The organism is Spirosoma luteum DSM 19990, from assembly GCF_000374065.1.
GTDB lineage: Bacteria > Bacteroidota > Bacteroidia > Cytophagales > Spirosomataceae > Spirosoma > Spirosoma luteum.
On the sequence record NZ_KB893252.1, the window covers coordinates 57,672 to 150,007 of the forward strand.

77 protein-coding genes and 1 pseudogene (1 of these 78 only partly in view) are annotated in these 92,336 nt (G+C 52.0%); 28 read left to right on the forward strand and 50 right to left on the reverse strand.

From position 1 onward, the window contains the following. From B156_RS0110485 to B156_RS0110495, 3 genes and pseudogenes are all read right to left on the reverse strand, one after another. Nucleotides 1–248 carry the start of a RagB/SusD family nutrient uptake outer membrane protein gene (locus tag B156_RS0110485; protein ID WP_018619653.1) on the reverse strand. Its footprint begins 1,216 nt before the window's first position, so the window shows 248 of its 1,464 coding nt (coding positions 1–248); the start codon lies at nt 246–248; its stop codon lies off the left edge, out of view. An 11-nt stretch (nt 249–259) separates the two neighbouring features. Then, nucleotides 260–3,445: pseudogene (locus tag B156_RS30270) on the reverse strand (SusC/RagA family TonB-linked outer membrane protein). Between the two features lie 440 nt (nt 3,446–3,885). Beyond that, a complete protein-coding gene (locus B156_RS0110495) occupies nt 3,886–4,245 on the reverse strand; it encodes a Rossmann-fold NAD(P)-binding domain-containing protein (RefSeq protein ID WP_211211224.1) in 360 nt (119 codons plus the stop codon). Here B156_RS0110495 and B156_RS32140 point away from each other — a divergent pair. Further along, on the forward strand, nt 4,244–4,402 hold the full coding sequence (locus B156_RS32140; protein WP_018619657.1) for a class I SAM-dependent methyltransferase: 159 nt from the start codon (nt 4,244–4,246) through the stop codon (nt 4,400–4,402). The genes B156_RS0110495 and B156_RS32140 overlap by 2 nt on opposite strands. 139 nt (nt 4,403–4,541) lie before the next feature. Here the strand turns inward: B156_RS32140 and B156_RS0110505 are convergent, their stop codons facing one another. The 4 genes from B156_RS0110505 to B156_RS0110515 all read right to left on the reverse strand — a co-directional run bounded on the left by B156_RS0110505 (nt 4,542) and on the right by B156_RS0110515 (nt 7,296). Continuing rightward, nucleotides 4,542–4,910, reverse strand: coding sequence for a type II toxin-antitoxin system PemK/MazF family toxin (locus B156_RS0110505; protein WP_018619658.1), 369 nt, complete (start codon nt 4,908–4,910; stop codon nt 4,542–4,544). Next, nucleotides 4,885–5,112 (reverse strand): hypothetical protein, encoded by a 228-nt coding sequence (locus B156_RS31330; RefSeq protein WP_157626993.1) that lies wholly within the window; start codon nt 5,110–5,112, stop codon nt 4,885–4,887. The genes B156_RS0110505 and B156_RS31330 overlap by 26 nt, the downstream gene beginning before the upstream one ends. A gap of 252 nt (nt 5,113–5,364) precedes the next feature. Further along, nucleotides 5,365–5,586 carry a hypothetical protein gene (locus B156_RS0110510; protein ID WP_018619659.1) on the reverse strand — a complete coding sequence of 74 codons (222 nt, stop codon included), beginning with the start codon at nt 5,584–5,586 and terminating at the stop codon, nt 5,365–5,367. Nucleotides 5,587–5,631: 45 nt separating this feature from the next. Then, nucleotides 5,632–7,296, reverse strand: a complete 1,665-nt coding sequence (locus tag B156_RS0110515; protein WP_018619660.1) for an amino acid permease — start codon at nt 7,294–7,296, stop codon at nt 5,632–5,634. Nucleotides 7,297–7,439: 143 nt separating this feature from the next. Between B156_RS0110515 and gldA the strand changes: the two genes are divergently transcribed. Continuing rightward, nucleotides 7,440–8,357, forward strand: coding sequence for a gliding motility-associated ABC transporter ATP-binding subunit GldA (gene gldA, locus B156_RS0110520; RefSeq protein WP_018619661.1), 918 nt, complete (start codon nt 7,440–7,442; stop codon nt 8,355–8,357). A gap of 86 nt (nt 8,358–8,443) precedes the next feature. Here gldA and B156_RS0110525 read toward each other — a convergent pair whose 3' ends face one another. Together B156_RS0110525 and B156_RS0110530 are read right to left on the reverse strand one after the other, a co-directional pair. After that, nucleotides 8,444–9,952: a DUF1501 domain-containing protein gene (locus B156_RS0110525; RefSeq protein WP_018619662.1), complete on the reverse strand. Its 1,509-nt coding sequence runs from the start codon at nt 9,950–9,952 to the stop codon at nt 8,444–8,446. A 97-nt stretch (nt 9,953–10,049) separates the two neighbouring features. Then, complete coding sequence (locus tag B156_RS0110530; protein ID WP_018619663.1) at nt 10,050–11,693, reverse strand: DUF1800 domain-containing protein; 1,644 nt, start codon at nt 11,691–11,693, stop codon at nt 10,050–10,052. A 126-nt stretch (nt 11,694–11,819) separates the two neighbouring features. Between B156_RS0110530 and B156_RS0110535 the strand changes: the two genes are divergently transcribed. Both B156_RS0110535 and B156_RS0110540 read left to right on the forward strand, forming a co-directional pair. After that, complete coding sequence (locus B156_RS0110535; RefSeq protein WP_018619664.1) at nt 11,820–12,938, forward strand: trans-sulfuration enzyme family protein; 1,119 nt, start codon at nt 11,820–11,822, stop codon at nt 12,936–12,938. Nucleotides 12,939–13,017: 79 nt separating this feature from the next. Continuing rightward, entirely contained in the window at nt 13,018–13,617 is a 600-nt protein-coding gene (locus B156_RS0110540; RefSeq protein WP_018619665.1) for an NAD(P)H-dependent oxidoreductase, read from the forward strand. Nucleotides 13,618–13,628: 11 nt separating this feature from the next. Here B156_RS0110540 and mtgA read toward each other — a convergent pair whose 3' ends face one another. The 4 genes from mtgA to B156_RS31755 all read right to left on the reverse strand — a co-directional run bounded on the left by mtgA (nt 13,629) and on the right by B156_RS31755 (nt 16,434). Next, nucleotides 13,629–14,489 carry a monofunctional biosynthetic peptidoglycan transglycosylase gene (mtgA, locus tag B156_RS0110545; protein WP_018619666.1) on the reverse strand — a complete coding sequence of 287 codons (861 nt, stop codon included), beginning with the start codon at nt 14,487–14,489 and terminating at the stop codon, nt 13,629–13,631. Nucleotides 14,490–14,605: 116 nt separating this feature from the next. Beyond that, a complete protein-coding gene (gene hemW / locus B156_RS0110550) occupies nt 14,606–15,751 on the reverse strand; it encodes a radical SAM family heme chaperone HemW (RefSeq protein ID WP_018619667.1) in 1,146 nt (381 codons plus the stop codon). Nucleotides 15,752–15,788: 37 nt separating this feature from the next. Further along, a complete protein-coding gene (locus B156_RS0110555; RefSeq protein ID WP_018619668.1) occupies nt 15,789–16,241 on the reverse strand; it encodes a GNAT family N-acetyltransferase in 453 nt (150 codons plus the stop codon). Between the two features lie 37 nt (nt 16,242–16,278). Then, nucleotides 16,279–16,434 (reverse strand): hypothetical protein, encoded by a 156-nt coding sequence (locus B156_RS31755; protein ID WP_169518253.1) that lies wholly within the window; start codon nt 16,432–16,434, stop codon nt 16,279–16,281. Nucleotides 16,435–16,494: 60 nt separating this feature from the next. On the opposite strand from B156_RS31755, the gene B156_RS0110560 reads away from it, so the two are divergent. After that, nucleotides 16,495–17,292, forward strand: a complete 798-nt coding sequence (locus B156_RS0110560) for a DUF4198 domain-containing protein (protein WP_018619669.1) — start codon at nt 16,495–16,497, stop codon at nt 17,290–17,292. Between the two features lie 28 nt (nt 17,293–17,320). Here B156_RS0110560 and B156_RS0110565 read toward each other — a convergent pair whose 3' ends face one another. The 4 genes from B156_RS0110565 to B156_RS0110580 form a co-directional block, all read right to left on the reverse strand. Then, nucleotides 17,321–18,172: a PhzF family phenazine biosynthesis protein gene (locus tag B156_RS0110565; RefSeq protein ID WP_018619670.1), complete on the reverse strand. Its 852-nt coding sequence runs from the start codon at nt 18,170–18,172 to the stop codon at nt 17,321–17,323. Nucleotides 18,173–18,206: 34 nt separating this feature from the next. Further along, on the reverse strand, nt 18,207–18,890 hold the full coding sequence (gene hxpB, locus B156_RS0110570) for a hexitol phosphatase HxpB (protein ID WP_026260744.1): 684 nt from the start codon (nt 18,888–18,890) through the stop codon (nt 18,207–18,209). Nucleotides 18,891–18,990: 100 nt separating this feature from the next. Next, entirely contained in the window at nt 18,991–19,278 is a 288-nt protein-coding gene (locus tag B156_RS0110575) for a YciI family protein (RefSeq protein ID WP_018619672.1), read from the reverse strand. A 57-nt stretch (nt 19,279–19,335) separates the two neighbouring features. After that, a complete protein-coding gene (locus B156_RS0110580; RefSeq protein ID WP_018619673.1) occupies nt 19,336–19,725 on the reverse strand; it encodes a HEPN domain-containing protein in 390 nt (129 codons plus the stop codon). 334 nt (nt 19,726–20,059) lie between these two features. On the opposite strand from B156_RS0110580, the gene B156_RS0110585 reads away from it, so the two are divergent. Both B156_RS0110585 and B156_RS0110590 read left to right on the forward strand, forming a co-directional pair. Next, a complete protein-coding gene (locus tag B156_RS0110585) occupies nt 20,060–22,570 on the forward strand; it encodes a prolyl oligopeptidase family serine peptidase (RefSeq protein WP_018619674.1) in 2,511 nt (836 codons plus the stop codon). A 383-nt stretch (nt 22,571–22,953) separates the two neighbouring features. After that, nucleotides 22,954–23,235, forward strand: a complete 282-nt coding sequence (locus B156_RS0110590; protein WP_018619675.1) for an acyl carrier protein — start codon at nt 22,954–22,956, stop codon at nt 23,233–23,235. A gap of 25 nt (nt 23,236–23,260) precedes the next feature. On the opposite strand, the gene B156_RS0110595 is transcribed toward B156_RS0110590, so the two are convergent. Next, on the reverse strand, nt 23,261–24,373 hold the full coding sequence (locus tag B156_RS0110595; protein ID WP_040585464.1) for a YihY/virulence factor BrkB family protein: 1,113 nt from the start codon (nt 24,371–24,373) through the stop codon (nt 23,261–23,263). 349 nt (nt 24,374–24,722) lie between these two features. On the opposite strand from B156_RS0110595, the gene B156_RS0110600 reads away from it, so the two are divergent. Together B156_RS0110600 and B156_RS0110605 are read left to right on the forward strand one after the other, a co-directional pair. Next, a complete protein-coding gene (locus B156_RS0110600; protein WP_018619677.1) occupies nt 24,723–28,151 on the forward strand; it encodes a HEAT repeat domain-containing protein in 3,429 nt (1,142 codons plus the stop codon). 305 nt (nt 28,152–28,456) lie between these two features. Beyond that, nucleotides 28,457–28,912 carry a response regulator gene (locus tag B156_RS0110605; RefSeq protein ID WP_018619678.1) on the forward strand — a complete coding sequence of 152 codons (456 nt, stop codon included), beginning with the start codon at nt 28,457–28,459 and terminating at the stop codon, nt 28,910–28,912. Between the two features lie 20 nt (nt 28,913–28,932). Here B156_RS0110605 and B156_RS0110610 read toward each other — a convergent pair whose 3' ends face one another. Then, the gene (locus tag B156_RS0110610) at nt 28,933–33,627 is read right to left on the reverse strand and encodes a chemotaxis protein CheB (protein ID WP_018619679.1); all 4,695 of its coding nucleotides are present in this window, start codon (nt 33,625–33,627) and stop codon (nt 28,933–28,935) included. Nucleotides 33,628–33,845: 218 nt separating this feature from the next. Between B156_RS0110610 and B156_RS0110615 the strand changes: the two genes are divergently transcribed. Next, nucleotides 33,846–34,862: a chemotaxis protein CheB gene (locus B156_RS0110615; protein WP_018619680.1), complete on the forward strand. Its 1,017-nt coding sequence runs from the start codon at nt 33,846–33,848 to the stop codon at nt 34,860–34,862. A gap of 78 nt (nt 34,863–34,940) precedes the next feature. On the opposite strand, the gene B156_RS0110620 is transcribed toward B156_RS0110615, so the two are convergent. The 5 genes from B156_RS0110620 to B156_RS0110640 form a co-directional block, all read right to left on the reverse strand. Then, nucleotides 34,941–37,037, reverse strand: a complete 2,097-nt coding sequence (locus B156_RS0110620; protein ID WP_018619681.1) for a BatA domain-containing protein — start codon at nt 37,035–37,037, stop codon at nt 34,941–34,943. A gap of 63 nt (nt 37,038–37,100) precedes the next feature. Continuing rightward, nucleotides 37,101–37,805 (reverse strand): metallophosphoesterase, encoded by a 705-nt coding sequence (locus B156_RS0110625; RefSeq protein ID WP_018619682.1) that lies wholly within the window; start codon nt 37,803–37,805, stop codon nt 37,101–37,103. Between the two features lie 80 nt (nt 37,806–37,885). Further along, nucleotides 37,886–41,248, reverse strand: a complete 3,363-nt coding sequence (infB, locus tag B156_RS0110630; RefSeq protein WP_026260747.1) for a translation initiation factor IF-2 — start codon at nt 41,246–41,248, stop codon at nt 37,886–37,888. Between the two features lie 166 nt (nt 41,249–41,414). Beyond that, a complete protein-coding gene (gene nusA / locus B156_RS0110635; RefSeq protein WP_018619684.1) occupies nt 41,415–42,659 on the reverse strand; it encodes a transcription termination factor NusA in 1,245 nt (414 codons plus the stop codon). Between the two features lie 86 nt (nt 42,660–42,745). Then, a complete protein-coding gene (locus B156_RS0110640; RefSeq protein WP_018619685.1) occupies nt 42,746–43,258 on the reverse strand; it encodes a ribosome maturation factor RimP in 513 nt (170 codons plus the stop codon). 196 nt (nt 43,259–43,454) lie between these two features. On the opposite strand from B156_RS0110640, the gene B156_RS0110645 reads away from it, so the two are divergent. Further along, entirely contained in the window at nt 43,455–44,567 is a 1,113-nt protein-coding gene (locus B156_RS0110645; RefSeq protein WP_018619686.1) for an endonuclease/exonuclease/phosphatase family protein, read from the forward strand. Nucleotides 44,568–44,624: 57 nt separating this feature from the next. Here B156_RS0110645 and B156_RS0110650 read toward each other — a convergent pair whose 3' ends face one another. From B156_RS0110650 to B156_RS0110690, 9 genes are all read right to left on the reverse strand, one after another. Further along, the gene (locus tag B156_RS0110650; RefSeq protein ID WP_018619687.1) at nt 44,625–45,035 is read right to left on the reverse strand and encodes a molybdenum cofactor biosynthesis protein MoaE; all 411 of its coding nucleotides are present in this window, start codon (nt 45,033–45,035) and stop codon (nt 44,625–44,627) included. Between the two features lie 60 nt (nt 45,036–45,095). After that, nucleotides 45,096–45,344 carry a MoaD/ThiS family protein gene (locus B156_RS0110655; RefSeq protein ID WP_018619688.1) on the reverse strand — a complete coding sequence of 83 codons (249 nt, stop codon included), beginning with the start codon at nt 45,342–45,344 and terminating at the stop codon, nt 45,096–45,098. Nucleotides 45,345–45,465: 121 nt separating this feature from the next. Next, nucleotides 45,466–45,747 (reverse strand): hypothetical protein, encoded by a 282-nt coding sequence (locus B156_RS0110660; RefSeq protein WP_018619689.1) that lies wholly within the window; start codon nt 45,745–45,747, stop codon nt 45,466–45,468. Nucleotides 45,748–45,810: 63 nt separating this feature from the next. Next, the gene (locus B156_RS0110665) at nt 45,811–46,809 is read right to left on the reverse strand and encodes a S1C family serine protease (RefSeq protein ID WP_026260748.1); all 999 of its coding nucleotides are present in this window, start codon (nt 46,807–46,809) and stop codon (nt 45,811–45,813) included. 50 nt (nt 46,810–46,859) lie between these two features. After that, nucleotides 46,860–47,450, reverse strand: a complete 591-nt coding sequence (locus tag B156_RS0110670; protein WP_018619691.1) for an RNA polymerase sigma factor — start codon at nt 47,448–47,450, stop codon at nt 46,860–46,862. 114 nt (nt 47,451–47,564) lie between these two features. After that, the gene (locus tag B156_RS0110675; protein WP_245563718.1) at nt 47,565–47,756 is read right to left on the reverse strand and encodes a hypothetical protein; all 192 of its coding nucleotides are present in this window, start codon (nt 47,754–47,756) and stop codon (nt 47,565–47,567) included. Nucleotides 47,757–47,967: 211 nt separating this feature from the next. Next, nucleotides 47,968–48,924 carry a D-2-hydroxyacid dehydrogenase gene (locus B156_RS0110680; RefSeq protein ID WP_018619693.1) on the reverse strand — a complete coding sequence of 319 codons (957 nt, stop codon included), beginning with the start codon at nt 48,922–48,924 and terminating at the stop codon, nt 47,968–47,970. A 59-nt stretch (nt 48,925–48,983) separates the two neighbouring features. Continuing rightward, a complete protein-coding gene (locus B156_RS0110685) occupies nt 48,984–50,753 on the reverse strand; it encodes an L-lactate permease (RefSeq protein WP_018619694.1) in 1,770 nt (589 codons plus the stop codon). Between the two features lie 36 nt (nt 50,754–50,789). Continuing rightward, complete coding sequence (locus B156_RS0110690; protein WP_018619695.1) at nt 50,790–52,970, reverse strand: alpha-amylase family protein; 2,181 nt, start codon at nt 52,968–52,970, stop codon at nt 50,790–50,792. A gap of 545 nt (nt 52,971–53,515) precedes the next feature. Here B156_RS0110690 and rho point away from each other — a divergent pair. From rho to B156_RS29050, 3 genes are all read left to right on the forward strand, one after another. Beyond that, a complete protein-coding gene (gene rho, locus B156_RS0110695) occupies nt 53,516–55,687 on the forward strand; it encodes a transcription termination factor Rho (protein ID WP_018619696.1) in 2,172 nt (723 codons plus the stop codon). A gap of 127 nt (nt 55,688–55,814) precedes the next feature. Continuing rightward, complete coding sequence (locus B156_RS0110700) at nt 55,815–56,696, forward strand: sterol desaturase family protein (protein WP_018619697.1); 882 nt, start codon at nt 55,815–55,817, stop codon at nt 56,694–56,696. Between the two features lie 161 nt (nt 56,697–56,857). Then, complete coding sequence (locus tag B156_RS29050; protein WP_018619698.1) at nt 56,858–57,577, forward strand: hypothetical protein; 720 nt, start codon at nt 56,858–56,860, stop codon at nt 57,575–57,577. Here the strand turns inward: B156_RS29050 and B156_RS0110710 are convergent. Next, nucleotides 57,564–57,869 (reverse strand): GNAT family N-acetyltransferase, encoded by a 306-nt coding sequence (locus B156_RS0110710; protein WP_018619699.1) that lies wholly within the window; start codon nt 57,867–57,869, stop codon nt 57,564–57,566. The two genes, B156_RS29050 and B156_RS0110710, sit on opposite strands and share 14 nt — an antisense overlap. Nucleotides 57,870–57,967: 98 nt before the next feature. Here B156_RS0110710 and B156_RS0110715 point away from each other — a divergent pair, with 98 nt between their 5' ends. Then, nucleotides 57,968–58,927 carry a helix-turn-helix transcriptional regulator gene (locus B156_RS0110715; RefSeq protein WP_040585467.1) on the forward strand — a complete coding sequence of 320 codons (960 nt, stop codon included), beginning with the start codon at nt 57,968–57,970 and terminating at the stop codon, nt 58,925–58,927. A 242-nt stretch (nt 58,928–59,169) separates the two neighbouring features. On the opposite strand, the gene B156_RS0110720 is transcribed toward B156_RS0110715, so the two are convergent. From B156_RS0110720 to B156_RS0110735, 4 genes are all read right to left on the reverse strand, one after another. Then, a complete protein-coding gene (locus B156_RS0110720; RefSeq protein WP_018619701.1) occupies nt 59,170–59,580 on the reverse strand; it encodes a hypothetical protein in 411 nt (136 codons plus the stop codon). 122 nt (nt 59,581–59,702) lie between these two features. Then, complete coding sequence (locus tag B156_RS0110725) at nt 59,703–60,911, reverse strand: acyl-CoA dehydrogenase family protein (protein ID WP_018619702.1); 1,209 nt, start codon at nt 60,909–60,911, stop codon at nt 59,703–59,705. A gap of 75 nt (nt 60,912–60,986) precedes the next feature. Beyond that, a complete protein-coding gene (locus B156_RS0110730; RefSeq protein WP_084757702.1) occupies nt 60,987–62,084 on the reverse strand; it encodes a spore photoproduct lyase family protein in 1,098 nt (365 codons plus the stop codon). Between the two features lie 187 nt (nt 62,085–62,271). Next, entirely contained in the window at nt 62,272–64,239 is a 1,968-nt protein-coding gene (locus B156_RS0110735; RefSeq protein ID WP_026260749.1) for a DUF4350 domain-containing protein, read from the reverse strand. Between the two features lie 212 nt (nt 64,240–64,451). Here B156_RS0110735 and B156_RS0110740 point away from each other — a divergent pair, with 212 nt between their 5' ends. Beyond that, a complete protein-coding gene (locus tag B156_RS0110740; protein WP_018619705.1) occupies nt 64,452–66,056 on the forward strand; it encodes an NAD(P)/FAD-dependent oxidoreductase in 1,605 nt (534 codons plus the stop codon). Nucleotides 66,057–66,171: 115 nt separating this feature from the next. Then, nucleotides 66,172–66,801, forward strand: a complete 630-nt coding sequence (locus B156_RS0110745; RefSeq protein WP_018619706.1) for an NUDIX hydrolase — start codon at nt 66,172–66,174, stop codon at nt 66,799–66,801. Nucleotides 66,802–67,087: 286 nt separating this feature from the next. On the opposite strand, the gene B156_RS0110750 is transcribed toward B156_RS0110745, so the two are convergent. Genes B156_RS0110750 through B156_RS0110760 form a run of 3 tightly spaced genes read right to left on the reverse strand, consistent with a single transcriptional unit; the run spans nt 67,088 to nt 70,964 of the window. After that, on the reverse strand, nt 67,088–68,557 hold the full coding sequence (locus tag B156_RS0110750) for a TolC family protein (RefSeq protein WP_018619707.1): 1,470 nt from the start codon (nt 68,555–68,557) through the stop codon (nt 67,088–67,090). Then, complete coding sequence (locus tag B156_RS0110755) at nt 68,554–69,912, reverse strand: HlyD family secretion protein (protein ID WP_018619708.1); 1,359 nt, start codon at nt 69,910–69,912, stop codon at nt 68,554–68,556. The genes B156_RS0110750 and B156_RS0110755 overlap by 4 nt, the downstream gene beginning before the upstream one ends. Before the next feature lie 50 nt (nt 69,913–69,962). Beyond that, complete coding sequence (locus tag B156_RS0110760) at nt 69,963–70,964, reverse strand: ABC transporter transmembrane domain-containing protein (protein ID WP_026260750.1); 1,002 nt, start codon at nt 70,962–70,964, stop codon at nt 69,963–69,965. Between the two features lie 116 nt (nt 70,965–71,080). On the opposite strand from B156_RS0110760, the gene B156_RS0110765 reads away from it, so the two are divergent. From B156_RS0110765 to B156_RS0110780, 4 genes are all read left to right on the forward strand, one after another. Continuing rightward, complete coding sequence (locus tag B156_RS0110765) at nt 71,081–71,773, forward strand: TetR/AcrR family transcriptional regulator (RefSeq protein ID WP_018619710.1); 693 nt, start codon at nt 71,081–71,083, stop codon at nt 71,771–71,773. Between the two features lie 256 nt (nt 71,774–72,029). Further along, nucleotides 72,030–73,151, forward strand: coding sequence for an efflux RND transporter periplasmic adaptor subunit (locus B156_RS0110770; protein WP_026260751.1), 1,122 nt, complete (start codon nt 72,030–72,032; stop codon nt 73,149–73,151). Between the two features lie 82 nt (nt 73,152–73,233). After that, a complete protein-coding gene (locus tag B156_RS0110775; RefSeq protein WP_018619712.1) occupies nt 73,234–76,344 on the forward strand; it encodes an efflux RND transporter permease subunit in 3,111 nt (1,036 codons plus the stop codon). A gap of 251 nt (nt 76,345–76,595) precedes the next feature. After that, a complete protein-coding gene (locus B156_RS0110780; RefSeq protein WP_018619713.1) occupies nt 76,596–77,327 on the forward strand; it encodes a hypothetical protein in 732 nt (243 codons plus the stop codon). Nucleotides 77,328–77,430: 103 nt separating this feature from the next. Here the strand turns inward: B156_RS0110780 and B156_RS0110785 are convergent, their stop codons facing one another. Then, nucleotides 77,431–78,132 (reverse strand): hypothetical protein, encoded by a 702-nt coding sequence (locus tag B156_RS0110785; protein ID WP_018619714.1) that lies wholly within the window; start codon nt 78,130–78,132, stop codon nt 77,431–77,433. Nucleotides 78,133–78,304: 172 nt separating this feature from the next. On the opposite strand from B156_RS0110785, the gene B156_RS0110790 reads away from it, so the two are divergent. Beyond that, nucleotides 78,305–78,913, forward strand: a complete 609-nt coding sequence (locus B156_RS0110790) for an RNA polymerase sigma factor (RefSeq protein WP_018619715.1) — start codon at nt 78,305–78,307, stop codon at nt 78,911–78,913. Next, the gene (locus B156_RS0110795) at nt 78,903–80,651 is read left to right on the forward strand and encodes a hypothetical protein (protein ID WP_018619716.1); all 1,749 of its coding nucleotides are present in this window, start codon (nt 78,903–78,905) and stop codon (nt 80,649–80,651) included. The genes B156_RS0110790 and B156_RS0110795 overlap by 11 nt, the downstream gene beginning before the upstream one ends. Before the next feature lie 58 nt (nt 80,652–80,709). Here the strand turns inward: B156_RS0110795 and B156_RS0110800 are convergent, their stop codons facing one another. The 3 genes from B156_RS0110800 to B156_RS0110810 are packed head-to-tail and all read right to left on the reverse strand — an operon-like array spanning nt 80,710 to nt 82,939. Beyond that, the gene (locus B156_RS0110800; RefSeq protein ID WP_018619717.1) at nt 80,710–82,041 is read right to left on the reverse strand and encodes a PQQ-dependent sugar dehydrogenase; all 1,332 of its coding nucleotides are present in this window, start codon (nt 82,039–82,041) and stop codon (nt 80,710–80,712) included. A gap of 47 nt (nt 82,042–82,088) precedes the next feature. Next, nucleotides 82,089–82,451: a DUF3471 domain-containing protein gene (locus tag B156_RS0110805; RefSeq protein ID WP_018619718.1), complete on the reverse strand. Its 363-nt coding sequence runs from the start codon at nt 82,449–82,451 to the stop codon at nt 82,089–82,091. 38 nt (nt 82,452–82,489) lie between these two features. Then, a complete protein-coding gene (locus tag B156_RS0110810) occupies nt 82,490–82,939 on the reverse strand; it encodes a GNAT family N-acetyltransferase (protein ID WP_018619719.1) in 450 nt (149 codons plus the stop codon). Nucleotides 82,940–82,950: 11 nt separating this feature from the next. Here B156_RS0110810 and B156_RS0110815 point away from each other — a divergent pair, with 11 nt between their 5' ends. Then, nucleotides 82,951–83,646, forward strand: coding sequence for a potassium channel family protein (locus B156_RS0110815; protein WP_018619720.1), 696 nt, complete (start codon nt 82,951–82,953; stop codon nt 83,644–83,646). Between the two features lie 95 nt (nt 83,647–83,741). Beyond that, nucleotides 83,742–84,206: a hypothetical protein gene (locus tag B156_RS0110820; RefSeq protein WP_026260753.1), complete on the forward strand. Its 465-nt coding sequence runs from the start codon at nt 83,742–83,744 to the stop codon at nt 84,204–84,206. Between the two features lie 501 nt (nt 84,207–84,707). On the opposite strand, the gene B156_RS0110825 is transcribed toward B156_RS0110820, so the two are convergent. Both B156_RS0110825 and B156_RS0110830 read right to left on the reverse strand, forming a co-directional pair. Then, nucleotides 84,708–84,947, reverse strand: a complete 240-nt coding sequence (locus tag B156_RS0110825) for a hypothetical protein (RefSeq protein WP_018619721.1) — start codon at nt 84,945–84,947, stop codon at nt 84,708–84,710. A 352-nt stretch (nt 84,948–85,299) separates the two neighbouring features. Continuing rightward, nucleotides 85,300–86,673: an erythromycin esterase family protein gene (locus B156_RS0110830; RefSeq protein ID WP_018619722.1), complete on the reverse strand. Its 1,374-nt coding sequence runs from the start codon at nt 86,671–86,673 to the stop codon at nt 85,300–85,302. A gap of 131 nt (nt 86,674–86,804) precedes the next feature. Here B156_RS0110830 and B156_RS0110835 point away from each other — a divergent pair, with 131 nt between their 5' ends. Both B156_RS0110835 and B156_RS0110840 read left to right on the forward strand, forming a co-directional pair. Further along, a complete protein-coding gene (locus tag B156_RS0110835; protein ID WP_018619723.1) occupies nt 86,805–87,218 on the forward strand; it encodes a response regulator in 414 nt (137 codons plus the stop codon). 217 nt (nt 87,219–87,435) lie between these two features. Next, nucleotides 87,436–87,909, forward strand: a complete 474-nt coding sequence (locus tag B156_RS0110840; protein WP_018619724.1) for a WGxxGxxG family protein — start codon at nt 87,436–87,438, stop codon at nt 87,907–87,909. 108 nt (nt 87,910–88,017) lie between these two features. On the opposite strand, the gene B156_RS0110845 is transcribed toward B156_RS0110840, so the two are convergent. Beyond that, nucleotides 88,018–89,031, reverse strand: a complete 1,014-nt coding sequence (locus B156_RS0110845) for a glycoside hydrolase family 43 protein (RefSeq protein ID WP_245563719.1) — start codon at nt 89,029–89,031, stop codon at nt 88,018–88,020. 460 nt (nt 89,032–89,491) lie between these two features. Continuing rightward, nucleotides 89,492–90,454: a threonine ammonia-lyase gene (locus B156_RS0110850; RefSeq protein WP_018619726.1), complete on the reverse strand. Its 963-nt coding sequence runs from the start codon at nt 90,452–90,454 to the stop codon at nt 89,492–89,494. Nucleotides 90,455–90,597: 143 nt separating this feature from the next. Here B156_RS0110850 and B156_RS0110855 point away from each other — a divergent pair, with 143 nt between their 5' ends. After that, on the forward strand, nt 90,598–91,524 hold the full coding sequence (locus B156_RS0110855) for a sugar phosphate isomerase/epimerase family protein (protein ID WP_026260754.1): 927 nt from the start codon (nt 90,598–90,600) through the stop codon (nt 91,522–91,524). An 83-nt stretch (nt 91,525–91,607) separates the two neighbouring features. On the opposite strand, the gene B156_RS0110860 is transcribed toward B156_RS0110855, so the two are convergent. Beyond that, nucleotides 91,608–92,309 carry an SDR family NAD(P)-dependent oxidoreductase gene (locus tag B156_RS0110860; RefSeq protein ID WP_026260755.1) on the reverse strand — a complete coding sequence of 234 codons (702 nt, stop codon included), beginning with the start codon at nt 92,307–92,309 and terminating at the stop codon, nt 91,608–91,610. Nucleotides 92,310–92,336: the final 27 nt, after the last annotated feature.

Below are 92,336 nucleotides of genomic sequence, written 5' to 3' on the forward strand. Positions count from 1 at the left end.
TCCAGCGCATTCACATCGCCATTGGTACTGGTGCAGTTATCAGACGGCATTTCGCCCACCACATTCAGATCCTGGCCGTAGGTGCCGGCCTGCTGCAAGGCATCGTAGGCAGCTGTAAGGGCCGATTCAGCGTCGTCGGCGTTTTGAAAGAAATTCTCGGGCGTAATGCTGGGCAATGGATTTTTTTCGAGTACATCACAACCGGCCAGCATCAGGAAGGGGATAAAAAACAGGGTTATTTTTTTCATGGTAGCCTGAATTAGAAGTTGAAGTTGATGCCAGCGGTGTAGGTACGGGCTTGCGGATATACGCCGTAATCGCGCCCGAAACCAACCGACGAGAAGGGGTCGGCACTCACTTCGGGGTCGTAGCCGGTATAGTTGGTAAAGGTGAGCAGGTTCTGGCCCGTCAGGTAGATCCGGACACTGGTGATTTTTGCCCGTTGCAGGGTCTTGGCGGGCAGGTTATACGCAATCGTCAGGTTTTTGAGCCGGGTATAGGTGCCACTTTCCACAAACCGGGTCGAGAATCGGTTATTCTGGTTTGGGTCGTACCGCACTGCCCGGGGTATATCCGTATTGGTATTGTCGGGTCGCCAGCGGTTAAGTACGCGCGTGGTCTGATTGAAGGGATCAGCCATGCCCTCAATATTGACTCGGTTCTGGTTGAAGATGTCATTCCCGTAACTACCCTGAAAGAACAGACTCAATTCAACGCCTTTGTACGTTAGCGTGTTTGTCAGCCCCGCGAAAAACTTCGGATTGGGGTTGCCAATAATGGTCCGGTCATTGGCGTTGATAACGCCGTCCTGATTTAGGTCAGCGAACCGAATATCGCCTGGTTTGGGGTTATTCGGCTGGCTGGCCGCCTGGGCAATTTCGCTTGCCGACTGAAAGATGCCCTGTACTACATAGCCATAGAAGGAACCGAGCGGAGCGCCTTTCTGCGTGATGGTGTACGTACCGATGATGGTTCGGTTCACCGCCTGGCCCTGTTCATTCCGAAGCGTTCCGAGGTCTACCACCTCGTTCCGATTCAGGCTAAAATTAAAATTTGTTGTCCAGTTGAAGCCGCCTTCCTGTCCCTGGATGTTCGTACTGTTGATGCCTACTTCAATGCCTTTATTCTGGACCGTCCCTACGTTTTGAATGATCTGGGGCGACTGGGCGCCCGCATTATAAGGCAGGGGTACATTGGTCAGCAGGTTCGTGGTGCGTTTCAGATACGCATCGAACGTTAAGGTAACCCGGTTGTTAATGAGTGAGGCATCTAAGCCCGCATTATACTGCCCGGTTGTTTCCCAGCGCAATTGGTTGTTACCGATCTGCGAGGGCGCAATACCGCCCTGAATGCCGCTGGTTCCGGCATAATTGTAGCCCGATCCATACGTACTGAACCGCTGATAAGCACCAATTTCCTGGTTTCCGTTGGCCCCGTAGCTGAGTCGAAGTTTTGTTTCGCCCAGCAGCCTGGTTTGCGGAAAGAAACCTTCCCTGGAAATTCGCCAGCCCAGCGATATCGCCGGGAAATACCCGAACCGATTGCCCGCTGCAAACCGGCTGGAGCCATCGGCCCGCAAGCTCAGCGTAGCTAGATAACGCTCCTGATAATTGTAAATAGCCCGGACGAAATAGCTCATCAGGCCCCACTGATCCTGATAGCTCGACGGCTGCGTAAACTGCGTACCGGCCGACAGATACGGCACTGCATTCGACGGAAAACCGGTTACAGACGCACTGGAGGTGAATCGATCCGATGCCTGAACGGATTGCCCGGCCAGCAGCGTAAGGCCGTGTTTGTCGCCTAAGTCCGGATTATATGTCAGCGTGTTTTCCCAGAGCCAGATGCTCTGCTGGTTGGTGCCGGTGCGGGCACTGCCACGGGTAGCCGGGCTGGCATTTTGCGTACCAGGGTAGTTGCGACTGATGAATTGATTTTCCAGCTGCGTACGAAAGTCCAGACTCAGGGCACTGCGCAGCGTTAGATTTTTCAGGATGTCGAACTCCCCGTACAGGTTCCCAATAACCTGGTAGATGGTAGCTGCATTGTGCGTTTCCAGTAAGTTACCAACGGGGTTATCCAGCTGCTGGAACGGGTTGATCCCATAGCTGCCGTTCGGGTTGCGGATGGGGATGGTTGGAATCTGCGCCAGAGCACCCAGAACGGTGCCTGAGTTCTGCAGGCCAAGTTCACTCCGCACACTTGTATTGTTGTACGTACGGCTCAGGGTCAGGCTGGTACCGGCCCGAAAACGGGTACTCATTTACTGATCCAGGTTGAGCTTGAAACTGTAGCGGTTAAACCCGGAATTGAGCATAATGCCCGTCTGATTAAAGTACCCACCCGAGATGTAATATTTCGTCCGTTCGTTGCCCCCGCTCAGGCTTATCTGGTAGTTTTGAATGGGCCCCAGCCGGTAAATGGCATCCTGCCAGTCGGTGTTATACGGAATGGAGTCGAGGTTGCTGAACGCGGGTGGGTTACCGGCCGCCACCTGGGCCTCGTTAAAGTACTCGGCAAACTGACGGGCATTCAGCACCGGAATTTTCCGGCGCAGCTGCTGAACGCCGTAATATACGCTTAGACCAACCTGCGCTTTACCGGCTCTGCCCCGCTTGGTGGTAATCACCACAACGCCATTAGAGGCCCGTAACCCGTAAATAGCCGCAGCAGCACCGTCTTTCAATACGTCGATGGATTCAATATCGTTGGGGTTGATGCTGTTGAGCGGGTTAGGCCGCTGGTTGCCTATGCCCAGCTCCTGATCGTACGTTGGCAAAATCTGTACCCCGTCAATGACGTATAAGGGTGAATTTGTCAGGCTAATGGAGTTATTACCCCGGATTCGTACGTTGATGCCTGCTCCTGGTTGCCCGGTGGGGGCTGTTATCTGAATGCCCGGAGCCTGCCCCTGCAGCGCCTGATCAAAACCCGCTACGGGTTGGCGCTCAATAGCCCGACTGCTAACGGAGGTCACCGCCGTAGTCAGCTCCTGCCGTCGCTGCGTACCATAGCCAACCACAACCACTTCGGATAGGGCATGGACATCGGTTCCCAGAGTAACGTTGAGGGTCGTACGCCCATTCAGGGGGATTTCCTGGGTAGTAAAGCCAATGTAGCTGAATACCAATACCGCATTGCCATTGGGCGCGTTGATGCTGTAATTTCCATTCACATCCGTACTGACACCTGTACCGGTTCCTCTGAGCACCACATTTACCCCCGGTAAGGCTTCTCCATTATCGCTGGTTACCTTTCCTGTCACCGTCTGCGCCAGGGCCCCTCCCAGAAGAGCCATCAGCAGCATGAGTTGACTTAAACTCACGCGTAGGAATGCCCGGACCAGTTCATTTCGTTTCCATTTGTTTTTCATAGTCGTTGATTCATAAGAGTTGGTACGCGTTAAAAACTTACTGTACGATGGCCTGAGGTTACCCAGCGGCATGTACCGTCGGGCAGCTGGACTTCGCCATTTTTGCTTTTCTATACGCACGAAAAATTGAAATGGCCCACCCAAATGGGGAGATAATAAGGTAATGGTCCCCTGTTTTTAGTTTAGTATGGAAACAGGAATTCGCCCGCTCTACATCGTCCGTACGCGGGTGCAGGAAGTAGTTCGTATGGCTCACTAACGCACGGGTAAGGTTATACGAAGGCACGATAACCCTGCGAGGCTGGCAGCAGCCCCTGCTCAACAAACCGGGAAATTTAGCGGGTACTATGGGGCTGAAGAAGGCTATTGAGCAAAGCTATCAACTGACCGTACTTCTATTCCCTACCCATAGGCAGGGAGACTATCCGTAGAGGATCAGGTCTTATCGGCAGGTGTCGGCTATTCTGTTGGGCAAAAACCCGGCTACGGAGTCGAGCCTGCTGCCAGGAGAGCTAAAAGCCGTAGCGGGGCAACTCGATTCCATTTAGTTGCGTTTCGTCCTGGACAGTAGACGGTCTAAAACGCGTAAGGACCTTTTTGACTACTTTACTGGCTGCAAGGTCAGCCAGTTTATTAATGATAGCTACTCCGGTGGCGGTGGTTGGGTAGAGTAGATGAGGCACACTGGGTGGCAGCTGTTGCACCGATTCAACATAAGGGCGTATGAGTTGTTCGTACCGGGCAAAAGCATCCGCAAACCGCTCATGGCGCGCTAATTCACCAGGGGGCAGATAAGCGCCTACCATCGCTAACGTAACCCCCATCCTCAGTACGGAATCGGACCCGAAGCTGGATACCAGCCGCATCGACATGGCCATTATGATTGATGCGTACCACGAGTTTTCGTATCCCCTAGAAATGATGCAGCACCTGGTGGAGGCCCTCAAACCGGGCGGACGGATCGTACTGGTCGAGTACCGGGCCGAAGACCCGAACGTACTCATCAAGGAACTGCATAAATTAGCGTAGCACAGGCAACTAAGAAAATGAAAGCAGTGGGCCTGAAACTCCTGAAAAACGACGACCGGCTACCGCAGCAGCACATCATGTTTTTCGGAAGGTAAGGCAAAACAAAAACACTACCTACTTCGATTGACACCTGCTATTGTTAACTCACAACCTTAACAGCCTCATTCATGAGTTGAACCGCCTGCTCAAGCTGATTTTGGTCTAATAAACCTATAATTTCTATAATCAGACTGCTTCGTAAAGTAAATGGTTTATTACATCGAAGTTCGCTTCTAACTGGCAAGTCTCCTTCCACTTCGTGGGGTTCAATAATAATCGAAAATGATTCTGAGCGAACCGCTTTGGTTATGGGCAGAACAATGTAGTCGTTATCCAGATCATTAGAATACCTGTTGCTTATAATCAATACAGGTCTTCGTTTAGCTTTGTCAATTTTATCTGTAAGCGGATAAAGCGCCCAGACAATGCTTCCCTGAATAAAATCAGTCCCTAGGATGTTGCTTGGCATATAATTCGTCCCAATAGTCCTCTTCAGGAGCTTCCCAAAGGTTACGCAAGACAGGATCAGTTAAAGATAACCATTCGGCATTTGTGTACCCTTCTATCTCTGACTCTTTGTCTAGTAGATTTCGAAATGCAAGCTGGGCATCTACTGGTAATTGGCGATAAGCCGCATAAAATGATTGAGCCGTGTATTGTGCTGCTTCCATAGCATCAGAATTAATAGTCTATCAAATTTACATAAAAACTTACTGCCCGGCCAGCTTATTCTTTCGGAAAACTGAAGAAGAAGCAGGTGACTAACCACCTATTTCATTACCAGAATTATATAGAACAGTTATACAATTCCATAACAGAAATTAACGAAAGGGCTATATCGGCAAAGCCTATAACTTCCAATGCGTCAATTGTTGGCTGATGCTGGTTGAAAGCATGGATGAATATATTAGTATCGCAAAGAATCATAGTCCGTCACGCCAGGCATCTTTACGGATTTCTTCCAGAGTTCTTGGATTGTCCTTCCATATTCCGAACAGTGCTGTTGGGTCAATGCTTTTGTCCCCTTTTGTAATAGCTGACTTCGTTGGATTCACCGTAATTTCGTCCAGAAACTTGTTCTCCCGAAGCCATTCTATAAGCGTTTCCAATTTGCGTTGATCCTCAACTTCAATGGTAACTTTCATTGGTTTGTCGTTTTTACTGTAACATGCGTACCCCTCAGCAACGTTCTACTGGCCGGCCAGTTTACTTTTTCGGAAACCGTACGAGAAGTAGATAGCCAGTCCAATGACCAGCCAGGCAACGAAAATAAGCCAGTTGCTGGCGCCCAGCTCCGTCATCAGGTACAGATTGGTCAGGACACCAATGACCGGCAACAGCGAGAAATTGTACCGGAAACCCTGCACGGCCAGTATTAGCCACACGCCCCAGAATACAAACAGAAGGGGCTTACTTTCCAATGTTTGCAATAGGTCCCCCGTCGTCAGGGCGTAGGCTGATACCGCCAGCAACACCACCCCAATGATGTACTTGCCGTTGATATAGGGCACTTTAAACTTCGACTGCGCCGTCAATCCTTTGGCATCCAGGAACAGAATGCCCCCGCAAACGAGGATAAACGCAAAAAATGTCCCGACGCTGGTCAGGTCCACGAAGAAATTCAAATCCATAAACAGGGAGGGAATAGCCACCAGAAAACCCGTTACAATCGTCGCGAAGGAAGGCGTCTTGTAGGTGGGGTGAATCCGGGAAAACCGTTTCCATAACAGCCCGTCGCGGCTCATGGTCATCCAGATACGCGGTTGCCCCAGCTGGTACACCAGCAACGCACTCGTTATCGCCACGACGGCGCTGACCGAAATGACGCCCGCCACAAAGTCGAGGTTTACTTTCGTAAACACATAGGCAAGGGGGTCACTCACATTCAATTCGCTGTAGTTGACCATACCGGTCAGCACCAGCGTAATCAGCACATACAGCACGGTGCAAATGGCCAGGCAGTACAACATGGCACGGGGCAAATCGCGCTGGGGATTTTTGCATTCTTCGGCAGTGGTGGAGATCGAGTCGAACCCAATGAAGGCGAAAAAGACCGAAGCAACCCCACTCAATACGCCGGATACCCCGTTCGGTGCAAACGGCGACCAGTTGGCCGGTTTCACATAAAAGGCCCCTACCCCGATGACCAGCCCGATAACGGCCAGTTTAAGCACCACCAGAATGTTACTCGCCGTGCGCGATTCCTTGATACCGATATACACCAGCGCTGTAATTAGTACGGTTATGGCACCGGCGGGTAGGTTGGCAATCAGTTTAAGGTCGCCCAACATCGGGGCATTGGCGTAAGCGTCGGCCAGAACCCGGGTACTTTCGGGCAGCGTGCTCAGGGCCGTACCCGCCTGTGTAGTTTGCTGGACCAGGTCGAAGGCGCGGGAGGCCGACCCGTAATCAGTGGCAAAGTATTTGGGAAAGGTAATCCCGAATCCGCTCAGCATGGACGTGAAATACTCCGACCACGAGATGGCGACCACCATGTTGCTAACGGCATACTCCAGGATGAGTGCCCAGCCGATGACCCAGGCAAAAATTTCGCCGAACGCCACGTACGCGTAGGTATAAGCACTGCCACTTACGGGAACCGTACTGGCAAACTGCGCGTAACTCAGGGCCGTAAACACGCAGGCAATCGCCGTAAACACGAACAGCAGCGATACCGCCGGACCACCGTTATAACTGGCAATACCGATGGTACTGAAGATACCGGCACCAATAATAGCTGCAATACCGAACGACGTTAAATCGCGGACACCCAGTGTTTTGACTAGCTTACCCGATTCACCGGCTTCAGCATCTCTCAGGATTTGAGTTACGGTCTTTTTACGAAATAGAGACATAGGGAAATGGCGAAAAACCAACGTTTACTGGGGTTAAACGGCTAAAAATAGCAATTCTTTCCGGCTTTTTGTCTGTTAGTTTTGTGGCCGAACTGTGCAAAAGGGCCAGATTTTACGTTATCGGTCAATACATACTTCCCAACATGTCGATCCGGGTTCAGAATCTTACGAAAGAATACAAACAGCAACGGGCTGTCGATCAGATATCCTTAACGGTACAGCCGGGTGAAATTGTGGGGTTCCTCGGACCCAACGGAGCGGGCAAATCCACGACGATGAAAATTGCGACGGGTTACCTGCAACCGACCGACGGCACCGTGGAAGTAAACGGATTCGATGTGCGTACGCATTCCATGGACGTACGCCGGAGTGTGGGTTATCTGCCGGAGCATAATCCGCTGTACCTGGATTTATACGTAAGGGAATACCTCCGGTTTGCGGGAGCCCTGCACGGGTTGGGCGGGGCGGAACTGAGTCGGCGGGTAGCGGATATGATTGAGCGGGTTGGGCTGGGACTGGAGCAGCACAAGCGCATCGGGCAACTGTCCAAAGGTTACCGGCAGCGGGTAGGGCTGGCACAGGCCCTTTTGCATAACCCGCCCGTACTAATTCTGGATGAACCAACCACGGGTCTCGACCCAAATCAACTGGCCGAAATCAGGCAGGTAATCCGGGAGGCCGGTCGCGACAAAACGGTGCTTTTCTCCACCCACATCATGCAGGAGGTGGAAGCCATCTGCGACCGGGTAGTCATTATTAACCGGGGGCACATTGTGGCGGATGGTCCGCTGAGTCAACTCCGCAGTGCCTCCACGGGTGCGGGCGTAATCGTGGTGGCCGAATTTGAAGGAGACCTGGCAAACCCGGCTGTGTTATCGTCCGTATCGGGTGTAGAACAGGTAGACCGGATAAGTACCGGACAGTACCGGATTACAGCTACCCCTAATACAGATTTGCGGGCCGCCATCTTCCGCCTTGCCGCCGACCAGAATCTAACACTCGTCGGGCTTCGGCAACAGGAAAATTCGCTGGAAACCATCTTCAAGGAACTGACTCAGTAAGAAGTTACCCGGTAAGGATTATCGGATGGTTGGTTACCCGGTGAGAAGTCACCTACTATTAACCAATCAACTAATCAACCAGCCCCCTACCCCGTCATCTGAATCGAATACGGGCCGGTGTACATTAACTTGCCTTCCAGCCGGATATTTTTGACCGAAACAGACCGGTCTATCGTGAGGGTATGCCCCGCGTTGACTTTGACGTATTCATTGGCAAAGGGCACCCGCCCCACGGTCCACACGTTACGGTCCTGCCAGTTGCCGGACGCTACGGTTTCTACCGTATCCGAAAACAGGGAGACCGTGGGAAATTCACGAAAGAGCAGGGCGTTGGTAGTAGTGTGCTGGGCACCAAACCAGTCATTCAAAATATCGGTATACACCCGCCGAAAATCAATCTGCATGGTAATTTCTTTGCTACCCGCCTGCCCCGTCAGGTTGGCCAAATCAGGATTCTGGCCGATTGTCCGGTGTTTTACATTACTGCCAAACACAAACATGGGAGCTGCCACCCCATGATCGGTCCCCTTCGAATTGTTGGAATTAGCCCGTCGGCCAAACTCCGAGAAGGTCATCCCTACCACTTTGTCTTCTATTCCCTGTAGGGTCAAATCCTGCTGGAAGGTTTCGATAGCCGTCGATAATTTACCCAGCAAATCGGCATGGCTACCCAGCCGCACATCGGTCTGGTCTACCTGGCCGGAGTGCGTATCGAAGCCATTGAGAGATACGAAATAAATTTTTGTTTTTAAGCCCCCATGAATGAGCCGGGCCACAATTTTCAACTGATCGGCCAGGTAGTTTTTTGCCGTTACCGCCGGGTAGGTAGCCATGTTCCGCCCCGCATCGGCGGCCCGCTTTATCTCCCCCGCATACCCCACTGACAATGCCTGCTGCTTGCGGATATAAGCAATCAGGTCACCCGCATCGCAGCAGGGCAGGTCGCCGGGCGGGGTAGTACCACCCGAACCAACCAGCTGGTAAAAACTATCGGGATCATTCAGGGCAATACCCATTGATTGCTGACCGCCCAACAGGGCCGTTGAGGTCAGGTAACCAATCTGAATGGCCAGCGGGTCTTCCATCTGGACGTTGGGGTAACCTGCAGGATAACCCGGAAACTGGTTTTCGAGGTAACGCCCGGCCCAACCCGAAACGGATGTCTGACTGGAATCGACAGCCGTCATCCAGATATCAGTAGCCCGGTAGTGCGACTGGTCGGGGTTGGGGTACGATACGGAATGGACAATGGAAAGTTTACCGTTATTATACAGGTTCCTCATCCCCGTCATGGCAGGGTGCAGGCCCGTGGCGGGATTACCATCCAGCCCCAGCACGGAACTTTGCGGAATGGCAATATTACTGCGGAGACCTGTATACAGGGAATACTGGTCAAGCGGAATGACGGTATTCAGCCCATCATTGCCCCCGTTGAGGTAAACGATGACCAGCACCCGGTCACTGGCCAGGGCCGTTGTGTTCAGCAGCGACTGTACCAGAACTGACTGGCGGGACATCGCTTTCAGCCCGAAGCCATCCAGCATGACAGGCAGCAAACTCGCCGAAGCCGCCGTTAAAAAGTCTCTCCGTTTCATAATTATTGACTTGTTGAGTGATAGGATGACTGAATGATTCAATAGAAAAAGTGCGTGCCAGCCTATTCAATCACTCAGTCATTCTATCACTCAATCATTAACATAGGTGGTACTCAGCCATCCGCAGCAGAAATTTCATGAGGTTCTGCAACCGGTACAACACCTCGTATCGGCTACCGGGATCGGTTGGGTTTCGGCGGTAGGCATTCCACTGAAATGTCCAGGACGTACGCGGAAGCCCTTCCATCATAATGGTGTCAATCAGAAAATCCCGCTGGGCCGGAAACAGGTCGTACACAAACAGATTTTTGGTAAATCCATCGAGCAGTTCCACGCAGGATATGGCCAGCGTACCCGACACGTCCGAAAAGTTAGCCTGTAATGAGGTAGCCCAGGCCAGCACGTCGATACCCATCAGGTAATTGGGCCGCACCTGAAGAAAGCGATACACGTACGCATCGGTATAGTCGTACCGAAAACCGATAGTGGTGGTATTAATCCAGGTTTTGGAATAGCCCGTCTGGTAGTATGCTTCGTACCCCTGCACCGACGATTGGTCCAGAATGGGCATCTGCATATCCTGCATCCGGTAAAACACGAAGTCGAAGTAGGTTTTGAAGGCTGCGTAGTCGGTGGGTAGCACGGGTACAGCCTGATTGAAGAACCGCATTGACCCCACGGCCAGTTCGACGGGCGATTTGACGATGGCCCCAATATTGGTCACATCGAAAAAGACCTGGCTGGTCAGGAGCTTGACGATAACCGGCTGAATGGCCCAGTTATTGGCCGGACTTGTCAGAAACTGGGCCAGCGGGATGATGACGTTATCTTCGATGGCCTGCGTCACGTTCGGATTCACGTACCAGCGGTATAGTTTCCGGCAAATGAACCGGGGCGAATGGGGGTGAGCCAGCAACATCGTAATCAGGTCGGCCAGCTCCAGTTCCCCCGCCGATGGGGTGCCGGACGGGGACGGTGCCCGCCCGGTAATGACTGTGTTAGTATAGTGTGCCGAGAAAACCTTATTGGTCGTGTCGTGTTTGGCATCAACAAAAAGGGTGGTAAAGCTGGTTGAGCCGTCCACCTCGTAGTTGGTATACTGCCAGCCCGTTAAGGCCCGGGCGGCCGCTTTTACGTCATCTTCGGTGTAGTTTTTATTCCCGGCGAAGTCGATAGTACCCACAATAAACAACTCCTGCAACTCACGAGCGTAGTTTTCGTTGGGTTTACCCACCTCGTTTTCATTCCCGTTCAGGTACCGCAGCATGGCCGGGTCTTTGGTCATCTGCGTCACCAGCGTTCGGAAATTACCCAGCGCATTATTCCGCAACAAGAGCAGATACTGATGCATAAACCGATAATCGCCCACGCCTTCGCGAGTCGCTACGAAGTGGTTCTGCCAGAACAGGGTCAGCTTGTCGAGCAGGCTGGGCGGAGCCGCTTGCGAGGTCATCAGCCCCAGCCACCAGCAGCGCATGTAGTGGCCCAGATCAAAATTGCGGGCGTGGTTGAACGGTTTATCCAGAAAAGTTTGTCCGGCGGTGGAGCTGTATTGATCCAGATCAATCGGGGGCGGGGGCGAATAATCAGCGTTACTGATGAGTTGCTGCACCGCCTGAGCCGCCGTCAGCCCCGTAAACCCGGTTATTTCAGCCTGCGTAGGGCCAAACGTAGCCCGGCGCAGCAAATGCGCGGCTGTTTTAGCAGTCAATATAGTTGTGTACGGGTCCAGGTTAGCCATTGTCTTGCTTCAAACGCGTGAAAAATGAACGTGTGACCAACTTTTTGCCAACCATTTCCGTATTACCAGTAGAAACCATGAATTTGGAATTACAAAAAACGAGCCACTGCACGCTTCCCGACTGTTATGAATTTTGACACCCTAGCCCTCCGCGCAACGCACCAACCCGACTCCGTAACCGGCTCGGTTGTGCCCCCCCTCTACCTGTCAACGACTTATGCCCGTAACGAAGCCAATGAATTACCGGCTGATTTTCTCTATTCCCGCCCCAACAACCCCACGCGCGAAGCCCTGGAAAGAGCGTTGACGATGCTGGAAGGCGGAGTCACCGGCATGGCATTCGGGTCCGGGCAGGCGGCTACCATGACCCTTTTTCAGGCCCTTTCGCCCGGCGACCATGTATTGCTGTCCACGGATGCTTACTACGGTACCCCCGCCCTTCTGGAACAGGTATTTCACCCCTGGGGCCTCACGTACACGCGGGTAGACATGAGCAACCCCGACGCGGTAAAGGCTTCCATTCACGAAAATACACGGGTCGTCTGGTGCGAAACACCGTCCAACCCCCTGCTTCAAATCACGGATCTACTCCTGGTTAGTCAGATGGCGCACGAGGTTGGTGCTATCTGCGTGTGCGACAACACCTGGGCCACCCCCGTTCTGCAACGCCCCCTCGACCTGAACTGCGACGTGGTGATGCATTCGACCACCAAATACCTGAGCGGACACAGCGATGTGCTGGGCGGTGCCCTGATTTTCAAACGCGACAATGAATTTACGCAGCGGGTGCGGCAATTGCAAGGGCTATCCGGCGCGGTGCCGTCCCCTTTCGATTGCTGGCTGGTAAGCCGGGGCATTAAAACGCTGGGCTTGCGGGTACGCGCCCAAAGCCTGGCGGCCCAGGTCATTGCCGATTTCCTGACCGACCATCCCGCCGTGGAGCGGGTGCATTATCCGGGCTTGCCCAGTCACAAAGGGTACAGCCTTGCCCAGCAGCAGATGAACGGGCCCGGTGCCATGCTGTCCGTTCAGGTGAAGGGCGGGGCTGAAGAAGCCATCCGGTTTATTGGTAAACTTACCCTGTTTACACGAGCCACCAGTTTGGGTGGTGTAGAAAGCCTGATCGAACACCGGGCCAGTTCGGAAGGCCCCAATTCAACCACCCCAAAAAACCTGCTGCGGATTTCGGTGGGGCTGGAACACGCCGAAGATTTACTCGACGATCTGGCCCAGGCGCTGAGTTAGAAGCCGACGGCCCTGTTTGCGCCCGGAAACTAAAGCCCAAACGGCGGGGTTTTGTCAGTGTATTGAATCAACCTACCAAATGAAAATTGCCCTGATTTCCACTTCATCGCGCAAAAATAGTAATTCGCTGCGTTTCGTTACTTACCTCCGGCATATCCTGACCGAAGGCGCCCAGCATGAGGCTTCTGTTGTAACATTTGAAAACTACGATATACCCCTGGTTGGTCAGGGTTCGGTGCAAAAAGAGTCACTCACCCCGTTTCAGGAAGAACTGATAACAACCTGGGAGTCGGCTGATCTGGTCATTTTTGCCATGCCCGAATACAACTGGACCGCGCCCCCGCAGGCTACCAATGCGATTCATCAGTTGGGCGGGCCCGCGTTCAAGCATCTGTTCGATAACAAGGTTTTTGCAATGGTCGGCATTTCCAGCGGGCGCGGTGGCCGGCAGCCCGCACTGGACATGACCACGGTGGTGAACAAAATTATCAGTTTCACCAATAGCTACTCCATCATATCGCCCAAATTGTACGAGTCCCACGAAACGGCCGATAACCTGGACGAACGGGGGCACTTTGTGGGCAACGACGTGTACGAACGGACCGCAAGGGCCTTTGTCGACTATACCCTGAACGTAGCCCAGCGGTGGATGATACCGAGTTTAGTGGAGGAGAAATAGTCCACTTCCGTCTACAGATTTCTAATGTACTTCTGACCGCCCAGATACCGCATTTGCCGGGATATCTGGGCGGTTCGGCGTTGGATGTAATTCGATGGGTGTTTGATCGAAAAAAGACGCGGGTTGGGGAGTACCGCGGCTAGCCGGGCGGCTTCTGACCGGGCCAGCGTTGACGCCGGGTGGCCGTAGTACCGTTGCGATGCTGCCTCGACCCCGAACGTCATTGGCCCCGTTTCGGCTACATTGAGGTATACTTCCAGAATGCGCTCCTTGCCCCAAATAAACTCGATTAACACCGTAAAATACACCTCCAGCCCTTTCCGGAGGTAACTGCGGCCATTCCACAGGAACACATTCTTGGCTACCTGCTGCGAAATGGTACTAGCACCACGCACCCGTTTGCGCGTTTTATTTTCCTTGATGGCATCCTGAATTTCATCGAAGTCGAACCCCCAGTGCCGGGGAAAAGCCTGGTCTTCGGAGGCTACCACCGCTAGGGCTGCTTCTTTGCTGATGGCCTCGTACGACCGCCATTTTTTGTACACGTGGCTGCTCTCATCGGTACCGAACGTATCTACCCAGCGCGAAACGACGAGGGGTGTTACGATAACCGGCACGTATTTCAACGCGATGACGTACCCCAGCGAACCAAAGAACAACCACAGGAAAGCCCGGATGCAAAACCGGTATACCTGTTCCAGTATGGGCCGGTTCCGGATAAAGCGACGCGTCTGCTGCCAGCGTGACGAACCGGTTCTGACCGGTGGCCGCTGTCCTTTGGCGCCCTGACCGGTAACAGACCGGGGTACCTTCGGGCGGGGTTGCTGAGGAGCACCGGAACGAAATTTATTAACGGGTCGCTGAGGGTTCATAGACGTAAGAGCATTTCGCGAAAATAATGGTAAGCACCGGTTAAAACCGATTATCAGCGCACATAACCCGAAAAAACTCCGAAAAATCGAAGCACTCCATTACGAAAACCACTAATTTACCCGACGAACAAGGTAGCGGCTACCCGGTCGGCGAAGAGTTTTCCGGCGTTCGTCAGCCGGAGCCGGTCACCGTCACATACGAGCCAGCCCGATGCGTACAGGGTGCCTAAATCGCTTGCCTGTTGCCGGACAAAGTCGGTACCCAACAGCAAATTCAGTTCGAAGAGGGAGCAACCCCACTGTGTTCTAAGGCCCGTCAGCAGGTAGTCATTTACCTGGTCGGCGGTTGTCATCACCTCAATTTCGGCGGGTATACTGCCCTGCCGGATGTCAGCGATATAACGTGCGTTGTTGGCAATATTGTATTGCCGGGAGTGGCCGTTGTAGGAGTGGGCGCTGGGGCCAATGCCCAGGTACGGCTTTCGCTGCCAGTAAGCAGTATTATGCCGGGCGTACTGACCAGAGCGCGCAAAGTTCGAGATTTCATAATGTTCATACCCAAGCGATACGTCGCCGGCACCACCCGTACCCGCCAGCAACCGGGTCAGTTCCTCAAACTGGTCGGCGGCCAGTTCTTCCTCAACAGGCGGGAGTTTCCCCTTCTGCTGCCATCGGCCAAATGCCGTATCGGGTTCAATCGTGAGGGCGTAGGCCGACAGGTGGGGTACATCGAGCGCTATAATTTTCTCCAGGTCGTATTGCCAGCGGGATGCGTCGCGGTTGGGGAGTCCGTAAATTAAGTCGACGCTCATGTTGGCAAAGCCCGCTTCCCGCGCCACCCCAACGCATGCCTCGGCTTCGGTGCCCGTGTGCGCCCGGTTCATCCAGCGCAGTGTGGCTTCATCGAACGTCTGAATCCCAATACTCAGCCGATTAACATACCGACGCAGTACCCGCAGTGTATCGGCCGTAAGGTCATCGGGGTTCGCTTCGAGGGTGATTTCAGCCGTGGGAGATACGGTAAACTGCTTGTGAATGGCCGTAAAAAGCTGCTCCAGTTCCCGTTCCGTCAGCAAAGAAGGGGTACCGCCACCCAGATAAATTGTCTGTAATTCAGGCGTTGGCAGGTAGTCCTTCTGGAGCTGGATTTCGGCGCAGAGGGCGTCCACCAGGGCCGATTTCTGGCCCAGACTGGTGCTAAAATGAAAGTCGCAGTAGTGACAGGCCTGTTTGCAGAAGGGGATGTGCAGGTAGAGGTGCATGTGCCATATTGACAACGTGGCGAGGCAATGGGTTCCTTCAGAAGGTTTTCTCCAGCAAAATGGTCAGACCGTGTTTCCCCTGCATGGTGCCAATAATGTCGAAACCGGCTTTGAGGTTGAGGATTAACATGGAACGCCATTGATTGTACGTCTGCGTCCGAACGGTATGGTAGTTATGCTGGTGGCACCACTCGTGTTGCCGACGCATCAGTTCGGGAGCAATACCGTTGCCCCGAAAGGCGGGGGCAACGCAGCCCAGCCAACTGTAAAAGTGGCCCGGTTTGCGTTCGTAGCCCAGTTTGCACCCTACCACAACACCGTCGGCCAACGCTAATCCGGTATAAATGCCCGTCTGGCGTTGCCGGTTTAGGAGTTCCGCCCGCAAATGGGATGGGGATTCATTGTCGAACACACCAGCCAGCAAATTGACCACGGCCGTTAGCTGAGGTTCCAGCGGAAGCGTGTGGTAAAACTGGTACTGGATATCCATCTGGTAAAGATGGCGGTTGAGTAGGAATTAAGGGCTATCAATCCGGGCATTTCCTGCACCGTTTCCCTTTTTTGTACTTCTTGCAGCACTTTTTCAGGATACACTCCTGACTGGCGTAGGGATTGGTCTGTATCAGGGATTTACTGTAGCTACCGAATGAAACAGGTATCAGATCATTGAAATCAGTCGTCATTAGTATCGTTGAGTTATGCAGGCAAAGGTATAACTATTTAGATTCATTACAGATAAAAATATGAAAAAGCTTTCATTATTTACTGGACTAAGTATCTTGTTCAGCGTAGCCTTCGGGCATGAGTTCTGGTTAGAACCAACGCAGTTTTTTGCCCGTGTCGGCCAGTTGATACGGGTACAGGTGCTGGTGGGGGAAAACTTCACCGGTGAGCGGTCGGAAGGGAAAAAGAACCGGCTGATTCAATATCGCCACTACACGGCTGCGGGCAACGAAGACCTCTCCCCTGCCTTGGTCGGCGATACGTACGGCGACGTAACAGTACCCCTCAAAACAGCCGGTACGCACCTGTTTAGTTTTGCCAACACACCCAAGTTTCTGTCCATGAAACCAGACAGCTTTCTGCTGTATTTGGAAGAAGACGGGTTGGATAACGTGATAGAAGCGAGAAAAAAACAGGGTAATACGGATAAACCGAGCCGGGAGTTGTACCAGCGATGCGTAAAAACACTGGTGCAGGTCGGCTCAAAAACCGACGACACTTTCGCCAAAAATACGGGTATGATGTTGGAAATCAGTTTAGCTAAGAATCCCTACAATCAGCACCCCGGCCAGACGGCTGAGTTTCGCCTGGTGTTTGCGAACAAACCGCTGGCCGGGGCGTTGGTACGGTACTGGAACCGGGACGCAACTAATCACGTAACCGAAGAGAAGCAGCGTTCCGACGCGCATGGACGCGCCCGGTTTACACTACGGGCCGGTGCCAACATGGTGAGCGCAGTCCGGATGGTGCCGCACAACAATCCCGTCGAAGCCGACTGGCATAGCTACTGGGGCAGCCTCACGTTCGGGTGCCGGTAATGAAGGCTGGTCATAAATAGTAATAAGGCTACACCGTAATCTCGCCCGTCAGGTAGAGCTTAACCTGACCCGAAATATCGACACGGGCGGGGTTTTCGCCGTCGTCATTCAGTTTACAGCGCAGATACCCGCCCCGCTTTGATAACTGACGGGCGGTAAGTTCTTTTTTGCCCAGTTGCTCAGCCCAGTAAGGAACCAGTGTCGTGTGAGCCGACCCGGTCACAGGGTCTTCATCAATACCCGATAGTGGGCCAAAAAAGCGGGAGACGAAATCAACCGGTTCCTGATCGCCGGTTCTTTCTGCCTTTCCCGGAGCGGTCACAATAATACCTCTGGCGGGAATAGAACTCATTTCCCGAAAATCAGGGGTCAGCGCTTCAATCTGCTCCTGCGATTCATAAACGACCATATAGTCGGTTTTACCTTTCAACACAGCCAGTGGTTTTTCGTGCAGACTGGCCAGCAGCGCGGGCGGTTGTAAGGTAGCAGTCTGCAACACGTCGGCGGGAAAGTCGAGGGTTAGCCAGCCATCATCACCCCGGCACACCTTCAACAGGCCACTGCGGGAGTCGAAGTGGATAACATCCGTCTGGGTTGTATCCTCTCCTTCGGCGGTGGACTGTTCCAGAAAGAAAATGACGTAGCCGGTAGCCAGCGTAGCATGACCACACAGGTCTACTTCCACCGTGGGCGTAAACCAGCGAATATGGTAGTGATTTTGCTCGCCTGTTTTGACGTAGAAAGCGGTTTCGGCCAGGTTATTTTCGGCGGCAATCTGCTGCATCTGCCCGTCGGGCAGCCAGTCGGTCAGGGGTACAACGGCAGCCGGATTACCGGCGAATAACTGGTCGGCAAAAGCATCGAGTTGGTAAATACGCATAGTGATTTGTGGGCGCCCAGGCACGTATCAAGGTTTAGGAATGTAGTTTTGATGTTGGTAATGTAGCAATCGTATCCACCGTGAGTGCCTCCAGCGACGGTAAAATAATGTCAGCGATAGCAAATTTAGGGTCATTATACTCAAAAGCAGCCGGTACGGCAACGGTTTGCATCCCTGCGTCGTAAGCCGACCGGAGGCCACTCCCCGAATCCTCAAAGGCCAGACAGTTGGCCGGTAATACGCTGAGCTGCCGGGCCGTACCCAGGTACACATCCGGCGCGGGTTTGTTGCGGGCCTCCAGCGTAGCGGAGTGCCAGAGCGTCAGTAAATCCCGAATTCCCAGCCGGTCAACCACTACCTCAATCAGACTCATGGGTGAGGCCGACGCAATAGCGGTTGGAATACCCTGATCAGCAAAGAATGCGAGAGCCTCCAGCGCCCCCGGCATGGGTTCGGCCAGTTGGGCAATACGCACGTGAACGCCTTCGGTAATGGCATCGGCCAGGTCCTGATGGCTGCGCTCCGGCACATCGACCCAGGGAGCGCGGGCATACCAGTAACGAATCACTTCCGGTATAGGCATACCGGTGGTCTGCTTGCATTCATCGTCGGTCAGAAATAGCCCAACGGTGGCAAATACTTCGCGTTCCATGGCCCGCCAGTGGGGTTCCGAGTCCACCAGCAGCCCGTCCATATCAAATATTGCAGCGTGTATCAAAATTGGGTGATAAAGTGATCAGTTGACTGGTTGGTTCGTCAATGAGTCGATGCAGTTATCTACGGCGTAGACCGACCAGCGGATTGACTGTTGAACAGCTTCATACCAGCGCCTGACGAAAGGGTTTTACATCTATTTTATCCCAAACTCCCTGCACAATGTAGGGGTCAGACCGGAGGTAGTCGTTCAACTGATCTTCGGTTGCCATAGCCAGCACAAGCATGGAACCCATCATGTTACCGTCGGGATCGAGGAGGGCACCCCCCAGCAGGAATTGCTCTTTTTCTTTCAGCCGGGCCACATAAGCCAGGTGGGCCGGGCGGGCAGCCATCCGCCGGTCGAGCGCATCAGGATCGGTGTGGTCGTAGGCATGAATAACATAATGCATGGTTTCAGTACAGGATTTTGACGAAGCAAGATACCAACTTTGACTAGACGGGCAAGGTCAGGCGACCGGATTTTGGGCAAAATAAGTCCGTGTAAGGTCATAAAACAGTTTGGCATCATCCAGCAGCAACTGCGCTTCTGCAGTACTGATAAACGCATCCATATCATAGTCAGCAGCCTGATGAGCAGCAAAACTATTCCTGACAAGTTTAATGGTCTGCACGTCGAAACGAGCACTTCCCACGAAGAACTCACTAAACGTTGCGTGTGCTGTCTGATGCTTCTCCGCGTAAATCCCTTCCGAAGCCAGCAGCGCACTGAGGCAGTAAAACACAGCGTAATAGGCCCTGTTGGCTACGGCCAGTAGCCGTTCATTCTGATACATATAACGGGCATCATTCAGCGCATCTTCGGCGTGTTCGAGAAACCGGATTACTTCTTTTTTCATACGACTAATTTTTTACGTGCTTCCCAATCACCGATTAATCCCTGTTTCGACAGGATTTCCGTTTTAACGTCCATTACCATCCATCTCTCCGCACCTAGCACGCCTGGCTCAGCAACATCATCAGGCCGATAGCCGACTCGTAGTCGTCCCTGCGTAGGAACCTAGTAGATAACCCCGTACAGCCGGTCGCCATAATGCGTTTGCAGGGTGGATTTCTACGGCCGTCAATCGGCTAGGTAACCGGATTAATCGACGTTTTCAACGTGAAAAGTAAGCGTTTCGGCCTTTTCTTCCTAATTTCAGGCCTTTCCTTATTCATTCTCTTCATTCAACAATGAAATCAGTTTTCTGCTGGCCACTGGCCTTGTTTACGGTCTCTGTTCTGGCACAGCCTGCCCCCAAACCGGCGGTTCCGACAGCTCGTCCGACGCTCACGGTCGAGTCCATCATGCAGGACCCCAAAGTAGCGGTTGGCACCTCCCCTTCCAGTCCGTTCTGGTCGGATGATTCGCAAACGCTCTACTTCAACTGGAATCCCGACCGGGCCAAGAGTGATTCGCTCTACAAAGTAACCTTCACCCGGCCAGTTAAAGGCAAACAACTCACTGCGTCGAAGCCGGTAAAGGTTACGCCCGCCGAGCGCCGGGACCTGCCATCGGCACCCACATCGGGCTACAACAAAACCTACACGAAGCGGCTGTTTGAGCGGGACGACGATTTGTTTCTGATCGACCTGAAATCGGGCAACATCCGGCAACTGACCAACACAGTGGAGGCCGAGACCGACCCCGTTTTTTCGCGGTCGGAAAGCCGCACCTCCGCCGATGCGGGTGATGAGCAGCGGGTGGTGTACCGGCGCGGGGCCAATCTGTTCAGCATCGACCTGACAACCGGTGCACTGACGCAACTCACCGATTTCCATACCGGCACCAAAAAAGCCGAACCCAAGCTCAGCGACCAGGATAAGTTTCTCAAAAAAGATCAGGTACGCCTATCGACAGTGCTGAAGGAACGGAAAGAAAAAAAGGACGAAGGCGAACGCATCACTAAAGCCAACCGCCCCGACCGTCCGAAGGAAATTTACCTCGACGACAAACAACTGGCCAATCCGCAACTCAGCCCCGACGGGCGGTTTGTGACCTACCGACTCAGCAAGCGGGCTGCCGACGCAAAAACCGCGCAGGTGCCTACTTACGTGACCGAATCGGGTTTTACCGAGCAACTGACTGCCCGCACCAAAGTGGGTGCCCCCGCATCGACACAGGAATTTTTTGTGTACGACCGGACAAAGGATACCATCCGGGCCGTATCGGTAAAAGGGCTTCCGGGCATTACCGACAAAATGACGTACCTGACACCGGATACCAGTAAAAGAGCTAAAGCGGACACGACGAAAAAAATGCGGGCGGTAGTCATCAACGGCCCGCTCTGGTCCGACGATGGTAAATTATGCGTAGTGGTTGTGCGGTCGCTGGACAATAAAGACCGCTGGATTATGCGACTGGAGCCCGAAACACAGAAACTTACCCTTCTGGACCGGCAGCACGACGATTCCTGGATCAGCGGGCCGGGTATTGGTTCGGCCAACGCAATGGGCAACATGAATTTCCTGGCCGACAACCACACCCTTTGGTTTCAGTCGGAGGCTTCGGGTTACTCGCACATCTACACCGTCGATGTCCTGAATCCGGGCCAGAAGAAACAATTGACATCGGGTAAATTCGAGGTGCAGGAGGTTCTTTTATCCAAAGACAAGACGCATTTTTACCTGCAAACCAACGAAGTTCACCCCGGCGAGCAGCACTATTACAAAATGGCGGTAACCGGCGGAGAACGCACCCGGCTCACTAGTATGACGGGTGCAAATGATGTAACCCTCTCGCCCGACGAAACTCGAATGGCCATCCGGTACTCATCTACTACCCAGCCCTGGGAGTTGTTTGTGGCCGACGCGGTATCAGTGAACAACAAACAGGCGAAACCGAATCATCCAGCCAATTCCCCGACTGGCCAACTGGCCAACGCATCGGCTATTCAATTGACGCACTCCCAAACGGACCTGTTCAAAAGCTACCCCTGGCGCGAACCAGCGCTGGTTACGATTCCCGCCCGCGACGGCCAGCCCATTTACGCCCGGCTGTATAAACCAACCACCGGTGCCACGGGCAAAGCTGTGGTATTTGTACATGGGGCTGGTTATTTGCAAAACGCCCACAAGTGGTGGAGTCAGTATTTCCGCGAGTACATGTTCAATAACCTGCTGGTCGACAAGGGCTATACGGTACTTGACATCGACTACCGGGCCAGTGCGGGCTACGGCCGCGACTGGCGCACGGGTATCTACCGGTTTATGGGTGGCAAAGACCTGGAAGACCACGTCGATGCCGCTAAATGGCTGGTTCAGACGCAGGGCGTCGATGCCAAACGGATTGGCGTATACGGGGGCTCGTATGGCGGCTTCATTACCCTGATGGCTATGTTCACCACGCCCGATGTATTCAAGGCCGGAGCCGCTCTCCGGCCCGTAACGGACTGGGCCGCGTATAACCACCCCTACACCGCCAACATCCTGAACGAACCGCAACTGGATTCCCTGGCTTACAACCGGTCATCGCCAATTTACTTTGCCGAAGGATTAAAGAACTACCTGCTCATCTGTCACGGCATGGTGGATGTGAACGTCCACTACCAGGACACAGTGCGGCTCATCCAGCGATTAATTGAACTTCGGAAGGAAAACTGGGAAGCAGCCGCCTACCCCCTCGAAGATCACGGCTTCGTGGAACCCACGAGCTGGATGGACGAATATAAACGGATTCTGAAACTATTTGACGAGCGCTTGTGAGTAACTATCCACGGTAGAAAATTAGCCATTCAGAAACGGGAACACAAGGCGAAGAGAGCCTTGTGTTCCCGTTTCTGTTCATGGAAGTGCCAGTTTAGCCAGACAGCTACAACGAACCAATCCAGCGAATAGTGGCATACTGCCTGTCAGGCAACCTAGATTGCTGCCCGGCAGAAAAGTAGTTTAATTCTATTTTGGTTGAGATCTGCAACGGATTGCCTGTTATTTACGTATGTAGGCATAGAGGAACTACAACCCTTGAAAACGGCGTCTCCACCCGCTGGTCAAGCTAAAATGGGCAAGACGGAGCAAAGAAATTTTAAAACACACCTGACAGACGTTGTTTTAGGACCAAAACGGCACCCTCGAAAAATACTACTATCATGCAAACCGTTTATACGCACCTCCGCTATTTTCTAACCCGCACATTCACTCTGAAAAGTGCCGATATAGCCCCCGGTGAACAATTACAACGGGACCTGGGTCTCAATGAATGGGAGTTTCTGGAAGTTGTGGTTTACCTCGAAACCCTGTTTGGCCTGACCCTGCCCGATGATACGCTCGTTCCGGTACTGACGGTTGAACAACTGTGTTCGCTTATCGTCAGTCATAAGCCAGGGGGAATTGTGCCCCTTCCCCTGATGAACAGCAGAGTGGCTGCTTAGTCCGCTTGTGAACGTGAATGAACACTCATTTACTGGCGGCTTCCTCCGCTTTCTTTTGCGTAGGAATTACGGATACCTCGCGTTCCCGCTCGGTTCGTTCTATATACACCGCATGGTCGGCTGGCTCAATCCTGGCACCAATATTATTAGCGTAGGCCTGGGTGAACTCGGCCCCAAAGTACAGGATGGCCGAAATGTAATATATCCAGGTCAGAATAACGATGAGCGAACCAGCCGCTCCATACGTCGATTCCGTGCCGGTAGTCTCGATGTATAACCCAATCAGGTAGCGGCCCAGCATAAACAGTAAAGCTGTAAAAATGGCACCCCCGCGCACATCCTTCCAGGAAATCTTGGCATCGGGCAATACCTTGAATATTACGCCGAACAGCACTGTAACAACGGCCGTACTGATAGCAAAGTTGATGGCACTAATAATGTAAGCGCCCAGCCCAGGCAACAAACGGGTAATCTGCTCACTCATGGCCAGCACAATACCGTTGATAACCAGCGAAACCAACAGTAAGAAACCAAGGCTCACAACCAGAGAGGACGACCGTAGGCGGTCTTTTACCAGCTTGAGCCAGCCCCGTTTTGGTTTGGCTTTCACCCGCCATATCTGATTTACCGAATCCTGAATTTCGATAAAAATACTGCTTGCACCAATCAGCAACGTAACGATACCAATGGCCAGGGCAGACGTCGTTTTACCGGACAATTCTAAATTCTTGATCATAGTCTGAATCTGTCCGGCCGCTTCATTTCCCAGCAGCCCGTTCAGCTGACCGAAAAGCTCCCCGCGAATGGCTTCTTCACCCAGAAAAAGACTGGCCAGGGACATAATTAGCACCAGAAGCGGAGCCAGGGAAAAAATGGTGTAATAAGCCAGGGCTGCACTCATCTTCAGGCAGCGGTCATCCATGAAACCGTTGAATGAGTCGCCCAACACAACTTTGGCGTTGGCAAAGAATCCTCTGGTCTCGCTGGCAGGCTTCTCCGTAGTTTTAGTACTTTCCGCAGTTTTAGTACCTTCAACAGTTTTAGTGCCTTCAGCAGTTTCAGTGCTTTCAGTGGGCATCGGTGGCGGAATTGAATCGGCGAACAATCCCTTGTAGATTCGTTTTAGTATGTTAGGCATGAAGGTAGCGTCGTAATAAGAGAGAATCTATCGGCTTACTGGTTAATGACTGATTTCGTTACAAATAACAACCAGCACAGGGCTTAGTTGTTATAAATACGGTAGGGCTGACCAGCTATCTGTCGGCTGTATTCCATATAGATTGCACCGTGTTGTAACTAACGGCGACATACACATCCTGCATCAATCCTGTCCGTAGTGCCAATTCCTGTAAATGATCATTCCCCTGTTCAAGTAGCATCCCGTTTTTTTTTCCTTTGAAAACAGACAATCAGCTTTAATCATCCATTATATAGCGATAGGGCCAACTCCGTTCGCTGGCAATAGTACCCGTTAACGTTCATTCAAGATGAAAAAAAGAAACCTGCGTTTACTGAAAAACAAGAAAGTCATCTGGCTTTTCGCCCTGGGCCCCCTACTTTTTTTAGTCGGCTATCAAACAGCAAAAGACCCTATCGACCGGCGCATCAAGCGCATGGCTCCCGAAAAAGCCGCGCAACTGGCCAAAGAAATTGAGGCTACGGTAACGCCCGAACTGGCCGACGGCCTAACTCTGAATGTGTGGGGCGTGGATTCGCTGGTGGCCGACCCCATTGCCATCGACATCGACGATAGCGGGCGGCTTTATTATACCCGAACAAACCGGCAGAAAAATTCGGAGTTCGACATCCGGGGTCATCAGGATTGGGAAATTGAATCGAATCACCTGCAAAGCATCGAGGACAAACGGGCATTCCTGCACCGGGTACTGTCTCCCGAAAACAGTAAGAAAAACGAGTGGCTCAAAGACCTGAACGGGGATGGCTCCCACGACTGGAGGGATATGACCGTCGAAAAAGAAAACGTCTACCGCATTGAAGATACCTCCGGCGATGGCGTTGCCGACATGTCGCAGCTGGTGGTTGATGATTTTCATGATGAGGTGACCGACGTGGCCGGGGGGGTCATGACCAACGGCAACGACCTGTACGTGGCGGTAGCCCCCGATTTATGGCGGATGCAGGATAAAGATGGCGACGGTATTGCTGAAACGAAAACGTCCATTTCGCACGGCTACGGTATTCACGTCGGCTTTGGCGGGCACGGTATGTCGGGTATCGAGATGGGGCCGGATGGTAAAATCTACTGGCAGATTGGCGATATTGGTTTTAGCGGAAAAGGCCCGGACGGGCAAAAGTGGGAACATCCGAACAGTGGTGTTGTGGTGCGGTCGAACCCCGATGGCAGCGATTTTGAAGTATTTGCCCACGGCGTCAGAAACACCCACGAGTTCGTTTTTGACGAGTACGGCAACCTTATCAGCGAGGATAATGACGGCGACCATCCGGGCGAAAAAGAGCGGCTGGTGTACATTACCAACGGCTCCGATACGGGCTGGCGCAGCAACTGGCAGTATGGCAAATACCGCGACCCGAATAACAATACCTACAAAGTATGGATGGATGAGCAGATGTACAAGCCGCGCTTTGAGGGGCAGGCGGCTTACATCACCCCGACCATTGCCAACTTCGTGAGTGGCCCGTCGGGTATGCGCTACAACCCCGGAACGGCCCTGAGCCCGGCCTACAAAAACACCTTTTTCATCGCCGAATTTGTGGGAAACCCCGCCAAATCGGGCATTCATGCGTTCAAACTGAAGCCAAAGGGCGCTTCATTTGAACTCGGCGAACAAAAAAAGATTCTGAGCAATGTACTGGCAACCGGTATTGACTTTGGTCCCGACGGTGCCCTCTATATAGCCGACTGGATAAACGGCTGGGATGCCAAAGACTACGGACGCATCTGGAAAATGGACGATAAAGCAGGAGCAGCCTGGGCCGACCGGCAGCGCACCAAAACATTGCTGGCCGAGAAGTTCGGGAGCCGCTCCGAAACCGATTTGGGTGAGCTGCTGAAGAACCCGGATATGCGGGTTCGGCAGAAAGCACAGTTCGAACTGGCAAAACGGGGGCAGAAAGGAGCCGACGTGTTTACGGCATCGACCAAACAGACAGATAATCAACTGGCTCGGGTACACGGCATCTGGGGCATTAGTCAACTGGCCAGGCAGGCCAAGCAATACGCACAGCTATTACTGCCTTTACTACAGGACAGCGACCCCGAAATTCGGGCGCAGGCCGCTAAATGGCTGGGCGATATTCGCTACAAAGAGGCCGGGGCCGCTCTTATGCCTTTGTTGAACGATACTAACAGCCGGGCACGGTTCTTTGCCGCCGAAGCCCTGGGGCGCATTGCGTACGAACCGGCTATTCAGCCCATTATTCAACTGCTGGAGGCCAATAACGACGAGGATGCCTACATCCGGCACGCGGGTAGCCTGGCCCTGGCCCGTATTGGCAAAGCGGCTCCCGTTGTGGCGCTGGCCAGTCATCCGTCGCGGGGGGTTCGTATTGCGGCAGTGGTGGCCCTCCGGCGCATGAGTGATCCGGGCATCGCGGCTTTTCTGGCCGATAAAGACGAATTTATTGTGACCGAAGCAGCCCGGGGTATCAATGATGACCTGTCTATTCCGGCCGCCCTGCCCGCGCTGGCTAAGGTGATGCAAAAGACAAGCTTCACCAACGAAGCTCTGCTCCGACGCGCCATCAACGCCAACCTGCGGGTCGGTACGCCCGAAGCCATGCAAACCCTGATCGACTACGCGCAGCAGGAAGGAAGCCCGCTGGCGATGCGGGCCGAAGCCCTGGAAGCATTGAGTACCTGGGCCAAGCCATCCGTACTGGATCGGGTGGATGGACGGTACCGGGGCGTTATCGAGCGCGATCCGGCCCTGCTCAAGACCAAAACCGCCGACCTGTACACCAAATTGCTATCCCACCCGGAGAAAACCCTGCGGCTGAGTGCCATCAAAGCCATTACCCAGCTCAACCTGACGAGTGCCTCCGAGCCCTTGTTTAGTAGGCTGGAAACGGATAAGGAACCCAGTGTGCGGGTAGCGGCACTGCGGACCCTGGCGTCAATGAACGATAAAAATGTCAGTAAAGCCATCGAAACTGCCCTTGCCGATACGGAGAAAAGCGTTCGGGTGGCGGGGCTGGATTTGCTGGCCAAATCCACCATGCCCAAAGACCGGATGGTGACCCTGTTATCTGAGGTAATCAATAATCGCACAACGGAAGAGAAGCAGGCGGCCCTGCTTACACTGGGCAAATTACCCATTGTCAATTCACAAAAAGCGTTCGATCCGTTGCTGGCTAAAATGTCGGCGGGTACACTGTCGCCCGAACTCCAGCTGGAGCTGGAAGAAGCCATCGAAAGCGCACACTCACCCAAGTTAACCGCCCGCTATAAAGCCATAACGGCCAAACTATCGCCCGATGCGCTGGCGGCTACGTACAAGGGCAGTTTGCTGGGTGGTGAGACGGATTCGGGTCGGCGTATCTTCTTCCGGCACCAGACGGCGCAATGCATCCGCTGCCACTCCTACGATGATTTGGGGGGTAATGCCGGTCCCCGTCTGAATGGGGTAGCCAGCCGGCTCACCCGCGAGCAACTCCTGGAAGCTCTGATTAACCCCAGTGCCCGCCTGGCTCCGGGCTATGGCACCGTGAACCTGACGCTCAAAAACGGAAAAACGGTTAGTGGTATTTTGCAGAACGAAACCGCTACGGAAGTGAACGTGAAGGTAGGCGACCAACCCGATATGGCCATTCAGAAAAGCCAGATTGCCAAACGGACAAATTCGCCATCCAGCATGCCCGAAATGAAGTACCTGCTGACAAAGCGGGAAATCAGGGATGTGGTTAGCTTTCTCTCGACGCTGAAAGAGGATAAGTAACGACTCTGGTTGAGAAATTCCTCCCTGCCGGAGAGGGCAATCCGGCTCTTATGGCACCACCTGCTTTGTAAACGCGGCTGTCCGTTTACAAAGCAGGCGGTGCCATGATAAACGGGTTAGTTCTGTGAGTTTGCACGGAGCAGTTTTGGATAGGAACGGGAACAACCAACTCCAGTATCTCCACTGAAACCGACTGTTTTATCCCTGGCTTTGTCCTTTGTGTCCAAAACAAAAAAACAGCCTACATTAATTTTGTATTTAACAAAAACGAAGTATTTTTACGTACTCTACTACCTCTATTGTTTATGAGCTATAAAACGGCTACCCGTAACGTTCGCAAGGATACAATTCTCGTTATTGAGGATAATACCGATCAGTGGTTTATCATTCGATGGGCACTTCAGCAGCAGTTTCCGGAAGTAGAAGCCATCTGGATGCAGGAAGCATCGGAAGCGCTTGTCTACCTGGAATCCTGCGAGAAAACGCATTCATTGCCTAAATTGATATTGCTGGATTTGTACCTGCCCAACCGGCAAGAGGGCTGGCATGTGCTGGAGACGATTAAAAACAATCGCCTGTATCGCGACATTCCGGTTATTATGCTCAGCCAGTCCACTGATAGAGAGGACATCGAAGAATCGTACTCCCTTCGTATCAACTCATACATTGTGAAGCCTACCCATTACCAGAAATGGCTCGAATGCATTGGCTCGTTCCGACATTACTGGTGGGATGCCGTGACTTTGCCAAAATGTGGGTAGCGTTCACAGTTTCTGGTTGGCTAATCGGAATAGTTTCGGGGTAATACTACCTGAAACCGAGTACCCTTCTCGGGTTCACTGTCGACCGATATCCAGCCGCCAAGAAATTCGCATAACTGTCTGACAATAAATAAGCCGATTCCTTCGCCCTGCGCATCTGCTCCCTTCTTTGGTACCGGCCACGACAATCCCGGTCCCGTATCAGCAAAGGTAAATTGCCAATGATCAGCATCTAACTCACCCCAGCTCACCGTTACTCCGCCTTCATTGGTGTATTTAAGGGCATTGAGCAGCAGATTCTGGGCAATTCGACTAATCTTGACAGCATCACCGGCTACAACTAGGGTTGCAGGACTTTCGAAGTTCAGCCGTAAATTACGCTCCACCGCCAGCGGTTGGGCACTGTCGACCAATGCCGCTAACAGTTCATTGATATTGACCGAACTTATATTGCGTTCCTCCTGCCCAGCCTCCATCCGGGAATAGTCCAGCAGTTCGGTTAGCATCTGGGTGGCCTGCCGTATATTTCGCTGGAGCATGGCCATCATCTGGTTTCGCTCCTCGTTGGTATCCGCCATATCCAGCATAGAAACCGCTCCCTGAATGATACCCAGATTACCCCGCAGGTCGTGTGTGGTAGAGCGTAAAAACTCGCCACGTCCCTGCACCTGCTGCCGTATCTGCTTCAGTGCTTCAACCGACTGGTTCGATTGCTCCAGTTCCATTAGCCAGCTTTCCTTATCCTGTTCCGCCTTTTTGAAGGCCGTAATATCCATTCCCGACAACACGACACCGTCATCATGTTTGGTAATGGACATGCCGATCCACTGGTCATGGCCTTCGCGCTGTACCTGCTTTTCAATATACATTCGCTGGCCGCTAAGCATCACTTTTTCCAGGTTATCGAACGTAACATCCTGCCACAAGGCTTCGGCCATGTGTTTCAGGGATAAACCCGGCATCTGTTCAATGGGCTGCCGAACAAAAGTGGCAAATCGCTGGTTGCATACCGTCAGTTCAAAATCGACAAGCTCATACTTTTCGTTGCGAACGGCCTGTAGCAGTCCGATGGCGGCCGATGAACTGTCCAGCACCGCCTGCAGGTTGATGGCTGTCTGTTGTATTTCTTCCACCAGCTGCAAACTGCCGATGTCCTGGGCAATGGCAAGCACACTTTTTACCGAACCATCCATGTTCAGTTCGGGTACCAGTCGGGAGTAGTAATACGCAATGCCATCCGGCGTTGGAAACGAATTATAGTGGCTTTGCAACAGGCCCGTGTCAAGAACCTGTTGTAGCTTGTTCATGTAGGGCAGGGCAATCTCGGCGGGCTGCCCCATTTCCTGATTGGTTTTCCCCAGCAACTCCTTAACGGGTGTACCCGCTTTTTTCTCGAAGGCCGGGTTGGCGTACAACAACCGGAGGTCGGGCGACCAGCGGGTAATCACGTCGGAGGTGGTATCGACAAACAGCTTGAGGTCGTTTTCGTTCTGTAGCAGGTTGTTCTGCGCCTTTTCACGCCCGCCATCGTTAGCCTGTGTCTGCGCCAGTACCTGCTGGGCGTGTACGACCATGGCATTGATTTCGAATACTTTTTGTATCCGCTGCTGAGCACGCAGGTCCAGGGCCTGAATCAGGGTTTTCTGACTATAAATTTCAGCGCACGTACCGATATACCCGCTAAAGACACCGTTCGATGCGCCCGCCGGCTTAGCAAATAAGCCACTTTCCGCAGATTGGCTGTTCAGCCTGCGGTCGGCCGCCAAAAATGTAGGACTGGCGTTCATCAGCATCCAGTGGTATTCATCGGGCGGGAATGCTTCGGTCTGTAGCACACTCTGCTGTCGTTTTAACCGTAACTCCAGTTGAAAGGGCAGCCGTTTTGCCAGGGCACTCGTAAACGTAGTGACAAAGGCCTGACGGTCGTCCGGATGAATGGCTTCCATCCAGCCCTGAGCGATGGTTTCCTCCAGCGAATGCCCCGTATAATTGAGCCAGGCCCGGTTAAAGAAGGTGTACTTTCCTTCGGCATTCGATACCCAGATGAGCACCGGGGCATTATCGACCAGGTCGTGCAGCCAGGCTTCGCGTTCGGCCAGTAGGCGCTGTGCCCGTCGGTGCTCGGTAATATCTTCAAAAGCCAGCAGAATAGCTTCTTCCTGCCTTACAACCCGGCGGGCGTTAACCAACAGCACTTTTTCGCCAATATCGTCGAAGTTATGGGTTATCTCAAAGGCATTGACCTGAATATTTCGCCGTATCACATCGGCCAGCAACAGCCTTAGCTTGGGAATGTCCCACTGTCTGTTCCCTATTTCGTAAATAAGCCGCCCTTCCGTTTGTTCTTCGTCCACCCGAAATAGCGAATAGAACGTTTTGTTGGCACTCTTTATCCGCAGGTCTCCATCGAGCACCAGGGTGGCTTCGCGGATGGTAGCAAAAATAATTTCCGAAAACTCGTTGGCTTCCGAGATCTGGTCGTTGCGTACCTGCAATTCCTGATTGATGGTCAGCAGTTCTTCGTTGGTCGATTCAATTTCTTCCTTGCTTGTTTCGAGCTCTTCGTTGATGCTCTGCAGTTCTTCATTGCTGCTGATTATTTCCTCATTGGCCGACTGTAGTTCCTCATTATTGGCTTCCTGTTCCTCCACAATGGAGCGCATGTCTTCGCGCAGGGTAGCCAGTTCTGCTTCCAGTTGCTTTATGCGCAGATTCCGCTTTTCTGTCAAATCGGCCTCAAAAGGCACTATAGCCTCCACTTCCTCAAAAAGCACCAGGTATAGCGGATCTTCCGTATCTATATTCAGGGGCACCACCTCGATAGCTACCTGATGGGCTATCCCATTAATTTTCACTTCCAGGCCGGACTTACGAACGGGCCGGGCCGATTGGCGGGCTTTATGAACGGCATTCCGCAACTCAAAGACCAGCGCGGGCCGGGCCATTTTCAACAGGTTCAGACTGGCTTTACCGGGCGAAGGCTCCAGAAACATACTGGTCGACCCACGAAAGCGCAGAATGTCCAGGTCGTTATTGACCACTACGCTGGCTGGCACGTACTGACGAAGCAACAGTTCATCGACTATTTTCTCTAAATCACCCACCGGAAAATCAGTTTTAAGGACAGCGTTACGTTGCCTGCTATACGTAGATGAGCCAACTCTGGCCTTGTTCTCATCTGAGCCCGCACCATCCAGTCTCAACCGGTCGAAGCCGGAACGGGGACTCATCTCAAAGGTTGCCCGGTTAATAACATCGTTTTTACGCACATATACTTTATAATTTTTTTCAATCTGAGCAAAAAGTGCCGTCAGGCTACCAACCGTTTCCGATTTTCCCAGCACCAGATAGCCACTGGGGTTAAGCCCGTAGTGAAACATGGCAATGGCTTTGCGCTGGTATACGCTGCCCAGATAGATCAGCAGGTTCCTGCAACTGACCAGGTCGAGTCGGGAAAAGGGTGGGTCTTTCAGGATATTATGCGGGGCAAATACGCATAGATCACGTACAGACCGGTTAATGCGGTAGTGTTCGTCTGTTTTGGTAAAAAAACGCTGTAGCCGCTGGGTCGATACGTCCATCACCTCCCCCTTGGTGTAGCTTCCCTGCCGGGCTTTAGCTACAGCCATTTCGCTGAGGTCGGTCGCAAAAATCTGGATGGTAACGCTGGTAGCCTTATCGCCCAGTGCCTCAATCAGCAACATAGCCAGCGAATACGCTTCCTGCCCGGTAGAGCAGGCAGGTACCCAAATGCGGATAGGTTCGTGCGGAGCTTTTTCCTTGATAATCCGGGGAAACAGCACCCGGCTCAGGTACGCCATAGTATCCTGATCGCGGAAAAACGTCGTGACGTTAATGAGCAGGTCACTGTACAGTTGCGGCATTTCTTCCGGATGCTGCCGGATGTACAGGATGTATTCTTTTAGGGTTTCCAGTTTGAAGAGCAACATCCGGCGGATAATACGACGGCGGATGGTGGTGATTTTGTAGTTACTGAAATCAACGCCAACCGCCTTTCTGACCAGTTGAATAATTACGTTTATATCCTCATCCGCTGCGGTTTCTTCGTTGTTTTCAGTCAGTTCTGTTTGTTGAAAAAATTCGGGCTTACGGCTTATCCGTTCCAGCTCCCGGGCAATTTCGGCAGGCGACAGTACCCAGTCAACTACGCCCTCGGCAATGGCGGATTTAGGCATGCTCTGAAACCGGGCGCTATCGTTCTGGGCAAATGTAACGCCACCCGCCTGTTTGATGGCCCGGAACCCCAGGGTTCCGTCATTGGCCATCCCCGACAGGATGATGGCAATGGCCGCTTCCTTCTGGTGATTGGCCAGCGAGATAAAAAACTGGTCGATGGGCATATGGCGGGTGTCTGCCTGGCGGGGTAAAAGTGCCAGCACCCCATCCACCACTTCCATATCCTGACCGGGCGGAATAACGTACACATAATTGGGCTCAATGCGTAACTGGTCTTCGGCTTCCCGAACCGGCATTGCGGTAGCCCGGCTCAGAATATGGGTAAGCTTGCTTTGGGCATTGGGGTCCAGGTGCTGAATAAATACATACGCCATGTTCGTACCGGGCGATAGGTTCTCCAGTAATTCCAACATAGATTCCATCCCTCCTGCCGATGCCCCAACAGCAACAATAGGTACAAAAGGCGATTGACTTTCTGTTGCTTCAGCCTGTTTAGACGTACGTTTTCCCTTTGCCATGCCAAAAAACTTTACCGAACGAACCGTATATTAATTACTATAAAAAAGCCTCCGAAGATAGAATTAGTTAATGAGAATTGTACGAAACAATGTAATTCGCCAGCATACAACTTCCCATAAAAATAAAAGCAGCCTGATAATTTCTTAGTTTATCCCACTTTTTTACTAGAGAAAGAAATAGCTTTGCCTGGTAAACGGCATGCGTTAAAATCAAGAGTATGGCAAAACGAAATATTATCGTTATTGGGGCTTCTGCCGGGGGTGTGTATGCACTGAAAGAATTAGTGGCATCGCTCCCACCTGATTTCGATGCCACCATTTTTCTGGTAGTTCACATATCACCGCATTCACCCAGTTATCTTCCCGAGATTCTAAGTCACGCGGGGCCAATAAAAGCGGTTCATCCCAAAGATGGGGAGCTTATTCAGCCGGGGCATATTTATATTGCCCCGCCCGATCACCACCTGTTGATTGAATACGACCAGGTCATTGTAAAGAAGGGGCCTAAAGAAAACCGGTTTCGGCCCTCTATCGATGCTTTGTTCCGGTCGGCAGCCTATACCTACGGCCCCCGGGTTATTGGAATCGTGCTGACCGGTATGCTCGATGATGGCACATCGGGTATGTGGTCTGTAAAGAGGATGGGGGGTATCTGCATCGTTCAGGAACCGGAAGAGGCTATGTATGCCAGTATGCCTAATCACGTAATGGAATACGTAGCGGTAGATTTTGTTGTTCCGGTGGCTAACATGGCTATGCTGTTAAGCGATTTGATTACGGAGTTGGTCCCCGACAAACCAAAACTGGTTCAGGAAGAGTTGAAGCGACTAGAAGTTGAGGTGAATATTGCCGCACAGGACAACGCATTTGACATGGGTATTTTAGACATGGGTGAACTAACGCCCCTTACCTGCCCGGAGTGTAATGGTGTACTTGTCAACATCAAGGAAGGCAAGCTCATTCGCTACCGGTGCCATACCGGTCATGCCTATACGGCCAGTTCTCTATTGGCCGAAACGACCAAGGTGGTAGAAGAATCGTTCTGGAAAGGTATCCGTGCGCTGGAAGAAACGGTTATTCTACTGGATCAGTCGAGCAGGCATTTTGAAGAAGGCGGCAACAAGGTAGCGGCCGACCAATTTGCCCAGAAATCCCGCGAAACGCAGGAGCGGGCGCGGCAGGCCCATTCGTTTGTTTTCAGGCAGGAGCACTTGAGCGAAAACAGTCATCTGTAAGTTATTAAGTTATAAGTGGCTGACGCGAAAGCAATACCCCGCGTCAGCCACTTATAACTTACAATTTATTGACTGTACTTAGCTTTTCATAAACCGCACCAGGCCAACTTCTACGAGCAAAAAGGCCAGGGCGGCCAGCAGAAAATACTTCCAGAGGCTTTTCCCTAAATTCTGCTCTTCCAGTACCTGCACAAAATCGCCATCCTGAATACTGTCAAATACCTCAACGCCGGGCTGGTTGGCAAATATTCGGCGTAGTTCATCGGCCGAATAATACTCCATGGACGATTCCTGATTGCCGTGGTTGAAAGCCAGTAACTGTTCCGTTTTGCCTGCACTATTCTGCAGGGAGTAGTAGCCCGCTTCAATTTCCTGCCCCACCGCCAGTTCGTTACTTTTTGGCATTTCGAGCAGTAGCTGGTTACCCACTACGCGCTGTACCGGAATAATTTCCAGTTTATCCCGCTTCAACTTATACACCGACCGTTCGGACGGATTACTCACCGGAATCGTAATCAGGTTATCATCAAACGAGTAGGCTGTTTGCTGCGCCCGAACGCTGGCAGCCGCCATCTTGTACATGACGGGTACAAACAGGGCATGTTCGGCCAGGTTACCGTACGTCGTTGATAACGGACTGGCCACCATATAAACGCTTCCCGCCGACTTCCCGCCCACGCTGGACCGGGTCAGCAATGGACTGCCATCCCGCAGCGTCAGCAAACGCGTACCCGCACTCCACCGCCAAACGGGCGATTCGGTCGGCATATTCAGTGGTTCTGACTGGTAACCCTGCTGAAATACGTCCCGGAAAAATGGATTTCTCTTATCGGGTTCAGCTACAGGTACGGGGCTTGGTATGCTACCCGGTGTAGCCGTAATCTGAATGCTTCCTACGCCCAGTGTACGCAGGAAAGGGCCGTACGAACCGGCATCAGGAATAGCAGGCGGAATGATAGCCAGACTGCCCCCCTGCCGCACAAAGTTTTCCAACTCCGTACGGAGGGTACCGCTTACCCCGGTAACGCCTTCCAGCACCACCAGGTCCGTTTCTTTCAACTGACCAACATCGAAGTTTTGGGCATTAAAACTGCGCCGGACAAACAGGCTGTCGTTTGAATAAACAGCCTCAATATACCCCTGGGCACCGTTGGACGGGCTGGCTTTCTGTTCGTACAAATGCACGATCCGGACGGCCGGAGAGGCTTCGATAACGAAGAAATACTGATTATCGAACGTGATGGGAAAGTCTTCAAAGACAATCCGCCCCCGGTGGTAGCCTTTCGAAACAACATTGAAGTTCAGCGAAACCGTCGCCGAACCACCCGGAGCCAGTACGGCCGAAGCCGTTGATGTTTGCGCATCATCCAGATACAACCGGATTGGCAAATTTTTGACGGCTTCCTTCCCGGCATTGGTCAGTTTCACATTCAGGCTGTTATTCTGCATTTCCCGGATGAAGGGGGTACTGAGCCAGACCGAATCGACATAAATATTTTTGGTAGACTGGGCATCCAGAGGAACGATATAGAGTTGATCGGTCGTGTCGATTTTCAGCCGGGACAGATCACCAGCGGTACTTTTCTGAAAATCGGAGAACCAGAACAGTTGGTTGCGGCCGGCCGGATTCAGCGAACTGAGCAGGTTACGCTGCCGTCGGTAAACCGTTTCGAGCGTGCGGGGCGTATGGGCAAACCGGATAGATGCCACCCGGTCACGAACCAGCTCGGCGGTGCCAGCCTGTTGCTCAGCCGCCGAAAAATCATTGGTCAGTAGTTGAAGCGATGCCGCGTTGCGAAACAAGGTCAGCAGTTCATCCAGTTTGCTGATGGCAATATCCAGGTAGCGTTTTGCATTGCGCTCATTCTGCATACTGTACGAGTTATCGACGTATAAACTCGTAACAGCCTGCCGGGATAACCCCAGTTTATTCTTGCTGGGAATAAAGGGTTGGGCAAAAGCCAGTACCAGACAGGCCAGAAAAAGGCAGCGGCACGCCAGAATAAGCCAGTGTTTCAACCGTCGAAATGACTTGGTCTCGGTCTGAACGTTGCGGAGCAGGGCCACATTGGTGAAAAACACCCGCCGTGTTCGCCGGAAATTAAACAGGTGAATGGCAATCGGAACCGAAACGGCCATCAGGCCAAACAGGAAGGAAGGATACAGGAAATTCATTCAGGAAGTTTCAGCAACAGACTTTCTTTAATAACGACCCCGCACAGGCCTTTCGTGCCGAAGTTAGTCAGGGATTGTGATTTCGTAAAATGCTGTTTTCGTTTGTAGTACATCGGTGTAGGTTATTGAACCGGATTTACCCCGAACCGTGGTAAAATCATCGACGGGTGTATGCCCGACAATCTGCTCAAACCCCGTCAGGTAATCTTTTTTAGTTTCGGACCGGTCGGCCCAAACGGGTCCGCTGTGGGCATCATAACCACCCCGTTTGGGTCCTACTTCGAACAGCAGATTTCTTATCTGGAGTGGTTGCCGGTGCATAGCGTTCAAAAATCCGGCCAGGTCATAGTCGGGCTGTACCACAGTCGCGTCCATACCGGTCTTTAGCTGCGCATGCTTGAGCCACTGGTTGGTAATGCCCGCGTGGGTGAACACATACGCTCCCTGCTGGTAAGCCACCTGAAACAGGCTATCATATTTGGCAAACAGATTACTCAACGATGGTTGCGCCCACGACCTGAATCCCGAACAGCTATAGTGAGGGAAGTGCAGGTACTGCGCATCATGGTTACCAATCAGCAGCACAAACTTTTTCGGACTCTTCCGTTTCAGTTGAATAATGTCGTACAGATTGGTATATATCGTCTCATCGTCTACGACGTAGCTATCGGTGTAATCGCCAAGAAAAATAACCTTGTCGTATAGTGTCAGGTCGGCTTCCCGCCAAACGGTCCTACCGTGGAGATCGCTGATAGTAAGGATATTCATACACATTTTCTGTTCAGTAAGATACAAAAAAAGCCCCAACCACTTCTGGTTGGGGCAACAAAATTAGTAGTATAATCAGCTTACAGGGTCCGTTTCACTTCTTTCAGTTCGAAGCTTTCGATTACGTCACCCACTTCGATATCATTGAAGTTCCTGATGCTCAAACCACATTCGTAGCCGAACTTCACTTCGCTCACATCTTCCTTGAAGCGTTTCAAGGCACTGATTTCACCCGTATGCACCACAATAAAGTCACGAATGATCCGGATTTTATTGTTTCGTTTGATATTACCTTCCGTTACGTAGCAACCAGCCACGGTACCAACTTTGCTGATCTTGAACACATCACGCACTTCGATATTACCCACAATTATTTCTTCTACCGAAGGAGCAAGCAGGCCTTCCATGGCATCCCGAACTTCATTGATAGCGTCGTAAATAATCGAGTAAAGGCGTATTTCGATTTGCTCCTGATCGGCCAATCGGCGGGCACTGGATGATGGCCGGACCTGGAAGCCCACAATCACGGCATCCGATGCTGACGCCAGCAGTACATCCGATTCGGAAATCTGACCAACGGCCTTGTGAATGATATTCACCTGAACTTCTTCCGTCGACAGTTGTAATAACGAATCGGACAGGGCTTCGACGGAACCATCTACGTCACCTTTTACAATGACATTCAGCTCTTTAAATGTGCCGATAGCCTTCCGGCGACCAATTTCCTCCAGCGTGATATGCTTGCGGGTACGCAGGGTTTGTTCGCGCAGGAGCTGCTCCCGTTTGTTGGCAATTTCGCGGGCCTCACGATCAGTTTCCATCACGTTGAACTTGTCACCCGCCTGCGGTGCTCCCGGCAAACCCAGGATCTGAACAGGCGTTGATGGTCCCGCTTCCTTGATGCGTTCCCCCCGATCATCCGTCATAGCCCGGATGCGACCGTAGTGCGCACCAACCAGCATAATGTCGCCCTGCATCAGGGTGCCATTTTCTACCAGTACGGTCGATACATAACCACGACCTTTATCCAGCGAAGCTTCAATGACTGTACCCAGGGCACGGCGGTCCGGATTCGCGGTCAGTTCGAGCAATTCGGCTTCAAGCAGTACCTTTTCCAACAGTTCATCCACGCCCATACCCGACTTGGAGGATATCTCCTGGGCCTGGTATTTACCGCCCCACTCCTCAACAAGCAGATTCATAGAGGCCAGTTCGTTCCGTATTTTTTCTGTATCGGCACCTGGCTTGTCTACTTTCGAGAAAGCAAACACGATGGGAACACCCGCTACCTGGGCGTGATTGATGGCCTCACGGGTCTGGGGCATAACGCTATCGTCAGCCGCAATCACAATAATAACGACGTCCGTTACCTTGGCACCCCTTGCCCGCATAGCCGTAAAGGCTTCGTGACCGGGCGTATCCAGGAAGGTAATCATCCGGTTGTCCGTAGTTTTTACACTATAGGCACCAATGTGCTGGGTGATACCACCCGCTTCACCAGCCGCTACTTTGGCCCGGCGAATATAGTCGAGCAGCGATGTTTTACCGTGGTCAACGTGACCCATGATGGTTACAATCGGTGCGCGGGGTTGTAAATCTTCCGGCTCGTCTGCCTCAACGTCAATACCCGCTTCGGTTTCATCTTCGGCTGATATAAACTGAACATCGTACCCAAATTCATCGGCAATAACGGTTATTGCCTCTGCATCGAGACGCTGGTTGATCGAAACGAACATACCCAGATTGAGACAGACCGAAATTACCTCATTGATGTTGACATCCATCAGCGAAGCCAGGTCGTTGGCTGAAACGAACTCGGTAACTTTCAGGATTTTAGCCTCCAGTTCCTCCTGTTCGTTCATTAACCGGCGATCCTCTTCCCGCTGGCTCCGACGGTCGCGCCGACGGTCGGCACCCCGGTTAGGCGTATTGCCCTGCATTCGGGCATTAGTCTGCTGGATTGCTTTCCGAACATCGGCCTGCGTCGGTGCTTCACGACGGCCGCCTGTGCCCCGGTTGGCCGTGTTACCACCCCGATCACGACCGCCACCCGTTCTATTGCCACCACCACCTGGCCGGTTGCCGGCGTTATTGCCGGTCTGTCCACCCCGGTTAGCCGTTCCGCTGCCCGGAGTACTGGTACCGGTACCAGTACCCGCACCAGTGCGGTTAGCAGGCGTTGCAGTACGATCGCCTTCGCGGGTATTGCCCGGAGCACGATTTCCGGCTGGCTGATTCCGATCTCCCGCTGGGCGGTCTCCCGGGGCACGGTTAGCCGGCCCACGATCACCCTCTCTTGGTGGGCGGTCCGGACGGTTAGCCTGTCCTGGCTGGCCTCCCGGCTGATTGGGCTGAGCGGCACTACCACTTACAGTCCCTTCGCGTCCACCGCGAATACGCTTGCGTTTTTTCTTATCCGCATTGCTGCCTCCACCCTGACGGGGATTATTGACAGGCAATTCTATTTTGCCAAGAATTTTCAGACCACCCAATTGATGGCTGCCAGCTGCCCGGATGGTTTCGGTTGGTGCATCAACCACTTCGTTATCCGTGGTCTCTGCTTCCACTTTTTTGGGCTGTGGTTGCGGAGCTTTGGGCTTGGAAGTATTGGCTGGTTTAGCAACCTCTGCACGGCCGGATGGCTTTTGCCCGGCATCTTTTACGGGTTCAGCCTGTGGTGGCGAAGCGACCGCTTCCGGAGTCGGGGCTACGGCAGGCGTAACTGATTCCCTGGGAGTTTCAGTTACAACAGGCGCAACAGCTACCGTAGGCGTGTCTGCCTGAACGGGCACAACCGGCACCGGCGTAACCTTAGCCTCAACGGGCTCGGCAGGGGCGGGCTTGGGTATTTCCTTTTCGGGCTGAACCATAACCGGCTGCACTACCTCCGGGGTCGGTTGTGGTGCGCTGGCTGCCTGAACTGGGGTATCCAGTGGCTTGGTAACTTCTGGTTTAGGCTCCGGTTTAGCTTCCTGCGGGGGCGTTATTTTAGCCTGGGGCGCAGTAGGCTGAGGAACAGAAGGTTTGGCATTTAAGTCGATTTTACCTACTACCGTCAAGCCTGGCAAACCGGTCTGGGCGGTTTGTGGAGCTGGTTTAGCGTCTACCGGATCAACTTTCGGTATATGGACCGGAGTGGGTTCCGGCTTATTTTCGTTAGTTGGACGTCCGGCGTCATCACGACGGTACAAAACGACATCCTCCTCCTGAGGGCGCGGTGACTCAGCAACCGCTACCGATGGTTCGGGCCGGCGAGTTCCGTTCAGGAGTTCCGTTGCTTTATACTCCTTCGCTAACACTTCCAACTGTTCTGTGTTGATCTTGGTGTTAGGATTACTATCGACCTTAAACCCTTTGGCAGACAGACGTTCTACAACACGGGCGGCTGCCTGGTTGAGAATTTTTGCCACTTGGCTCAGGCGCATTGACTTTTCTTCTGCCATACTTCGGTTTATATTCCGCAAATTTAATAGTTGTTGGTGTGGTAATAACACCAGTTCGGGCAATAAAAATCCCTCACTTTAGTAATGAAGCGTGAAGAACATAAATTGAAGACTAGTTTCCGGAAGGTCTATTCTACATTCTTCACGCTTCATTTCGCCCTAATCTCTATTCGAATTCCTGTTTTAGAATCGTTAGAATTTCTTCTACGGTATCCTCTTCCAGGTCGGTCCGGCGAACGAGTTCCTCCTTACTGCAGGCCAGTACGCTCTTGGCGGTATCGAGCCCTACTTTGCGGAGTTCGTTGATCATCCACTCATCAATTTCGTCGGAGAATTCCATCAGGTCAACATCTTCATCATCTTCCTGACCTTCATTATCCCGGAACACGTCGATTTCCATGTCAACCAGTCGACCGGCCAGTTTTATATTCTGGCCCCCTTTACCGATAGCCAGCGAAACCTGATCGGGCTTCAGAAAAACCGATACCCGTTTGGTGTCACGATCAATGGTCATGGTACTGATTTTAGCCGGGCTCAACGCGCGGCTAATGAGCAGTTCAAGGTTTTCGGTGTAGTTGATAACGTCGATATTCTCGTTGCCCAACTCACGCACGATGCCATGAATACGGGACCCTTTCATACCAACACAGGCTCCTACCGGGTCGATACGGTCATCGTACGACTCAACGGCAACTTTTGCCCGCTCGCCCGGTTCCCGGACAATTTTCCGAATCGAAATCAAGCCGTCATAAATTTCGGGCACTTCAATCTCGAACAAACGCTCCAAAAATACCGGCGACGTACGCGACAGGACAATCTTAGGCGTACCGTTAATCATGTCGACCCGACTAATCACGGCCTTCACAGCTTCTCCTTTACGGTAGCGATCTTTCGGAATCTGTTCCGTACGGGGCAGACTCAACTCGTTATTCTCGGTATCGACCAGAATAATCTCGTGTTTGAGTAACTGATATACCTCAGCACCGACCAAATCGCCGACCTGATCTTTGTATTTCTGATAAAGGAGTTCTTTCTCCATGTCCTTTATCTTCTGGATAAGCGTCTGCCGGGCCGTTTGGACAACACGACGACCAAAATCTTCCAGTTTCACTTCTTCGGCAACCTGCTCGCCCACCTCGAAGTCATCCTGAATTTTCCGGGCTTCTACGAGGGGAATTTTGTCATAATCCCAAATATCTTCCGAGTTATCATCGACGATTTCGCGGGTCCGCCACATTTCCAAATCGCCACTTTCCGCATTGATAATCACATCGAAATTTTCGTCGGTGCCGTATTTTTTACGAATCATTGTCCGGAAAACTTCTTCCAGAATAGCAATCATGGTGGGCCGGTCAATATTTTTGGACCGGGCAAAATCAGCAAACGATTCGATTAACAGTCCACTGGTCATTTTTGTTGGTTGATTAGTTGGCCAGTCGGTCAGTTAGATTAATGAATCAGTTATTGCTAACCGACTAATCAACTGGGTGACTAGCTTTATTTGAATGATATTTCTACTGTTGCTTTTTTGATTTGCTCGAACGGAATTGGTGTTGGGCCAGCCGGTACCGGTTCCGATGTTAAATCAGTTTCTTTTTTCTTTTTACTCTTTCCTTTTTTCGCCGGCTCAATGGTCAACACAATATGATTGTCGGATACCGACTCCAGTGTCCCTTTCCGGGTTGTTCCATCCTCCAGCGTAACGACTAACTGCCGTCCCAGGTTACGAACGAACTGCCGGGGGAATGTCAGGGGAAAATCGACTCCGGGCGATGAAACTTCGAGCGTAAATGGAGATTCTCCAAAGAAATTCAGCTCATCCATTTCGCCACCCAGCTTTCGGCTAACCTGAGCGCATTCGTCAATGGTAATACCCATATCGCTATCCAGCAACACGGTTACCTTAATGTGCCCTCCCTGCCGACCGGCAACCTGAATAGCAACTATATAGAGTTGGCCGTCGTTGAGGTGTGGCTGAATTAATTCGGTTAGTTTGGCTTTATCGTCCACAAGGTAAGGCTAACAAAAAAGGGAGTGCGACTCCCTTTTTTAATCAATGCCATATGGTTTTTGTGCCACAAAGGTAATACGTTTCTGTGTGCATAACAAGCCCCAACTTTAGCGCAATTGCACGCATACGAGTCATTTTCCCTTATTTTGGCAGTTGAAAGGACTATTGGTTTCGCTGAACAGCGTTAAAACAACGATGAGAATACCTGTTGGAAAATTTATTGCCTTCTTTTTTCGGTCATTGCTATGGTCGCTTAACCTACTGCTGGCAGCTTATACATGCTTGGCTTACTGGCTGCTTTATAGCCTTCAAATTGAGCACTGGTCGGCCGGGATGGTTATGATTACGATACCGGTCGTTTGGATACTAAACGTTGTTGTTGTTTGTTTATGGCTCACCAGCCGCCCCTGGCGTAGCTGGCTGTCTGGCCTGCTCGTGATAGCGGGCATTTTGCTGTTTGGCTCCCGAACTTTTTCCTGGCACAATTCCGACACACCAACAGGTACTGGCCGTCCCCTGAAAGTATTCAGCTATAATGTGCATTCATTTGGCGAAATGGATTTGTTGGGGAGCAGACAGAGTTCACCGGCCGTTCGGCGCATACTCAACTATGTACTTCGGTACGATGCCCCCATCAAGTGTTTTCAGGAATTCTATACGTCAACCAAGAACCCGGATTACGACATGGTTGAGCGGTTTAAAACAGTTGGTTATCCCTATTCGACCCTTTTATATCCAGAAATGGCTCATGTACCGGATGGCGATATTGGCGTGGCCATATTCTCAGCTTACCCCATCATTGATTCGGGTCGGGAAGTGTTCGAAGCGCACAATGGTCTGGTTTGGGCTACGGTTACGGTTGGTACGGACACGATAAGGGTTATCAATGTGCATTTACATTCCATGGGAATTCGCGTGAGCCGGGTGTTGAAACAGAAACAAATGAAGGGGGTTCAGCACGAAACAAGGGGGGTTTTAAGTGCCCTGCGCATCGGCTTCATCAAGCGAAACGAACAGGTTCGCAAAGTGGAAGAGTACATCCGCCAAAGCCCCTACCCGGTCATTGTGACGGGCGATCATAATGACACCCCGTACGGGGTAGTGTACGAACGGTTGCGCCGAACGTTACCCAATAGCTTTGAAGAAGCAGGACATGGCTTTGGTTTTACCTACAATCGCCTACCGGGTTTTATCCGAATCGATCATCAGTTTCATAGCCCTGAACTCTCCGTTACAGACTTCGAGACGATTGACCGCATTGACTACTCCGACCATTATCCGGTCGTGGGAACGTACGTGGTCAAGTAGCAGAGTGAGGAGGGCAGACGCCGATATTGGATTTCCCTACCCGCTCAGTTACCTTATTCAGGGATGGGCGTTTACCCATTCTTCCCCATTGGTGAATACTTCCTTCTTCCAGATGGGTACTGTTTTTTTGATCGTGTCAATGATGTAGCGACAGGCGTCAAATGCGTCGGCACGGTGCGCGGTAGCCACCCCAATCAGTACGGCCATCTCGCCAATCTGCAACGTACCCTTCCGATGAATAATGGCATAACGTAGTATGGGCCACTGCTGCCGGGCTTGATCCGCAATCTTCTGCATTTCGGAAACGGCCATGCGGTCGTAGGCCTCATACTCCAGCCGGTCAACCGGGCGCTCCTGCGTATTGTCACGAACAACACCCAAAAACAGATCGATGGCTCCTGCCTGCTCCGATTGTAAATAGTTCAGCGCACTTGTCACGTCAATGGGTTCAGCAATTAGGGTAACCATAACAGGTAGTCAATTAGCTAATGAGTGAGTCGGACCGGGAATGACTGATTAACGCATGTATTAACCGCCACTAACGGGTGGAATAAGGGCGATCTCGTCGGTAGGGCTGAGTACCTGGTTGGTTTCGGCATACTCGCCATTAACGGCGATGAGCAACGAGCGAATGTTCATTAAAGCGGGAAATTGCTGATGCAGTTGTGCCAGTAAATCCGCCACGCTGGCGTTCTTATGTAAAGAAACCGAAACGGCTGACTGACCCGTCAAATCACGGGTGATACCAAATAGGAGTACCGAAATAGATGAATCCATGCGAAAAGACAGGCAGTGGTATAAACCGATAACGCAATTCTGGCTAAGCGAAGTTCGCTCTTAGGTTATAAAGCATAAAGAAGGGCACCCTTTGTTAAGAGTACCCTTCCTGGTAATGATATCAATTTGAGTTATTTATCTTTCGCTCGGCCTTCTTCAGTTTGCGGTCCGTTTTGTCGAGGGCTTTATTAGTTCCCTCCTTAACGTCCTGCTTCGTATTTTTAGCCGCTGTTGAGATTTTGTCGCCTGCCTTATTGGTTTCGCGACTTATTTTCCGACCAGCCGCTTTTGTCGTCTGTTTCGTTTGGTGACCTACCTCTTTCATTTTCTCTTTAGTATCCTGAGCATATCCAGCGAGGACGGAGAAAACCAGCGCAGCGGCCAGTACCATAGTCTTTTTCATTGTTGTCGAGTTTAAATGTTTACCCAACAACGGCATAGCGAATCAATTGTTTGTTTCTACACGCTACTCTTTATGCTTGAAGACCTTTACCTGATACACGTAATCCTGCATCCGCTTGATTTGCTGTTTGCGGGGCAAATTAATCAGACTACTTTTCCGGTTGATCCGCAATGGCTGCCCCTTCAGTGAATCGGCAGGAATGGCATTAATTGCATTGAGCAGGTAATTGGTTTTAATGGCAAAGCTCACGCCCTCTAACGTTGTTTGCTTACCGCTTATAATACCAATAACATTCCCTTCCCCATCCAGAAGCGGGCCGCCCGAATTACCCGGGTTGACGCCAACAGCAACCTGATAGGCCGTTGAATCCCCCCTATAACCCGTACCGGAGCTCAGGTATCCCTCCCCGTAAACAATCTCTTCGCGCGGGAATCCGAGGGTATATACACGCTCGCCGAGATCGGACGGGTGGGCATTAAATGCGTAGGGAACCGATGGCATCGGCCTAAAAGCGCTATCGTCACAAAGTTGCAGGAAAGCCAGATCATGGGCCTGATCGTTATAAACCACCCTGGCCTTGTATACCTCTCCTTTGGTGCTCTGTACATAGATAGAATCGGCCCCAAAAACGATGTGGTTGTTGGTAACGAAGTATCCATCGCCGGTAAGCATAAACCCGGAACCGGATACCTGGGCGGGGTTAACACTCAATGCCCGCCCCCGGCCATTCAGATCGCTCAGCAGTTTGCGTTGTGAATACTTGACTGCCTGAATTTCTTTGCTTAGCAGCCGGTATTGCTGCTCCTGCTGGTGACTTTGCTGGTAGGACCGGTAGAGAAAGATGGAGCCAAACGTGGTGATGATAGCGGCCGAAGCCGCTACTGCCAGCGTGGTGCGATACGTTCTCCATAGGGCACGAATCTGACCCGACTGCTCCGTTTCGACCGGATAGGCATTTACGTCGGCATCTGCCTGTATCCGGGCCAGCCGCTGTTTAAACTGAACACGTTCGCTGTACGTGCGAAGCGCATTTTCTATGTCTTTTTCCTCGTCCATGTTCATCATTAGTCAGGGAATGGTTCTGCCGGAGCAGGGTACTGACTTGAGTCAAATCAATCCTGTTTGTATTCCGAAAAGAACAGTCTTTTCAGGCGCATCAGGCATTTATATTTCTGCGTTTTGGCGTTGTCTGTATTGGTATAACCAAACTTTTCGGTTATGTCCTGCATGCTCAAATGCTGAATATAAAAATCTTCCAGCAACGTCCGGCAAGGCTCACCCAATCGGTTCAGCGAGTCGGCCATCAGGTCAAACTGACGATCCCGTTCTTCGTGCTCGGCCAAATCATCGCTGATCTGACCGTTGATGAACTCATCCGAAACGGGCGTTTCAACATCGCGCACCATGAACCGGCTCCGTTGTGCCAGTTGCTTGAGCCAAAGCCGTCTGCCTATCGAATACAGATACGTTTTTAACTGGCAATGCAATTCGAGCGACCCGCTTCTAACCTTCTCATACAACACAATCAACACCTCCTGGTAAATGTCCTTGGCGTCGTCTTCACTACCGCTGTTGCTGGTTACGAAGTAGAGCACCATGGGAAAATAACGTTGGTACAATTGAGTCAATGCATCGTCAGAACCATCAGCCAACCCTATCAGTAACGCTTCGTCAGTTAATACGGGCAGCCTGCTTTCCTTCATTGAGTTGATTCATTACTTAATACGAGATGATATATAATGTAACCCAAAAAAAATAAATAAAAATGTTGGGTTACCTTTTTCTCTATAGGGTATTAACGTTGACATTAATCAGTTTCACTTAAACAAAAACATCCCCAAATTTATGAAAGCAATCACGAAATCTGCCTTCTTTTTCATGGCTATGATCGCCCTGGCCACTTCTTGCAGCTCGAAGAAAACCGAAACCACTGAGACCACCACGATGATGACGGATTCGTCTTCAATGATGACTACGGACTCCACGATGGCTACGGATTCTTCTGCCATGATGATGTCCGATAGCGCGAAGTAATTTTTGCTAAGGCACAACTGCCGGTAACTATTACCGACAACGCTATAAACGTTTTAAGCCTCCTGATAATTCAGGGGGCTTTCCGTTTTTAGGGCTAAGCAAAGGCAATTGGTCAATCAGCCCGTCTACCCTTGTTCAGACCAGGGAGCAGAACAACAGTAGGCATGACGAAAGGCAAACAAGTGGCTAATTGACCACGTTGATTGGATGCCCCTTCAGAAAAGCAGTCAGGTTTTCTACCGTCATAGCCATCAGCCGCTTGCGGGCTTCCTGGGTAGCCCAGGCAATGTGCGGGGTAATCAGGCAATTTTTAGCCGTAAAAAGCGGATTGTCGGCAGCAGGAGGCTCAGCGGATAAGACATCAATTCCGGCCCCGGCAATAACGCCATTGTTCAGTGCATCGGCCAAATCCTGCTCCACAATGATGGGACCTCTGGAGGTGTTCAGCAGAAAAGCCGAGGGTTTCATTTTTGCCAGGCTGGCTTTATTGATCAGTCCTTTCGTTTCGGGAAGTAACGGGCAGTGGATACTCACGACATCAGCCTGTTCCAGCAGTTCAGGCAGTTCGGCCCACCGAAAATTCGACCGATGAGACTGGTCTGTACGGTGCCGTTTCGACCCGATAATCGTCATTCCAAACGCGGTAGCGACATCGGCCACCTTTTCGCCAATGCTACCAAAACCAATGATGCCCATTGTTTTGCCGACCAGTTCGATGAGCGGGTAGTCCCAGAAGCAGAAATCGGCGGAGCCAGCCCACCGGCCTTCCATAACCGCATCGCTGTGCCGTTGTACGTGTAGTGTTAGTTCCAGTAACAGGGCAAACGTGAGTTGAACGACGGAGGCCGTACCATAACCAGGCACGTTACTCACCACGACTCCATTCTGACGGGCAGCCTCCACGGCAACAATATTGTAGCCGGTGGCCAACACGCCAATAAATTTAAGGTTAGGCAGCTGGTTCAACTGGTCAACGGTCAACGGTGCCTTGTTAGTGAAGATAGCATCGGCATTCTGCGTCCGTTCCACTACTTTATCGGCTGGTGTCCGTTCGTACACCGTCACATCTCCCAATGCTTCCAGCCCCTCCCAGGAGAGGTCGCCCGGATTCAGGGTATAACCATCTAAAACGACAATCTTCATACGTATTTTCTTTCTTTTTTTATCGATAAATCATTGTTATCAACTCCATTACAGGCCTATCAACTGACCACGTTTTGCCTTGAATTCCCTTGACGAACCATCAGCCGCACCATAACGAAAATAGCAACCAGCAGGGAGGCCAATCCAATCAGATAGCCATATCCGGTCGTCAGGTCAGGTAAGCCAGCCGCGCTTTTGGTACTCAACAGTTCGTATGTGGGAATAATCCATTGGATGGCATATGCCTGCGCCAGCGTAAGGATGCAAATGAAAATCAGCATGATAAAGCTATGCTTCACCGTGAAGCGAAACAACTGCGACTCCTGCCCTACCAGATTACCAGCCGCAGCCGCTACCGCAATAGACTGGGGAGAAATCATTTTCCCCACTACCCCGCCCGATACGTTAGCCGCTACGGTAACCACCGGATCAACCCCAATAGACTGAGCAGTAGCGTACTGAATTTTACTGAACAGCGCATTTGCCGATGTATCAGAGCCGGTTATGAACACCCCCAGCCAGCCTAATATGGGGGCAAAGAAGGGGAACAAAGCGCCCGTGTTAGCCAGCACGGCAGCCAGCGTAAGCGTAATGCCTGAATCATTCATTACGTAGGCAAACCCTAGCACGGCGGCAATGGTTAGAATGGGAAATTTAAGCTGATTTAATGTTGAGCCAAAAACGTTTATCCCTTCACGGTAGCTCAGGCCAACCAACGGAATAGCCAGCAGGGTTGCCAGCAGGATGGCCGTTCCCGCAGCCGACAGGTAATTCAATTTAAACAGTTTGGGGACTGGATTCCCGTCGAGCCCCAGGATAACGTTGTGCAAACCCGGAAATTCCACCTGCACCGTACCCCACTCAGTCAATACGTCTTTAATTGGCTGTAGCCCCCAGGCAATAATAATAATGGTCAGCACGATGAAAGGCGACCAGGCCCTGAAGGTTTGCCCGGTTGTGTACCTCATTTCCGTATTCAGTACCGGCGCGGGTTCATTGACAAATCGCCAGATAGTTTTTGGCTTCCAGAAGCGAAGAAATACCATCAGGCAGATAATAGACCCCAGGCCCGCAATAACGTCGGGCAGTGCCGGGCCTAAAAAATTAGATGAAAGATACTGGAGCAACGCAAACGAAACGCCCGAAACCAACACGGCCGGGCCCACCTCCCGCGCTTTTCTGACCCCGGCAATGATGCTCACCAGGTAAAATGGCAGCATAACAGACAGGATGGGCAGCGTACGACCTACCATTTGCGAAATGGGCAGTTCCGGAATACCGGATACCTGCGACGCTACGGTGATAGGGATGCCGATGGAGCCAAACGCAACGGGTGCCGTATTGGCAATCAGACAGATACCCGACGCATACAGCGGATTGAAACCCAGACCAACCAGCATAGCCGCTGTAATGGCAACGGGTGCCCCAAAGCCGGCCGTACCTTCCAGAAACGAGCCAAACGAAAAGGCTATCAACAAGGCCTGCAACCGCCGGTCGGACGTGATAGAGGCCATAAAGTGTTTTATAATGTCGAACTGGCCGCTCCGAACGGTTATATTGAACAGAAACACGGCCATGATTACCAACCAGCAGATTGGAAACAGGCCGTACAACGCCCCGTGCGCTACCGACAGGAAGGCCAGCTTCACGGGCATGCCATACACGCTGATTGCGATAACGATTGCTATTGCGGTTGCGATCAGACTGGCCTGGTAGCCTTTCATCCGGCGGATTATCAACGCCCAGAAAATAAACAGAATGGGTAAGGATGCGACCAGCATCGATACGCCAATCCGGTTGAACGGGTCAATAAGTTGTTGCCAGACCATAAAGTATTCAGGTTAGTGATGGTAATCTTTTGTGTATTACACCAGATCAAGTGCTACGATTTCGTGGTCGAGTACGCTGGGTACGGATACGATTACCGAGTTACCTTCTTTCTCGAAAGCAGGCTTCTGCCCGCTCATCAGAAGCTTTACCCCCGTTACGGTGGTACCCGCCGGAACGTTGACCCTAACCGATGCCGCTACGGGAATCAGTTCGCGGAATGGCCCTTTCATCATCATGGGATTAGTCAGATTGACCAGGTGCACCGTCATGGATGCCGACTGCCGCCACACGGTTACATCCATCAGGCCGGGTCCGCTTACGGTAACGACGGGGGCTTCATCGAGTGCCCAGTTGACTATGTTTTGCAGCAGCTGACCATGGTCTACACTGAGCAGTTGCCAGAACGATCGATCCAGGTCGCCGGGCAGGTAAGCTACCCGTCCTTTACCCACCTGCCGTAGATAAAGCTCCCGCGTATCGGTTTCCGCCACGCGTGGATACACATCTTCCATCGGCAAATCGGGGTAGGTTGGAATAAGCGTAACCGGACTTGGAAACGTGGTGGCCGGTTTTACGTCTACTTTGTAAATGGCATTGATGATGCGGGGGGTTTGTTCCAGTCCGTCCATTATTTGTTTCGTCTGGCTGTTTTGGGCATCATGACGAAGGTGCAGATAACTATTTCGCAAGGGTCCTTCCACGTTCTTATTGTAGGATACGCCGAACAAACCAGCCAGGCCAAAATCAGGACGTGGCTTTCCTTCTTCGTCATACAATGACGTTTCAAACGTAGCGACTACGCTCCCTCCCCCGTCTACAAACGCCTGGATTTGCTGGCACTGAGCATCGGACAGAGCAGCCACATTAGGCAGTATCAATAACTTGAACCGGTTCAGGTATTCGGGCGTGAGTAGCTGGTCATTGACCATATCGAACGGAATCCGGCTTTCTACCAGAACATGGTACATACCATCCAGATGATCACCACTTTTTTGCTGCCAGGGCTTGCCGCCGTACTTTTGGTCTGTTTGTTCGGAGTAAACAACGCCTACCCGGGCTAGCGAAGCTGTGTTCCGGAGATACCGCTCGTTTTTATGATACCCTTCGTATACCGTGGCAACAGCGTCCATCCACCGCTTGTCGTAGATATCGCCCCCGAACTTAACGAAACAGGGGCGCATGCCATTGGCCGTCCCTTCAGCCACCCAAATTCTGATTTCAGCATCGCTCTGGACGGAATCTTTCCAGCGATATTCCTCTTCAATACCGACGCTGAAAATACCGATCAGCGGTTTCAATCCCAGTGTGGACCGGAGTTCTTTGGCCCCTTTTCCATTTATCCAGGGCGGCACCAGTCCCCGGCGGGCCTGCTGATCGGCAAAAAACAGGTCGGCTTCCCGGCCGGTCATCACTTTATCGGGAAAGCCGTTGGGAATAAAGCGTGATGTAGCCTTAACCTGCCGAATGCCCGAATCCCACAAGGCCCACAGTTCCCGCAGCCGTTTGACGCGCCACTCGGCCCATTTCCGATAAGTAGGGTCCAGTCTATCGGCTTTTTGCGGCAAAGCCAGCCCCGAATAGGCGGTAAAGTTGGTCTGGCAGTGCTCGCAGTAACAAACATCATGACCCGCCCAGCGATTGGAGAAGATACCTTCCGGCTGGTAGCGCTCCATTATTTCGCGATTTACCCGCGGCATGAACTCAAAATTATACGGTCCCAGGGCACAGGTTACCCACAGGTCCGGGTTAGCCCAGTGCCGCCGTTTCTGCCCATCGGCCGTGACCGCAATCCAGTCGGGGTGTGCATCGTACACGTCCTGCCGGGTTGCATGGGGGTCGGTACGAAGCATAATTTTCATCCCCTGTTTCCGGCACCCTGCCACCAGATAGCCCAGCGTGTCGGCATCGCCCATGTATGAGCTCCGGTGGTGGAGCGGAATGCGGGTTGGATAGAAGGCCACTACGCCCCCTGCACTGAGGAGTGCGCCGTCGGCATGGATACGTTTGAAGTAATTTAGCCAGAAATCCGGGTCGTAATGACCGGGGTCCCGTTCTACAAAGGCGAGTTGCGCCCACCGCATTGGGCCATCGAGCCAAAACGCTTCGCCCGGCGTCGTATACGCGGGGGTAATCGCACGGGGCAACGCGTACGCATCCGAAAGCGTATATAGCCCTCCCAGGATACCGGTAGCTTTGACAAAATCTCTTCTTTCCATACGTGAACCGAAAAAGCGTATTCATCCCCGGTCCTACCTTTAGGGGTTGAGGTAAGCGGATTATTTACATTTTTCGTACCCAATTTACGCCCTGAGGAGTGTTGCTTCGAGAACGCCTGGAGCGATTTTTGTAAAGCAACTGGAAACATTTAATAAAGAATAGCGTTCTATTGACATAATCCCGGCAAAACAGTACATTTGTTCACATAAATCTGGTAGGCAGGATTTTCACAACGTGTTCATCCGCACCGGCAGCAGGTCATCCGTTTCCCAAACGTTTTAGTAACCACCTCATCTGGCCCCACCAGACGGTTGCGTTTGGAGAAGGCAAATCACCCCAATTGACAATTGTTTGATTTATCTTATTTCGTAATTAATTGACTCTGTTGAGATTAACCCCTATTGTAATCAGCCGTCCCGCGTCTGTCCAGCGCAGGTCGTTCATTTGCCCATCAAACCAACGGTTTCTCAGTCATCTGTAATCTCCAATTTCCATCTTTACTGCCCACGCGGCCCTTTCAAGGTTTATTGCTAACCTGATCTTTATGTTCAAGAAAGAAGAATTAGATAGTAAGCTTCTCTCGGAGCTTCAACCCATTGCCGAGCAATTCGGCATTCGTACTATTGCCAAATTCACCAAAGAAAAACTGGTTTACGAAATCATAAAACAGCAGTCAGAACGGCCCGGTGGCGAAGAAGCCGTTCCTGCTGACGATGCCCCCAAGCGGGCTAAGCGCGCTCCCAAAGCCGCTATTGTGGCCCCGGTTACTACGGAAGAAAATCAGTCAGCAGACGCGACTCCCGTTCGTTCGGCCAAGACTACTGCTGCCCCTGCCCGCTCACGAAACCGCCGGGAAACGACAGAACCAGCGTCAGGTCTCAACGCCGAAACAAGCAACGAACTACCAGTGCAGTCACTGGCAACGGGCGAAACGACGCCGGAGACTATGGAGACTATGCCCACCGAAACAGCTGATGCACCCGCAGCTGATACCGTACAGGCAACCCGTCCGTCCGGCGACAACCGCGAGGGAACACCACGCAATGGGCAGCCCGGTACAACCGAACGGAATCAGCGTAACATGGTCCAGGGAACCGAACCAGCCGAGCGGACTAACCGGCCAAATTTACCCCGTAACGACAGAGACCGCACCCAACGCCCTGATCTGAACCAACAACGGAATCAGCGTACCGAAGCCCCGCGCGATGGGCGTGCCCGTTTTGATACCAATCGGGAAGGCGGCCCCCGCGACCGAAATGACCGGGACACCAATACGCAGCGACGCGATCAACGCCCACGTACCCCACGCGCCGTTTCGGATGAGTCGGCCCTGAACTACGGTGGACAGACCGACGATGCTTTTCTGACACCAACGGTTATCACAGAAGATACGGCAGCTAATCGGGAACCCGCCACGGAACCCGTTTCTACCGCTACGGAAGCCATTGTGGAACCAACCGATACGCCCCAGGAAGGTCAGGCCGACCAGGACCAGTCCGATTCGGGGCAGTCGAACCAACCACAGGCACAAGCTACCCGGGAAGCCCAGGAGTATCAAAACCGCATCCGGCGGCAGTACAACCAGCACATTCGGGAGTTCGATGGTATCATTGATAATGAAGGTGTTCTGGAGATTATGCAGGATGGTGGCTACGGGTTCCTCCGCTCAGCCGATTACAACTACCTGGCCAGCCCCGACGATATTTACGTATCGCCATCGCAGATTAAACTATTCGGCCTGAAAACCGGCGATACGGTACGCGGTGCAATACGCCCACCGAAAGAAGGTGAAAAGTATTTTGCCCTGCTCCGGGTGTCGACCGTCAACGGAAAGACCACCGAGGAAATCCGCGACCGGATTCCGTTTGAATACCTGACACCCCTTTTTCCCGAAGAGCAACTCCATCTGAGCAACCGGCCCGAAAATTATTCGTCGCGGGTGCTGGATTTGTTTGCTCCCATTGGTAAAGGGCAGCGGGGTATGATTGTGGCGCAGCCCAAAACGGGTAAAACCGTGTTACTGAAGGAAATAGCCAATGCCATTACCCGGAACCACCCGGAGGTGTACCTGATTGTGCTGCTGATTGACGAACGTCCGGAAGAAGTAACGGACATGGCCCGCAGCGTAAATGCGGAAGTTATTTCGTCCACCTTCGATGAGCAGGCCGACCGGCACGTAAAAGTATCGAGCATGGTACTGGAGAAAGCCAAACGGATGGTTGAATGCGGGCACGATGTCGTTATCCTGCTGGATTCTATTACGCGTCTGGCACGAGCCTATAACACGGTTGTCCCCTCGTCGGGTAAGATTCTGTCGGGTGGTGTTGATGCCAATGCCCTGCACCGGCCAAAACGCTTCTTCGGCGCGGCCCGGAACATTGAAAACGGGGGTTCGCTGACAATTATCGCTACAGCCCTGATTGACACCGGGTCTAAAATGGACGAGGTTATCTTTGAAGAATTTAAAGGTACCGGCAACATGGAACTTCAGCTTGACCGGAAACTGGCCAATAAACGGGTTTACCCGGCGGTCGACTTACTGGCTTCGAGTACCCGTCGGGAGGATTTGCTGCTGGACAAAGAAACGCTACAGCGCGTCTGGATTCTGCGGAAGCACATGGCTGACATGAACCCCATGGAATCAATGGATTTCCTGCTCGACCGGATGAAGGGCACCCGCAACAACGAAGAGTTCCTGATTTCGATGAACCGGTAACGGTTTTCCCCATCAACAAAACGGGATGCTATTCAAATGAATGGCATCCCGTTTTGTTTACGCACCCCGGCAGTCTTCTTGATTAGAAGTAGCGAAATCGTTACATTGCCTTTACGTCAGGACAACCATGAAAGATCTGATTCAGTACGCTATTCCCGGCTTCGTTATTCTGCTGGTTGCCGAGGTCATTGTAACGGCCCGGCAGCAGAAGGATTATTACGACGCCAAAGACACAGCCGGTAGCCTGGCCATGGGAATCGGCAATGTGATTGTCGGGCTTGTGGGGAAGGTTATCGTATTCGGTGCGTATACGCTCGTTTATCAACTTCGACTTTTCACGGTCGACATGACGCAGTGGTGGGCGTGGGTCATCCTGTTTTTTGCCGACGATTTCAGCTACTACTGGTTTCACCGAATCAGCCACAGCAGCCGGTATTTCTGGGCATCGCACGTGGTACACCATTCCTCCATGAAGTACAACCTCGGCACGGCCCTGCGCCAGACCTGGACGGGCAACCTGTCGGGGGCGTTCATCTTCTGGATCTGGCTACCGCTGGTTGGCTTTTCGCCGGTGGCCATCATGACCATGCAGGCTATTAGTTTGCTGTATCAATTCTGGATTCATACGGAACACATCAACCGGCTTCCGGTACCCATCGAGTTTATTTTCAATACTCCCTCCCACCACCGGGTGCATCACGGGTCAGATTTGGATTATCTGGATAAGAATCACGCGGGGGTGCTCATCATCTGGGATCGGATGTTCGGTACGTTTGAGCCGGAACGTCACCGCCCAACGTACGGCCTGACGACCAATATCAACTCCCACAATCCTGTTCGTATTGCCTTTCATGAGTGGGCAGCCATTGGGCAGGATATTCGCCGGTCCGGGTCATGGCAAGCGGCAGTAGGGTATCTGTTCGGCCCTCCCGGCTGGAGCCATGACGGCTCCCGAAAAACGACGAAACAGCTTAGAAATGGGCAGAGAGCCCATGACAAACAGGGTTAAAATCATATTATCAGGCATCAGAAGAACTGCGTGCCGGTCGATTGATTCAGCAATTGAGGCACATTTAAGATGTTAATAATCAGAAAGATATAATCCACGAATAACCTCAGGGGTTAGCCATCCGTAAACTAACAACTCCTATTTCTGGTTTTCAGGGCATTATGCTCTCGGCTTGCCTGCTCTTTTTTTCGCTCCTGACGGTCTGGCCCGACTCGGTTGCCCCTTTGGATACCCACCGGTCGGTACACTTCGGGCTGAAGCCAGCTTTTAACCTCGACTTTCGGGATTCATTCCTTGAGCAGCAGCATGTTAACGTCTGGGGCGTTAATGCAGGTATTGAATACGGCCCAAAACGGCATCAGTTGACGCTGGGTTATTACTGGATTAACTATGGCACCTACCTGCGACTGATTGACTGGCGACGCGATGCCGCCCGGCGCATCAATCTGGGGTATTACACCCGCACGGATTTGTGGTATATGAGTCTACTTTACTGGTGGAACCTGACGAACAATAAGCGATGGAAGGTTAGCATACCGGTGGAAGTTGGCGGTGGTGTTGCCTATGCCATACCCCTCAACTTACAGCAGGATATTCCCGTTGACCGAAGCCGGCGGGATTTCTTCGTGCCCGTTCAGGCTGGTGCTTACGGCCAGTGGAAAGCAACCCGCTGGGTGGGTCTGAGTGCTCAGCTAGGCTACCGCGTATCAGTCTTCCAGACGGCTATCGACCAGAATTTCAATGGCACCTATTACAGCATTGGCGTAACGATTTATCCGGCTCTGGTAACGGATTTGTGGCGGTGGGTCAGGAAAAAAGAGCGCATCTCTCCCCTGCATCCACCCCACCCACGCGAAGCAAAACCGCTTAAAACCCCGTAGAGGTATAAGCCGTTGATACGACCCGATTCCAGTCGGGATGGCGTTTGATATAGGTCGAAATAAATGGACAAGCCGCCACTATTTTCAGGTTGTTCTGCTCCACATACTGCAACACACCCTCAACCAGGTGAGAGCCAACACCCTGCCCTTCCAGACTTTCGTCGACTTCGGTATGTACCAGTGCGAGCGTTTCGTCGTCAACAGTCTGATAATTAACAATGGATAATTTACCCTCCGTATCCAGTTCGAAGCGGTGCCGGTGGGCATTGTTTTTAACGGGCGTTGTGTTCATGTAGTTTGGGGCCTTTGTTATTCCCTTTACACCAAAAAAGGCCTACTTGTTCAAATGAACTGAGTTAATTTGCGTTGAAGTTCTTCCTCGTTTTACCCATGAACCGTCTCGACCGCCTAACCGCCATACTTATTCATCTGCAAACCAAGCGGGTTGTTCGTGCGCAGGAACTGGCCAGCCGGTTCGGTATTAGTCTGCGAACCGTGTACCGCGATGTCCGGTCGCTGGAGGAAGCGGGTGTTCCTATCGGTGCCGAAGCGGGCGTTGGCTACTTCCTCACCGATTACCACCTACCGCCGGTTATGTTTACCAATGCTGAAGCCAGCGCGTTGATGATGGGCGGAAAACTGATTGAGAAGTGGACGGATGAATCCGTACAAACCGAATTTACCTCCGCCCTGTTCAAGATAAAATCCGTGCTGAAACGCCCCGACCAGGAGCATCTGGACGATTTGGATGCGCACATCAACGTGGCCAAACCAACCCATCGAAAGCCCCACGCTACTGGGTTGCTCAATTCGCTGCAACAGGCCATTGCCCGTCGTCATGTACTGGCGATTCACTATCACTCGCACTACAACGATGCTGAAACCCAGCGCGAGGTAGAACCCGTAGGACTTTATCATGCCCACATGGCCTGGCATCTGATTGGGTACTGCCGTACCCGTCAGGACTACCGCGATTTCCGGGTCGACCGCATTCGCCAGCTCACCGATACCGAACAGCCGTTTTCGCGCCGGGACCGACTCTCGTTACAGGAATACCTCGACCGGGTTGGCAAAAGGGATATGCCCGTTACCGAAGTCATTCTTGTTTTTCAGAAATCGGTCGTGCGCCACCTACAGGAGCAAAAGTATGGTTTTGGCTTTCAGGATGAAGTCGATCTGGGCGACCGGGTTCGGATGCGGTTCCAGACTCCCTGGGAGGAAGGTGTGGCCCGCTGGCTGCTCATGTTTGGCAATAAAGTGACGATTGAAGAACCCGAATCGCTGCAAATTCGGATGCAGACGCTGGTAGAGGGGTTGCAGGACCATTACGCCGAAAAAGTAAGCAACTGACTCCTGCCTCTCTGTCATCTGCCCTATAGCAGACGAATAAACAGTTTTACCCGTTACGCAGGCGGTTTCTCCACCGTTACCAATGGCGAGGGTCAGTATTCAATTCCGGGAACTAGCTAAGAACGGGCTGAAATACGGTTTAACACGATACGGAGTGGCCAGATCGAAGTACGTTTTGGGTATGCGCCGAATCAACACCGTAGCGCACTAAATTCTTCAGGTTGCCGGTAAAGACACCAGCGTCACTTCAGTTTATTTCCTTTGTACTCGTAGAATCTGGTATCCATACCACTGCTCATAACCAACTCTCCGCCATCCGTTATGGCCGTTTGTCCCTGATTAAAAACCAGCACAGTGGCTAATCCTACATACAGACGGCCAGTAGCATCCATCGAGTTGAAGCTGGGCAATGGCGCCTTTTTCCGACTGGTAATCAGCAATCCGGTATCCTCCCGTTTACTCACGTCAAGGGTGTCCACATAGGACGCAAAAACCTCTTTCGTCTGGAAGTTTCCAACCGTCACGTTACAAACGTACAAGCCAACACGGGCGTCGTGCGGGTCAACGACAGGTGTGACGTCTGATTTTGTCTGACAATTCACGCTGCCTAGCGCAATAATTCCTGCAACCCATACTTGTGAAAGCGTTTTCATAAGTAATAAGGATTATATGTTGTACAGTTTAAAGCACTTCTACGTTTCTGCCTACCTTATTATACCGTAACTCGCTGTGTCAATAACTCTCTGACGTAGTGCCTAACTACCCATATAACCATTTACTTGAACGCCGGAATACCCGTAATGTCGGCACCCAGAATCAGTAGTTGAATATCGTGGGTTCCCTCGTAGGTGCTCACCGATTCGAGGTTCATCAGGTGGCGCATAATCGGGTATTCGCCGGAGATGCCCATAGCGCCCAGAATCTGGCGGGCATCGCGGGCCACGTTCAGGGCTATTTCAACGTTGTTTCGCTTGGCGAGTGAAATTTGCGCGTTGGTAGCCCGGCCCTCATTCATCAGGGTGCCCAGCCGCCAGCACAGGAGTTGCGCCTTGGTAATCTCGGTCAGCATTTCGGCCAGCTTTTTTTGTACCAACTGGAAACTGGCAATGGGTTTGTTGAACTGAATGCGTTCCAGGGAATACCGACGGGCTACTTCGTAGCATTCCATTGCCGCGCCTACGGCTCCCCAGCTAATGCCATAACGCGCCTGTTCCAGGCACTTCAAGGCACTTTTGAGCCCAAAAGCGTTAGGCAGCATGTTTGCTTTGGGCACCTGTACATCCTGAAAAACCATCTCGCCGGTGGTACTGGCCCGCAGTGACCATTTGTTTTTTATCTCGGCGGTGGTAAATCCATCCATGCCCCGCTCCAGAATCAACCCCCTTATTTTACCCTGGTCGCTCCTGGCCCAGACGATGCCGATGTCGGCGATGTTTGCGTTGGTAATCCAGATTTTAGACCCGTTCAGCAGGTAGTAATCACTCCGTTCAATGAAGTTAGTCTCCATGCTGCCGGGGTCCGAGCCGTGATTGGGTTCGGTCAGGCCAAAACAGCCTATCAGCTCTCCGGTGGCCAGCCGGGGCAGGAATTTTTCTTTCTGTTCGTCGGAGCCAAACGCGTGGATGGGGTGCATTACCAGGGAGTTCTGCACCGACACGCACGACCGCATACCCGAATCACCCCGTTCAATTTCCTGCGTCATCAGGCCATAGGAAATCTGGTCGAGTCCACCACCGCCATATTCCGTTGGAATAGTAGCGCCGAAAGCCCCAATCTTACCAAACTTCTGAACCAATTGCTTCGGAAATTCGGCACGCTGAGCGCACTCTTCCACAATGGGCGAAATCTCGCGTTTTACAAAATCGCGTACCGCCGAACGAACCAGTTTGTGTTCGGCCGTGAGCAAATCGTCGATACAATAGAAATCCGGCGACTCGAACGAGTCTGCCTTATTTCGGGGCGGGGTCATGGTTGGGGCTTGCATAGGAAGTTAACTCAAAAGGGTGGGGCTTGTTATCGGGCAATTCTTTTTTTACTGATTTATCACTATCGTAACAGGCTACGTCCAGTACAGGATGGGCGCATCGGGAAACCGCTGCTGCCATTCGGTATAGAAAAAGGAACGCAGGTCCTTCATCTCGTCGGGCCGGTAGACGTACTTCACGCCCCCAAATTTATTTCGCTTCGGAGCCCGGCCCTGTTCGTCCATGTCGAGACTCGTGTTTGGATACCACGTTTCCAGAACGGATTTACTACCGGGCGTAAACCGGTGACTGATGAACTCCACGGTCAGGTCGCACGGAAAATCGAGGGCAGCCGCTACCCGGTTCAGCAAGTCGGTGTACTGTTCACGCCAGTTTTCGACGGGCATAATGGGTGCCAGCACCACGCCCACCGGATATCCGCCCCCACCCTTTTCCCGGGGCATAGCCAGCTTCCGTAATGCCGTCAGGCGGGCCTCTATGGAAGCGGTGCCCCCTTCCAGCCGACGGGCAATACCATCCGTATTCAAACTCACTCTGGCGCGGGTACGCCCGTTGTGAGGCAACCCAAGCAGGGAATCCACCTGATCGTATTTCGTCACGAACCGCAGTTGGGTGCCGGGCCGGTTGCCAAAGTGGCGGATGCACTCGGCCAGGCCACCCGTCAGGTGCTCAATACCAATTACATCCGTGTAACAACTCACCTCAAACGTAGTAGTTTTCTCCGGTTGTTCATAAGCAGTCGTGTTAGCCAGCATCTGGGGCAGGTTGGCAAAAACCCGGGTCACTGGTGGCCCCTGCAAACTACCCGCCAGGTAGCAGTACTGACAGTGCGCCGGACACCCTTCGGCCAGATTCATCTGCCAGTCGGCCGAGGGCGGTATGGGCTGCAACCGAAACGTACCCGGCGGGGCTTTCACCACCGCCAGCGTCTGTTTGGCATTCCGGTACGTTTGCCGGTCATCCTCCCCGCGCAGGCCCGTCAGCCGATTGGTTTTCAGGACGGTAACGGGCAGATTCAGGTCCGTGACGCGAGTATAAATCTGCTGGCCAAACGGCTCTTCGAGCGCATCGGGTGTGAACAGCACCTGCCTGGGCATCCACAAACGGGATGTCATCAGGTGGGTGTTTTTGACGGGATTGCTAATTGGTTTTTGTGTTGGCTGAGCAGACATAGGTACAGGACTAAACGTACTGGATCAGATTGATCTTTACTACATAAAGAACAAAACCAACCGTACTTTAATTCTGTCAATCCCCCCTAATACCCCATCTCAAGTCATTCAATATCAACGACTTACAAACTATTTTAAGCCTACTGGATATCCGCTCAGAAAATGAGTAGTAGCTTGCTACCCTGCATTATTTCGCAGCCTTTTTGCCCTGCTGCAACAGCCAGCCAGCCAGCTCTTTAGCCGCGCTGAAGTTGGCGTATTCGGCCGGTATCCGCCGACCATCCACGTACTCATTATACAACCAGGGGTCACCCACGGCAAAGACGGTTCCTTTCCCCACGTGGGCTACGGCCATAATTACATCGCCCTTGTCGGTCACTACGGCTCGGGCGGGGGATTTCACCTGGATGGGTGCCAGTTCCTTGATGTACACAGTGCGGGTTTGGGGAAAGATGGCATTCGGCGCAATGTGAATGGTTCCCTGTTCCCATTTTGTTCCCTGCACCATGTTGCGGTTTTCGGGCAGAAACTTCATCCCAAACTGAGCCGCCAGTTGATTAAAATGAACGTGCTCGCCATTAGCGGTGTCATTAGCCATCATCACCAGCGTTCCTCCTGCTGCTACCCAGTCGGAAATCGCCTTGCTATCGGCCGGGCTGATATAATTGGGGTTCGGCGTTTCTTTGGGGGTATCGGGGTCAACGATGATGTAGACACTGACGTCTTTTAAGGAAGCCGCCGTTGGTGGTCCGGAAACGGTAGCCGTTTTTGCGCCCAGATCGCGAAAAATGGTCCCCCACCAGTAGAAACCGGAATGCTGCCGGTCGTCCCAGGTGTAGTGAAATACTTCCTCCCCGGTCGTGCCGTCGGTGCGGACCGATCCTTTGCGCGATTCGTGGTTGAAGTAATTATCCACCGCTACCACCTTACCTTTACCGGGCTTACTATCGCTGGCAATCTCCATCTCGACGCTGGCCATGATGAATGGGCCAACGCCTTTCAAATCGTCCTGCCGCAAGGGTTCACTCAGGTAATAGGCGTAACTGCCATCGCGGTAGGGATTCCCGCCCAAACCGCTTACCAGTACGGTTTTTTCCAGGTGAATCATCCCCTTTTCGTCCGTCGTAATAAATTTCTTCAGCATCCCCTCGTACCCTTTACGGGCCGATGCCAGCATGGAAGCGGGCAAGTAGCCCATCCGCACGCCTTTTGCCGTTGCGTAGACGAACATACCCGTTCCCGAGGCTTCGAGGTAGTTTCCCTTTCCCCCGGCCCGGTCTGTAACCTGATACCAGCAGCCCGATTTTGGGTCCTGGTACTTGAGAATGGCGGGGATGGTGCGTTGCAAAATCGTGACCAACTCCCCCCGGCGCGGGTGCGATTCTGGAACGTAGTCCAGCACATCGACCAGGGCCATCACATACCAGCCTATGGCCCGACTCCAGAAATTAGGAGACTGCCCCGTTTCCTTATTGGCCCATTTCTGCTCCCGGCTTTCGTCCCAGCCGTGGTAGAGGAGACCCGTCCGGGCATCGCGGCCGTGCTTTTCCATCCACACAAACTGGTTAATGATATCGTCGAACGATTTACCCGATGGTTCGTACAGACTGGTATACTCAGCATAAAAAGGCTCGGCCATGTACAGGCCATCCAGCCACATCTGATACGGATACCGCTTCTTGTGCCAAAAACCACCCTCGTTGGTGCGGGGCTGCTGCGTTAACTGCTGCCGAAGCAAATCGGCGGCTTTCCGGTATTTTTCCTTACCGGGCAACGATTGCTGCGCCAGCATCAGCAACGCCCGGCCGGGGGTTACGAAATCAATATTAAAGTCATCCAGTTTGTAGGTTCGGATGCCCCCATCGGGGGTAACGTACCGGTCCATATTTTTCGGGATGTACTGGAAGTAACGGTCGTCGGCAGTTCGATACCATACCTGCCCGATGGCTTGAAGAATCAATCCCATCTCGTACTCCCAACGGGCATCTTTACCTTCTTTTACGTACGCAATCGAATCAGCATGAGTGGCCATAATCGTAGCGACCATCCGCTGCGACCAGGGCTTGTTTTTTTCAGTTGGCTGCGTCATTGACTGAGCCAGCAATAGCTGACCAAGGAGCATTAGCCCACCCACTAAATAGATCGTTCGTTTCATTTTTTCCCTGCTTGCTAGATTATACAGCCAATTTTACCAAAATTCTACTGTCAAGAGAGAGCTAATTGAACCGATAGTATACCCGTTGTCCGTTAAATAACGAGTATAGAAAAAGCAAAAGAACCCAAAACAAGGTCCAGCTGTTTCACCCTTAAAGCGACTTCTGGAAACCGCTTTATTGATTCTGCCGGATAGAAACCGGCCTTACACGCATGACTCATCAACTTTCACTTACCCTCCCGCCCGAACTGGCTTTTGACGAATGTGCTTTTCGGGAACAGGCACTTAAGCACCTTTCGTTACCCGATACCACCGATGTAGTGGTGCGCAAGCGCCGTCAGTCCATCGACGCCCGAAACCGGCAGGTACGGGTAAAAGTCGATGCGGACGTGTACGCCGGGAATACCCCTCCCCCGCTCATCAACTACCGGAAACCGCAAACCGGCGTGGGCAGCCAAACACCACAGGCTATTGTGGTGGGGGCGGGACCGGCGGGTCTGTTTGCTGCTCTTCGGCTCATTGAACTGGGCATTAAACCCATTGTGCTGGAACGCGGCAGCGATGTACGCGCCCGCCGACGCGATTTGGCGGCCATCAACAAAGACCATATCGTTAACCCGGAATCCAACTACTGCTTTGGCGAAGGCGGAGCCGGTACCTATTCGGATGGGAAACTATACACCCGCTCCACCAAGCGGGGGGATGTCCGGCGAATACTGGAGATGTTCGTGGCCCACGGTGCCACCGAGCAGATTCTGGTCGATGCTCATCCGCACATTGGCACCAACAAACTCCCGAATGTGGTGACCGAACTGCGCGAAACTATCCTGAACGCCGGGGGCGACGTTCGATTCGATACCAAAGTAACCGACCTTATTCTAACCGGCTCTCCCACCAGTCCGAACGAACTGAAAGGCGTAGTGCTGGCTAACGGCGAAGAGCTTACGGGCATCGGCGTTATTCTGGCAACGGGCCATTCAGCCCGCGATATTTTCCAGTTGCTGCACAAGCGCAGCGTCCGTGTTGAGGCCAAACCCTTTGCGATGGGCGTTCGTATCGAGCACCAGCAATCGCTGATTGACCAGTTTCAGTACCACCGCCCCAACCGGGGCGACTATTTGCCCGCTGCTTCGTATAGTTTGGTGGCACAAACCCGTTTTAAAGGTGTTGACCGGGGCGTATTCTCGTTCTGCATGTGTCCCGGAGGATTCATCGTACCAGCGGCAACGGCACCGGGGGAACTGGTTGTAAATGGCATGTCGCCTTCAAGACGGGATTCGCCTTTTGCCAATTCAGGCCTAGTAGTAGCCATTGCGGACGATGACCTGCGGCCGTACGCCGACGAGGGACCACTGGCCGGACTGGCGCTGCAACAGGACCTGGAGCGGTGGGCGTGCCGAATGGGAAACATCCACGGGAGTGCCGCTTCACAAACGGCACCCGCCCAGTGCGTAGCCGATTTTGTGGACGGGCATGTATCAACGGGGTTACTGCCCACGTCCTATCAGCCGGGGCTGGCCTCGGTCGATATGGCCGATGTACTGCCCGACCATATTACCCAGCCGCTGAAACAGGGTCTGCGCGATTTTGGCCGGAAGATGCGTGGCTACCTTAGCAATGAGGGGCAGATTATTGGGGTTGAAAGCCGCACCTCCTCGCCCGTCCGAATTCCGCGTGACCGCGAAACCTGCGAGCACGTACTGGTTCGGCGGCTTTTCCCCTGTGGCGAAGGGGCCGGTTATGCAGGCGGTATCGTATCGGCAGCCATGGACGGTGAACGATGTGCCGAGCAATTAGTTACGTTGTATAAACGCTAGGGTTACAGTTTACGGTTTATGGTATTCAGTTAAGGTGGTTCACGCAACACAGGAACGCGTCATACACCGTAAACCGAATACCATAAACCGTAAACTACAAACCACAAACTGAATAATGATCGACACCACCTTTCAAACCTTTACCGAAGACCTTCGCCAGCGGTTGCAACGGCCGTTGCCGGGCGAAGCCGCTCATCAGAAAATGGCATCGTCTAACCGGTACCGGTTCGGTATAAAACCGAACGAGCGCACACGCCGGTCGGCGGTGTTGATTTGTTTTTATCCCTACCGCAACACGATATACGTGCCCCTTATCCTGCGCCCGCAGTACGACGGCGTTCATGCGGGGCAAATGGCGTTTCCGGGCGGGCGTATGGAGCGTGTCGACGAAAACCTGACCCGCACGGCCCTGCGCGAGGCTCAGGAAGAAGTAGGTATCCGGGTATCGGATGTAACGGTTTTGGGACTTCTGACGGAGTTGTATATCCCCCCCAGCAATTTTTACGTACAACCGGTAGTGGGTTTTTTGCCCTACCGACCGGATTTTTACCCCGACCCGCATGAAGTAGAAGCGGTGGTAGAAGTAAGCCTTGATTCGCTACTGGATGAAACTACCGTTGGCAGCAGTCAGATTGAGATCCGGGGTGTACAGATTGACGCCCCTTTTTACCAGATTGAAGGCCAACGGGTTTGGGGAGCCACGGCTATGATGATCAGCGAGTTACTGATGGTCCTGAATGGCTGACTGACTGGCCCATGTACCGGCATAGAGTATTGTCAGGTTGATGCATGAACCAGAAATTCTGAACAATGTCAACCGGGCGACTGTGCAGTCCATTTGATCCTATTACTTCTCCCGGCTCTTCGTTTTCGTTTAACACTTCTCTGTAACCCGCGTGGTAGACGGGCTTTTCGCCCTCTATTTCATAGATTATAGATGAACTGACCTGGCAACGACTGCCGCTGTTTTTTTTCGGTTACCGGTATCATAGTGTTATTGTTTTGATACACTATACGGATACCCTAACGGGCTACAACGACGTACCAGCGGCAAAGTACAGCTCTGCCAGGGCTTTCTGGTACTTAGTTTTCAGTTCTTCGCCCTTCAGTCGCAGGTCGATAAGTTTGGTTTCACGGGAATTGACCAGAAACAGCGAACTTTCTCCCAGGTCAAATTTCTGTTGCTCAGCCATCAGCAGTTTTTGCTGATTCTGAATTGTCTGTTGCTGAACATTGATCTGGTCGGCCAACACCCGTAACTGATTGTAGGCGGCCTGCAACGTATTATTAATCAGGCGACCCGTTTGTTGCTGTTCCAGCACAACCTGTTCATTTTTCACCTGAACTTCGCGAAGCTTGCCCCGCTCTTTCCGCAGAAAAAGCGGAAAAACGAAGTCCATCCCTATCTTGTAGTTCTGGGGGCGAAACGAATAATAGCTACCCCACTGGTAGCCAGCATCTACGGTGGGCGTCTCGCTCAGCAGGCTGGCATTGAGCAGGACCTGGGGCTGGATCATAGCGCGCCGAAAGCGTTCTTCCAGTACCAGTTGCTGATTTTTCACGGACAATTTCAACAGGTCGGGATGCTGACGATTTGCCTGGTCAAGCAGTAGCTGGAGCGTACCTTCATCGGGAAGTATGAGCAGGGCTTCCTGCGGCCTCGCTTCGTCAGGCAGCTCGACTGGTTGCCCGTTGGCATTCCATAAAAAGGTGCTGACGCGCAAACGGGCATTTTGCTCGTCTACAATGGCCTGCTGTTGTTGCACCAGCCGGTCCTGCACCGTAATGAGTGCTTCGGTGGTATCGATAATGGCGGCATCGCCCAGTAATGCCCGCTCACGCAGGGCCTGGAACCGGCGATTGGCCAGTTCATATCCATCTGTCAACAATACCCGCTGACGGTGGGCCAGGAACCACTCCCAGTACGTTTTAGCCGCATCGAACAGAATTTTGTTTACCTGCTTTACCCGATCCGCTTCGGCCAGATTCTGCATCAATCCGGCCTGCCGAACAGCATTTCGACGGGCGTCGATCAGCAGCCCCTGCCCAACGGGAACCGCCAGGCCAACGCCACTCAGGCCCGACGAAGGCGTTCGTTCTTCGGGATTTATATACCGGCCATTGTTGCGGTTGTAGGACACGGTAAGGTCAATACCGGCCAGCCAGAGCGGAACCGCTAATTTATTTTGCCAATGGTCATAGTACAAATCGTTACCAAACTCTTTACGGTCGTAGGCCGATGTTAGTTTAGGATCGAAGGCGCCCCGTGCCTGGCGCAGGAGCTGCCGGGCTTCTTCGCCAAACAGATTGGCCTGTTTCACCAGTGGGTGATTTTGCCGAATCAGTTCATAAAATAGGGATGCCGTAAAAACGGAGGTGTCAGGCGGCAAAACCCCACCCCTCGTGTCAGGGGCGGTAATGGGTTGCTGGGCGGTAGAGGTAGTGCCATTCATCACACACAGACCGATAACCCAAAAACTATAAACGATAAACCATTTCATTTTTTGGCTCCTTTTTCTTCTTTGGGTTCCTGTTGCAGACTGGGCGGGAAGCCATTAAGCTGCCGCCAGAGTTCATACCATACCGGCACATCGTCCAGCATAACCCATCCGTACACGCCCGACCCGACCCGCAGCTGAGGGGGCCAGGGTTGATCGCCTTCCTGCACCAGTGGCCGTACCAGGAGCCGGTAAGTACCGCCCGTGGTGCTCATGGCGTCGATAACCGCAACCTGTCCGCCAAAGGTACCAACGGATACCGTTGGCCAGCCCGAAAACTGGATAGCTGGCCAGCCATCGAACTGGAGCCTGACCGTTCGGCCCGTTTGGATAAGCGGCACATCCATAGCCTGAACGTATAATTCAACAGCCAGCTGCGGGTTGGCAGGCTGGAGCGTAGCAATGGGCTCGCCTTCTTTAATGGTTTCGCCGATACCCGCTTTAATCGGTTGCACAACGTAGCCGTCCTGTGGGGCACGCACCACATACAGCCCACGCCGGATATCTACACTACTGATTTTATTACGCAATTTTGAGATCTCCCCGTCGGCTTCGGCCCGGTACGACACCGCCGAACTCCGGTCGGACTGGGCTTTGGCCAGTTTTTCCTGAAATTCGGCCTCAATAGTACCCAGCTCCAGTTGAGCGTTCAGCAACTCCTGCCGTGACACGTTCAGTTTGTTCTCCTGAGAGGTTAACTTAGCCCTGTCCTCCTGAACTTTCAGCCGTCGGGATTCCAAATCGGTGAGGGAGAACAGACCGTTCTGGTACCCTTTCTCAAACCGGTCGAGCCGGTCGAGTGCAATCTGATAATTTTTGCGGACGGCTTCAAGGTCGGCTTCATCGGCCATCACTTTAAACTCACTCTGCTTCACCTTATTCCGGGCCGCATTAAGTTTAATGGACACCCCCGTTTTGAGCGCACTTATTTGCCCATCCAACGCCTGAATTTTGGCTACGGTGGCTTGCTGGCTCCCCCTTTTGGCGTCTACCTGCTCGTCCAGTCGCTGGGGCAGATTCGGGTCGAAATACTCATCTTTTATTTCAGAAATAATGAGCAGCGTATCGCCTTTCTTCACGAAATCACCATCCCGCACCACCCAGCGTTCAATACGACCGGCAATGACGTTCTGAATTGTTTGTGGACGGTCTTGGGGAGTGATAGCCGTTAAATTACCCTCACCATGAATATTTTGCTGCCAGGGTAAAAACATGACTACCAGACCAACGAACAGAAAAAATAACATCCACCGCCCCAGCTTCCGACCGCTTTGCAGCGTTGGCATAGCCCGGAGTGTTTTAAGTGGGTAATTCTGAAATATCTCGTCGTTTACCCGGTGGTTCGATAGGTTAAGCATTTTTTAATGAAGCATGTGAATTGAGCAATAGCCGGGTTGTACCGGTCTCTTTACTTTATGGTATCCGTTTCTTCCAGCGGCAAATCGGTGACGTAACCGATTTTTTCAACAGCGGTGAGCATATCAAACACGGTGTCGATACCCGACATCAGCTTATCGACGGAACTGGTAATGAGAACAATAATCAACTCAGCCGCTACAAATTGCCCGAGTGACATTTGCCGCCCAACTACCAGCACTGTACCCAGAATAAGCAATCCCCCGGTCGCCACTGTCTTGAAGGCTATGGCACTGTAAAAAAAGCGCTTCAATACATTAAAATGGCGATTTCGGTGAAGGATATAACCTGCTACCAGATCATCCATTTTATTGATCGTTTCCCCTTTGGTTCGCTGACTACGATACGTGGGCAGATTAGCGGCTATTTCTTCGAGCCAGCCTACTACCTTGTATTTGTACTTCGACTCCTCCAGACTGGTACGAACGCCCCCCGGCCCATATAACCGGCTGATGAGCAGAATAATCAGCACGATAAAGGCACCAAAGCCAACAAAGATGGGGTGGTAGGCTGAGAGGAGAATAAGACCAAAAACTATTTGTACTGCCGCACTAGTCAAATCAATCAGGAGCTTGGGCAACCCTTTCTGAATAGTCAGGACATCGAAGAAACGATTCATCAACTCAGGTGGATAATAACCGTCGAAGGCCTCGGGCTCAATACGGGGCAAGCGGTAGGTAAACTCAAAGGCCGCCTTCACGAAAATGCGCTGCTGCAATATCTCCACCAGCGTCATCTGGGCTACCAGCAGTAGCCCCGTTATCAGAACGCCTAAAATAACCACCCCAATCAACAAATACACCGAACTGAAGATTACCCCGCCAGATACCAGATTGAACACCGCCTGAATACCCAGTGGTAACGACAGGCTGATTAGGCCCGTTACCAGTGCGTATAAATAAATATATCCGATATCTTTCTTCTCGTTAGTCAGCAACCGAATTAGCCGCTGAAGGGGCGAAGGAGGGAGAGAAAGAGTTTGGAGAGAAGCCATAGTCAATTCATTTACTTGATAGCAATACTATCATTTACGCAAACATAACTATTATAGCCGAAAGTTTGTTTACTTTGTCCTGGTACAATTTGTTGAACGGATCAGGCAGAATATAGATGGAATATTCGGTACACATTCAGATGAACGAGCGGCTATTTCTGCGCGAGCCGGAGAGCTCTGATTTAGGCAGGCGTATTATTCGTCAGGGCATATTGTTATTCAATGACGTTGGTTTTGAGGAGGCTACTTTCCGCAAACTGGCCGAACGGATTAATACGAAGGAAGCCAGTATTTACCGGTACTTTGAGAACAAGCACCGGTTACTGGTCTATCTGGTGGCCTGGTACTGGCAATGGGTCGATTTTCAACTTATTTTTCAGACTAATAATCTTACCAGCCCACGTGAAAAGCTGGAGAAGTTGTTACGTCTGTTGCTCCTGCTCGACCTCGACAATTCATTCTGTGATACTATCAATATACGAGCTTTGCACAGTACCGTTATCCGCGAAGCCAGCAAAGCGTATCTAACCCACCACGTTACGGAAGATAACCGCCAGCACCTTTTCAAGCCCTACAAAGACCTCTGCCAACATATTGCCGACATCATTCTGGCTTACCGCCCTGATTATCCTTATGCGCACTCCAGAGCAAGTTCACTCATTGAAACAGCTCATTACCAGTCCTTTTTTATGCAAAATCTTCCATCACTCACGGATTTTGAACAGGCTAATTCTAGTGAGCCCGAAGCCATGAATAAACTACTGAGTTTTATGCATCACCTGCTTTTCTCGTCGCTGGATGCGGTGTAAAAGCACAGCGTTTCATTAACCCCGTAAAACGTTACCGTTCAGGTTGATGATTCTTTATAAAATCAAATCCCATTCAAGGTTGTTTTCAACAGAGAAAACTGGATTCAGAGCCGTTTTATAGGCATTCAGACCCGAAAACAGGCTGGTCGGAGACGACCGTAGTGAATTTGAACGCCAACAGTGATAAATTTGTGGAAGTAACAAAAAAAGCTACGCTGCTTTATTTGTCGGGCTCTTTCCTATAAAATACGTTTCCGTGAAAAGATGGATTGCTATCGTTCTCGTCGTCCTCGTGGTGGGCGGGATAATTGTATATAACAAAGTATTACACCCGGCACCCGGTGCCGAAGGTAAGCCACCAGGTGGAGGAGCGAAAGGAGGCCCAGGCGGTGCCAGAGGGGGCGGCATGACGTCCATTAATGGCTTTGTGGTCGTATCAAAACGCCTGCAGGAAGATATAGTGTCCAGCGGGTCCCTGCTGGCAGCCGAACAGGTCGATATTTACCCCGAAATTTCGGCCCGGATCACCCAGCTCAATATTCGGGAGGGGCAGCCAGTAGCTAAAGGGGCTTTGCTGGTAAAACTGTTCGATGCTGATTTACGGGCGCAGCTCCAGAAGCTTCAGGCGCAGGCCGATAACGCCCGGCGCACCGAGGAGCGGAATAAACAATTGCTGGACCGGGGGGGTATTAGCCAGCAGGAATACGACATTGTGACCACTAATCTGCGGTCCTCACTGGCCGATATCGAATTGGTAAAAGCGAACCTGCAGCGAACCGAAATCCGGGCTCCGTTCTCGGGGGTTATTGGCTTGCGTAATGTAAGCTCAGGAGCCGTTGTATCGCCCAACACGCTGATTGCCCGCCTTCAACAGGTAACATCGCTTAAACTAGACTTTTCAATTCCCGAAAAATATGGTCCTTTCGTGCATAACGGGAGCAAGATCCTGTTTTTGGTAGACGGGGCCAACAACCCGAGTCAGGGCATTGTGTACGCCATTGAGCCGGGGGTAGAAGAGCAAACCCGTAACCTGCGCATCCGGGCGCGGGTCAGCAACACGTCCCTACAGTACCGGCCCGGTACGTTTGCCCGGGTTACCCTGACCGTCCAAAATGAACAGAGCCTGGTTGTACCCACGCAGGCAGTGATTCCGCAAACCCGCAGCAACCAGGTAGTTGTTATTAAAAATGGCAAAGCTAAATTTACTGACGTAAAAATCGGGCTTCGTACTGAGGGTACCGTTCAGGTGCTGGAGGGACTGAGCCGGGGCGATACCGTGGCTACAACAGGACTGCTCTTTCTAAAACCCGATTCACCCGTTAAAATTGGTGGTATGATAACCCTGCCGCAATCAGAAGCAAAAGTAGCAACAAACTAATTTTGGTGTTTGATGTTGGTTGTTTGTTGTTCCTCCGGCAGTAGCAGACATCAAACGTCAACCATCAACTAACAAACTTACCATGAGTCTTCCCGAATTAAGTTTGAAACGGCCCGTGTTTGCGATGGTGATGTCGATCATCATCGTATTGTTCGGGATTATTGGCTTTACCTTTCTGGGGGTGCGCGAATACCCGGCCATCGACCCGCCGGTTATTTCGGTGCGGACGAATTATACGGGTGCCAACCCCGAAATTATTGAGTCGCAGATTACCGAGCCTATCGAAAAATCCCTGAACAGTATCGAAGGCATCCGGACTATCTCCTCGAATAGCGCCCTGGGAGCCAGCTCGATTACGGTTGAGTTCAACCTCGACGCTAACCTGGAACAGGCTGCCAACGATGTACGGGATAAGGTGGCGCAGGCACAGCGGCAACTGCCGCAGGACATCGACTCCCCGCCCGTAGTGACCAAAGCGGATGCCAATTCCGAGCCGATTCTTTTCATGAATGTGCAGAGTACGACCCGGAACCCGATGGAGCTATCGGATTACGCGGAGAATGTGCTTCAGGAGCGGTTTCAAACCATTCCCGGCATCAGTCAGGTGAATATTTATGGCTTAAAGCGCCAGGCTATGCGGCTCTGGATTGACCCCATCAAACTATCAGCCTATAAGCTGACGACGCAGGATATCCAGGCCGCCCTGAACGCCCAAAATGTTGAACTACCCGGCGGAAAAGTGTACGGTAATACCACCGAACTAACGGTAAAAGCCGTTGGTCGGCTCAAAACTCAGGATGACTTCAATAACCTCATTATCCGGCAGACGAGCAATCAGATCGTACGGCTCAAGAATGTTGGATATGCTATCATCGGTGCCGAGAACGAGGAAACCATCTCCAAGCAGAATGGCGCCGTGGGTGTTATTCTGGCCCTGATTCCCCAGCCCGGTGCCAACTACGTCAAAATTGCCGATGAGTTCAACAAGCGATTCGACCAGGTGAAAGGCGACTTACCCGACGACATCATTGCGAGCGTCGGCCTGGACCGCACCCGGTTCATTCGGCGGGCCATTGAGGAAGTGGGCGAAACGTTGATTATCTCGTTTGTGCTGGTGGTGTTGGTTATTTATTTCTTCTTCCGCGACTGGCTCATTGCGTTTCGACCCCTCATTGACATTCCGGTATCGCTCATCGGGGCCTTTTTCATCATGTATCTGGCCGACTTCAGTATTAACGTCCTCACGTTGCTGGGTATCGTGCTGGCAACGGGCCTGGTGGTGGATGACGGTATTGTGGTAACCGAAAATATCTACAAGAAGATTGAGGGAGGCATGGATGTTGATAAAGCGGCAAAGGAAGGGGCCAACGAGATTTTCTTTGCCGTTATCGCCACGTCCATCACGCTGGCCGTTGTGTTTCTGCCCATTATCTTTCTACAGGGGTTCGTAGGCCGTTTGTTCCGGGAATTCGGGATTGTAGTAGCGGGGGCTGTTCTCATCTCCGCTTTCGTATCCCTCACCCTCACACCCGTACTGAGTGTCAAATTAACCAGCAAAAAACACGGGCGGTCGTGGTTTTACCAGAAAACCGAACCGTTTTTCAACTGGCTGGATACCTCCTACCGGTCGTCATTAACCAGCTTCATGAATCGGCGGTGGTACGCACTGGTTATGGTTGGCGCCTGTTTGCTGCTTATTGTTGGGATAGGCTCCCTGCTCAAATCTGAACTGGCCCCGCTGGAAGACCGCAGCCGAACCCGCGTGGTGATCACCTCGCCCGAAGGCACAAGTTACGAACCACAGGCCGCAGTGACCGACCGAGTCATGAATTTCGTGCTCGATTCAATACCCGAGAGTAAGCTCGCATTCAGCGTAGTAGCCCCCGGTTTTACAGGGGCAGGTGCCGTCAATTCGTCATTCGTCATCGTTAACATGTTTGAACCCGACGAGCGAACCCGGTCGCAGCAAACAATTGTGGACTACCTGAATAAGAACCTCAAAAACTTCAATGAGGCCAAGATGTTTGCCACCCAGGACCAGACCATTCAGGTAGGACGGGGCGGAGGACTACCGGTTCAGTTTGTAGTTCAGAACCTCAATTTCGAGAAACTGCGCGAGAAGCTGCCGACGTTCCTGGAGGAAGTGCAGAAAGACCCTACGTTCGAGAACTCCGACGTCGACCTCAAATTCAATAAGCCCGAAATAAACATCAGTATCGACCGTGAGAAAGCGACGAACCTGGGTATTTCGGTGCAGGATGTAGCCCAAACACTGCAACTGGCCCTCAGTAACCGTCGGCTGGCGTACTTCCTGAAGGATGGCAAACAATACCAGGTAATTGGTCAGGTAGACCGCGCCGACCGCGATGCCCCGGTGGATTTGGCCTCGCTCTACGTCCGCTCCAACCAGGGTCAGTTAATTCAGCTAGACAATCTGGTGAAGTTTCAGGAAGTGAGCAGTCCGCCACAGGTGTATCATTATAACCGCTTTAAATCCGCCACGGTATCGGCAGGTCTGGCTCCCGGCAAAACCGTTGGCGACGGGGTTACCGCCATGCGGGCCATTGCAGACCGGGTATTGGACCAAAGTTTCCAGACGTCACTGTCTGGCCCATCGCGGGATTACGCCGAGAGCTCCGGCAACACCCTGTTTGCGTTTGGTCTGGCCCTTATTCTGGTTTACCTCATTCTGGCGGCCCAGTTCGATTCGTTTATCGATCCGCTCATCATCATGATTACGGTACCCCTGGCACTGGCTGGAGCGGTATTCTCTTTATGGATGTTTAACCAGACGTTGAATATTTTTAGCCAGATTGGCATTATCATGCTGGTCGGTCTGGTTACCAAAAATGGTATTCTGATTGTGGAGTTTGCGAATGAGCAGCGGTTGATTGGGAAGAATAAGTTTGAAGCCGCTGCCGAGTCGGCTGCCCTGCGCTTACGCCCTATTCTGATGACCACCCTGGTAGCGGCCTTCGGTGCCCTGCCACTGGCGCTGGCGCTGGGTTCAGCCTCAAAAAGCCGGGTGCCACTGGGTATCGTTATTGTGGGTGGTTTGCTATTCTCGCTAATACTGACGTTGTACGTAGTACCGGTTATTTATACCTATATGAGTCGCCGGAAGGACGTGAAACCAGAGGAGCCAAAACCGGACAATGAGACCAAACCGGAAGAGCTGGCCGTACCGGCTTAAACCAGCAACACTGACCAGTTTTTAGTAGCATACAGGGGTGAACCGGTTTAATTCAGGTTCACCCCATTTTTTTCGTATCCTCTCAGCCGTACCGGACCCCTACGGCGGGTTAAGGGCTACGATGTGCTAGTGTTACCCAACGGCTGTAACCAGCTGACAGAATGGGGATTGGCAACAACCGTTGACTAAATAACCTGCGGGGTACACATCAATAAATAGCTACCTTCCACTGATCAACCAAATGAATCAGAATGGCAGCGAAACTGGTTACCTGGTGGCCCACACTCAATCAATTGGTTAAACAGGCAATCATTATTGCCGTCTGTATCTTATTGAATATTGGCTGTTTTTTCGCCATTTATACCGCTGCCGGGCACCGCGCAGAGACCGAATACCTGAAGCCCTACCAACAGGCCGATAGTTTGATGGAACTCGAAATTCGTCAACCCTATCCCCGGCTTTCCAGCTTTCGCACGCAGGTTTTCCAATATCAATATTATTTCCTTCAGCATAAAAAAGATTTCTTCAAAATGCGGCTTGTCCGCTTTTACGTAGCCTATATTGGTATAGTCGGCAGTAGCTTGATTATGACCCTGATGCTGGCGGGTCTACTCGCTTTTATTGCCAATCGGGGCTGGGCGAATACGGGTCAAAGTACCCGGTTCCTATTTGTGACGGTTGCTTTGTTTACCACGTTGCATGCCTCCATACTGGCCGTGTTTAACTTGGAAGAAAACGCAACCAACAACCTTCACCTGTTCAACGATCATAAGGGCGTTCAAATCGACATTTATGATTATATGACAACGTCCGGACGATTCGTGGCTACCGACTCTGCGAAAGTACATGCGAATGCCGATTCGATGATTCACACGGTGAACCTGCAAATAAAGGCCTTAAACCGAGTCTTTTATTCCATTAATCAGAACTCAATCAACGACATAAGTCTCGATCCCTATCTGTCCAAAGCGGGAGCCAGGTAAAAGAACCAAGGCCGGGGGTTTGGTAACTGGCTGTGTACGTACGGCCTGTTGGATTGTCATCCCGTTACCACAAAGTTCTGTCGAACGTATGCGATCAAGGAAATCAGTCCCGGCGAGTGGATTGTATGGTAATGATGGTAGGAGCCGACAGATAAAAATCGAATAACGAACGCCCCAGCAACTCATGGCCGACCGCACTCAGGTGCTCGGTATCGTTTGGTAAAAAATACTCCTCCTGCGGGCGGATAACCCTATCGGCATCGAATACACTAACGGTCTGTTTTTCCGATTCCCGCAGTAACAACGCCCGCACCCGTAGCCGCAACCATCGGGTCAACCTATTCCGGTGCGGAAGTGGCGTTATTATGAGTACATTATGCTGGTAAGGCCGTAATTGTTTCATTAACCCCGCTATAGGCAGCGTACGGGCCGGCTTTATGAACGAACGGACCAGGATACCAAGGGCTCTCAGACCAGTGAATACTGTTTTTCTGTCAGCCCCGGGCTGGTTGATAAGGGCATAAGGAAGCGTGGGCATAGCTAAGCCAGGCGCATTCATACAGTCTTGCCCAATGGGTTGAATGAGCAATTGATCGAGTTGAAGAATAATAAGGTCGTAGCGGCTGAGCGGCAGCTGCGCTAAGGTGGATACCACCTGCGCCATTGTCAGATGAGCGTACACATCGACTGATACCGACTGGCCGGTACCCCTGGTTTGCCGAATAAAATGTCCAATAAAACTAAGCCTGCCCTTTGTAAGCCCATACCCGTACGTATGTTCATCACCAATTACCAGCACATTCATGTAGCCACAGCAAACGGGGTGAATAAACCCATTTTTTATCAGTACGTACCAAATGAGTCAATTGTGGCAGATTTGCTTAAATTTTAACAACTTTAATCAACAATTGCAACGTTGTGCGTTTGCAGGGCGTACTTCACCGTAACCAGGGTATACCCGTAAATCTGACCAGACTTTGTTTTTCCGGAAATCGTCTCCCTTTGCTGAGAATGACCTTCTGAGTGTCATTCAGGCTTGCCGCGCGAATGACCCGCGTGCGCAGAGAGCGTTGTTCAAGCAGTTTTTTGGTTACGCCAAAAGTATCTGTCTTCGGTACACATCCAGCGTAGAAGAAGCCGAAGACGTGCTGAATGAAGGATTTTTGAAAGCTTTCCAACATCTGGACGGCTACAACGATGCCCTACCGTTCAAGGCCTGGCTCCGCACCATTCTGGTCAATACGGCCATTAGCCATTACCGTAAAAACAGCCGGTATGAGCAACACACATCGCTGGAAGCCGGTGAGCAGGTTTCGTTTGACGATAATATCGTTGATCAGATTGCAGCCGAGGAAATCCTGGCCCTGGTTCAAAAATTAACCCCAAACTACCGAACGGTGTTTATGATGCACGTGGTGGACGGGTACAGTCTGCACGAAATTGCTGGCATACTGGAGCATAACGAAGCGACTGTCCGTTCCAACTACGCCCGTGCCCGGCAAAAATTACAGATACTCATCAAACAGGCTTATTCTTCTTACGAAAACTCAGGCCCTGGTGCCTCCATTCCCTATCATGAAAACTGACCGCTTTTCCGATATTATCCGGCGAAAACTGGAAAGTATTCGACCGGAATTTACCGACAAAGACTGGACGCGCATGCAGGCATCGCTTCAGCAGGCAATGCCGCCCCAGCCTGGCTCACCCACCACTGGCACACCCTTTAGTGGTGGTGTCTGGTCGGGTTCTCCCTGGCTGCTGGCAGCGGCCTCCGTCAGCACCGTCGTGTTGATTGCCTTCAGTCTCTGGCAACGGAGCGAGATTAATACCCTGCGCGAAACAGTGGGGCAACTCAAACAACAGTCGGTGGCTACGCAACCGGCCCCGGCATCAATAACGCCCAACCGTTCGGCTTTGTCGACGCTGGACAGTCAGTATCGTTCGCAGCCAGCCCCCCAGGCCGAGTCGGATATCCAGGCGAACCAACCATTACCCGGTAATCAGGATACGGTTGCCAGTACCGGTTCTGACGCGTTGCTTAATTCCGGACGGCAGGAAACAACGGATGAGCGGGCTACCCAACAAATGGATAGCCCTCCTAAACAACGCGATGTTATTGCGAACCGGACGTCGGTTTCGGTCGGTGACGCACGTACCCAAACTAAATCAAGCAAGAACCTCAAAACAGATAAATATGGTGCTTCCTCTACTCCTTTAACTATTAACCAACCCAGTTCAACTCCGTCGGCAGTTGCCAGCGAACCAGTTCGTCAATCGGCTTCAGCGCAGCCTAAGGCCAATGCTGAAACCAGGAGTCAAACGTCTGAACCAAGTCCAGTAAAGGCTACTGACGACCGAAACGGGGCTATAACGAACAGGAACAGCTACGCCCGAAACCCATTGACCACCACTCAGGCGGGTAGTCCATCCAATTCCTATGGTCAGTCGGCTAAACCAACGCAGCAGCCGCAGGAAACGACAGCGCCGGTATCAGACCGGGCAGGTATGAATCCATCTGAGCCAGCGGTGACTACTGGTACGGAAGCATCAGAAACGTATAAACTGGCAACCAGTTTACCGCTGTCTTTGCCCGACCGTGACTGGAATTCAGCCCTGGTAAAGCGGGCGATACGGATGCGTCTGGTTCAGCCACCGGCTCCCGTGGCCACCCAACCCGTTGCCAGGGCGGTAAACGCAGAAGCACCCGCCAGCCAGCCCGTCACTCCACTGGCTGCCAGACCCAGAGTTGGGGTAGGCAGCGATGTTGACGCCCATATGTGGAGTGTCGGTGCCTTTAGCGAGATACAACTCAATAAACACTGGGCACTAAGTGTAGGCTTGAGCAAAGCAACGTATCTGGGTGGGTTGTTTATAACGGCCAGTGATTTTGACAACCGGACCCACCGGAATTTTCAGAAAGAATTTGGTCGCGGGCTCAATCCGAAACTAGACCCTCAGGATATTCTGAACATTGACACCCGTGTTCAGCGTTTCCAGATACCACTAAGCCTCAGTTACCGTATTCCTCTCGGCCGCACCCTGGCACTGCTGCCAACAGTTGGTACGTACGTTAATCTGAGCAGTGTAGAGAAAGCAGACTTCTACTTCCGTGACTCTCCCCGGGGTTTTGATCAGGCTAGTTTCAAGCAAAGTCGTCCGGTAGATTTACTGAACACAGTTACGTTGGGTACGAGTCTGGAATGGCAAAGCCGCCACTGGGTACTACAGGGCAGCCCTCTCCTTGTTTTACCCCTGACATCCGATTCCGACTGGCAAAAAAGTACCATGCTGGGCCTTCGGGCGCGTGTTTTCTATCAATTTTAGGCAGATGACCTGGTAGTAACTGAAAGGGAGCAAACGATGTTTGCTCCCTTTCAGTTACTCAGTTGCTGGCGGTCACCCGCCATATTCGCCCGGCTACATCGTCGGCCACGAGCAATGCCCCGTCGGGTGATTTGACTACACCCACCGGCCGACCGTATGCATCTTTGTTGTTTCCCGCCAGAAAACCCGTCAGGAAATCCTCCGGCGTGCCCGGTTTCCCATTCCGAAAGGGCACGAAGACAACCTTATAGCCTGACAGCTGCGTCCTGTTCCAGGACCCATGCTGCCCAATGAATGCGCCGTTCTGATAGTGAGCCGGAAAGCTACTGGCGCCGTTACCTCCCTCCGGGTAGAAAGCCAAACCCAGCGAAGCCGTGTGCGACCCTAAGGGGACATCGGGTATTATGGCTTTCTGAACCAAATCAGGTCGTTCTCCTTTCCGGCGTGGGTCTGCATTCTGCCCGTAATACGAGTAAGGCCAGCCATAGAAGCCGCCTTCTTTCACGCTGGTCAGGTAATCCGGCACCAGATTATCGCCCAGTTCATCGCGTTCATTAACGGCGGTGTACAGGACGTTTGTGGTGGGTTGCCAGTCCATACCGACCGGGTTACGCAGCCCACTGGCATAAATGCGCTCACCGGTACCGTCCGGGTTGATTTCGAGGATATTGGCCCGACGTGCCTCTTCTTTTGGCCCGTGTTCCCCGACATTACTCGCCGACCCTACGGAGATGTATATTTTCTTGCCGTCGGGACTAGACAGCAGGTTGCGGGTCCAGTGGTTGTTGTATCCCCCGGCGGGGAGGTTCAGAATTTTCTGGCCGGGGGTAGTCAGTTTAGTCTGCCCCGGTTTGTAGTCGTACCGCATCAGGGCATCGGTGTTGGCCACATAGAAACTATTGCCCAGCACCAGCATCCCAAAGGGCTGGTTAAGACCAGTCAGAAATACTTCGCGCTGGTCTGGTTTACCATCCTTGTTGGTATCCCGAAAAAGTGTAATCCGATTGGCACTGGCCGCTGTCCGCTGCGATTTACTTTTGCCGGTTACGGTGTTGACAACTTCATCTTTAACGCCTTTGGGCTCCGTATTGGCTTCGGCCACGAAGATATCGCCGTTTGAGGCCACGTAAATCCAGCGGGGGTTGACCAGGTCACGGGCAAATTCAGTTACGGTGAAACCGGCCGGAGCCTGGGGCATTTTACCATCGGGCCAGCCAATGACATTACTAAAGTTCTTCGCTGATTCGGTGGCGTAGGGAGCCGGTAACGTAAGGCTGGTATCGGCGGTGGTAACGGTATCCGCGGTTTGGTTGGTTTCTTTTTTCTGATTACAGCCCAGAAGGAGAGCCGACACGGCAACGCCGGTCAAAAGAAATGATGTTGCTTTCATGGTTGAGTAATACGTTCGATTTCTCAACCATGAAAGCAACCATTTGGTTACGGATTATCTTTTTTTGCGGCTAGTTCGGCTCCCTGAACAGCCATCTTAAAGCCAGTAATTGCTTTTGTGGCTGTATCCCGGCTAAACGTGATAACTGAGCCGTAGGAACTGGTCGACTGGTATGTATCGTCGCTTTCTTTCTTCACCAGTTTGTTACTACCCATATCATCCGCCTGCCCGAACAGGTCGCCTTTGTTCAGCGTCACAACGTATTTACGCACGGGGCTGCCCTCCCCGAAGGTGTACGTACCAACATAGGCTTTCAGAGCCGTCGAATCGGTTGCTGTCGTTTGGGCGCTGGCTGCGGTGCCAATTGACAGTAAGCTACTGAGCAGTACGAGCGTCAGGTATTGTTTCATGCGTTTGTCAGATTAGTTGGTTCACCGGAAAAGTAGTGCTACAAGGTACGTGAAAATCGGGCATAGGGAATTAGGCCTTTGTAAAAAACCTCGCTAACGGCCTCCATTCCAAACCGGCGGTAAAAATCAGCCGCGTCCAGCCGGGCATCACACCACAGAGAAACAGCGCCTAACCGCTTCGCTTCGGCCATAACGTGGTTGAGCAGTGCTGTACCAATGCCCTGACCCTGATAATCGGGATGGACCGCAAACTTCCTGAATCGGGCCCGGCCCGGATTGGCTGCTCCGTAGGCTACGAAGAGCGAAATAACCGCAATGAGTTCATCCTGCCAGAATGCCCCAGCATGATAACCTTCAGCATCATTTTCTACTTTTACGTATTCGGGCGACTTGTCAGGCCACAGTACCCGATGCCGTAAGGGATATGTTTGTTCGGGAGCAACAGGCCGTATGGAAAAGGAAGTCGACATGGTATATTTTACTATCATACATTGAAAGGATGCGGGAACTAGGTATTTTTTTTCGGAAGCGCAAATACGAGTTACTCCTTTGTGCGTTGCTCCAGCACCTGTTTATCGGCATTTTCCTATCAGATTTACCGGCTTACACCAAAATAATCTGGCCGATTAACATGGCCGTGCTGGGCATTTTCAGTACCGGTGTTTTCATTGGAAAAAGTAGGCATAAAATCATACTGAGAAATATACTTTTCGTGCTGACAATTCTGCTGCCGCTTGCTCTGACCTACGCCACTGATTTCCTGACAGTGATGCTCCTGTTAAATGTAACTTACGTTGTCTTCTTCATTTTTATCTTCATCGAAATTAGCCGTTTTCTGGTAAAGCCCGGCTACATCGATATTGATATTATTTCGGCATCGGCCTGCGGCTACTTACTACTGATTGAAATCAGCGTTTTCCTGTTTCAGGCTTTTTACTACAACGATGTCCATTCGTTCAAGGGGATCGACATCAGTAGTCCGGCAGGTACGTTCATGGACTTCGTTTATTTTTGCAGCATCACCTTTACCAGTATCGGCTTTGGCGACATCACGCCCAACCAGCACCACACCCGGTTAACCACAGCGTTGCTGGGCATTGTAGGTCAATTTTATTCCGTTGTTCTGATTGGTATTCTGATCAGTAAATTCTCGTCTAACCATAAAATTGTGGCGGATTCATCAGAAACCGACTGAAAGCTGAGCAGAGTGCCTGATTTGAGCAATGGTCCCGCGCCAGCCACAGGTAGTCAACCCCACTCGGAACCACCGGGCTTACTCGCCCCGCTTATATGGATATACTCACGTTAGGATACAGACACCGGCCTGGAGAACTAGTTAAGGGTGGGTTATCAAAAGCCGAAATAAAGTACGTAGATTTTATTGTTTCAGGTCAGTCACTTGGCGAACGGGTTGGCGCTTTTATGGCTGATCAGGTTGGCATCTTTGGCTGGATACCGGATAAATGGTACGAAAATGACCGGATAGACGAGTTCCTAGGCCTTATCCCGCCCGAATTGACAACCGGCCGAATGAGTTTTTACGTTTGCCCAGAGTGTGGCGACATTGGCTGTGGGGCCGTAACGGCCAAAATCGAGGTAACCCAGAAGCAGGTCATCTGGCACGACTTTGGGTATGAAACAAACTATTCCGCCCCCAACCTCTCGCGTTATCAGGCAATTGGTCCCTTCATGTTTGAGCGAACGGCTTATTTTAAAACGTTCTACAACCTGCGCAGACTGACTTTAGAACGGTAATTTCCCCAGGTCAGAATCAGAAATCAGTAAATGGGTTAGTGGCACTCATAACCTGGAACTGAAAACCATCATCCGGATTAAGGAAGCCCTGGGCGAAGACATCTTAATGTTCATACGTCTCAAGCAATGGCTTGATAACTTCCATACCTATCTATTTACTATCTGAACGTTCCTTTGTAGTAAAGTAAGGCAAGGGTAAAATATAGGGCTGGTGTCTACCAATCAGAAGAAACGGATAGCAAAAACGTGTCTGGTTATACTAAATCTCAGTGTCGTCGAAGATTTCCGCGCAAGCCTCCTCAACGCTCAGAAATATCCGGTAGGCCCTATGTCTTCTCTACAACCTGACGCATCAGCCTGCTTTTACCGGTATAGCAACGCGTTGCCTGAAAGGGCCTATCTGGATAGATGTATAGCATTAATCTATTACGTGAAGTAACGGTCAGGATGGCGTCCATAAAAAAAGCGCCTTCTTCTGAAGACGCCCTATTTGTAGTTTGTTTAACTGTAAGGAGGCTTGTCAATGTCGGGTTTGCCATTGGCGTTTCGGTTTGGATGTGTCGTTGTTGTATCATCATCCTGATCATCCTCTGATGGGGTTGGATCGATACCGCTCAAAGGGGTATCCTCGGGCGAGTCATTGCCGGGAAGGGTTGTTGCCTTGTCGGAGCGGTCGCCCAGTCCTGCTGGCGAAATGGCCTGTTTGGCCCGAATAATGGCTTCTTTATCTTCGTCTTCCATAGTGAGTTGTGTGTAAGGGTACGTGTTATGTTTTTTTGTTAACTGTGCGCATAAAAGAAAGTTTGGGGCATCTGTAAGGGCTTTCTAAACGGTTCCCGACCGACCTGTTCTGGTTATCGGCACTTGTCAGCGTTTCTCCAATAGGGTTAAAGCAGCGTAAACCTGTCGATTCATTTATTGAACTGAATTGGTTTAACAATCTACGACTTACAGGCGTGGTTAAAGGCCTCGTCACCAGGGTTGTGGTTGTCCAAACGGCTGACACTGGCGGTATTTACTGGTTTACTTCATGCGATTTAAGTGCTTGTAAGGGGGTGAGATTTACAGGTTGTTATCTGGTTCCGTTCATTGTTTAGTCATTGATAAGCGCGTACGCACCCACCGGGGCCTTGCCAGGTTCTTTACCTGCCTGGTTCTGAACGGACAAGGGACTGAGCGCCTGGGTACGGTCAATGAAAATCAGTCCATCGTACCGTTCCGCCAACCGGGTAGGTACGTAGTTCCCAGCTTCGGCCGATGGATTATACACCACGCCGATGGCCCGTTGCCCACGGGTTTGCGCCAGCAGTGAGTCCGTGCGTACCTGAATCAGCCGCACAAATTTAGTGGCCGGCGAAACCTGGTGCAGTAACGCATCCCAGGTACCGTCGGGCGAGGCTGGTACGGGCATCCGTTCGGGCGTTGCACCCCAATAATCCCCGGCAATAACCTCGCCCTGGTAGGTACCAAAACCAAGGATATAAACGCCCTCACCGGCATGGGATTCGCGCACTAACTGGCCCAGGTTGACCATCCCGCTCTGCGCCATGTCGGTGTAGCGGGCATCGCCTACGTGCGTGTTATGCGCCCAGATAATCACTTTACTGTCCCGTCCGTGGAGTTGCGTGAGTCGGTCGAGCGTAGCGGCCATGTGGCGATCCCGAATGTTCCACGACTCGGCATCATCGCGCACCATGGTGTAATAGTACTGCTCCGCGTTGACCGCTACGAGCGCATTTTGAACCAGGTTAAAGCTGGCTGTGTCGGTTGCATTGGCATAACGGGTCTGCACGTGGTTCAGGAGCAGCGTCAGGGCATCGTTGCAGCGCGTACCCTGCAGGGTTGCCACTGCGTAGGCCTGTTCATCTCCCCGGTAGCCGCCAAAACACTGGAGGGCCTGGCGGGCCAGTTCGGCCGTTTGCGGATCGGTGGCTTGCTGGCTCGTCAGTTGTTCGAGCGACTCCCAGAGGCTGTACACATCCAGCCCGTAGAAAGCTACGTTTCGGTTCGTCTGGGTAGTGTAAGTACGCATCCAATCGGCCAGTTGAGCAATTTCGGTGTTAGCCCACATCCAGGTCGGCCAACGATCAAACGCCTGCAACACGTCCGAGGCTCGTTCGGCTGTTCGCTGCCCCTGCACGTATTGATTCAGGGCATAGGCGTCGGGCCAGTCGCCCTCTACCAGTACGAGGGTAAAACCCTTTTCCTGAATCAGCCGCTGGGTAATTGCGGCCCGCCACTGGTAAAATTCGGCGGTTCCGTGGGAGGCTTCGCCCAGTAAAACGTAGCGCGCATTTCCGATGTCGGCCAGCACTCTATCCAGATCCTGCTCGGTCTGCAACGGTCGGGTTGCCTGTTGGAGAGCCGCAACGACCGATTCATCCTTCTGCTGACGCTCTACCGATTCCGTTTGGCAGGCTTGTACTGCACTTACCAAACAAGCCATTGTGTACAACATTGTTTTCATAACTGGTTAGCCGTTTTGCCAGAGAAAAGCGAAGCCGACAGCAAAAGGTGTTTTCTGCCATAAATGAAGTAAGGTAATGGCCCACACCTACCGGGACAAACACATTTGACTACGTACAGTGTTAATTCTTCATGAAAACGTATCGTCAGTTGACCTCTATACCGGTTGTTTTTATTGCTTGTGATCAGCCCGATGATCACAAGCAATACCGACAGGCGTTCGGCGAAGCCTGCTCAACCGCTGTTTTGTATTTTTTCGGACACAAAGGCGAGTTGCTCGCGGCTCTTCGGCAGCAGGTTTACCCCAGGCCTTCGCTACTGATTATGGATTGGAACATGACCCTGCATGAGGGATACGCAGCCCTGGCGTCTTTACGCCAAACACCCGCCTGGCACACGATTCCCGTAGTTATTATGACCACTGCTGATCGGCCCGTTGATGACGTTAAGTGTCAGCAAATCGGTTACGAATTAGTCATTCCCAAAGAAATTCAGTACGAAAAGCTAGTTGTCCAACTCGGGGGGCTACTGCAGGCACTGGTCTAATTACCGAGTGGTAGGATAAGGGGGCTTAGTTCCAGCGGTGGTAGCTACGCAACGGCTTAAACTAATGACTATCACCCTAGTACCATTCCCTCATTAATCCCCAGAATTTCGTGTACCCAGCCTTGGTACGCACGTTTTCACCGCAACGTCTACTACTTCTTAACGTAGGCAAATTATACTCGTTATCAGTAACCATTAATCTGTCATCTCAACCGTTATGAAAAAAGTACGCACATCCGTTCCGCTGTTTTTCCTGGCCGCATTTTTAGCAAGTGTTACGCCCGCACTGAGTCAGACGCAAAGCAACGAAAATTCAGATCCTTATCAGGGCGCTGCGCAACGGGATAGCCATGATGAGTCCAATAGTTACGGCTGGATTGGCCTGCTTGGCTTAGCGGGCTTACTGGGGCTCAGGCGCAATCGGCACCGGGACAACGCAACGATAAAAACAGTCGTGATTGTTACCAGTCTACTAGCCTCAGGCGCAACCCTCTCCAGTGTAACGCCTGCTCTTAGCCAAAATCAACCGGCCGGGCAAGGTTCTAGTGGAGACAATTCGGCAAGACGCAGTCAGGAGGATATTGAAGATCATGAGACAAACTTTGACTGGGTCGGTTATTTTGGCCTGGCTGGGTTGGTAGGTTGGGTTGGGCCTAAGCGCACGAATGAGCGCACAGATAAACCTGTTTAGTTAACCATGTAGAGGAAAATGGCTAAGAAACGAGAGGAATTTCATAAATAAAATTCCTCTCGTTTCTTAGCCACAAGAATCACAGCTGTTTACTAGACAAAAGCCTGCTTAAGGCTTATTTGCGTACGTTTTGAGCAACTCCTTTGCTTCCTCAGCGGTTAATAGCGAGATACACCCATGCCGTGCTTCAGGCGGGAAATGGACGTCTTCTTTAACGCTCCAGTGAATCAAATCGGGCGAGTAGGAAGCACCAAACCGATCCGTCATGCAATAATCATACAGCAGTAACCAGCCAGGTTTGATGGGGTCCTTAATTACCGTTGGCCCTTCGGTAATGACCGGAACAATCTGCCCCTTATTCAAAGGTCCTTCAATCAGGGTATACGGCCCCTCAAGGCTTTTTGAGGTGGCCACCCGGATGGCCCTTCGCTCACCGGTTTTGGCCCCGAATTCCTCCTCCTTATGAAACAGGTAATACGTTCCCTTATCCGCTAACAACGTGCCATCAATAACCGAGTAGGGAGGAGCAAAAAATACCTGAGCAGCGGTAAATGATTGCCAATCACGGGTTCTGCAGGCCCAGAGCCGGCTTTCTTTCCAGCCGGCATCCTTGAAGGAGGACGACCAGAATAAGACATACTCAGCTGTTTTTTCATCGTAAAACCATTCGGGCGCCCAAATATTCCGGGCTAAGGCTCCGGTTTCATCCCGTACATCTTTCATTAGGGGTAAAGCACCCTCAACCTGCCAATGAACCAAATCCCTGGATGTCATATACAGACAGCTTGGTCCCACCTTCTGGCGGTCGTTGCCGCTTCCTCCACCCGTTGACAACATTCGCCAAAGCCCATCTGGCCCCTTCCGAACGTACGGATCACGAACATGCTGCTCCCAAACCGGTTTGTTGTCGTTTAAGGGCGTCCAATGACGTCCATCGTTGGACAAGGCAATGTGCAACTTATTGATCAACATGGGATTGGGTAAGGGAACCTCCACGGTATTTCCCTTCGCATCAATCTCAATCCGGGTCGGATACCGCTGACGAAAGTAGGTCAGCATCCAGACGTTTTTGGTCTCATCAATTTTAAACGATTCCTGAACCGGAGCGCCTTGCGAGCCCAATCCATTTTTAGGTTGGGCTAAAGCGCTTCCTATGCAGAAAATCAAGCCAATGAATACTGGTGTAAGCTTCATCATTGAAAGCATAAATTTTTACCTACCGTGTGTTGTTCCCATCATCAGGCTTTGGATGGGCGGTATCGTAGGCAATATCGGCAATGATTAGCGTATCTTCACCCTATAGCGTGCGCAGAAGCGGCTGCAAAGCACTTCACTCGCCTTAGCAGGGTACCCACCCCGGGTTTAGTACCAGAAGTTACCGACGTTATTTTTGTTCACACTGGAGTTCCCGGATGATAGCCTAACAACCTGGTCGATTGAGTCATTATCGGCCTTCTGGAATAATGAACGTTATGAGCGTACTACCAATTGGCTGAATAGCCCCACCTCGGTAGTAGCAGCAGTATTCTAAGTGGATTGTCCCCGTCGTTCAACTGTTTACTATATCCTGCACAGACTACTCCTAAAACGGCAACCTTCCCAAATCCACATTCCCACCCGTTAGGATAATGCCGATTTTCTGCCCGGCAAATTGTTCCTTATGTTTCAATACGGCGGCCAGGGGAACCGCACAGGAGGGCTCGATAATGATTTTCATTCGCTCCCAGACGAGCCGCATGGCGGCAATAATTTCCGCATCTGATACCGTCAGAATATCCGTAACGTGCGCCTGGATAATGGCCAGTGTCCGTTCGCTCAGGGTGGTCATCAGGCCATCGGCAATGGTGTTGATGTACGGGGCTTTCTCCACCTGCCCACTCCGAAACGATAGAACCGCATCGGCAGCGCCCTCGGGTTCTCCGGCAATGACGCGGGTTGTCGGCGACAGGTAATGGGTAACCAGGGCCGTTCCGCTGAGTAGCCCTCCCCCACCCACGGGAGCCAGGATAGTATCGAACGGCCGCTCCTGCCCAAGACCATCCAGTCCGGCATCCTCAATCAGTTCTTTAGCGGCTGTGGCCTGTCCGGCAATCACGCGGTCATCATCAAACGGGTGAACCAGTACGGCTCCCGTCCGTTGTATCACGTCCCGAACCCCGGCCTCGCGGGCGTCGAGGGTTGGTTCGCATTCGATTACTTCGGCTCCGTATCCCAATACGGCCGCCTTTTTTACGGTCGGAGCCGTGCGGGGCATCACGATGTAGGCAGGCAGACCCACCTGGCGGGCGGCAAAGGCAACGGCCTGCGCGTGATTACCCGACGAGTGCGTGGTAATGGCCGCTCCTTCTTTGCTCTGCGCTACCTGTAACACGGCATTCAGCCCACCCCGTGCTTTGAAGGCACCTATTTTCTGAAAGTTTTCACATTTAAAAAACAGCTCCGCCCCGGCGCGGTCATTAATCGTCTGATTGGTGAGTACGGCGGTACGGTGAATGTAGGGCCGGATGCGGTCGTGCGCTGTCTGGATGGTATCGAGTGTAATCATAGGGCCAAGTTACGCAGGAAACCGTTTTGCACTACGTTAAACCCTGGCCTCCGGAACAAATCGAATGAGTAAGTTTTTAGCTGTTTTTATCTTTACCGATGGAAAACAGTTCACCTGAATTTATCGCCAAAAATCCGTTTCTCATGACGACCAATCGCCGACAATTTTTAAAGCAGACCGCAGGCACAATGGCGGGTATGGCTCTGTTGCCATCCGTTTTTGCCGAAGCCCCTACAAAGAAGCTGTTCTTTGATATTTCGCTGGCCGAGTGGTCATTGCACAAGGCCCTGTTTGGCAAAAAGATTACCAATCTGGATTTTCCGGGTATTGCCCGTAAAGAGTTCGACATCAGCATTGTGGAGTATGTCAACCAGTTTTTCAAGGACAAAGCACGAGACACAGCTTACCTGAACGACCTGCTGACGCGCTGCAAGGACAATGGCATCACCAACAATCTGATTATGATTGATGGCGAAGGCAATCTTGGTGCTTCGGACGCTGCAGAGCGGAACAAAGCCGTTGAGAATCACCACCAATGGGTTGAATGCGCCAAGTACCTGGGCTGTAAAACAATCCGGGTTAATGCTGCCGGGCAGGGTACAGCCGAAGAGGTAGCCAAAGCGGCCGTTGAAGGCCTGAGCAAACTGGGTGAGTTTGCCAAAACTATGAACATTAACGTCATCGTGGAGAATCACGGCGGGTATTCCTCAAACGGTCAGTGGCTGTCCGGTGTGATGAAACAGGTAGGTATGAAAAATGTGGGAACACTGCCTGACTTTGGTAATTTTTGCATAAAGCGGGGCGAAAACCGCACCTGCGCTGAAGAATACGACCGCTATAAAGGTACCAAAGAGTTAATGCCCTTCGCCAAAGGAGCTTCCGCTAAATTCTACGATTTCGATGCCAATGGGAACTGCGTGGAGACCGACTACAACCGAATCCTGAAGGTTGTAAAAGACAGCGGTTTCAAGGGCATCATTGGTATTGAATACGAAGGGAGTGGGCTGGAGGAGTACGACGGTATCCGTAAATCAAAAGCCCTGCTGGAGCGCGTAGGGCCAATTGTGTAGTTAGTTTATGGTATATGGTTTACGGTGGCTGACGCATAATTGTGCTTTTCGCGTCAGCCACCGTAAACCATATACCATAAATCTTATTTCAGACTCCCCATACCGCCGTCGATACCGATTATCTGACCGGTTATCCAGCTGGCCTGATCGGTGAGGAGGTAAGCGGCCATGCCGGCGATATCCTGCGGGGTGCCGTACCGGTTGAGTGGGTGGCGCTTGTTCCCTGCTTCACGCTTATTATCGTCGGCCAACAGAAAGCCAGCCAACGGGGTATCCGTAAGTGAGGGAGCAATGGCGTTGACCCGCACATTGAACGGTGCCAGTTCGGCCGCCAGCGATTTGGTCAACCCCTCTACCGCCGACTTGGCTACCGATACGGACGAGTGCATTCCCATGCCCAGTTTGGCAGCAACGGTACTGAACAGTACGATACTGGCCGATTTGGATTTTTTGACGGTCGCATAAGCCGCATGAATGGCGCTGACGGCACCCATCACGTTCACCTCGAAATCGTGCCGGTAATCGTCCGGCGTCAGTCGGTGAAAGGGTTTAAGGTTGATGGTTCCGGGGCAGTAGACCAGCCCGTGCAGGATTTCGGGCAGTTGGTTGAGGGCTTCCGCAGCGGGAGTCCGGGTAACATCCCAGGTCATATGGGTTGAATGAATTCCCTCGGGTTGGGTACGGCCCGCCGTAAAAAGGGTTGCTCCCGCTTCCTGAAGCTGCTGCGCCAGTGCGTGGCCAATGCCCGAACTGGCTCCAATGATTAATATGTTCTTGTTCTCCATAAAGGTGCTGTAAAATAAAATGGCGGG

Excerpts from the sequence above, each read along its gene's own strand:
- rho (WP_018619696.1), top strand. The coding sequence starts at position 53,516 with ATGTTCAAGAAAGAAGAATTAGATAGTAAGCTTCTCTCGGAGCTTCAA.
- B156_RS0110710 (WP_018619699.1), bottom strand. The coding sequence starts at position 57,869 with ATGAACACAACGCCCGTTAAAAACAATGCCCACCGGCACCGCTTCGAA.
- B156_RS0110840 (WP_018619724.1), top strand. The coding sequence starts at position 87,436 with ATGAAAAAAGTACGCACATCCGTTCCGCTGTTTTTCCTGGCCGCATTT.
- B156_RS0110835 (WP_018619723.1), top strand. The coding sequence starts at position 86,805 with ATGAAAACGTATCGTCAGTTGACCTCTATACCGGTTGTTTTTATTGCT.
- B156_RS0110610 (WP_018619679.1), bottom strand. The coding sequence starts at position 33,627 with ATGGCAAAGGGAAAACGTACGTCTAAACAGGCTGAAGCAACAGAAAGT.
- B156_RS0110680 (WP_018619693.1), bottom strand. The coding sequence starts at position 48,924 with ATGAAGATTGTCGTTTTAGATGGTTATACCCTGAATCCGGGCGACCTC.
- B156_RS0110855 (WP_026260754.1), top strand. The coding sequence starts at position 90,598 with ATGACGACCAATCGCCGACAATTTTTAAAGCAGACCGCAGGCACAATG.
- B156_RS0110600 (WP_018619677.1), top strand. The coding sequence starts at position 24,723 with ATGAAAAAAAGAAACCTGCGTTTACTGAAAAACAAGAAAGTCATCTGG.
- B156_RS0110615 (WP_018619680.1), top strand. The coding sequence starts at position 33,846 with ATGGCAAAACGAAATATTATCGTTATTGGGGCTTCTGCCGGGGGTGTG.
- B156_RS31330 (WP_157626993.1), bottom strand. The coding sequence starts at position 5,112 with ATGGAAGCAGCACAATACACGGCTCAATCATTTTATGCGGCTTATCGC.
- B156_RS0110660 (WP_018619689.1), bottom strand. The coding sequence starts at position 45,747 with ATGAAAAAGACTATGGTACTGGCCGCTGCGCTGGTTTTCTCCGTCCTC.
- B156_RS0110810 (WP_018619719.1), bottom strand. The coding sequence starts at position 82,939 with ATGATAGTAAAATATACCATGTCGACTTCCTTTTCCATACGGCCTGTT.
- hemW (WP_018619667.1), bottom strand. The coding sequence starts at position 15,751 with ATGCACCTCTACCTGCACATCCCCTTCTGCAAACAGGCCTGTCACTAC.
- B156_RS0110495 (WP_211211224.1), bottom strand. The coding sequence starts at position 4,245 with ATGTCGATGCGGCTGGTATCCAGCTTCGGGTCCGATTCCGTACTGAGG.
- B156_RS0110725 (WP_018619702.1), bottom strand. The coding sequence starts at position 60,911 with ATGCAAGCCCCAACCATGACCCCGCCCCGAAATAAGGCAGACTCGTTC.
- B156_RS0110670 (WP_018619691.1), bottom strand. The coding sequence starts at position 47,450 with ATGAAGGAAAGCAGGCTGCCCGTATTAACTGACGAAGCGTTACTGATA.
- B156_RS0110575 (WP_018619672.1), bottom strand. The coding sequence starts at position 19,278 with ATGCATTATGTTATTCATGCCTACGACCACACCGATCCTGATGCGCTC.
- B156_RS0110655 (WP_018619688.1), bottom strand. The coding sequence starts at position 45,344 with ATGGATTCATCTATTTCGGTACTCCTATTTGGTATCACCCGTGATTTG.
- B156_RS32140 (WP_018619657.1), top strand. The coding sequence starts at position 4,244 with ATGGCCATTATGATTGATGCGTACCACGAGTTTTCGTATCCCCTAGAA.
- B156_RS0110595 (WP_040585464.1), bottom strand. The coding sequence starts at position 24,373 with ATGCCTAACATACTAAAACGAATCTACAAGGGATTGTTCGCCGATTCA.
- B156_RS0110800 (WP_018619717.1), bottom strand. The coding sequence starts at position 82,041 with ATGAAAGCAACATCATTTCTTTTGACCGGCGTTGCCGTGTCGGCTCTC.
- B156_RS0110830 (WP_018619722.1), bottom strand. The coding sequence starts at position 86,673 with ATGAAAACAATGTTGTACACAATGGCTTGTTTGGTAAGTGCAGTACAA.
- B156_RS0110590 (WP_018619675.1), top strand. The coding sequence starts at position 22,954 with ATGCAAACCGTTTATACGCACCTCCGCTATTTTCTAACCCGCACATTC.
- B156_RS0110820 (WP_026260753.1), top strand. The coding sequence starts at position 83,742 with ATGGATATACTCACGTTAGGATACAGACACCGGCCTGGAGAACTAGTT.
- B156_RS0110535 (WP_018619664.1), top strand. The coding sequence starts at position 11,820 with ATGAATTTTGACACCCTAGCCCTCCGCGCAACGCACCAACCCGACTCC.
- B156_RS0110850 (WP_018619726.1), bottom strand. The coding sequence starts at position 90,454 with ATGATTACACTCGATACCATCCAGACAGCGCACGACCGCATCCGGCCC.
- B156_RS0110675 (WP_245563718.1), bottom strand. The coding sequence starts at position 47,756 with ATGGCAGAAGAATCCGTAGCCATCGTGGAGTCCGTAGTCATCATTGAA.
- B156_RS0110685 (WP_018619694.1), bottom strand. The coding sequence starts at position 50,753 with ATGGTCTGGCAACAACTTATTGACCCGTTCAACCGGATTGGCGTATCG.
- B156_RS0110525 (WP_018619662.1), bottom strand. The coding sequence starts at position 9,952 with ATGAAACGGAGAGACTTTTTAACGGCGGCTTCGGCGAGTTTGCTGCCT.
- B156_RS0110510 (WP_018619659.1), bottom strand. The coding sequence starts at position 5,586 with ATGAAAGTTACCATTGAAGTTGAGGATCAACGCAAATTGGAAACGCTT.
- B156_RS0110665 (WP_026260748.1), bottom strand. The coding sequence starts at position 46,809 with ATGAACATGGACGAGGAAAAAGACATAGAAAATGCGCTTCGCACGTAC.
- B156_RS0110730 (WP_084757702.1), bottom strand. The coding sequence starts at position 62,084 with ATGTCTGCTCAGCCAACACAAAAACCAATTAGCAATCCCGTCAAAAAC.
- B156_RS0110645 (WP_018619686.1), top strand. The coding sequence starts at position 43,455 with ATGAGAATACCTGTTGGAAAATTTATTGCCTTCTTTTTTCGGTCATTG.
- B156_RS0110825 (WP_018619721.1), bottom strand. The coding sequence starts at position 84,947 with ATGGAAGACGAAGATAAAGAAGCCATTATTCGGGCCAAACAGGCCATT.
- B156_RS0110540 (WP_018619665.1), top strand. The coding sequence starts at position 13,018 with ATGAAAATTGCCCTGATTTCCACTTCATCGCGCAAAAATAGTAATTCG.
- B156_RS0110760 (WP_026260750.1), bottom strand. The coding sequence starts at position 70,964 with ATGGCTTCTCTCCAAACTCTTTCTCTCCCTCCTTCGCCCCTTCAGCGG.
- B156_RS0110555 (WP_018619668.1), bottom strand. The coding sequence starts at position 16,241 with ATGGATATCCAGTACCAGTTTTACCACACGCTTCCGCTGGAACCTCAG.
- B156_RS29050 (WP_018619698.1), top strand. The coding sequence starts at position 56,858 with ATGCTCTCGGCTTGCCTGCTCTTTTTTTCGCTCCTGACGGTCTGGCCC.
- infB (WP_026260747.1), bottom strand. The coding sequence starts at position 41,248 with ATGGCAGAAGAAAAGTCAATGCGCCTGAGCCAAGTGGCAAAAATTCTC.
- B156_RS0110735 (WP_026260749.1), bottom strand. The coding sequence starts at position 64,239 with ATGAAACGAACGATCTATTTAGTGGGTGGGCTAATGCTCCTTGGTCAG.
- B156_RS0110755 (WP_018619708.1), bottom strand. The coding sequence starts at position 69,912 with ATGCTTAACCTATCGAACCACCGGGTAAACGACGAGATATTTCAGAAT.
- B156_RS0110650 (WP_018619687.1), bottom strand. The coding sequence starts at position 45,035 with ATGGTTACCCTAATTGCTGAACCCATTGACGTGACAAGTGCGCTGAAC.
- B156_RS0110530 (WP_018619663.1), bottom strand. The coding sequence starts at position 11,693 with ATGGCTAACCTGGACCCGTACACAACTATATTGACTGCTAAAACAGCC.
- B156_RS0110605 (WP_018619678.1), top strand. The coding sequence starts at position 28,457 with ATGAGCTATAAAACGGCTACCCGTAACGTTCGCAAGGATACAATTCTC.
- nusA (WP_018619684.1), bottom strand. The coding sequence starts at position 42,659 with ATGACCAGTGGACTGTTAATCGAATCGTTTGCTGATTTTGCCCGGTCC.
- gldA (WP_018619661.1), top strand. The coding sequence starts at position 7,440 with ATGTCGATCCGGGTTCAGAATCTTACGAAAGAATACAAACAGCAACGG.
- B156_RS0110515 (WP_018619660.1), bottom strand. The coding sequence starts at position 7,296 with ATGTCTCTATTTCGTAAAAAGACCGTAACTCAAATCCTGAGAGATGCT.
- B156_RS0110580 (WP_018619673.1), bottom strand. The coding sequence starts at position 19,725 with ATGAAAAAAGAAGTAATCCGGTTTCTCGAACACGCCGAAGATGCGCTG.
- B156_RS31755 (WP_169518253.1), bottom strand. The coding sequence starts at position 16,434 with ATGACGACTGATTTCAATGATCTGATACCTGTTTCATTCGGTAGCTAC.
- B156_RS0110860 (WP_026260755.1), bottom strand. The coding sequence starts at position 92,309 with ATGGAGAACAAGAACATATTAATCATTGGAGCCAGTTCGGGCATTGGC.
- B156_RS0110560 (WP_018619669.1), top strand. The coding sequence starts at position 16,495 with ATGAAAAAGCTTTCATTATTTACTGGACTAAGTATCTTGTTCAGCGTA.
- B156_RS0110775 (WP_018619712.1), top strand. The coding sequence starts at position 73,234 with ATGAGTCTTCCCGAATTAAGTTTGAAACGGCCCGTGTTTGCGATGGTG.
- B156_RS0110625 (WP_018619682.1), bottom strand. The coding sequence starts at position 37,805 with ATGAATATCCTTACTATCAGCGATCTCCACGGTAGGACCGTTTGGCGG.
- B156_RS0110620 (WP_018619681.1), bottom strand. The coding sequence starts at position 37,037 with ATGAATTTCCTGTATCCTTCCTTCCTGTTTGGCCTGATGGCCGTTTCG.
- B156_RS0110505 (WP_018619658.1), bottom strand. The coding sequence starts at position 4,910 with ATGCCAAGCAACATCCTAGGGACTGATTTTATTCAGGGAAGCATTGTC.
- B156_RS0110565 (WP_018619670.1), bottom strand. The coding sequence starts at position 18,172 with ATGCGTATTTACCAACTCGATGCTTTTGCCGACCAGTTATTCGCCGGT.
- B156_RS0110740 (WP_018619705.1), top strand. The coding sequence starts at position 64,452 with ATGACTCATCAACTTTCACTTACCCTCCCGCCCGAACTGGCTTTTGAC.
- B156_RS0110585 (WP_018619674.1), top strand. The coding sequence starts at position 20,060 with ATGAAATCAGTTTTCTGCTGGCCACTGGCCTTGTTTACGGTCTCTGTT.
- B156_RS0110765 (WP_018619710.1), top strand. The coding sequence starts at position 71,081 with ATGGAATATTCGGTACACATTCAGATGAACGAGCGGCTATTTCTGCGC.
- B156_RS0110690 (WP_018619695.1), bottom strand. The coding sequence starts at position 52,970 with ATGGAAAGAAGAGATTTTGTCAAAGCTACCGGTATCCTGGGAGGGCTA.
- B156_RS0110745 (WP_018619706.1), top strand. The coding sequence starts at position 66,172 with ATGATCGACACCACCTTTCAAACCTTTACCGAAGACCTTCGCCAGCGG.
- B156_RS0110750 (WP_018619707.1), bottom strand. The coding sequence starts at position 68,557 with ATGAAATGGTTTATCGTTTATAGTTTTTGGGTTATCGGTCTGTGTGTG.
- B156_RS0110815 (WP_018619720.1), top strand. The coding sequence starts at position 82,951 with ATGCGGGAACTAGGTATTTTTTTTCGGAAGCGCAAATACGAGTTACTC.
- B156_RS0110700 (WP_018619697.1), top strand. The coding sequence starts at position 55,815 with ATGAAAGATCTGATTCAGTACGCTATTCCCGGCTTCGTTATTCTGCTG.
- B156_RS0110715 (WP_040585467.1), top strand. The coding sequence starts at position 57,968 with ATGAACCGTCTCGACCGCCTAACCGCCATACTTATTCATCTGCAAACC.
- mtgA (WP_018619666.1), bottom strand. The coding sequence starts at position 14,489 with ATGAACCCTCAGCGACCCGTTAATAAATTTCGTTCCGGTGCTCCTCAG.
- B156_RS0110720 (WP_018619701.1), bottom strand. The coding sequence starts at position 59,580 with ATGAAAACGCTTTCACAAGTATGGGTTGCAGGAATTATTGCGCTAGGC.
- B156_RS0110805 (WP_018619718.1), bottom strand. The coding sequence starts at position 82,451 with ATGAAACAATACCTGACGCTCGTACTGCTCAGTAGCTTACTGTCAATT.
- B156_RS0110785 (WP_018619714.1), bottom strand. The coding sequence starts at position 78,132 with ATGAATGTGCTGGTAATTGGTGATGAACATACGTACGGGTATGGGCTT.
- B156_RS0110780 (WP_018619713.1), top strand. The coding sequence starts at position 76,596 with ATGGCAGCGAAACTGGTTACCTGGTGGCCCACACTCAATCAATTGGTT.
- B156_RS0110795 (WP_018619716.1), top strand. The coding sequence starts at position 78,903 with ATGAAAACTGACCGCTTTTCCGATATTATCCGGCGAAAACTGGAAAGT.